Origin of the sequence: uncultured Pseudomonas sp. (genome assembly GCF_913774235.1) — a bacterium.
Taxonomy (GTDB): domain Bacteria; phylum Pseudomonadota; class Gammaproteobacteria; order Pseudomonadales; family Pseudomonadaceae; genus Chryseomonas.
On sequence record NZ_CAJYDW010000016.1, the window covers coordinates 279956 to 392165 of the forward strand.

The window sequence follows — 112210 nt, forward strand, 5'->3', positions numbered from 1 at the left end:
TCCAGGCATAGCCCTCACCAGTGGGCAGCTCCAAGGCTTCCAGGGTCTGCACCAGGGCGGTGGGCTGGAGGTCGCGATAGACCCAGCGGATCTCGGCGTCCGCGGCGGTGGGCAGGTCTATCTCCAGGCCGGCGCGGGCTACCTCGGCGATCACCACCACCCGCACGCCGGCCGCCAACTGTTCGAGGCGGCGGGCGATGGCGGGCAGGGCGGTTTCGTCACCGGCCAGCAGGTACCAGTCGAAATCCTCGGGCGGCACCAGGGCGCCCTTGGGGCCGCCGATGATCAGCTCGGCACCGGGTTGCGCCTGGCGCGCCCAGGAGGTCAGCACCCCCGCCTCGTGCAGATAGAAGTCGATGGCCAGCTCGCCTCGTGCGGCATCGTAGTGGCGCGGGGTGTAGTGCCGGCCGACCAGTTGCTCGGAGCTGGCCGCGCGGATGGGCGTGGCGTCGGCGGGGACGAACAGCTTCACGTGCTCGTCGAAGGCCGCGCTCTGGAAGTCGGCCAGGTCGGGACCACCGAAGGTCAGGCGCAGCAGATCGCCGCCCAGTTCTTCGCGGCGGACCACGGTCGCCCAGCGTCGCTTGAGGTCGAAGCGCACGCGTTGGAAAAGATGACGGGCACTGGCATCGCCTGCTTGGCTGTGAAAAGATGGCGTCATTGCGGAGGTACCATTAATTGAGGTTCCTCACTATATTCGAGGGAAGTATTGCTCATGTCAACCGCCGCTGCCATTGCCGAAGCCTTGATGGACCTGAAACGGCAGATGCGTCAACAACTGGATGAGACGCTCAAGGCGTCCGGGCTCTCCTTCGCCCGCTACAAGGTGCTGAGGGTGCTGGAGCAACGGGGGCCCTGTCGCCCCGGCGAGGTCGCCGAGCAACTGCGCCATGCGCCACGCACCCTGACCGACGCCTTCGACGCCCTGGAGCGCGATGGTCTGGTCCGCCGCGAGCCGCATCCCCAGGATCGTCGTGCCTTGCTGGTGCATCTCACCGAGCAGGGCCGGCAGGCGCTGGACCAGGCCCAGGTGCCCCGGCGCCAGGCGCTGGAAGCCGTCTTCGCCCCGCTGGACGCCGCCGAGCAGGCGCAATTGTTGGCCTATCTCGAACGGGTTCGACGGCCTTCCTGAGCGGTGGGAGAACTCCGTGGCCGTCGCCGGGTTCGAAGCTGAGAACCCAGCGAGGAGATGTTCCATGAGCGATCAGCGTGCCGATGCCCATCTGGGCAAGACGCCACCCAACCAGCCTGCCCGCGACGAAGCCGGCCGGCCCGTTGACGTGGTGAAGAAGGATATCCAACAGCCGGAATCGACGCCGACCGATGGCATCGACAAGGTCATCACCCCGACCGACATCAAGACCAAGGAGCAGGAAGCGGAGGAATTGCGGCGCAAGACCGCCGAGGTGGAACGCAAGCTCCAATCCTGATGCTCCACGTGGAACCTTTGATGTCCTGCATCGCCTGCCATCGGTGCGAGCCGCTTCGGTGGCTGTGCGGTGCGCACCTACCATAGAGCCAGCCAGGGACCGTGATAGAGGCGTTTCACTGGTCGCCAGGCCGTCCCGCCTTTAGGGTTGCGCCGACCTTTCGCCGCCCCTGCAGGACCTGCCATGGACAAAGCCGCCTTTCTCGCCCAACTCGCCCACGACGGCTTCCAGCCACCGGTGCTGGTGGAGCGCGAGCCCCACGGGCGCCTGGAGGTCCACGCCCATCCCTTCGAGGCCAGGGCGCTGATCATCGATGGCGAATTGTGGCTGCGCACCGTGGCAGGAGAGCGCCTCTACCAGGCCGGCGACATCTTCCACTTGGCCGCCCATGAGTATCATGCGGAAGGCTTCGGGCCCGAGGGCGTGCGCTATCTGGTGGGACGCCGCCCCGCCTGATTTAACCGTCGCTATCGTTCTTCTCGATATCGCGGCGCTGGCGATTGAGGATCACGCAGCCGTAGATGCCGCCGCCGAGTAGCAGCAGGGACAGAATGGAGAAAAGTGCCATGAAGATGGAATCGTTCATCGAGGCCTCCTTGAGCGCGAGCCCAGGAGTCTAACGATTCGCGCCGACCCTTGCGGACGGCCTTTATGACGCGGTATTGCCGATGCCCGAGTGGCATCGGCAAACGCGTTGGGCGGTCAGCCTTCGAGGGTGGCGTGCAGGTTGATCTTGGCGCCCTTGAGCACCTTGGACACCGGGCAGCCTTCTTTAGCCTGGTTGGCGATGGTGGTGAACTGCTCCTGGGTGGCACCGGGGATCTTGGCCTTCATGGTCAGATCGATGGTGGTGATCTCGAAACCTTCGCCGACCTTGTCCAGGGTGACGTCGGCCTTGGTCTCGATGCGCTCGGGGGTGAGGCCTTGCTGGCCCAGCAGCATGGAGAAGGCCATGGAGAAGCAACCTGCATGGGCCGCGCCGATCAGCTCTTCGGGGTTGGTGCCCGGCGTGCCTTCGAAGCGGGTGTTGAAGCCGTAGGCATTGTCCTTGAGCGCACCGCTCTCGGTGGTGATATGGCCCTTGCCGTCCTTCAGACCGCCTTGCCAGACCGCGGAAGCATATTTCTTCATGGAGCGTCTCCGGTTGTGGGTACGAACCTATCTAGAACCTGGCGGCAGTCGGTAAGTTCGTTGCAGTCGATCCGCGGGTGGCGTGGTCAACCCTTTCCACCACGTCTGGAGGCCTTCCATGAACTATCGCAATCTCGGCCGTACCGGTCTGAAGATCTCGCCCCTCTGCCTCGGCTGCATGACCTATGGCGTGCCCGAGCGCGGCAATCATCCCTGGACGCTGCCGGAAGACCAGAGCCAGCCGCTGCTGAAGAAGGCGCTGGACCTCGGCATCAACTTCTTCGACACCGCCAACAGCTACTCCGACGGCACCAGCGAAGAGATCGTCGGCCGCTTCCTCAAGGCCAACGCCGTGCGTGAGGAGATCGTGCTGGCGACCAAGGTGTATTTCCCGCTACGGGACCGGCCCAATGTCGGCGGCCTGTCGCGCAAGGCCATCTTCGCGGCCATCGACGCCAGCCTGCAGCGGCTGGGCACCGACTATGTCGACCTCTACCAGATCCATCGCTGGGACTACCAGACACCCATCGAGGAGACCCTGGAAGCCCTGCACGACGTGGTCAAGGCCGGCAAGGCGCTGCACCTCGGCGCCAGCAGCATGTACGCCTGGCAATTCGCCAAGGCGCTGCACACGGCGGAACGCCATGGCTGGACGAGATTCGCCACCATGCAGAACCACGTGAACCTGCTCGCGCGCGAAGAGGAGCGGGAAATGCTACCGCTATGTCGCGATGCCGGCATCGGCGTGATTCCCTGGAGTCCCCTGGCCCGTGGACGCCTGACCCGCGACTGGGATGCCAGCACGGCGCGCACCGAAAGCGATGCCTTCGGCAAGACGCTCTACCGGGCGAGCGAGGAGTCGGATCGCCAGATCGTCGAGGCGGTGGCCCGCATCGCCGCGGCCCGTGGCGTACCCCGCGCCCAGGTGGCCCTGGCCTGGCTACTGCAGAAACCGGGAATCGATGCGCCCATCATCGGAGCGTCCAAGCCGCAGCACCTGGACGATGCGGTGGCGGCGCTGGAACTGCGCCTGAGCGAAGAAGAGATCAGTGCCCTGGAAGCGCCCTATGTGCCGCATCCGGTGGTGGGGTTCAGCTAAGCACGGGAGCAATCCTCACCCCGACCCTCTCCCGGAGGGAGAGGGGGAAGAGCGGGTCGGTGCGGTTGGATGAGTCCTGGCGCCCAAGATCCGGTAGAGCTTGCTGCACTCTTTGGAAGTGAGGGGTCTTCAGGCGTACCCGAATCTCACTTCACAAAGACAAGGGCCGCTTTGCTCCCCTCTCCCCAAGGGAGAGGGGCTGGGGGTGAGGGCCGCTTCACTCCGACCTGGACTCAGCGGACTACCCCTGCCCGAGTGCGAGGAGCAGCTAGCTCCCCTCTCCCTAAGGGAGAGGGGCCGGGGGTGAGGGTCACCCAGACTCAGGCGTACTGCTCGGCGATCTGCCGCTCGGCGCTGGCCAGGGCGGCGCCCTTGGCTTCGTCGCCGTAGGCCAGGCCCTCGGCGCGGACGATCTGGACGTCGGTGATACCGAGGAAGCCCAGCAGCAGCTTCAGGTACTCCTCATGGGCGATCCCGGTGGGCTTGCCGGCATGGATGCCACCCGCGGTGGAAACGATGATCGCCTTCTTGCCGGCGCAGAGACCTTCCGGACCGGCTTCGGTGTAGCGGAAGGTGGTGCCCGCCACGGTGATGCGATCGATCCAGGCCTTGAGTTGGGTCGGGATGGTGAAGTTGTACATGGGCGCGCCCAGCACCAGCACGTCGGCGGCGAGGAATTCCTGCAGGGCGCGGGCGTTGCGCTCGGCTTCGTCGCGCTGCTCGGCGGTGCGCTGTTCGGCGGGCGTGGCGCCAGCGGCCAGGCTGGCACCGGAAAAGTGACCCAGGGCATCGTGGGCCAGATCGTGATAGGTCACGTCCAGCGCCGGATTGGCCGCTTTCAGGGCCGCAACCACCTTGGCGCCCAGGGCGCGGGAAGCGGAATGATCGCCGAGGATGCTGGAGTCGATGTGCAGTAGTTTCATGGCGGTGGTCCTGTGGAGTTCGAGAAGATGAGTCCAGGCTACCGATAAGTCGAATGATCGATTAGTCCCGTAGAATGCGATGCATCGTCCCATGGGTAGGACAATCCGCCATGCAAGATCTCAACGACCTCGCCTACTTCGCCAAGGTGGTGGAAGCCGGCGGCTTCGCTGCCGCCGGACGGCTGCTGGGCATTCCCAAGTCGCGGCTGTCCCGGCGCATCGCCGAACTGGAGACGCGCCTGGGTGCGCGCCTGCTGCAGCGCACCACCCGCACCCTGACCCTGACCACCCTGGGTGAGCGCTACCTGGTGCACTGCCAGGCGCTGCTGCGCGAGGCGGAGAGTGCCGCCGAAACGGCGGCCAGCCTGTCCAGCGAACCGCGCGGGCCGCTGCGGGTGTCCTGTCCGGTGGCCCTGGCGCAAGATTATCTGCCCGACGTCGTCACCCGCTTCCTGCAGCGCTATCCCCAGGTGCAACTGGAGATGGTGCTGGTCAATCGGCGGGTGGACGTGGTCAACGAGGGCCTCGACGTGGCCTTGCGCGTAAGGGACGTCGACGACGTCGAGCCGGGGCTGATCGTGCGCCGCTTGCGCCAGGCCTCCGGGGTGCTGGTGGCCGCACCCGACTTTCTCGTCGGTCGCCAGCTGGATGCACCGGAAGCCCTGTTGGGGGTTCCCCTGCTCGGTGCCTTGGAGCTGGATCGCCGGGTGCACCTGCGCATGGTCGGCCCCAACGGCCAGCGCCGTGAGCTGGTGCTGGAAGCTCGGCTGGGCATCGACGACTTCAGCGTCCGCAAGACCGCCGCCCTGGCGGGCCTCGGCTACACGATGCTGCCGCTGCTCTATTGCGAGGCCGAACTGGCCGAGGGTCGCCTGCAACGCTTGCTGCCGGACTGGTCGTTGCCCGGTGGTCACCTGCAGGCCGCCTATGCCCACAGACGCGGCCAGCTGCCGGCGGTGCGTGCCTGGCTGGAGCACCTGGAGGACAGCTTCCGCGATCAGGGCGGGATGCCCGTCTAGACCACCGTCGCCCAGGCCGAGGCGAGTAGCAGCGCCGCCATCCCCAGGTTGAAACCGCGCCAGGCGCGGGTCGATTTCAGGCCATGCGCCGCCACCCGGCCGAGCAGGGCCCAGAGCCCCAGGCAGGGTACGGACACCAACAGGAACACCAGTCCCAGCATCAGCACCTGCCGCCAGAGATCGGCGCCGGGCTCGGCATAGACGGTCACCACCGCCAGCGCCATGCTCCAGCTCTTGGGGTTGAGCACCTGCAGCCCGGCGGTGCCGCCGAAACCCAGGCGGGCACCGTCGTCCGCCACTGTGGGCGCTCCGGCCCGCGCCAACTGCCAGGCCAGCCAGCTCAGCCAGAGCACTCCGGCCCAGGCCAGGCCGCGCTGCCAGTCGGGATGCTGGGCGAGGGTCTGGCCAAGGCCGAAGCCCACCACCAGCACCAGGGCCACCGCGCCCAGGCTGCCACCCAGCACCAGCGGCAGGCTGGCCCGGGCGCCATGGCGGGCGCTATGGCCGAGGATGAGCACATTGGTCGGTCCCGGGGTGATGGAGGCGACCAGGGCGAACAGCAGAAAGGGCAGCAGGGACATGGGAGACTCCTGAGAGGACTGAGCCGCCAGGGTCGCAAGCCTTGCCGCTAGCGGTCTGGAAGATTCGAGCAGCGCGCGCGGTAAGCAGCGGGGGTCAGACCATAGGCGCGGCGGAACCAGCGACCCAGGTGACTCTGGTCGGCGAAGCCCAGGGCGGCGGCGGTCTCCGCCGGCGACAGGCCTTCGGCCAGCAGGCGGCGTGCCCGCGACAGCCGCAGTTGCACCAGATAGGCATGGGGCGCCAGGCCAAAGGCGGCCTTGAAGGCACGGGTCAGGCGGAATCTGTCCACCCGGCAGGCCTGGGCCAAGTCTTCCAGGCCGATGTCTTCGTGGTGATGGGCATGCAGGAAGTCGCGGGCGCGCAAGGCCACCTGGGGCAGCCGCGGATCGCCGGCCTGGGGCGCCCGCCATTGCAGTTGCGGCAGGAGGCGCAGCAGCAGGGCGTCGAGGGCGCTCTGGCGGACGATGCGCAATTCCGGGCGGCTCAGGACCTCATGGGCCCAGGCCACGGCGCGGTGCAGCTCGGCCTGCTCCACCAGAGTCCGGGCGAAGCCGGGTTCGCCCAGGGGCCGGGCGTCGCCATGCAGCCCTTGCAGCTCACGCGCCAGCCACTGGGGATCGAGATAGAGCATGGAATAGGTGAAGCCCTCGGCCTCCGGCGCCTGGCCGTCGTGCAGTTCGCCGGGCTCCAGGAGAAAGACCTGCCCCGGGGTGCTCAGGTGGCGCTGGCCACGGCAGTGGAATTGCTGCAGGCCCTGCTCGGTGTAGCCCACCAGATAGGCGTCGTGCCAGTGCGGGTCATAGGCATGGCCCTCGAAATGGGCGCGCAGGGTCTCGATGCCGGTCTCGGCGTCCTGCTGCAGCTGGATCCAGTGATCGTCGGCCATGGCGAGAAGAAGGGGATCTGCGGGCTTTCCAGTCTAGGGTGAGATCCCGCGGCGGTCTGGAAGATTCGTGCAGTCCTGGCGACCCAGACGCGCGGGCAGCTCCCGCGCCAGATGACGGATCAACTCGGACAGTCGGCGCGGCACGTGGCGCTGCTGGCGGTGCACCGCATAGATGGCCGCCGCCGGGGCCTCATGATCGGTTAGCACCGGCACCAGGGCGCCACTGGCGATCAGCTCGGCGACGTCCCATTCCGATCTCAGGATCAGGCCATGGCCGTCCAGCGCCAGGCGTACCATCACCTCGCCGTCATTGCTGCTCAGGCTGCCACGGACCTTCTGGGCGAAGTGCTGGCCGTTCTTGGTGAAGCGCCAGACGGCGTAATCGCCGGCATCCTGGCGCAGCACCAGGCAATTGTGCCGCGCCAGGTCAGCCACGCTTTGCGGAATACCGGCCTGGGCCAGGTAGGCCGGGGCGGCGCAGAGCAGGCGGCGGTTGTCCAGCAGGCGGTGGGCGATGACCCGGGCGTCCGGCGGCTCGCCGACGCGGATGTCCAGGTCGAAGGGACCGTCCAGCAGATTCACCGGATGGCTGGAGAGGTGCAGGTTGAGTTCCAGCTCGGGATGATGGCGGGCGAAGTCCGATAGCAGTGGCGCCAGGTGGCGGCGGCCGAAGCCAAAGGTGGCGTTGAGATTGAGCGCACCGGCGAGGGGCGCATCGGGCCGACCGACCGCTGCTTCCAGGTCTTCCAGCTGAGTCAGCAGCGGACGGGCCCCTTCCAGATAGCGCAGGCCTTCCGGCGTTAGGTCCAGCCGCCGGGTGGTGCGGCGGATCAGCTGCACGCCCAGGCGCCGCTCCAGGGCGGTAAGTCTCTTGCTGACGGCCGCCAGCGATAGCCCCAGCTCCCGGGCGGCGGCGGTCAAGCTGGGGTGGCCAGCCAGGCGAACGAAGAAGGCGAGGTCATCGGTAGACAAGATTCTTGATTCCAGGTTAAGAATGGCTTTCCCTTTGGCGGGATTGTACGCCTCCGGCGCAGGACTACACTGGGTCCATTCCATCCAGCCTGCCGGAGAAAGCCCATGCAAGCGTCCAAGCCCCACAAGATCGCGGTCATCGCCGGCGACGGCATCGGCAAGGAAGTCATGCCCGAGGGCATCCGGGTGCTGGACGCCGCCGCCCGCCGTTTTGGTATCGACCTGCAATGGGACCACTTCGACTTCGCCAGCGCCGAGTACTACCAGGCCCACGGCAAGATGCTGCCGGACGACTGGTTCGAGACGCTCAAGGACTACGACGCCCTCTATTTCGGTGCCGTCGGCTGGCCGGACGTGGTGCCCGACCACATCTCGCTCTGGGGTTCGCTGCTGCAATTCCGCCGCCGCTTCGACCAGTACGTCAACCTGCGGCCTTGCCGGCTGATGCCCGGGGTCAAGGCACCCCTGGCCAATCGCCAGCCCGGCGACATCGACTTCTATGTGGTGCGCGAGAACACCGAGGGCGAGTATTCCAGCGTCGGCGGCATCATGTTCGAAGGCACCGAGCGCGAGGTGGTGATCCAGGAAACGGTCATGACCCGTCACGGTACCGATCGTATCCTCAAGTTCGCCTTCGACCTGGCCCAGCAGCGGCCGCGCCAGAAGCTGACCTCGGCCACCAAGTCCAACGGCATCGCCATCACCATGCCCTGGTGGGACAAGCGCGTGGAGGAGATGGGCAAGGCCTATCCGGACGTGGCGGTGGACAAGTTCCACATCGACATCCTCACCGCCAACTTCGTCCTGCATCCGGATTGGTTCGACGTGGTGGTGGCCAGCAACCTTTTCGGCGACATCCTCTCCGACCTGGGCCCGGCCTGCACCGGCACCATCGGCATCGCCCCCTCGGCCAACATCAATCCGGAGCGCAATTTCCCCAGTCTGTTCGAGCCGGTGCATGGCTCGGCGCCGGACATCGCCGGCAAGGGCATCGCCAATCCCATCGGCCAGATCTGGTGCGGCGCCATGATGCTGGAGCACCTCGGCCATGCCGAGGCCGGCGCTGCCGTGGTGGCGGCCATCGAGGCGGTGCTGCGCCAGGGTCCCGAACAGGCGCCCCTGACCCGCGACCTCGGCGGCCAGGGCACCACTGAAAGCCTGGGTCAGGCTATCGCCGCGGCCCTGGCCTGAGATGGACGGCCTCTTTGCGGGATTCGAACAGCGGCGGCTGAACGTCGACGGCGTCGAGATCAACTGCCGCATCGGCGGTCAGGGTCCGGCGCTGCTGCTGCTCCATGGCCATCCGCAGACACTTGTCATGTGGCATCGGGTGGCGCCACGCCTGGCCGAGCGCTTCACCCTGGTGGCCGCCGATCTGCGCGGCTATGGCGACAGCGCCAAGCCGGCAGCGGGTGCCGAGGCGTACAGCAAGCGCACCCTGGCGCGGGACAACGTCGAGCTGATGCGCCTGCTCGGCCATGAGCGCTTCGCCGTGCTGGCCCATGACCGCGGCGCCCGGGTGGCCCATCGCCTGGCGCTGGATCATCCCGCGGCGGTGGAGCGACTGCTGCTGCTGGACATCGCCCCGACTCTGGCCATGTATCGGCAGACCGACGAGGCCTTCGCCCGCGCCTATTGGCACTGGTTCTTCCTGATCCGCCCGGCGCCGCTGCCGGAGCGGCTGATCGAGGCCGATCCGGAAGGCTATCTCAAGGGCGTGATGGGGACCCGCAGTGCCGGCCTGGCACCCTTTCCGCCGGAGGTACTGGCCGAATACCTGCGCTGCCTGAGCCTGCCCGGCACCGCCCGCGGTATCTGCGAGGATTATCGCGCCAGCGCCGGGATCGACCTGGCGCATGACCAGGCCGATCTGGATGCGGGTCGCCGGCTGGAATTGCCGCTGCGAATACTCTGGGGCGCGGAAGGCACCGTGGGGCGCTGCTTCGATCCCCTCGCCGAGTGGCGTCAGGTGGCCACCCAGGTCAGCGGTCGCGCCTTGCCGGGCGGTCATTACCTGGCGGAGGAATTACCGGATCTGGTCGCCGACGAGGCCCTGGCCTTCTTCGGTTGAGTCGCCTGCCGTAAAGGAGTGTTTCGTCATCTTTTTGTAATAAAACGTGACGTAGTTGGAAATGAGCGGGTCCTATTCGTGAAATTTTCGTGAAACGAGGACCCGATGAAAGATCCACTCTTCACTGCCACCTGGCAATGGCGCCGCCTGGCGCTGGGCCAGGGCCTGGCGCTTGGCCTGCTGCTGCTCTGGCTGATCCCTGGCGTTCGCAGCCAACTGCTCACCTTCGACGCCGGGTTGTTCCACGCCCTCAATGCGCCGCTGGCACATTCCACCGCCTGGCTCTATCTCTGGACCTTCTTCAGCCTCCGGCCGGTGGATGCCCTGGTCGGCCTGATCCTGCTGGCGCTCCTGGTGCGCGGCGATTGGGCCTATCCGGCCCGGCAGGTACGGCCAGCGCTGGCGGCCTTCGTCGGCTTGCTGGTGATCCTGCTGATCGTGCGGACCCTGTTGACCAAGGGCATCGAAGCCGCGGGCCTGCAGCACGCCAGTCCGTCCGATGTGCTCTCCGGTGCCTATCTGCTCAGCGAGCGCTTTCCCGGGCTGGAGCACGGCTGGGAATTGAAGGACAGATCCGGCGCCAGCTTTCCCGGTGACCATGCCTCGGTGCTGCTGCTCTGGGCGCTGTTCATGGCCCATTTCACCCGCGGTGGACGCCGGCTGGTGGTGGCCGCGCTGGCCGTGCTGTTCATGCTGCCGCGCCTGGTGGCGGGCGCCCACTGGGGATCGGATGACTACATCGGCGGTCTGGCGCTGGCGCTCAGTGTCATCAGCCTGGGTCTGCATACTCCGCTGGCGGCATGGTTCGCCCGCCAGGGGGAGCGCCTGCTGACGCCACCACTGTGCTGGTTGGGCCGACTGCCGGTGGTCGGCCGTTTGAGTCTGTTGCGGAGTTAACGCGCGGCGGCCAGGGCCGGCAGCAATTGCTGGTCGATGGCCTGGCGCACCGCCGGCAGCAGCGCCGCGCTGCCGGACAGCAGCTCCTGGATCAACTGGCGCAAGGCGACGGCGCGCTCCTGGGTGAGGGCGGTCAGCGCCTGGCGACAGGCGTCGTCCGCCGAGGCTTCCGGGGTGACGTTGAAGCCCAGCGCGCGCAGGCGGTCGCGGAAGTCATCCTGGTCGATCAGGTCGGCGATCATCATGGCACTGCCCTCTGGTGTCTTTGGTCGGATTCTCGCATTGGCGACGTCGACGGCAAGCCAGGCTGGCGCCAGCACGCAGCCCGATGTCGTTTTTGGATAGGGCGGTAGCCGCCGACCAGGCAATGTAGGTTTATTACGACATTCGCTCGGACAATCTGCCGCAGGGGCAATCGACGAGATCGGCGGTAGAATGGCACCATTCCTTGGATTTTTTAGGTCGTTCGCCTCCAGAGGCGGGCAATCTCCGGTTACACACTGAGGCCCATCAGGGCGTTTGAACCTCTTCCGTCTCCAGCGGTTGAGGTTTTTTTTGCCTCAGCGACGGCAGGACGTTGCGCCATCACCCCGAACGGACCAGGGCCTGAGCGAGGCTGGACTCCAGTGCCCGGCGCAGGGCCTCGGGGCGCGCACCCGCTGCGCGCAGGGCGCCGTGCAGCAGGCCGGCGCCTTCCCATAGCCGACAGGGGGTACCCGCCGCGCGCAGGGCCAGGGCATAGGCGTGGCCGTGATCGCGCAGGGGATCGCGGCTGGCTAAGGCGATGAAGGCCGGTGCCAGCCCCGCGTGGTCGCTGGCCTGCAGCGGCAGGGCCAGCGGCTCGGCGCGATCCCGTCGTTCCGGCAGGTAGACCTCCAGGCAGGCCCGCCAGTCGGCCGCGCTCAGCAGCGGCGCCTGGGCCTGGTGGCGTTCGCTAGGCAGCAGCCGATCCGTCAGCGCCGGATAGATCAGCGCCTGCAGGCGCGGTTGCCGGCGATCCTGGGTGCGCAGCGCCAAGCACAGGGCGGCGGCCAGATTGCCGCCAGCGCTGTCACCGGCTACCGCCAGCCGGGTTTGGTCCAGCCCCAGGCGCGAGGCTTCGTCGCCCAGCCAGTTCCAGGCCCGGAGGGCGTCGTCCAAGGCGGCGGGATAGGGATGCTCCGGCGCCAGGCGATAGTCCACCAGCAGCACCGCCAGCCCCAGCCGCCGCGCTAGGCGGGCAGCGAGAAAACCATGGGAATCCAGATCGCCAAGCATCCAGCCACCACCGTGCAGATAGAGCAGGGCGGGGCGCTTGGCGGCGGGCGCCTGCGGCGCCACCAGGCGCAACGGCACCTCGCCGGCACGGTGATCGCTGACCGCCAGGCCCTGATAGTCAGCCGGTGCCAGGGCGGCGCAGAGCCGCGCATAGGCCTGACGTTGGGCGCCGATAGCCGGATCGGCCGTGGCGCAGGCCTGGCTGGCCGCGACGAAGGCGGCCATGTCCACCGACAGCGGCGGCTGGCTCATCGCCGTGCGGGCGGCAGACCGATGACCCGCCCCACGTGCTCCGGCCAGGGCTCGTCCTGCTGCGCCGCCAGCTGGGTCGCCAGCCAGTCGTACACCACGGGGGCGAAGGGCGCGGACCTGGGGCCGGCCAGGTCGACGTGCAGCAGCAACTGCTCGGAGGCCGCCAGCAACTCGGTCGCGCCGGCGTGGTACAGCCCGAAGTGGAGGTGCAGGCGCTTGGCGTCCAGGGCCAGGAACCTCACCCGCACTTCCAGTTGGGCGTCCGCCTTCACCTCGTGGAGGAAGTTGAGATGGCACTCCAGGGTGAACAGCGAGTGCCCGCTGGCGGCGCGGCCGGCGGCGTCCAGGCCCATGGCGTCCATCAGGGCGTCGCTGGCGTGGCTGAAGATCAGCAAGTAATAGGCATCACGCAGATGGCCGTTGTAGTCGACCCAGTCAGGGGCGACCGCTGTGCTGTGGATGAGCATGCTGTCCTCCTAGTCCCGAATGCCGTGGCGCGCCTTGCACTCGGCGATGGCCGCCTGCACCGCCAGCAGGCAGTCGTCGCGATAGCGTTCCAGCGCCGCCAGCTCCAGGTCGCCCTGTTGCGCCTGGGTGCCCTCGACCACGGCGTCGATCAGGCGGTCGGTCAGTTCCGGGGCTTCCAGGTAGGTCCAGGGCAGCTTCAGCGCCGGGCCGAATTGCTGCATGAAGTGGCGCATGCCCGCCGGGCCGCCGGCCAGGGTGTAGGTGAGAAAGGTGCCCATGAACGACCAGCGCAGGCCGGCGCCATAGCGGATGGCATCGTCGATCTCGCCGGTGGTGGCGACGCCGTCGTTGACCAGGTGCAGCGCCTCGCGCCACAGGGCTTCCAGCAGGCGATCGGCGATGAAACCGGGCACCTCCTTGCGCACCCGCAGCGGCCGCATGCCCAACTCGCGATAGAAGGCTTCGGCGCGCGCCAGATTGGCCTCCGAGGTCTGGGCTCCGCCGACCACTTCCACCAGCGGCAGCAGATAGACCGGATTGAACGGATGGCCCACCAGGCAGCGCTCGGGGTGCTGGGCATCGGCATAGAAGTCGCTGGGCAGCAGGCCCGAGGTGCTGGAGCAGATCAAGGCGTCGGGCCGTGCTGCCCGGCTGACTCGGGCGTGCAGGTCGCGCTTGAGGTCCAGGCGCTCGGGCGCGCTTTCCTGGATGACGTCGGCAGCGGCCACCGCAGCTTCCAGATCGGTATGGAAGCTCAGGCGTTCCAGGCTGGCGCCGGGCGCCAGGCCCTGGGCTTCCAGCGCCGGCCAGGCATTGGCCAGGCGGGTACGCAGGGCGGCCTCGGCCCCGGGCGCCGGGTCCCAGGCACGGACGTCCAGACCGCGGGCCAGCGCCCGGGCGATCCAGCCGGCACCGATCACGCCGGTACCGAGGGCGGCGAAGACGGCGCTCATTGGGCACCTCCCAGGTTCATCTGCTTACGCCCTTCGGCCGGGCTCAGGGCCCGTCCACCCAGCCGCTCGATGATCTGGATCACCCGCTCCACCAGGCTGCCGTTGGTGGCGTGGACGCCGCGGTCCAGCCAGAGATTGTCTTCCAGGCCAACGCGCACGTTGCCGCCCAGCAGCATGGCCTGGGCGGCCATGGGCATCTGCATGCGACCGATACCGAAGCCGGCCCAGCAGGCGCCCGCTGGCAGGTTGTCGACCATGGCCTTCATGGTGGTGGTGTCGGCCGGGGCGCCCCAGGGAATGCCCAGGCAGATCTGGAACAGTGGGTCTTCCAGCAGGCCTTCCTTGAGCAGCTGCTTGGCGAACCAGAGGTGGCCGGTGTCGAAGATCTCCAGCTCCGCCTTCACGCCCAGCTCGGTGATGCGCTTGGCCCCGGCGCGCAGTTGCGCGGGGGTGGAGACATAGATGAAGTCGCCATCGCCGAAGTTGAGGGTGCCGCAGTCCAGGGTACAGATGTCCGGGCGCAGTTCCTCGATGTGCAGCAGACGGGTGAGGGGACCGACCAGGTCCGTACCGGGTCCGAATTCGGTGGGGCTTTCGCCCGGCCCGATCTCCAGGTCGCCGCCCATGCCGGCGGTGAGGTTGATGACGATGTCGGTGTCCGCCTCGCGGATGCGCTCGACCACCTCGCGATAGAGCGCCACGTCGCGACTCGGCTTGCCGGTGGCGGGATCGCGCACGTGGGCATGCACTACCGTGGCGCCGGCGCGGGCGGCCTCCAGGGCGGCCTCGGCGATCTGCGCCGGGGTAACGGGAACATGGGGATTGCGGCCTACGGTATCACCGGCGCCGGTGAGGGCGCAGGTGATGATGACATCGGTATTCATGAGTCTGTCCTTGGCGATCAGAGCTTAACGGCGGCGGGCTGGCCGGAGTACGAGGTGACGCCTTGCAGGAAGGCGTCGAGGCGTTGCGGGTGTTCCTTGAGCCAGGCGCGGGCAGCATCCTTGGGCGCGGTGCGCTCCAGGATGGGCGCCATCACGGCGCTGACTTCGGCGCTGTCGAGGTGCAGGTTGGTGAGCAAACGCTGAACATTGGGGCAGCGCTGCGGGTAATCCGCGGTGGTCACCACCGACACCGTGGCCTGGCCTTCGTTGGGGCCGAAGATGTCTTCGCTGCCGGTGAGGTAGCGCATCTTGATCTGCAGGTTCATCGGGTGCGGCTTCCAGCCGAAGAAGACGATCCACTCCTGGCGCTTCTCGGCCCGGCGCACGGCGCTGAGCATGCCCGCCTCGCTGGACTCCACCAGTTGGAAGTCCTTGAGGCCGAACCTGTTGGTCTTGATCATCTCGGCGGTGGCACGGTTGGCGCCGCTGCCCGGCTCGATGCCGTAGATCTTGCCGCCGAGCTTGTCCTTGAAGCGGGCGATGTCGGCGAAGGTCTTCAGGCCGCCTTCGTAGACGTACTCGGGCACCGCATAGGTGGACTGGGCATCGGCCAGCAGCGGCGGGGTCAGCACCTTGACCTGGCCCTTGTCGACGAAGGGCTGCACCACCGGCTGCATGGTCGGCTGCCAGTAGCCGAGGAAGACGTCCAGATCCTTGTTGCCCATGCCCGCCATGATGATCTGCTGGGAAGCGGTGGTCGGCTTGACGCCGTAGCCGAGGCTTTCGAGCATGACCTCGGCGAGGGCGCTGGTGGCGACCACGTCGGTCCAGCCGACGAGGCCCAGACGCACGGTCTGGCAGCTGTCGGGATCGGCGGCGCGAGCGCTGCCCAGGGTGGCGGCCAGCAGGCCGCAGGCGAGGAGGGTGGAACCGAGGGTCTTGGAAGGCATGGCGAACTCCTGGTGGCGGCTTGCCGAGGATGACTGCCGGTGCCTGCTACCCTAGGCGTGTTGCTGAGTGGCCATGCGCAGCCCGACGACCGGAATTTGCACCCTGGCGACCTTCTTGCTTGCCAGAGCGAACCGTTACCGAGGACGCCCCCCCCATGCCGCAGTCCTTTGCCTTTCTCCTGCTGCCCGGCTTTTCCGCCCTGGGCTTCATCGCCACCCTGGAACCCCTGCGGGTGGCCAATCGCTTTCGGCCGGGCAGCTATGCCTGGCGCATCCTCGGGCGTGACGGCGTGGCGGTGACCGCCAGCAACGGCATGTCGGTCAACGTCGACGGCGGTCTGGAGGCGCTAACGCCAGGGACCACCCTGTTCGTGGTGGCCGGCTTCGAACCCCTGGCCCACTACGACGACGGCCTCGCCAGCTGGCTGCGCCAGGTCGCTCGCCAGGCGCATCCCCTGGGCGGCATCGACACCGGCGCCCTGATCCTGGCCAGGGCCGGTCTGTTGGACGGGCATCGTGTCACCCTGCACTGGGAAGCGGTGGCGGCCTTTCGCGAAGCCTGGCCGCAGCTGTCGGTGACCGGCGAATTGTTCGAGATCGATCGCGGGCGCATTACCTGCGCCGGGGGCACGGCGAGTCTCGATCTGCTGCTGGAGCTGATCGGCCGCAGCCACGGTAGCGAACTGGCGGTGCAGGTCTCCGAGCAGTTCGTGCTGGGGCGTATCCGACCGCCACGGGAGCACCAGCGGCTGCAGGTGGCGCAGCGCTACGGCATCGCCAATCGCAAGCTGATCCGCGTGGTGGAGCGCATGGAGCGCCATACCGAGACGCCCCTGGGCACCCTGGAGCTGGCTGCCGGCATCCAGGTGACCCGCCGCCAGCTGGAACGGCTGTTTCGCCTGCACCTGGACACGACTCCTTCCATCTTCTATCTGCAACTGCGCCTGGATCGGGCCCGCCAGCTGCTGCAGCAGGGTGACGCCAGCGTGCTGGAGGTCGCCCTGGCCTGCGGTTTCGAGTCCGCCTCCTACTTTTCCCGCTGCTACCGGCAGCGCTTCGGCCTGAGTCCGCGGGAGGATCGACCGCACCGGTCGTCGGCACCGGAGGCCGCCGCGGTGGTCGAGGCCCTGCCGCCAGGGTAGACCGACCCGGTCACTGACGCTTCTGGTGATACCTCTGTCGTTTTTGCATCCGGTCGGCCGGAACCCCAGGGCTATGCTGGCCTCGAATCGCCGGCAGTCGTTCCGGCGCAAGACTTTCGCCGGAGCCCGTCATGAATGCCACCGAACTCCACGCCGACAGCATCGTCATCGACGGGCTGATCATCGCCAAGTGGAACCGCGAACTCTTCGAAGACATGCGCAAGGGTGGCCTGACCGCCGCCAACTGCACCGTCTCGGTGTGGGAGGGCTTCCAGGCCACGGTCAACAACATCGCCGCCAGCCAGAAGCTGATCCGCGAATGCAGCGACCTGGTGGTCCAGGTGCGCACCACCGCCGAGATCCGCCAGGCCAAGGCCCAGGGCAAGACCGGCATCCTGTTCGGCTTCCAGAACGCCCACGCCTTCGAAGACCAGATCGGCTACGTCGAGATCTTCAAGCAGCTCGGCGTGGGCATCGTACAGATGTGCTACAACACCCAGAACCTGGTGGGCACCGGCTGCTACGAGCGTGACGGCGGCCTGTCCGGCTTCGGTCGCGAGATCGTCGCCGAGATGAACCGCGTCGGCATCATGTGCGACCTCTCCCATGTCGGCTCCAAGACCAGCGAGGAAGTCATCCTCGAGTCCAAGAAGCCGGTCTGCTACTCCCATTGCCTGCCCTCGGGCCTGAAAGAGCATCCGCGCAACAAGTCGGACGAAGAGCTGAAGTTCATCGCCGACCACGGCGGCTTCGTCGGCGTGACCATGTTCGCGCCCTTCCTGGCCAAGGGCATCGACTCGACCATCGACGACTACGCCGAAGCCATCGAGTACGTCATGAACCTGGTCGGCGAAGATGCCATCGGCATCGGCACCGACTTCACCCAGGGCCATGGCCACGACTTCTTCGAGTGGCTGACCCACGACAAGGGCTACGCCCGCCGCCTGACCAGCTTCGGCAAGATCGTCAACCCGCTGGGTATCCGTACCGTCGGCGAATTCCCCAACCTGACCGAGACCCTGCTCAAGCGCGGCATGCCCGAGCGCACCGTGCGCAAGGTCATGGGCGAGAACTGGATGCGCATCCTCGGCGAAGTCTGGGGCGAGTAGTGAATACCCCGGGAGCCTACTGCGCACCCCGCTAGCGGCGTCGCGTCCTCGCGCCAGGTTCGCCGTACCTCGGTACCGCTCTCACCTGGCGCGCTACGGCTCCACAGGCATTCACCCACACCTTTCATAAATACGTAACGCAAATTCGGAGCCCACACATGGCCAGCCACGCCCCCGAAATGCCCATCCAGGTCGACGACGAAACCGGCGTCTGGACCACCGACGCCCTGCCGATGCTGTACGTACCCCGGCACTTCTTCGTCAACAACCACATGGGCATCGAAGAAGTCCTGGGCGCCGACAAGTACGCCGAGATCCTCTACAAGGCCGGCTACAAGTCCGCCTGGCACTGGTGCGAGAAGGAAGCCGAGTGCCATGGCATCCAGGGCGCCGCGGTGTTCGAGCACTACATGAAGCGCCTGTCGCAGCGCGGCTGGGGCCTGTTCGAGACCCAGAAGCTCGACCTGGAGACCGGCCATGCCGAGGTCAAGCTCAAGCATTCGGCCTTCGTCTACGTCTACGGCAAGGTCAACCGCAAGGTGGACTACATGTTCACCGGCTGGTTCTCCGGCGCCATCGACCAGATCCTGGCGGCCAAGGGCAGTGCCATCCGCACCGTCACCGTGCAGGAATACAGCGGTTCCGAAGAAGGCCACGACGATGGCCTGTTCGTGACCCGCCCGCTGTAACGCGATTTCGTAGGGTGGCGCCGCCACCCTAGCGACACCCAGAGCAAGAGCGCGGCTGCAGACCGCGCACCAGCCGATCGAGGAGAAGGTCATGGCCTTCGAAGCAATGTTCCAGCCGATCCAGATCGGCAAGCTCACCATCCGCAACCGCGTGCTCTCCACGGCCCATGCCGAGGTCTACGCCACTGACGGCGGCATGACCACCGAGAGATACGTCAAGTATTACGAAGAGAAGGCCAAGGGCGGCATCGGCCTGGCCATCTGCGGTGGTTCCTCGGTGGTCGCCATCGACAGCCCCCAGCACTGGTGGAGTTCGGTCAACCTCTCCACCGACCGCATCATTCCGCACTTCCAGAATCTGGCCGACGCCATGCACAAGCACGGCGCCAAGATCATGATCCAGATCACCCACATGGGCCGGCGCTCGCGTTGGGACGGCGGCCACTGGCCGACCCTGATGTCGCCGTCGGGCATCCGCGAGCCCGTGCACCGCGCCACCTGCAAGACCATCGAGCCGGAAGAGATCTGGCGGGTGATCGGCAACTTCGCCCAGGCTGCCCGCCGGGCCAAGGCCGGCGGCCTGGACGGCGTCGAACTGTCCGCCGTGCACCAGCACATGATCGACCAGTTCTGGTCGCCGCGGGTCAACAAGCGTACCGACGAGTGGGGCGGCAGCTTCGAGAACCGCATGAGATTCGGCATGGAAGTGCTCAAGGCCGTGCGCGCCGAAGTAGGCGACGACTTCTGCGTCGGCATGCGCATCACCGGAGACGAATTCCACCCCGATGGCCTGTCCCATGACGACATGAAGCAGATCGCCAAGTACTACGCCGATACCGGCATGCTCGACTTCATCGGCGTGGTCGGCTCGGGTTGCGATACCCACAACACCCTGGCCAACGTCATCCCCAACATGACCTATCCGCCGGAGCCCTTCCTGCACTTGGCCGCCGGCATCAAGGAGGTGGTCAACGTCCCGGTGCTGCACGCCCAGAACATCAAGGACCCCAACCAGGCCACCCGTATCCTGGAAGGCGGCTACGTCGACATGGTCGGCATGACCCGCGCCCATATCGCCGACCCGCACCTGATCACCAAGATCAAGATGGGCCAGGTCGACCAGATACGGCAGTGCGTCGGTGCCAACTACTGCATCGACCGCCAGTACCAGGGCCTGGACGTGCTGTGCATCCAGAACGCCGCCACCAGCCGCGAATACATGGGCCTGCCGCACATCATCGAGAAGTCCACCGGGCCCAAGCGCAAGGTGGTCATCGTCGGCGGTGGTCCCGCCGGCATGGAAGCCGCGCGCGTCTCCGCCGAGCGCGGCCATGACGTCACCCTGTTCGAGAAGCAGGAGCAGCTCGGTGGCCAGATCACCCTGGCCGCCCGCGCCCCGCAACGCGACCAGATCGCCGGTATCACCCGTTGGTACCAGCTGGAACTGGCACGGCTGGGTATCGACCTGCGCCTGGGCACCGCCGCCGATCCGGCGACCATCCTCGACCTGCGTCCGGACATCGTCATCCTGGCCAACGGCGGTCATCCCTTCCTGGAGCAGGTCGAGCACTGGCACGCTGCCGACGGCCTGGTCGTCAGCAGCTGGGACATCCTCTCGGGCAAGGTCGAGCCGGGCAAGAACGTGCTGGTCTATGACACCATCTGCGAATTCACCGGCATGTCCGTGGCCGACTACCTGGCCGACAAGGGTTCCCAGGTGGAAATCGTCACCGACGACATCAAGCCGGGTGTCGCCATCGGCGGCACCACCTTCCCGACCTACTACCGCAGCATGTATCCCAAGGAAGTGATCATGACCGGCGACCTGATGCTGGAAAAGGTCTACGCCGAGGGCGACAAGAAGGTCGCGGTGCTGGAAAACGAATACACCGGCGCCCGTGAAGAGCGCGTGGTGGATCAGGTGGTCATCGAGAACGGCGTGCGCCCGGACGAGGGGCTTTACTACGCCCTCAAGGAAGGCTCGCGCAACAAAGGCCAGATGGACATCGAGGCGCTGTTCGCCATCGAGCCCCAGCCGGCGCTGAGCGAGACCGGCAATGGCTACCTGCTGTACCGCATCGGCGATTGCGTGGCCCAGCGCAACACCCACGCCGCCATCTACGACGCCCTGCGCCTGTGCAAGGACTTCTGAAGACTATCGCGGCCTTGGGCCGCTCCTACAGTAATGCCTGAACCCGTAGGAGCGGCCCATGGCCGCGATCAGCCCACCTCTTGCGGCCGCGCCTGCGGGGCCCGCCCTGTGAGGATAGATCGATGTTGAACACCATCCTCCCCATCCTGCTCTTCGCCGCCCTGGCGCTCACCGTGATCGGTGCCCTGCGGCGTTTCAGTCTCTGGCGGCAGGGCCGTCCCGCCCAGGTCGACTGGGTCGGCGGGCTGCTGAAGATGCCGCGCCGCTACCTGGTGGATCTCCACCACGTGGTCGACCGCGACAAGTACATTTCCAAGACCCACGTGGCCACCGCTGGCGGCTTCGTCCTGGCCGCGCTCCTGGCCATCCTGGTGCACGGCTTCGGCCTGCACAGCCGTATCCTCGGCTGGGCGCTGCTGGCGGCCACTGTCTGCATGTTCACCGGTGCCCTGTTCGTCGCCAAACGGCGCCGCAACCCGCCGGCACGGCTGTCCAAGGGGCCTTGGATGCGCCTGCCGAAGAGCCTGCTGGCCTTCGCGGCGAGCTTCTTCATCGCCACCCTGCCGGTTGCCGGCATCCTGCCGCCGGACTTCGGTGGTTGGATTCTTGCCGCGATCCTGGCGGTCGGCGTGGCCTGGGGCGTATCCGAACTCTTCCTCGGCATGACCTGGGGCGGCCCCATCAAGCACGCCTTCGCCGGTGCCCTGCACCTGGCCTGGCACCGCCGCGCCGAGCGCTTCAGCACCCCGAGCGACGCTCATCCCCCGCGCTCCAGCGGCCTCAAGGCCCTGGACCTGAACGATCCGAAGGCTCCGTTGGGGGTGGAAAAGCCCGCCGACTTCACCTGGAACCAACTGCTCGGCTTCGACGCCTGCGTCCAGTGCGGCCGTTGCGAAGCCATGTGCCCGGCCTTCGCTGCCGGCCAGCCGCTCAACCCCAAGAAGCTGATCCAGGACATGGTGGTCGGTCTCAAGGGCGGCAGCGATGCCCATTATTTCGGCTCGCCCTATCCCGGCAAGCCGGTGGGCGAGCACGCCGGTGGTCCGCACCTGCCCATCGTCGCCCGTCAGGGCAAGGCCTTGGTGGATGCCGAGACCCTCTGGTCCTGCACCACCTGCCGTGCCTGCGTCGAGGAATGCCCGATGATGATCGAGCACGTCGATGCCATCGTCGACATGCGCCGGCACCTGACCCTGGAACGCGGCGAGACGCCGAACAAGGGTGCCGAAGTACTGGAAAACCTCATCGCCACCGACAACCCCGGCGGTTTCGCCCCGGGTGGGCGCCTGAACTGGGCCGCCGACCTGGACCTGCCGTTGATGAAGGACAAGGCCCAGGCCGAGGTGCTGTTCTGGGTCGGCGACGGTGCCTTCGACATGCGCAACCAACGCACCCTGCGTGCCTTCGTCAAGGTGCTCAAGGCAGCCAAGGTGGACTTCGCCGTGCTCGGCCTGGAAGAGCGCGACAGCGGTGACGTAGCGCGTCGCCTGGGCGACGAGGCGACCTTCCAGCAGCTGGCCAAGCGCAACATCGAGACCCTGAGCAAATATCGCTTCCAGACCATCGTCTCCTGCGATCCGCACAGCTTCCATGTGCTCAAGAACGAATACGGCGCCCTGGGCGGCCACTATCAGGTCCAGCACCACAGCACCTTCATCGAGACCCTGCTCAGCCGCGGCACCCTGCACCTGTGCCAGCACGCCCTGGCCGACCAGGGCGCCACCATCACCTATCACGATCCCTGCTACCTGGGTCGCTACAATGGCGAGTACGAGGCCCCGCGCGCCGTGCTCAAGGCGCTGGGCATCGCGGTCAAGGAGATGGAACGTTCCGGCTTCCGCTCGCGTTGCTGCGGCGGTGGCGGCGGTGCCCCCATCACCGACATCCCCGGCAAGCAGCGGATTCCCGATATGCGCATGGTCGACATCAAGGAAACCGGCGCTGAGCTGGTGGCCGTGGGTTGCCCTCAGTGCACCCTGATGCTGGAAGGTGTGGTCGCGCCGCGCCCGGAGATCAAGGACATCGCCGAGCTGGTCGCCGAGGCCATCGTCGAGGCACCAGTGGACAGCAAGCCAGCAGCCGCGCGGCGGCCGTTGGCAGAGGCGCTGTCGTGATTCTGCGCGGTGGCCCCCTCACCCTAACCCTCTCCCCGCGGGGAGAGGGGATGGCTACCGGTGTCCGGCCAGCTCAGTCGTTTTTCGCCCCCTCTCCCCTCGGGGGAGAGGGCTGGGGTGAGGGGCCCACCGCGTCCCTCATCCGCAATCCCAACACGGAGCGCTCCGCATGAGCATCATTCGTCGCGACCCGCGCCGCGAGTGGATCGCGCGCAACCGTCTGCATCCCCTGCATGCGAGTATCGCCAGCAGCGCCGATGCTGAAAGCCGCTGGATGGGCCCCAACGGCCTGGTCCGCAAGAATCCCCATGCCGCCGCGGCCGGTTTCGTCGGGCCCCAGGGCCTCAAGCGGATCGACCGCAGCGGCGCCCAGCAGGGCGGTGGCCGGCGCGGTGCGTTCCAGGCGGTGGAAGAACAACTGCCGCTGCACCGGATCACCGAGCCGGCCTTCTATATCGCCGTGGTCCCCGACCTGGTCAGCGGTCGCCTGACCGCCCACGACCGCGACCTGCTGGGCCTGGCCCGGCAACTGGCCGGTGCCGAGGGCGCCGTGTTGGCGGTGGTCTTCGGCGAGGTCAAGGAAACCGCCTTCGATACCGCCGGCGTGGATCGCCTGCTACATCTGGAGGGCGAACAATTCCAGGGCTATGCACCCGAGCAACGGGTCCTGGCCCTGCGCGCGGTGAATGGCGAACTCCAGCCGCGGCACTGGCTGCTGCCCGATAGCCGCAGCGGTGGCGGTGAATTGGGTCGGCGCCTGGGTGCGGCCCTGCACGAGCGCCCCGCCACCCGCGTCTGGCAGGTCAAGGACGGCGTGGCCACCGGTCGTGCCGGTGCCGGTCGCCAGGATCTGCAACAACCGCTGCCACGCCTGGTGCTGGCTCTGCCGGAATGCGCGGAGCCGGTCGGCGAGACCCGCCACGAAGTCCTGCCGCTGCAGTTGAGCGGCAGCATCGCCCGCCATCTGCCGCGTATCGAGGACCTCGGCCCGGTCGCCGTCGACCCCATGCAGATTCCACTCGGCGAAGCCGAATTCATCCTTTCCGGTGGCAACGGTATCAGCGACTGGAACCTGTTCCACAGCACCGCCGCCATCCTGGGCGCCACCGAAGGCGCTTCGCGGGTGGCGGTGGACGACGGCCATATGCCGCGCAACCGTCAGGTCGGCGCCACCGGTACCTGGGTCACCGCCCGGGTCTATCTGGCCGTGGGCATCTCCGGCGCCGTGCAGCATCTGCAGGGCATCGCCAGTTGCGACAAGGTCATCGCCATCAATACCAATCCGGGCTGCGACATGGTCAAGCGTGCCGATCTGTCGGTGATCGGTGATGGTGACGCCATCCTGGCTGCCCTGGCGCGTCTGGTCGAACAACAGCGGGCGGAGGGCTTGCAGGATGTCGCTTGAGCAGCAGCTGCCGTCACTGGACGGCGTGAATGTCGTGGCCCTGGTCTCCGTCGGTGCCCATCCCACGTCCGGGCGGGCGCGGCGAGCGGAGCAGGATGCCCGCGCTGTGGAACTCGGCCTACGTCTGGTCGGCGAGCGCCTGCGCGTACTGCATGCCGGTGATCCCGCCGAGGAAGCCCTGCGTGGCTACCTCGGCATGGGCGTGCCGGCCTTGCACGTGCTGGAGCAGCCAGCGGGCGCCGATGCCCTGCCAGCGCTCGGTGAGACCCTGCGCGAGGTCGGTGCCGGCCTGGTGCTGACGGGTAGCCAGGCGGAGACGGGCGAGGGCTCCGGGCTGTTGCCCTATCTGCTGGCGGAAACCCTGGGCTGGCCCCTGGTGGTTGGCCTCGCCGCGGTGGAAGCCGTGGAAGGCGGCCAGGCGACCGTACTGCAAGCCCTGCCGCGGGGTCAGCGCCGGCGGCTACGGGTACGGCTGCCCTTCGTCGCCAGCGTCGACAGTGCCGCCCCGTCCCCCCGGCAAAGCGCCTTCGGCCCGGCCCGCCGTGGCGAGCTGCAGGTGGAGACCACCGAGGTGGTGCAGGACAGCCTGTTCGAGGATGGCGAATTGCAGCCGGCCAAGGCACGCCCCAAGCGCCTCAAGGTGATCAAGGCCAAGACCGCCGCCGACCGCTTCAAGGCCGCCACGGCCAAGGCTTCCGGCGATGGCGGTCAGGTCCTGAAGGACCTGGCTCCCGAAGCCGCGGCCGCCGCCATCCTCAAGGTATTGCGCGAGGAAGGCGTGGTGCGCTGACGCGCTTGCGCCCTCTCCCTCCGGGAGAGGGCTGGGGTGAGGGCAGGCGTGGCACCCGAGCACCAGGTGGAAAAGGCTGCGCCGTTTTCTACGCTACGGTGCTGATTGTTCTTTTATCGTGGCCATGGCGGTCCGCCGATGCGGCCGCTCCTACAGTAATGGTTGAACCCGTAGGAGCGGCCCATGGCCGCGATATAGGCTCAGGCGCTCGTCAGTGCGCCTCATCCCAATTCCCACCCACGCCCGATTCCACCACCAGCGGCACGTCCAACTGGCCGGCGCCGCTCATCAGCGGTAGCAGGCCTTCGCGTAGGCGCTCCACCTGGTCTTCGCGCACCTCTAGGACCAATTCATCGTGCACCTGCAGGATGACCCGGGCGTCGAGGTCCGGGGTCGACTGCAACCAGCCGTCCACGGCGATCATGGCGCGCTTGATGATATCCGCCGCGGTGCCCTGCATGGGCGCGTTGATCGCGGCGCGCTCGGCGGCGCGTCTCAGGCCCTGATTCTTGGAGTGGATGTCCGGCAGGTACAGCCGGCGCCCGTAGAGGGTCTCCACGTAGCCCTGGTCCACCACCTGGGCGCGGGTGCGCTCCATGTAGGCCAGCACGCCCGGATAGCGCTGGAAGTAGCGGTCGATGTAGGCCTGGGCCTCGGCGCGGCCGACGCCGATCTGCTTGGCCAGGCCGAAGGCGCTCATGCCGTAGATCAGGCCGAAGTTAATGGCCTTGGCGCGCCGACGGTCCTCGTTGCTGACCTCCTCCAGGGGCACGCCCATCACCTCGGCGGCGGTGGCGCGGTGCACGTCCAGATCGTTCTGGAAGGCGTGCAGCAGGCCTTCGTCCTGGGCCAGGTGGGCCATGATGCGCAATTCGATCTGCGAGTAGTCCGCCGCCAGCAGGCGATAACCCTGGGGCGCGACGAAGGCCTGGCGGATACGCCGGCCCTCGGCGGTGCGGATCGGGATGTTCTGCAGGTTCGGGTCACTGGAGGACAGCCGGCCGGTGGCCGTCACCGCCTGGTGGTAGCTGGTGTGGATGCGCTTGGTGCGCGGATTGATCTGCTGCGGCAACTTGTCGGTGTAGGTGCTCTTGAGCTTGCTCATCTGCCGGTACTGCATCAGCACCTTGGGCAGCGGGAAGTCCTGGTCGGCCAGTTCCTGCAGCACCGCCTCGGCGGTGGAGGGCTGGCCGGAGGCGGTCTTGCTGACGATGGGCAGGCCCAGCTTGACGAAGAGAATCTCGCCCAGCTGCTTGGGGGAGCCCAGGTTGAATTCCTGGCCGGCCAGTTCATAGGCCTCCTTCTCCAGTTCGAGCATCTTCTCGCCCAGCTCGCGGCTCTGCACCCCGAGCAGCGCCGAATCCACCAGGGCGCCGTTGCGCTCGATGCGCGCCAGCGCCGGTACCAGGGGCATCTCGATGTCGCGCAGCACCGACGCCAGGCCAGGTACGGCTTCCAGCTTGGGCCAGAGCGTCTCGTGCAGGCGCAGGGTGACGTCGGCATCCTCGGCGGCATAGGGCCCGGCCTGCTCGATGGCGATCTGGTCGAAAGTCAGCTGCTTGGCGCCCTTGCCGGCGATGTCTTCGAAGCGGATGGTGCTGTGGCCCAGATACTTGAGCGCCAGGCTGTCCATGTCGTGGCGGGTGGCGGTGGCGTCCAGCACATAGGATTCGAGCATGGTGTCGAAGGCGATGCCCTGGATCTTGATGTCGTAGCGATCCAGCACATTGAGGTCGTACTTGCCGTGCTGCATCACCTTGAGCTTGGCTGGGTCTTCCAAGAGTGGCTTCAGCGCAGCCAGCACCCCTTGCAGATCGAGCTGGGTCGGCGCGCCCATGTAGCTGTGCGCCAGGGGCACGTAGGCGGCCTGGCCCGGCGCCACGGCGAAGGACAGGCCCACCAGGTCAGCGCGCTGGGCATCGATGCTGGTGGTCTCGGTATCGAAGGCGAAGCAGTCGGCGGCTCGCAGCCGTGCCAGCCAGGCGTCGAAGTCGGCCTGTTCCAGCACGGTGTCGTAGTGGGTTTCGACCTGGGTGGCGGCGCTATCCTCGGCCAGCGGCAGGGGCGCACCCTTGGCCTTGGTGTCGCGGATCAGGTCATCCAGCCAGGACTTGAATTCCAGCTCCTGGTAGAGCGCCATCAGGGCTTCCACATGGGGTTCGCCGACGGTGAGCTCTTCGAAGCTCAGCTCCAGCGGCACGTCCAGCTTGATGGTGGCGAGCTGGTAGGACAGGTAGGCCTGTTCGCGATGCTGGTCCAGCTTGGCGGCCAGGGACTTGGCGCCGCGCAGGGGCAGGGCGGCCACGGCCTCGAGGTTGGCATAGAGGGTATCCAGGCCACCGCCGATGCCGTTGAGCAGGCCGGCGGCGGTCTTCTCGCCCACCCCCGGCACCCCGGGGATGTTATCGATCTTGTCACCCATCAGCGCCAGGTAGTCGATGATCAACTCAGGACCGACGCCGAACTTGGTCTTCACCCCTTCGACGTCCAGCACACTGCCGCTCATGGTGTTGACCAGGGTGACGTAGGGGCAGACCAGCTGGGCCATGTCCTTGTCGCCGGTGGAGATCACCACCGGGCGCTCGGCGCTGGCGCAGTGGCGGGCGAGGGTGCCGATGACGTCGTCGGCTTCCACTCCTTCGACGGCCAGCAGGGGCAGACCCAGGGCGCGGATGCAGGCGTGCAGCGGCTCGACCTGGCTGCGCAGGTCGTCGGGCATGGCCGGGCGCTGGGCCTTGTAGTCGGCGAAGAGTTCGTCGCGGAAGGTCGGGCCCTTGGCGTCGAAGACCACCGCGAAGAGGCTGTCCGGATACTGTCGGCGCAGCGAGAGCAGCATGTTGAGCACGCCCTTCACCGCGCCGGTCGGCTTGCCGGTGGAGGTCATCAGCGGCGGCAGGGCATGGAAGGCGCGATAGAGATAGGAGGAACCGTCCACCAGGACGAGAGGGGCGTGGCTCATGGTCTAGACCTTTGTCGTGGCGTGTGCGGCGTCTGTCCGGCCAGTCTCGACGACGGCAAGGCCGGGTTCTAGAATCGACCACTCGCTCCGTTCAAAAGGTCAAAGGTTACCATGGGTGCTCGTCGCTTCCTCTTCGCCGCGTTGCTGCTGGCCCCGTTGGTGCAGGCCGCCGAGCCGCTGCCGCCGGGGGAAAAGCCCCTGCCTGACGAGATCAAGGTGATCCGCTACCAGGCCGGCGACCAGACCATCGAGGAGACGCGCATCCGCGGCGTGCTGCAGTCCACCCGGGTGATCCCCAAGCATGGCGCGCCCTATGAACTGGTGCCCGCCGATGGCAGCAGCACCGCGTCCAACGACAAACCCACCCTGCACGTGCCCAGCTGGCGCCTGTTCAGCTGGTAGGCGCGGGGCGTCTGGACCGGTAAACTGCGCGCCGCTCGCACACTCTCCCGCCAGGCCCCGTCATGTCCGTCTTCACGCCCCTCGACCGTCCCACCCTCGAAGCCTTTCTCGCGCCCTATGGCCTGGGCCGGCTGCGGGATTTCCGGGGTATCGCCGAGGGCTCGGAAAACACCAACTACTTCATCAGCCTGGAAGGCGGCGAGTTCGTCCTGACCCTGGTGGAGCGTGGGCCGGTGGCGGAGATGCCCTTCTTCATCGAGCTGCTCGACGTGCTGCACGACGCCGACCTGCCGGTGCCCTATGCGGTGCGCACCCAGGATGGCGAGGCCCTGCGCCAGCTGGCCGGCAAGCCGGCGCTGCTGCAACCGCGGCTGGCCGGTCGCCACGAGCGCGCGCCCAATCCCCATCATTGCAGCGAAGTCGGCCACCTGCTGGGCCATCTGCACCGGGCTACCGCGGGTGAAAAACGCATCGAGCGCGCCAGTGATCGCGGCCTGGCCTGGATGCTGGCCGAAGGCGAGCGCCTGGCGCCGACCCTGGACGCGACCGCCCGGCCGTTGCTGGAACGCACCCTGGCGGAGATCCGCGAGCTGCTGAGCGAGCAGCCGCCGCTGCCCGAAGCCAACCTGCATGGCGACCTGTTCCGCGACAACGTGATGTTCGATGGACCCCGGTTGTCGGGCGTCATCGACTTCTACAACGCCAGTTCCGGCTGGATGCTCTATGACCTCGCCATCACGGTGAACGACTGGTGCTCCACCGACAGCGGCGCCGTGGACCTGCCGCGGGCCCGGGCGCTGCTGGCGGCCTATGCCGCCGACCGCCACTTCACGCCGCGCGAGGCCGAGCTGTGGCCGGTGCTGCTGCGCGTGGCCTGCGTACGCTTCTGGCTGTCGCGCCTGATCGCCGCCCAGGCCTTTGCCGGCCAGGACGTGCTGATCCACGATCCGGTCGAATTCCAGCAGCGCCTGGCGGCGCGGCAGCAGCCCGTGCTGGAACTGCCGCTGACCTTGTAAGGCTCGGGTTCCACGTGGAACCTGTCAGTTGAACCCTCGCTATAGCGACAATAGCCGCTCGATGACGGGCTGCGCCTGCCCCTGGCGCTGCCAGATCAAGGTTGCCCTGAGCAGGCTGCCCGGCGCGGTGCCGAATCGACTGAGCACCGGGCACCCATCGCCCTTGGCTTCACCGGCCTGGCGGGTACGGGCGACGCCCGCCGGCCCCTGCATTTCCAGCAGCAGCTCATAGCTGACCGGTGTGGCCTCGCCGGCGAAGCACAACCGCACCTGGGCACCCCCGGACTGGGGTTGCAGCTCCAGCTCGACGCTGCCGAAGGCGCCGCCTGCGAGGGGCAGGAGGGCCGTTAGCAGCCAGGCGGCGCGGCTCACCGCTGGTTGATGGTGGCGCTGTTGCCGAAGCCGTTCTGCGAGATCCGTGCGCTGTCGTTGAAGCCGTTGAAGTTGGCCGAGGTCTGCAGGATGCTCGCGCGGTTGCTGTCGCCGACCTGGCTGATGCTGGCGGTGCTGATGGCGCTGGTGGTGTCGAGGCGCGCCTCGTTGCCGTTGCCGGTCTGGACGATGCTGGTCTGGTTGCTGTCGCCGCGCACGGTGGCGCTGGCCAGGTTGTCGTCGCCGGTGGAGCTACCGCTGAAGCGGTTGCCGCGGCCAGCCTGGTCGACGTTCAGCTCGTTGCGGTTGCCGTCCTGGGTGAAGGTCAGTTCGTTGAACTTGCCGGAGGAGGAGACGATAGCGACATTGGCCTGGCCGCGCTGGGTGAGTTCCACGGTGTCGACCGAATAGCCCTGCTGGGTCAAGGATAGGCGGTTGTCGCTGCCGAGCTGATTGAGAGTGGCCAGGGCGCTGTCGCCGCTCTGGTCGACCCGCACCTGGTTGTTGTCGCCGTTCTGCTCCAGGGTCAGTTGGGCATTGGACGCCACCTGGGTCAGGGTACCGCTGTTGCTGCCCACGGAGCTGACGGTGGCCTGGTTGCCGAAGCCATCCTGGGTCAGGTTGTGGACGCTGCTGCCGGCTTCCTGGCGCAGGGTCGCGACGTTGCCTACGGCGTAGCCGTAAACGTCCCCGCCCTGGGTGATGGTGGCACTGCTGGCGCCGGTCTGGACCACGCTGATCGCGTTGTTCTCGCCCTGCAGCTGATAGAGGGTCGCGTTGTTGCCGGCGCCGCTCTGGTCCAGGGTGATGGTGCCGCTGTTGCCGTCCTGCTGGAGGCTGGCGGTGTTGTTCTGGGCGAGGACACTGCCGGCGGCGAGGGCCAGGGTCAGGGCGGCCAGTGGCCTGAGTAGAAACATCTGTCTGATCTCCATGAATGCCATCAGCGGTACTGCCGTACCACCGTGTGCTGGTTGTTTCCGTACTGGACGATGCGGCTGGAGAGCCCCGAGCCGTACTGTTCGATGCGGGCGTCACCCTGGACGCCCAACTGGCGGATGTCCGCGCGGTTGTCGCTGCCGACCTGCTCGATGCTGGCGACGTTGCCGTAGCCGCCTTGCAGGATGACGGCATTCAAGTCGCTGCCGTCTTGCAGCAGGCGGGCCTCCTGGGCGGCGCCGCTCTGGGCGATGTAACCCCGCAGCGCGGTGCCGCGCTGCTCGATGAGCGCCTGGTTGCCGGCGCCGACCTGCAGGATGGCCGCGTCGCGCTGGGCCGCTGGCACGGCGCCCAGGTCATCGGTCTCCATGAGGTCGGCGGCGAAGGCGGGAGCGGCCAGGCCCAGCATCAGGGCGAGGCGGGCGGCGAGGCCGCTGGCGGAACTGCGCATGGCTATCACCATCATGGCGTGGAGGCTGTCGCGAAGCATTGTCCGGAGCCGCCTGGCCCATCGCTATCGCTCCAGGGAGCGAAACCGGTCGGGTGGGAGGCTTAATGCCTAACGGCGGGTCGGCTCCAGGTACTTGGTCAGCGCTGGATCGCGGGCATCGCGTCCATCGGCCACCAGCCACAGACGCCGCTCCACGCCCTGGGCGACCAGATGGGCGACCGCCGCCTCGATGGCCGAGAGCACACACAGCTGCGCCGGCTCGTTGGTGGTGTAGCCGGACTCGGCTTCGAGCAGCTTCTTGAATTCGATGAACTTGAAGACCCCGGCCTGGCGCCCGATGGAGTAGATGGTCTTGGAGGTCATGACGTTGGCCAGCACCCGGCCGCTGCGGGTATCGATGGCGCGCAGGTTCACCGTCACCTGGTCGACCCGGTATTCCTCGGACAGACCGATGCCCAGGTAGCGTGCCCCTTCGCCGCCGCTGCGCACGTTGGTGTCGTAGGCCACCACGCCACCTTCGAGCAACAGGTTGGCCGCCTGCAGCGAGGGCAGGGCCTGCTGCAGATTCTCCGGCTGATCGGGTTTGCTCTGGGTGGCGCGGATGATCTTGCGCTCGGTCAGCAGGTTCTGCAGGCCCTCGCGCTCGAGCACCACGAACCAGCCGCTGGCCTGCAGGGCGTCCACCAGCATGCTGCCGGCGCCCTGGGTGACGGCGGTGGAGAAGGAGCTGGCCGGATTGGGCTTGTACTGGCCGGTCTGGTCGCGAAAGCCATAGACGGCGGCCACCAGCGGACCCTTGGGCGGCGGCAGGGCCAGCAGGTCGTAATAGGTGGAGGCGCGTGGCGTCAGGGTCGGAGCGGCGTTCTGTTCGGCGGGCATGGGGTCGCGGACGCAGCCGGTCAGGACGAGGGCGGCAGTCAGGGCGGCCGCCAGGGAAAAGACGTTCATGGCAGGCATCCGTGCTCAGGGTTGATTGAAGCCGTTGACGGAGATTTCCGAAATCTCCCCGGTACCGCGATCGGTGATCTGCACGGTCAGGTTGCCGGAGTCGTCGACGATGTTGACGATGAACTGATCGGTGGAGAGCGTGCCGGAGTTGCCGTCCTGGATGTTGGTCAGCACCTGGGACAGCAACCGCGATTCCAGCTGGCTGGTGAAGCGCTCCAGGGGCGACTGGCTGCTGGCGCTGCTGCGCAGGTCGGGATCCTTGTGACGATCCTGGGCGGTGGCGTTGTTCAGCAGGTAGGTGCCATTGAGCGGGTTGCCGCCGAAGGACGGATTCACCGGCGCATAGACCAGCTCGGTGGCCATGGTCGGGGCGACGCCCAGGGTGCAGAGCAGGGGCAGGGCCTTCCAGGCGTGCGCGTTCATAACTCGTCCTTATCCATGTCGAAAGTGTCCTGCAGGAGGTTCTCCAGACGCCGTCGGGTGATGCCCTCGTGGACCTGGTCCGCCGCGGCATAGGCGGCATCCTTGAGTTCGCTGTTGTTCGGCGGAATGAACTGGCGATAGAGCAGGCGCTGCTCGTACTCCACCCAGACCAGGCTGCCCCAGCGCGCCGAGGGTCGCTCGCGTACCACCAGGTTGAAGTCCAGCTCGGTGGTGTCGGTCAGGCGGTCGGCGAAGTGGCGATAGAAGTCGTGGCCGAAGCGGGAGATGGTGTTGTCCACCAGCAGGCCCTGGATCACCTCGCCCTCGGCACGCACCATGCCGCTCATCAGCAGGCCGAGCAGCAGCCAGGCCACCTTCACCCCGGCAGATCCTGGCCGGAATGGAAACGCAGCGCCGCCTCGGCGCGATTGGCGGCGCCGGTCTTGCGCAGCAGGTTGTGCATGTGACTCTTCACCGTGTGGGTGCTCAGGCAGAGCGCCTCGCCGATGGCGGCATTGGAAAGGCCACGGCCGACCAGCCGCAGGATCTCCCGCTCGCGGCGGGTCAGGCCATCGGCGGCGATACTCGGCCGCTCGCGCGAACGGCGCAGCAGGTGGGCGAGGATGGCGCGCGGCAGCCAGTCCTCGCCGGCCAGCAGGGCGCCCAGGCCCTGCAGCAGTTGTTCGGGGCTGGCCTGCGGAGCGAACACGCCCTGGATCGCGGGAAACCGCTCGACCCAGGGCAGGGCCTGTTCGGACGTGGCGTTGAGAAAGGCCACGGTGGCGACCGGCGGCTGGCCTTCCAGCCAACGCTCGAGTTGCGCCACTGGCACGCTGCCGAGATCGACCAGCACCAGGCTGGCGTCGCCGACGTCATCCAGTTCGCGGGCCAGGATCAGCTCGATGCCGTGGCGTTCGTGCAGGAAAGGCTTGAGCAATTCCGCCAGGAGGACGTTCGCCGTCGTCAGGCGGACCTTTCTCGCAGGGTCCGTGCGCATGTCCATATGTGCTGCCTCATCATCCGTTGCGCGAACGCTGAGACAAATCGACCCGCACGACAAGCGAAAACTGACCGATTTCCAGCGACTTAACGGCTCTGTGGACCGTTTGGCAGATTGCTGCCGTGCTGGCTTCTAGCCGCTAAATCCAAAGGATTAGTTCGGAGGATCGAACGGCTAAGGAGGCACCGACAGGCGGCCAGGTGCCTCTTGGCCTCAACGGGTGAGGGTGACCTTGCGCAGGTGTCGCGGCTGATCCGGGTCCTGGCCGCGGGCCTCGGCCAGCAGCGCGGCCAGGCGGTAGAAACTCTGGATCGCCAGCAGGCCGTCCAGGTCGGGATGGCCGGCGGTGACCAGGGGCAGGTCGCGTTCGGCGACGTCGTCCGGGGCGGCCAGCAGCACCCGGGCGCCGCGCCCGCGGAGGTCGCGGGCCAGATGCAATAGGCCGGCCTGTTCCGGGCCGCGCAGAGCGAAGATCAGCAGCGGATAGCCACGCTCCACCAGGGCCAGGGGGCCATGCTGCAACTCGGCGCCACTGAAGGCTTCGCCTTGCAGCGCCGAGGTTTCCTTGAGCTTGAGCGCGGCTTCCTGGGCGATGGCGAAGCCCGGGCCGCGACCCACCACCATGCAGCGCTCGGCGTCGCGCAGCACCGTCAGCGCCGGCGCCCAACTCAACTCGGCGGCACGATCCAGGGCCGTGGGCAGCGCCGTCCCGGCGGCGAGCAGGGTCTCGTCCTGCTGCCAGTGGGCGATCAGCCGCGCCGCGGCGGCCAGGGTGGCGATGAAGCTCTTGGTCGCGGCGATGCTGTGCTCAGGACCTGCCTGCACCCCCAGGGCGTGGCGGCAGGCCAGCGCCAGGGGCGAGTCGATCTCGTTGACCAGCGCCGCGGTACGGGCGCCGTAGCGATCTAGGGCGGTGAGGGTCTCGATCAGATCGGGGCTGCGGCCGGACTGGGAAAAGCCCAGGGCGAGCTGGCCTTCGACGCGCAGCGGCGCCTGGCGCAGGGTCACCAGGGAGGGTGGCAAGGACAGCACCGGAAGACCCAGGTGGGCCATGGCCAGATAGGCGAAGTAGCTCGCCGCATGATCCGAACTGCCACGGGCCACGGTGAGCGCCAGCTGGGGCGGATTGGCCCTGAGATCGGCCGCCAGGTCCGCCAGGGCCTGGTCGATGGTCTCCAGTTGGCGGGCGACGGCCGCCCCGCTGGCGGCGGCTTCTGCGAGCATGAGCGAGGTCAAGAGGGTCTCCTTGGGCGAACGCCTAGGGTCGCACTCTGCCACTCCTGGCCGGGCGCGACCAGCCGACCTTGGTCAGTCCCCGTCGTCCGCCGCGCCACCCGTGAATTGTAGGTCGTGCTTGCGCAGCTTGTCGGATAGTGTCTTGCGCGGCAGGCCCAGGGCCTCGGCGAGACTGCGCAGGGAGGCATGGGGCTGGGCCAGTTCGCGCTGGATGAGCTCGCGCTCGAAGGCCTCCACCTGTTCGCCCAGGCCCGCGGCCAGGCCTGACGGTTGTATCGCGACGACGGGGGGCGGCGCCGCCGCCGGCGCTGTGCCCATGGGCGCCAGGGGGGCATAGGCGCTGTTATCCAGGGCCAGGTCCAGCCCCAGGGCGAAGCGCTCGGCGGCATTCTGCAATTCGCGTACGTTGCCCGGCCAGCTGTGGGCGATGAGCGCGGCGCGCTGCTCGGCATCGGGCTCGCGCCCCGGCGTGCCATGGCGCTCGGCGGCGGCCAGGGCGAAGTGGCGGAACAGCGGCAGGATGTCTTCGCTGCGCTCGCGCAGGGCGGGAATACGCAGGGTGGCGACGTTCAACCGGTAGTAGAGGTCGGCGCGGAAACGACCCTGGTCGGCGGCCTGGCGCAGGTCTTCCTTGGTCGCGGCGATCACCCGGATGTCCAGCGGGATCTGCTGGTTGGAGCCCAGCCGCTCGACCTTGCGCTCCTGCAGCAGGCGCAGCAGCTTGACCTGGACGTCCAGGCTCATGCTCTCGATCTCGTCGAGGAAGAGGGTGCCGCCGCTGGCATATTCGAACTTGCCAATGCGACGTTTCTGGGCGCCGGTGAAGGCACCCTGCTCGTGGCCGAAGAGTTCGCTTTCCACCACAGACTCGGCGAGGGCGCCAGCGTTGATGGCGACGAAGGGACCGTCGCGGCGGTTCGACAGATCGTGCAGCGCGCGGGCCACCACCTCCTTGCCGGCACCGGTTTCGCCGTGAATCAGCACATCGGCCTGGGTCGCCGCCAGGGCGCCGATCTGGTCGCGCAGGCGGGCGATGCCCGGGGTCTGGCCGATCAAGCGCATCTGCAATTCCTGGCGCTCGGCCAGGGCCAGGCGCAGGCTGCGGTTCTCCAGCACCAGATGGCGGGCGCCCAGGGCGCGGCGCACGCTGTCGATCAGGGCGTCGTTGGCGAAGGGCTTTTCCAGGAAGTCATAGGCCCCGGCGCGCATGGCCTGCACCGCCAGGGGCACGTCGCCGTGGCCGGTGATGAGCACCACCGGTAGTTCGGCGTCGCGCTGGTGCAGCTGGGCGAGCAACTCCAGGCCATCGATGCCGGGCATGCGGATGTCGCTGACCACCACGCCGGGCCAGTCGCGCACGGCGACCATGTCCAGCTCACGGGCATCGGCCAGGGTGGTCACCTTGAAGCCGGCCAGATCCAGGGTCTGGCTCAGCGCCAGGCGCAGATGGGCATCGTCGTCGATCAGCAGGATCTGGCTGGCGGGATCGAAGGGGGGCAAGGTGTTCATGACAAAGACCTGAATGTGGGAGGCGACGCGGTCAACCGCGGACTTCTTCCTGGGGCACCGCGGCGACGCCGGGCTTGCCGTGCAGCAGATAGAGGCGCACCTCGGCACCGCCCTCGGCATGGTTGGACAGGTGCAGGTGGCCACCCAGGGTCCGTAACAGGTTATCGCAGATCGCCAGGCCCAGGCCGAGCCCCTGGGCGGTGGCCTTGGTGGTGAAGAAGGGTTCGTGGGCGCGGGCCAGGGCCTCGCTGGAGAAGCCGGAGCCGTTGTCTCTCAGCACCAGTGTCACGCCACGTTCGTCGATACGCGTCGTCAGCCACAGCCGGCGGGTGCTGGTCTTTTCCGCCAGGGCGTCGAGGGCGTTGCTCAGCAGGTTGCTGATGATCTGCCGCAGGCGGGTCTCCCCGGCCTGCACCCATAGCGGCGCATCGGGCAGGTCACGGATCAGTTCCACCTGCATGGCCCGGCGGCGGGCGGCGACCAGCGCCAGGGCGTCTTCCAGGGCGCCCTGCAGCACCACGCTCTCCGGCGCCCGGCGGGCGCCGCGGGCATAGGCCTTGAGGTGGGCGATGATGTTGGCCATGCGCGTGGTCAGCTCACCGATCAGCTTGAGATTGCCGCGGGCGTCGTCCAGCCGGCCATGGTCGAGCAGCACGGCGGCATTTTCCGTGTAACTGCGGATGGCCGCCAGGGGCTGGTTGAGTTCGTGGCTGATGCTGGCCGACATGGTCCCCAGCGCCGACAGCTTGCCGGCCTGGACGGCTTCGTCCTGGGCGCGCATCAACTCGCGCTGGGCCTGTTCGCGATCATGCACTTCCTGCTGCAGGCGCGCGTTGAGCGTCTGCAGGTCGCGCGTACGCTCCTCCACGTTCAGTTCCAGGTCGCGCTTGGCCCGGGCATCGAGCGCCAGGCGCTCGATGAAGTGGCGCCGTCGCAGGGTCATCACCACCAGCAGCAGAAGCAACGCCAGCAGGGTCGCCGCACCCACGTAGAGCGCACTGCGTACCTGGCGCTCGACCATTTCTCGCGGCGCCAGGATCTGCGCGGTCCAGCCCACTTCGTCCAGATCGCGGGTCTGGGTCAGCCAGTCGCTCGGTACCAGCGTCAGGGGTGGCGGATTGGTGGTGGGATAGGGACGGTTGGCATTTACCTGCTCGCGCTGGCGCTCGTCCAGCGGATGGGTGGCGCGGAAGCGCCAGGCGTCATGGGAGGTGAGGATGACCACGCCCAGATCGTCGGTAACCAGCAGTTGCTCGGGTGATTTGCCCCAGAGCTGTTCCGCGCTGTCCAGGTCGACCTTGACCACCACCACGCCGATGGCCCCCGCACCGTCGCGTACCGCTGCGGCAAAATAGTAGCCGCGTTTGCTGGAGGTAGTCCCGAGGCCGAAGAACCGCCCGGGCTGGCCCTGCATGGCCGCCTTGAAATAGGGGCGGAAGGAGAAATCGCGGCCGATGAAGCTGTCCGGTTGGCGATAGTTGGAACTGGCCAGGCAGGTGCCGTCGTCCTGCATCAGGTAGATGACGTCCGCACCGGTACGCTGGCGGATGTCTTCCAGCATGCGACTGGCGGCGTCCTGGGACGCCTCGTCACCCTGGTGCGCCAGGGCGTTGCGCAGCACCGGGAGATCGCCCAGCAGGTCCGGCAGCACCTCGTAGCGTCTGAGGGTACCGAGCAGGTTGGCCACATAGAGGTCCAGGGTCTGGCCGTTCTGCTCGGCCAGCTGCGCCTCGTAGTAGTGCTGGGCCGCATAGCGCAGCGGAATCAGCAACAGCGTCAGGCCCAGGGCCAGCAGCAGCAGACTGCTCCAGCGCGGGCGCTTGGGAAGATCGGAGCTCTTGGACATGGGCGGGCACGGTGGGGGACTCCCGGCATTATGCCCAAGGCCAGGCCGCTGCGAACGCGTCGCCGGACTGTTAACGCGTTGGCAGTCGATTGAAATATCTTGTTACCTATCGGCCCGACTGTGGACGCGAACACGCTTTTGCCGGGCGAAAGCCGGCTAACTGACCCGGCAATCAGCCAACGAAGGAGTGACTTCGATGAAAAGCACCACCCTCTGCCTGACCCTTGCCGGCCTCATGGCCACTTCCGCCGCCTTCGCCCAGACGGTGCCCGCCGATCCCGCCGCGACGCCGGATGCGACCACCAGCACTCCCGCCAAGAGCGGCAAAAAGGCCACCACCCACCACAAGAAGGTGGCCCACAAGAAGGTTCACAAGGCCAGCAGCACCAGCGGCAGCTGATCCGCGGTGCGGCACCTCCCCGGGCGGGAGGTGCCTAAACCGGAGTGAATCCTTCTCGAGGAGTGCTCCCATGCGCAAGTCCCTGGTGTTGCCCACCCTGATTCTCGGCCTTGGCCTTTCCGCTGCCTCTCTGGCCCAGACCAGCCCGACCAATCCGCCCGCCACCCCGGCACGGCCGGATTCCACCAGTACCCACAGTACGGAAAAGGCGCCCAGCACCGGTGTCGGCGCCGCCGACAATGGCACCAGCGCCGGCTCGGGCAGCGATACCGGCACCGACCATGTGAAGAAGCCGAAGACCAAGCATCAGCAGCCTTAGTCGGGGGCCCACATTCCCGCCGGGAATGATCCGATGAGTAAAGATCGCTTGAGCAGCCTGCGCGGGCGTGTCGAAATCGGCTTCTAGCTTGAGCCAGGAGCCGCTCCCATGACCGCCCCGTCGCTGCTTTCCCCGGACGTCATCCGTACCCGTTTTTCCCAGGCCATGTCCGCGATGTATCGCCAGGAAGTGCCGCAGTACGGCACCCTGCTGGAACTGGTCGCCGAGGTGAACGCCGGACAGCCGGGTTTCGCCCAGGACTCCGCGGAGCGCCTGGATCTGGAGCGTCATGGCGCCATCCGCGTCGGTACGGCCAAGGAGCTGGCCATCTTGCGGCGGCTGTTCGCAGTGATGGGCATGCAGCCGGTCGGCTACTACGACCTGAGCGTGGCGGGCGTGCCGGTCCACTCTACGGCCTTCCGCCCGGTGGACCGGGCCGCCCTGCAGCGTAATCCCTTCCGCGTCTTCACTTCGCTGCTGCGCCTGGAATTGATCGAAGACGCCGAATTGCGCCAGCTGGCCGAGCAGGTGCTGGCTAAGCGCCGTATCTTCACACCCGGTGCGCTGGAATTGATCGAGCGCGCCGAAGTCCAGGGCGGCCTGACCGACGCCGAGGCCGATGCCTTCGTTCAGGAAGCCCTCGAGACCTTCCGCTGGCACCGCGAGGCCAATGTCGATGCGGGCCTCTACCAGCGCCTGCACGATGCCCATCGGCTGATCGCCGACGTGGTCTGCTTCAAGGGGCCGCACATCAACCACCTGACCCCGCGTACCCTCGACATCGACGCCGTCCAGGCCAGGATGCCCGCCCGCGGCATCGCCCCCAAGGAAACCATCGAAGGCCCGCCGCGTCGCCAGTGCCCCATCCTGCTGCGCCAGACCAGCTTCAAGGCCCTGGAAGAGCCCATCCTGTTCCAAGGTGAAGTTCAGGGTTCCCATACCGCGCGCTTCGGCGAGATCGAACAGCGCGGCGTGGCCCTTACCCCGGCCGGCCGGCAGCGCTACGACGAACTGCTGCAGGAGGTTCGCCAGCGCAGCAAGGTCGCCGGTAGCGACTACGCCAGCGTGCTGACGCAGGTGTTCGAGGCTCTGCCGGACGACTGGGACGAACTGCGCCGCCAGGGCCTGGCCTGGTTCCGCTACCGCGTCGGCACGGGCAGTCGCCCAAATGTGGATACCACCGATCCCGAAGCCCTGATCGCCGCCGGCCAACTGATCGCCGATCCCATCACTTACGAAGACTTCCTGCCGGTCAGCGCCGCCGGCATCTTCCAGTCCAACCTGGGTGCTGGCAGCCAGCGCGAATACGAGAGCGGCGGCAATCGCGTGGCCTTCGAAGCCGCCCTGGGCGCGCCGGTGCTCGACGAGATGGCGCTGTACCAAGGCCAGCAGCGTGAATCCCTGGACGCCGCCCTGGCTGCCCTCGGTTGCTCTGCCTAGAATGAGGCTCCCGCATCGGCGGCCCGTGCCGCCTATGCCTGCCCCTGGCCGGGAGCCAAGATGTTCACCAAGCTAGATCCAACCGACTGGCAGCTCATCCACCTGCTGCAACAGAACGCCCGCGCCTCCAACGCCACCCTGGCCCGCCAACTGGGCCTCGCCCGTACTACCGTGGTCACCCGCCTGGCGCGGCTGGAGCGCGAGGGCATCATCCAGGGCTATGGCCTGCGCCTGGGCTCCGCACTGGAACAGGCCGCCGTCCGCGCCTACTGCGCCATCAGCGTCCTGCCGCGCAGCACCGCCAGCGTCATCCGCGCCCTGGAAAAGATGATCGAGGTGGAGGAAGTCTCCTCCGTCAGTGGCCAGTTCGACTACCTGGCCTTCCTGCGCTGCACCACCCACGAAAAGCTCGACGACCTGCTGGACCGCATCGGTAATCTCGAGGGAGTGAAGCAGACGCAGACGTCGATCATCCTCAATCGGAAGATTGATCGGCGCGGTGGGGCAAGTGGTCCCTGAGCGTCAGGCCTGTCGTGACCGGTACTCGGCGCTGCTTTTGATTGCGGTCAAAACGTCGTCCAGCGTCATGGCGCCGGAAGCCACCTTGGACGTCCAGTTCTGCAAGCCACCTCCGTCCACTTCACGTCCGAGATAGGTCCGGTAGTACTGTTTGATCATACTCTGAGCACGAGCGACCGCTTCGGCACTGCCCGCGATCGCCGCCTTCACCGTCGCGGTAATGGCATTGCCACTGGAAACCTGTTGCGTCCAATAGCTGAGTCCGGCCGAATCCGCGTTCCGCCCCAGGAAGGACACATACAGTTGATTGATCGAAGCCTGCAAGTTGCCCTGATATTCCGTACTGCCGATGAGTGCTGCCGCTATGGCGTTAGTCGTTATGGCACCGCTGCTCAACTGGGCTGACCAGTAGCTAAGACCTACGCTATCGGCACTTCGTCCCAGATAGCTCTGATAGAGCCTGTCGACCGCGCTACGATTCTGATACTCCGCACTGCTCATGACGGCATTGATGACAGTGGCGAGCGTCATGCTGCCGTTGGCCAACTGAGTGGACCAGTAGTTCAGTTCAGCCTGGCCCCCTTCCCGACCGAGATAATCGCGGTACACCCCAGCAACGGCGCTGGTGTAACTCGAGCTGCTCGGCATAGCCGTCATCTCTTCAGCAGAGAAAGGGCCGATGCGCGAACAACTGGTGTTATCGAGATAAGCCTTCAATGTAGGCCACTGTGGTCGTTCAACACCGTTGATGGGCTCTACCGAGAGGTTGTAATTAGCCCAACCTGGCCCCGCTGCCCAGTAGGTAGAGGGTATGCAGTTTTGTTTGAGATAGGCCAGCATCCGGCCCATGATAACGTTCCAGCGGGGGTCGCTATCGGGTACCCCGAATTCGCCTATGAAGCCTTTTTTTCCATTCTTCTTCAGCCATTCGATGAAGGGCTTGACCCGCTCGACACCATAGTCATCGCCGTACGCGCTGGCGCTGGTGTCCGCATAGGTGCCCCCGCCGCCGCCGTCGAAGTAAACATGCGCTTGAAAGATCAGGGCATTCGCCGGATCTGTTAATTTGAGCAGTGAGTCGTTCCAGAGAGGCCAGCGTGTCGCTTCGGCCCAGCCGTTGCCTTCGATCATAATTGGCTTGACGGAGTCCACCGTGCGGATTCCATTGATGGCGTACTGCGCAGCTATTGGCCATTGCTCCACAGCGTCGTGGGGCTCGTTCATGACGTCGTAAGCGTAGAGTGATTTTTGCGAACTCCAACGCTGGGCTATGCGTGTCATCACGTCTTTATATTGATTGTAGGAAACGCCGCCCGTACCTATTACTGTGCCTCGATAACGCATGTAATTATGGAGGTCTAGAATGACCTTGACACCATACTTTTCGGCATATCCGAAAGTTCGATCGATCAAGGCTGAATAAGTGGGGTCGAGAGCCGCGCCCAGGGTAGGCTGCACGCGTTCCCAAAGAATAGGGAATCTGATAAGTCTTACGCCGCGCTCGCTCCATTGTTTAAAATAGGCTTCGGTCGGGAATATATAATTCGTACCATTGACGCCCGGAAGTACTTGGCCGGCAAAGCCAGCTCCTGACAAATTGAGACCAACAAGATCAACGGTCTCGGCGTGCGACTTCCCTGCGGCTAACATCAATAGCACTGTTATTACAGAGGAGCTGAGAAGATTTTTTGAGAAACGACTCATCGCTGGCGACCCACAAAAGAATGCCTGGGCTAGCATAAAACTAGCTACTCAGGGGCTGACTGAATAACCCTATATCTGCAGGGTGCCAGGAATTCTTTAGCGGCAGCCGATGAACGGCATTAGTGGTGGGTCCGTTCTAACACCATATGAGCGCGACGACGATTGGACGTATTATCAGATTTCCGAGAGCTGGCTGGATATTTGAAGAAGTACGTTGCGAAAGCCGCAAGTTTACCAAGCAGCTTCCTGCGTTGCTCTTATACGGGATGCGATTCTGGCTCAAACAGCATCCATTTCAATGTGTCTTCCAGAGGATATATCTGCCATTCACCTATCAGCTCTTTCAGCTTTGTCGGATCGCCACGAAGCTGCTTGACTTCATTGGATCTGACGAACGCAGGATTGACCCTCACGTTGATCTCACGTCCGGAGATGAGCTCCATCATCCCTATGATCTCTTTCAATGAGTAGGATGTACCCGAGCAAATATTCACGATATTCCCAGGGCGCTCGATCTCTATGAGGCGCCTGTAGGCCGCTACAACAGAGCGCACGTCCGAAAAATCTCGCCATACCTCTAGGTTGCCAAGCTCAATTTCCTTAGCGCCTCGACGGAAGTGATCGACAATCTTAGGGAGGAGAAACGAACTGCTGTGGCCAACACCCGTATAATTAAAGGGGCGAGCAATCTGAATTGGAAGCCTGTCCATCCAGAGCCGGGCCATGTGTTCCATGGCGAGCTTGCTTACTGCATAGTCATTTGCAGGCGCAGGAGGTGTCTCTTCGGTTATCACGCCCGCCGTGGAGTTTCCATACACGTTAGCGCTGCTAGCCAGTAAGACGGAGCGTGGCGGCTTTTTGGCCTTTCCCAATGCCTGAAGAAGATTGTAAGTGCCCATCAGGTTGATGGCGTAGAAATCCTTAGCATTGCCATGAGCCACATAGGCTATCGCAGCCAGATGGATGACGACATCCGGCTCGATAGCGTTGATTACAACTTCCAAAGCCTCCGGGTTTGCCAAGTCAGCCACATGATAATTGGGTATCGGTAAAGGTTTGCTACCTATGCCGTAAACCGCGTAACCAGCGCTTTCCAACTCAAGGGCCAGATATCGACCCGTGAAGCCGGACATTCCCGTTATTAGGGCTTTGGAAGTCTTCATTTTAGAAAGAGAACCCTATTTCATTGCGCCGTAGATCGGCTTCGACCATCATCTGACATAGCTGCTCAAGGGTGGTTTCGGGCGCCCAGCCCAGCTTGGTCTTGGCTTTTTCGGGATCCCCGATCAAGAGATCCACCTCAGCGGGACGGTGGTAAATGGGATTGACCTTGACGAGCGTCTTGCCCGAGACCGTATCGATACCGATTTCATCCAGTCCGTGCCCCTTGAAGACGAGTTCGATTCCAATGGCTTTGAACGCCATGGAAACAAAATCTCTGACGGTTTCCGTCCGGTTGGTAGCCAAGACATAGGTGTCGGCCTCGTCAACCTGGAGCATACGCCACATTCCCTCTACGTACTCTTTGGCAAAGCCCCAATCACGCTTGGCGTCGAGATTTCCGAGCTCCAGGACCTGTGCCTTGCCAAGTTTGATCTTGGCGACGGTATCGGTAATCTTTCGAGTGACGAATTCACGGCCGCGAAGTGGTGATTCATGATTGAAGAGAATGCCGGAGCAGGCGAAAATATCGTAAGACTCACGATAGTTTATCGTCATCCAGTGCGCATAGAGCTTCGCCACCCCATAAGGACTGCGCGGATAGAAAGGCGTTGACTCTTTTTGGGGGATTTCCTGAACTTTGCCAAACATCTCCGAGGTAGAGGCCTGGTAAAAACGAATAGCAGGATTGACTATCCTGATCGCTTCTAGAAGATTCGCCGCTCCGATGCCGGTGATCTCTGCCGTTGTAATTGGCTGTTCGAACGAAACGCCTACGAAGCTCAGCGCTGCAAGGTTGTAGACCTCTGTGGCGCCAGAGGTTTGCAGCAGGCGGATACTGGAGGAAAGATCAGTTAGATCATGTTCGACCAACTTGAGTTTGGGATGGTCGCTGATGCCCAGCTCTTCGATTCTCCAGAAGTTGGTAGAGCTGGTCCGGCGAAATGCACCGTAGACCGTATAGCCTTTGTTCAAAAGCAGCTCGGCTAGATAGGCACCATCTTGGCCCGTAATTCCAGTGATGATCGCGATCAAATCTTGTCTCCAATGAGCTTTTGGGTGTGGCCCAGTATGTGTTCAGCAGTCGATTTCCAAGTCGTAGGACGATACTCTCGACCGATGAGGGCTGAGCAGGATGCCAGTTTATCCCGGTTTAACAGCAGCGATTCTATCTGGTCTGCCCAGGCGTTTGCATCATAAGGAGAGGCGAAAAGCGTCAGGCTCGGGGCAATTTCGAGCATGCTCGAGGTGTCCGAGCAGATGCAGGGTTTGCCATAACGCAGGCTCTCGGCGACAGGCAGTCCCCAGCCCTCATAGATAGCTGGAAACAATGTAAACAGCGAATGCTGGTACAGCTCGGTGAGCTCGGCATCGGATGCATCCGTGATTACCTGTACCAAATCCTTCAGCAACCTATCGTTTGCGACCTGAAAGCTCACATTCCCGTCGATCCAACCAGGGCGACCGACCAAAACCAGCTTGGGCAGGGAAATGCCAGATCCATGACGCTCAGCTAGGATACGATACGCCTGAAGCAAGCAAGTTTGATTCTTCCTGATTTCCAGCGTGCCGACCGAAAGTAAAAACTCTTCCGAATAGGAAAACCGGCGCGGATGATTCCCTTTCGTCTCTTGAACGAAGTCTTCGCCTAAACGAACGACCTCTATCCGATCCATTTCTGTGTCGCTGAGCTGCGCAAACTTTGCTAGATCGCGTTTCGTGCAGTTGGAAATGGCATAAACGCCATCACAGAGTGCCAGTGTCTGTTTAGTCCAGTTGCCTATATAGTTGCCGAATCCTGTCCCATCCTTATAGTAGTATGGGTATAAGTAAGGTATAATATCGTAGAAAAGCTGGAAATACCTGACGCCGATGGTTTTTAGCGACTGAATCTGCTGGGCATAACAGGCGAAGGCCCAGTTAGCGCCGGCGGAAATTAATATGTCATCTTTAGAAAATTTCACAGCATCGCCTACCGAAAAATGCTGTGCCTGTCGGTTCAGATGGTGAAAGGCTTGCAGATCGTCATTGATGAAGACCAGCTCAACCTTGCTATCTATCTTTAAAATTTCCTGAGCGAGGCAATACTCTGTTCTGGGGATACCGGTGGGTGCCCCCTCCCAGCGGATCATGGTCGAATAATCAAAGTACGTAGTCATACAGTACGCATCCGTTAAGAAAAACGATCGCCAATAGCGTTCAAAAGCTGATCGGCAGTCTCTTTCCACGTACGTCGCTTGTACGTTGATATGATTTTTTGACTTTCAGTCTTTAGCACTTCAGGGTTTTTCGCTAAAAACATGATCTGATCGGCCCATTCGGTCAGCAACAACGGATGGGCATATCGCACCAAGTCTGGAGCGATTTCAGTCATGCTCGATTTTGGTGAAGTAATACAGACCTTTCCATAATTCAGGCTCTCCGCAATGGGTAGGCCCCAGCCTTCATAATGTGAAGGGTAAACAGTAAAAAGTGCCTTTTCGTAGAGTAGCTGCAGATCTTCGTCAGGCAGCCCTTGAAGTACCTCAACGCGATCGCGCAGCACGTTATCGTTAGCAACCTGAAAGTCTACATCATGCCCTAGCCAGCCAGGCTTCCCTACCAGGTAGAGTTTGGGTGGAATGAAATTCAGGTCCTGGATCATGTAGCGATAAGCATTTAAAAGCAGGACGTGGTTCTTCCTGTATTCAAGGGTGCCTACCGAAAGGATAAACGGTTCTTGAGCTTTTTTTGCTATTTCAATGCTGGGCGGTGTCGTGGAAGTCGATATTTCGTCCCCAAGGCGGATAGCGTAGATAGGTGGCGCCGCAATGCCGCTGTCATTGCAATATTTTATTATGTCGTTTTTCGTGTTGATCGAGATGGAAAAAGCGATATCACAATTTTCTAGACTTTCATTCAGCCATTTTTCGTAAATAGGCGGAAAACCAGGACCGAACGAATGGGGTAACAAAACAGGAATAAGGTCATAGAACAATATTCCAAGTTTTATATCTTCATCCCGTAGTTTCAGGAGCCGGGCATGATGATCAGGGTAGTCCCAGTTTGAGCCGGCAGATACAACCATATCGCCGGCGCGAATTTGTAGAGCGCGCCCAAGCTCCTTCGTTTCTAATGAAAACTCACGACACTGTCCTTCGTCGTCAAAAACAGCGAGAGCAGCAGAGGGTTCTTGTCGTATCAGTTCCTTTCCTAACTGTTCAATGACGCGATTTATCCCAGTAGGGTGTCCGGACCAGAACGATGCAGTAGTGCAATCAAACACAATCATTAGATTTATCCTTACCAGTTCTAGGCAGAGAGATGGCCTTTTGTAAGAAGTCTGGTAGTGTAGCCAGTATGAATTCCCACTGTAGCTCGTCTACAGCCGCACTGCGCGTATAGAGTGATTCTGGTGTTAAGCTTAATAGTTTCGCTACGACCTCATTTGGCGTTTCGCCTAGGAAGACTCCGTTCTCACGGGTGCAGTTCTCAAACCCACGAAACGAAAAATTTGAGCCTAGAATGCATTTCCGAGACAGTAGTGCCTGAGCCGTCTTGAGATTGCTACCGCCACCTTCCCAGATGGGTAAAAGAACACCACTGGAATTCAATATTCCAGCATTTATGTCATCTTGGCTGACCATTCCCAAGATCCGAAGATAGGGATAATCCGCCTCTTTGAATCCTGGGATACTACGAAGTCCGTCGCCAGCTCCACCAAGCACCCAAATCAGAAAGTTTGGCTTTTCTGGGGTGGCAGAGATGGCATCAAGCAGATGCTTGATGCCATTTATGTTTGGCGGATGCCAACTGCCGATGAAAATCCAATTCAGCTCCCTCTTCGAGAACAGATCCTTCCATTTTTCATAGCTATCGTTCGTACAGGGGCGGGAATGTCCGTTCGAATAGATAGCCAGCGGTGTGGTCGGAGCATGAAGCTTTATATAGGCCGCATCGCGCTCTGAAACGGCAAGCGCGACATCACAGCTTTTGATGACGTCGAGTTCTATATCGCGAACGATCTCGAGATAGCGTTTGGCGTCATCGGCGGAATAGTTGTCCTCATATATTTTTTGTTTCATCGGTGCTTCTATGTTGTGCGAGCTATATACGATCTTTATCTCGTCAGCCACAACGCCGTCACCTCGAAAGCGTTTGACCAGAGGCCACAAAAATGGCTGCTCCATCGATAGAACATCAGGCCTAAACGACCTGACAAGCTCGCAAACACGAAAGTAGATGTCCGGATTGGCCTCAAGATAGATGGAAATACCCCAATCACAGAGCATTCCATCAATGCCAAATTCGGCAAATCTGTCCTGATTCAGCTCAACAGCGAGACCTTCAGCTAGGTCACGACTAGACCACTCGAACGACAGCGTTTCGACTGTGAATCTTTCACGTAATGATTTCCTTATATGATGACCGCGAAGCTTGCCACCATGGTTCGGAAATTCAACATCATAGGTCGTTAATTGCAGTATTCTCATGGCTCCCCCCATGTGATTTTGCTTGTTGCACTGCCTCGTGAAGAAGGACTTGACGAAATTCAGCTAGTGATATCTCTCTACCAAGCCAGTAGTCTATTTCGCTACGACTACAATCGTTTCTACCAAAGAACATCAGGTAGCCAGATCGGATACTCTCTTCATTGAGGGGAAGAGACAGATTGTTTTTTTCCTGCTTCAGAATTTCGCGAAACTCTCCCAGGGTGATATTTTTATCTAGCCAATAGCTGATTTCATCGGGGCTGCAGTCATTTCTGCCCAGTAGCATCAGGTAGCCAGAACGAACATTCTCTTCGTGCAGGGGGACCGTTAAGCGAGTGCTTTCCTGTTGCAAAACTTGGCGAAACTCTCCTAACGTGATTTTCCTATCGAGCCAGTATCTGATTTCATCGGGGCTGCAGTCGTTTCTACCCCACATCATAAAATAACCGGAGCGGATTTGCTCTTCGCTTAAAGGAGAGTCTATATTGTTTTTTTCCTGTCGCAGTCTTTCTATCAGCTCCTTTCCGTTTTTACACGTTTTTTTCCAGTATGATATCTCTTCAGGGGGAAAGTCATTCCTTCCAGAATTTGCGATTAATATCAAACGGACGAAATCTGTTGTCAGAGGTTTTTCGATGTTATGCATCTCAAATTTAAGAGCGTCACGCATTTTGAAAACATCGTTAAAACGTAACCACGATTCTATTTCCGTGAAACTGCAAACTCTACCATGATAGAGCCAGTAAGCCCAGCGGACGGCGTTTGGAGAGTTCCGGTATAGCTCGATTGCGCTGCTTGAGCCGTAGAATAGACCAAGGCGAGTTAGCTCATTGCAGATGGCCTCTACCGTATCACTCCAGCTTCCCAAGAATACTTGCTGATTCGAGGTGGCCAGTGTGTCAGCGCTCTTGACTAGCCTGGCGAGTTCGCCTTTGGTGTTTATATCGAAATAGTAAGGGAAGGCGCCTGCATACTCTCCGAAGACGGGAAGACGGTTGGCAAAAACACGCCCATTGAGCTTTAGACCTTCTGCAACAGACATCCCATATCCTTCGACATGCGAAGCACAGATAACCGCTTTGGCGCTTTTGTATGCCTGAAGCAATTCATCATCGTCGGCGTCGCTCAACCAGAGGACCGGCCTTTGTTGTGTACGAAGGTTTTCAATCTTTTCGATTATTTTCTCGGAAGTGCTGCTGGTCTTTCCAATAAATAGGAGGCAGTCGGTCCCACCAGAATCCCAATAGGTAGAAAACTCTTCAAGTAACTCTGAATAACCCCTGCGAGACTCTAAAGTGCCTACTGCTAAAAAGAAGTCTTGCTGAGGTAATCTTTTCTTTTGGATGGCGGAGGCGAGGCCGCTACCTTGGTGGGACAGGGCAGGGGCTAAAGGAACGATAGCAATCCGCTTGCCTTCTAAATTTATTTGACGGGACTTGCAATAATCGACTAAGGAGTCATGAGTGCTTCTCGAGATACAAAGCAACAGCTCGGAGTGATCGATGATGGTATTTAGAGCGGCTTCGAACAAAGCCGTTTCTTCAGGCTTGCAATGTTCAGGATGAGTGATAGGAATAAGGTCATAAATAAGCGTGGCGATTGATGCTCCGCGATCCTTTATGAATGGATACCAGGAGTGCATGTCCATCGTCCAGAATGCGTCAACACAGAGGTAGATGTCGCGATACCTGATATCAATAGCCTGGCTTTTATCACTCATGCCTTCCGATAGAGTTTCTGCTATGTCTGCCGGATAAAAGTCATCAAACTGATAGCAGATCGGAATGCAGTCTATTAGTAGCTTTTCGGAGAACTGCTCTTTTAGACTAACTATGTTTCGAACAACTTTTTGTATGCCTGTATTGAGCTTGCCACGAATGGTCGATGTGCAGTCTATGTAAAGAATGGGGTCGCGTTCTGCAGTCATGAATTGTTCCCGCTTTCAAGCTTCTTGGTACGCGCGTATCAATTCAGAAACACTCGAGTCCCAGGAGAATTGTTGTTGGATTCTTTGACCAAGCGTAGAGGACTGCTGTGGCTCAGACAGGGCGGCTATTCCTTTCTCCATGGAGTCTAGATCATCCGGCACAATGTAGATTGCCTCGTCCTGAAAGTATTCGGTCGTGGAGCCGATACTGGTAATCAAAATTTTGCAACCCGAGGCGGCTGCTTCCAATGCGGCGATGCTGGGCGTCTCCAAGGTGCTCGGCATGACAAAACCTTCTGCGCCGGCCAAGGCAGAGCGGAGCATTGCTGAACCGTATTCGACAGAACCCACATATATGAATTGTGCCCCTCCCTCTTCTTTACACTGTGCAAGATAAGCATCATCTCGTGCATTTCCAAGGACGACAAGTTTTAAGTCTGGGAACTTTTTCAACGCTTTTAGGAATGTCAGTTGATTTTTTCGTTCTTCGACGTTTGCAACGTTTAAAAGGTATTTGGTATCGCCTAGGCCGACATGTTGACGAAAGAGACGCGGGTCGCCTTTGGTAAAGAATGAAGACTCGACGCCGTTATAGACGACATGAAAATTCTTATGGGGAATATCATAGACCGCCCCAAGCGCTTCCCCTTCGAGTCTAGAGTTGACGATTATCTTGTCAGCGAGCTGCAGCAGGCGCTTGATTTCGTCATGGGGATAGTTCCATTTCGTTTCTTCAGTTACCCATAGGTTAGGGCTTATATAAAGTTTCAAGCCCTTTCTCTTCATGTAGTCGCAAAGCTGAGAGGACCCCGGCATGGCGGAGAAAAAGTGAAAGATGTCGTGACCACTTGGAATTTCTTTCCAAGGATCGTACAGAGTCACTTCAACAGAGCGAGACTCCAAGTGACGTTTCCAGGCCATGAGCTGACGTTCTCCGCCTCCTGGACAATCGAATGCCCAGGGGTAGACGCCATAAAGTATTTTTTTCATAGGTAAATCCCGAAGTTGATCTAGAAGGCTTTAATATAGTCGATTAATCCCCTGACAGCGTCTACTTCAGAGGTTTGATATTTTGGAACGCGACTATCAGGTGTAATCCTTGAAGAGGCGAGCTTATTGACAGACTCAATAATTGATTCGATATTCGTTGGCTCCACCTGGCTTGCGCTGGGGATCAATTCATCGACCCAAGTAGATTTGCTCAGTAACATTTTGCAGTCAAGCGCTGCAGCTTCCAGCGCTGATGTCCCTGGAAAATCCAATGGCAATTCAAGAAATAGCTCGCTGTCGGCAAGTGCTGAAAGATGGAGTTCAGAAGCGAAAGGCATTTCCGGAATGAAAACGACGTTTTCGGTCGCCTCTCGCTTGCAGGCTTCATAGTAGTCGTTATCTCGCACCTGTCCCGATATCACAAGCGGGATTTCTATTTCCCGGAAAGCACGGATCGCACTCAGTTGATTTTTCTGCGGCTCAATGATTCCCGGCCAGATCACATATCTGTCAAGGCCGTAGGACTCTTTGAAAACCGGAGTGACATTTTTTCGGGAAAAACTTTTCGTGACCAGTGGCAGGACATTGATGCTGTATTTCTCATCAATACGAAAAAGTGACTTGAAATGGGCCTCCTCGGTCTTTGACTTGAAAACAAAGGCGTCGAATATCTCTATTAAGGCTTGTAAATATTTGAGATGGCCTTCGGTCGGAGGGCTTACCAACCAGAGATTTGGCCATAGGATCATCTTTTTACCGGCTGCAGCAGACTCTTGTAAAACCAGCTCGGATCCACTCACCATCGAAAAGTGTATAACGATGTCGTATTGATCTATTGGTAAGCTATTGGGCCCATAGATGTCGACTAATATATCAGCGGCATCGAAAGCCTTCTTCAGTAGGTGGATTTCACGCTCGCCCCCACCTTGCTTGAGATAGGCGGTTGGGTGAGTGGTGAGAAGGACACGTTTCATTTCGATGCCCCTGTTGTCCCGGAGGATGAGTGGAATCTATAACGTAGCTGCTCATCTTGATTGATACTGATATGGACATACTCGCAGTTGCCGATGACGAATGTTGGATAGTTTCTGATGTCGAGATCCAGCAGGAAATGCAATACACCGCATACTGTGCCCTCGTGGCCAGAAATCAGAACACACTCATCGGCATTCCAGCACTCTGACTCTTTTGAATACCATTGAGCGACACGTCTGAGCATGTCGCCCAAGCATTCGCCCTGAGGATAGCGAAGTTCGGCATTGAGGCCTTGGTACTTATATCTGCTATCCCATTCCCAGAGTTCGTCGACGGTAATGTGGCTTACGCTGCCAGTGTCGACCTCTACCAGCTCAGGAACTAGTTCTATGTCCAGGGCTGTATCCAAAGGCGCTACAGTTTGAGTTGCCCGACTTAGCGGTGACGAGTATATCCTAGTAAAGGGAATGTCTTTTAGCCGTTGACATATCTCCGCAGCCTGTAACAAGCCTTGTTCGGACAAGGGGTAATCGGAAGCGCCGCAAACCAGCCGTGCTTCGTTAGCGGTACTCCTGCCATGACGCAGTAGATAGATGTCCATTTAGAATCCGTAAGTATCAAAAATATCGACTTCTCGATCTATTTGACGGCCGTCAAGATCGTTCGAATAAGAAAAATCGCTACCTATCAAGTCGAGCCGTTCCGCCATCAATCCACCTACTTCGTTGATGGAGAAGTGCCTTCTGATTCTGGATCTTGCTTTGATCGCCTTTTCCAGCATTGCCGGATAATGCAAGGTCATATCCCGGAATGCCGCTATGGCCTGTTTCATGTTGGGCTCTGCCCATACGTCGTCATTCCGATAGCGTAGACGGTTGTGACCAACCTCTCGAAGCTCATATCCGACCAGCGTCGTATCTGAAGCGTCACAGAATTCCATGTTCCCGGAATACCCCGTAGCAATCACGGGTATGCCCCTGCTCATAGCATCAGATATCGTCAAGCCGAAGCCTTCTGCTCGATGCAGAGAAACGTATGCGTCGGCCTCATCATAGAGACGATGAATAGCAGTGCTAGGTACGTATCCAGCGATGATGTCGATGTTAGAGTAAGTCTTCGAGATGTCGGACAACTTCTGTGACAGCAGTATGTCATGTTCTAGATTGCTGACCTTGATCGTCAACCTTACGGATGGATTGTTTCCGTGAGCTTCGACAAATGCGCGCAGTGAAAACAATGCATTTTTTCGTTCCGCATCACTGTAGGTGTTGAAAATGGTGAGAAAACGAAAGGGACCGCAGTCCACGCCGCTCGACCGGGCTACTATTCGTGCGCTGACTTCCTGCGGTTCAATATAGAGAGGTACGCGGACGACAGGTATGTTCGCTGAGCGTGCAAAGGCGCTCTGGCAAAAAGACGAGGCTGTCCAGATCTCGTCGAAGAATTGAAACTGTCTAGCCCACTGTTCCGGAATCTTGGGAACCTCGCAGAACCAGTAGCCGATATTGTAGAAACCATCCATGGCGCCAGCGGCAAGTCTGGAAAAGTAATGAGGTACCCAGCGCGCGCTAAATTGGAAGATATTTATTCGGTGATCAAGAGAGCGCAGCAGATTGTCATCGATGATAGTATCGTTACCCGTCTGCAAGGCGACGGGGCGGGAAAGCACGAAATCTCTCACCGGCATCCCTGTCGACTTCAAGCATTCAACGTTGAGTGCCGCCGCTCTGCCAATACCGTCTTCGGTCTCGAATGATCCAAAGAAATTAACGCCACGTTTCATCTATGGCGCTCCTGAGTATTATTATTCAAGGCCCTAACCATTTTTTGGGTCCTACCCATCCAGGTATTATCTCCCACCACATCAGCGATCTGGGCACGAGAAAGTGCCCCCTGTTGGAGTTGGCGATGTATTGCCATACAAAAATCGTCGGCGGTCTCGCCGAATTCGATATGGTGTACCTGGTCGCGCAGGGCGTTGAGCGGCGTTGCTACCACAGGCAGCCCGGCTGCTAAATATTCGTAGTACTTCATGGGGAACATTGAGTCTGTATACTTGTTTATCAGTGATGGCAATATTCCGACTTGCATGCCCCTCAGATACGACGGCAGCTCCTGGTAATTTCTATAACCCAGAAAATGAACATTAGGCAGTCTGGCTATTTCCGCGAGCAATTGACTGCGTTGACCCTCTCGTTCTTCACCAATGAACACCCAACTCCAGTCGGGTCGACGCCTTGCTGCATCCAATATCAGAGAAAAGTCCATCTTGAAGTCTGATAACACGCCATGGTAAACAATGCGGGGCTCAGAGATCGCCGCGACTTCCTCTGGGATTGGGGCTGGCTCCAGGGCTTTTCCAAAGTGTTCGATATCGACGACGTTCGACAGATAGTGGCTGTTGGGATTCAGAGTCAGACAGCGTCTTGCCAAGGCCGGAGCCGTGGCGAATACGGTATCCGCCATTTTTAGCAACTTCTCTTCTTCTTCTGCAAATTTGACACTATCAACGCCGGGGACAGCGCCTAGATCGTCAACGCAGTGGTACAGGATCTTTGGTTTTTTGAAGTACCCCAATATATCCAGCATAAAGGGGTGGTAAGTCCATATGGCAGGATTTCCTAGGGAATAGAGCTTCATGGACCTGGACAGCGACCACCTCAAGAGAAGTTTGTTGAGGTATCTGAGCGCGGGATGCCGATATCCGGCGGGGATGAGTAGCGGCGACAACACGTAGATATTCGGCTGCCGCTCGCTCGCGCCCAGCAATAGGGACTTCAAACCCTTCACCAAACGATCTTTCAGGCGACCCCAGTCGCGAGCACTTTGTCTCCTAGGTGCTCTTAGTCCTACACTTTCTACATAAAGAACCTTGAAATTGAGTGCGGCGAGAGCTTGAGCACTGTGCTGCTTGTTGGTCCAATAGGGTTCATCCCAATCTGCAGTCGCGAACAAGACGAAACTCTGTTGGCTGGCGTGCTGACTGTCAGCCATGAAAGTGGTCCATGGGCAGCTTTCTGAGGGCGGCCACTATGCGTTTGGCAGCCTGTCCGTCGCCGTAGGGATTGTGACGGGTAAGCAGATGTTCGCGAGCCTGCGGTTTATCGAGCCAGTGGCGAACGGCGTCTTCTATGCGGGCCGGGTCTTGTCCCGCAAGCGTGGCGAATCCCGCCGCGACGCCTTCGAGACGCTCGGTATGTTCTCGCATCACGACCACCGGCGTACCAAACGTGGGTGCTTCTTCTTGGATTCCGCCGGAATCGCTTACCACCAGGCAGGCGCGACTAATGAGATACAAATTGCTTGCATAGTCCAACGGTTCGAGCAGTTTAAAATTGGGAATATTTCCGAGAATGCGCTCTACGGGCTCTCTTACTCCGGGATTCATATGTACAGGCATTACCCATGTATGCGCCGTATAGTGGCCAGCTAATCGAGCGAGCAGATGGCAGATGTTTTCCATGACATCGCCGAAATTTTCTCTCCGATGGCATGTTACTAAAACTATCGAACCCGCTTCTTGCTCAAGATTTGGCAGATGATTCAGAAGCGCAGGCGGCGCAGCATGGCAGTGGCTTGTGAAAACGGTATTGACTGAATCCACGACCGTATTGCCCGTCACATGGATACGATCAGCGGGAATACCCTCAGCCATCAAGGCCTTCGCCGCGGAGCTGGTGGGAGCGAAGTGCAACGTAGCGATCTTGCTGATTAGCCGTCTATTCGCTTCTTCCGGGAAAGGACTATGTAGATCTCCTGTCCGTAGGCCTGCTTCAACGTGGCCCACCTTGATACCACGATGGAAAGCCGCCAAGCCGGCACAGAAGGCTGTGGTTGTATCTCCCTGGACCAAGACCCAGTCCGGCTGATATTCCTGCAGGACGTCATCCAGCGCCTCAAGCTGACGTGATGCCAGAATATTCAATGAGCGCCCTGGGCTCATTGTGTCCAGAGATATATCCGGTTTTATTGAAAAGATACCCAGGGCTTGGGCCAACATCTCCCTATGCTGCCCCGTCGAGCAGACATAGGTATCACAAGCCTTGCGAAGCTCCGCTATCACGGGAGCCATTTTGATCGCTTCAGGACGGGTGCCAACAATAACGAGAGTTTTCAATTCACTATTGCCCCTGGTGCGAACGCTATGGTTTTTCCCTTGTATTCGAGGGCTATCGTCTCGCGCATATCGGCTGGTTCAACGCTGCTGAAAAGTTCGAAACCTGTCCGGGTAGCACGAATTTGTATCTTCGATTTGGCCTGGACGAAATCAAGCGCGGTGATTTCGTCCCAGAACAGGGGAGCCTCAGCACTCCGCTGGATGTACTCGATCAGCTCTCGATGGCGCTGTACGCGAGTTTCCTCGTCCGACCAGCCGTACTGGTATCGGGGCGAAAAAGGATGGTCCAGAAAGCCGAAGAGGGTCTTGGTTTCGCGGGCCTGGTCGAACGCTGCCTTGTAAGTAGCCAGTGGATCATCGTCGTTGAGCATACAGTCGCCATGCAGCATGCATTGCTGACTGTGGCCTACGAAGCCGGCCGGTAGATCAGCGAGCTCTCCTGCTCTTGCTAGCAGAAAATCGGGGTCGTTGCAGATGATTCCGCCGATGCAGCCCTCATAACCGACATCGCTCAGAGCGGCCAGGGCGTAAGGAGGCGAATGATGGAAGGGGGAGACGGCATAGCGAACTCTGACGCCTGTCGTTTCAAGGATTCGCTGTCTGGACGTCAGTGCCTCTTCTCTTGCGGCTGCATAGCTTCCGCCCCAGTTTGGCGCGTGGGTAGCGGTGTGGCACAGCACTGCCTCGCCCGCATCAGCAAATTCCTTGAGAAAGTCCTGTTGTTCGGTGGACTCGAGAACCTTGGAATGGATTGCCAGGGAAAGAGGGACACCCATCCCCTGGTAGGCCTCCCACAGCGGGCGGGCGGAGGAGATGTCTTCGTCACAATCAAGCCGCATGGTGACGACAGCGTCATAGCCGTAAGGAATCTCGGATATGACCGGAAGGCAAGGTAGTTCTTCGCCGCGCCACCTGCTGATGAAGTTTTCGATCAGCCGCCATTCGAATGAGTCGATAAGTCCCGCCGCTCGGTTGACCCAGAGCACTGAGGCTGCAGGATACTCATGAAGTGTCACATAGCTCGAGATGATGCCTGCCTCGTTGCTCACCGAGGCCAGGCGATTCGAATCCTGCCCGAGGAGTGGCGTTGCCAGGGACCAGATCGAGCCATCAGCTCGCACTGCTCCGTACCCCATGTTGTTCCACTCGTCCATGAAGTCGAAGCGCTCCAGTGGACGCTCCCAGGCCCCCGCACCAAGCAAGCCCGCGTGCGCGTGATAGCGGATCACCGCGCTACTTTGGGCGACGGCGCCGGAGGCGGCTGCAGGGCTACTAGACCAGGACGTCGGTTGAGGCCATTCAACCTTCTCGAGGTTGAGGTAGCAGCGTAGATTCTCCGGCAGGAGACCGAAGATGATCAGCTTTTTCTCAGCAGAGCGCAGCCATTCGATCAGCTGACTTCCATGGTCATCGTCAGGATTTATGGCAACGACGAAATCAGCATTCTCGAGCCCTGCCAGATTGATGACCTTTACCATCGATTGGCTGAGCGAGCGCTTGAACGCTGCGGTAACCAGCGTCGCCGCGTGCCGATCATGATGGGTTGCGAGAATACTGATCATGCGTTCACCACGTGACGAAATTTAGCCCGACGCCCGACTCTCACGAAACCATCGTGCGTCACGAATTCTATGTGGAATGCATCGCCCCAATATCGCCTGACGCCAGACTCGATGTCTTCAACGCGTGAATGAGGCATTGGCACTATGCGGAGGATAGCTTTCGGTCCTCTTACATCAATCTGGAACTCTTCGATTCCGCCTACGCGGTGATCGAGCATATCCATGATGTGATGGGTTGGATGAGGGACGCCGTTGATCGGTACGATGTCATGGATACGGCCAATGAGCTGATCCAAATGGAAACCCTGCTCACCACGCTGGAGACGTCCACAATCGCCCGTTGCATAGCGGATCAAGGGCATCAGTCTGTTTCTAAGACCGGTCAATACCAGTTCGGTTGACCCTTCATCGCCAGGTCTGCTTTCCGGCCACACTTCTGAATCAAATAGTTGAAGCTCTTCTCTTTCAGCATCGAGCTGATATGCCGTTACGCCAAACTCCGCTAGTCCATAGCGGTCGATAACTCGACAATTCAGCACTTTTTCGATCTTTTCTCTCATGTAGGGTTGCAGCAATTCGCCGCTGGATTCGAAAACGTCAAATGCCTTGGCGTCCCCCAAGCTCGATTCTATGTAGCATGCCAGAGCGTAAATAGTGGAAGGATGCTCGTGAATAAGATAAGGGCGCCGTCGCTGCAGCGTCTTCCAGATCTCCGCGAGCCCTTTTTCATCAACGCGATCGAAGAAGATATTGCTGCGATTCATGGCAAAGCACTTGAAGTCCTCTCGGTTTGGCCAAGTACTTTCTGCCGCGTCTGGAAAGCGGCAGGCAAAATGCAGTGCCGGTTGGCTTTTGCCTTTTCCTATCCGCTCGCGTGCGTAGAGGGTTACGGCTGCCGAATAATCGGCGCTTTCTTGGTCATAGAAGATAGTCACCGAGCGACCAGTGGAGCCGCCAGTCTTGCAGGCGTGGTGTTTGATTTCCTGCAGGGGTTTGGATAGCAAGCGTTCGCCTTGCTCTAGGATTATCGACTTATCCAGATAGGGTAGCTTCTCCAGATAGTTTACGTCCCTATCGACCGAGTCAGGGTCGAAGCTGGTTTTCTTGAATAGGTCTTTGTAATAAGGGACGTGCGTACCTGCAAAGTTGAGCATGTCCACCAGGCGCCGCTGGGAAACCTTCAAGCGCTCTTCACTACTTAGCGCGTAGTGCCGTCGCAGCTCATCAAGCTTTGGGGTGATGTGGCGCCCTTCATGCTTTTCGGCGATGGGATAGGCAATATGAGCACTCACCATCCCTTTCAATAGTCGCAGAGGCTGTCTGGCAAATACAAACTCACTAAGCTTCAAAATGGGATGGCTGGCTCTTATCATGCGAATGCCTTATTACGCTCCGGCTGTTGACTTGGCTTATGAATGTATGTGGTCTCTTTGGAGAGGCGTCTCTGTTGCGACTTTCTTGTCGCTGACGATTCGGCCATGCTCGAGATGAATCGTCCGTGTGCAAATACGCTCCAAGAGCTCGGGGCTGTGCGAAGCTATTACCAGGATGCCGGCATTGCTGATCAACTTCTCCAAGCGGTGCTCTGCTTTTGAACTGAAAGCGGCATCACCCACGGAAAGCCACTCATCCATGATCAGGATGTCAGCCTCGATACTCGTTGAAATGGCAAAGGCCAAGCGAAGCGTCATACCGCTAGAATAGGTTCTGACGGGGAGGTTCAAGTACTCTCCCAAGTCAGTAAACTCTGCTATCTCGTCGATTTTGGATCTTATTATCGCAGGGCGGAGTCCATCCATTATTCCTCGAAGATAGATATTCTCGAATCCGGTAGCATCGGGATCTAGTCCCATCGATACGTCCAGAAGGGAGGCGACTCGTCCCTCGACCGCAAGATTTCCCTTTACCGGCGAGTAAACGCCAGACAAGGCTCTGAGTAGCGTCGTTTTGCCAGATCCGTTGTGGCCAACCAGGCCTATTCTTTCCCCATGATTGAATTCAAAACTCAATCCATCCAGGGCGCAGACAATAGGATGCTTCCCTGCATCTTTTCCAATTCGTCCGCCGGTACTGAAATTGAGCATCTTTTTCTTTAGCGACCTGTGCGAATTTTCATATATGGGAAATTCGATGGTCAGGTCTTGAGCTACGATCTTGGCGTCCATTTTTCTATAACCAGTAAGGAATTCTGTTACGCGTACGAGTCATCAGGTACTGAGCGATACCAAAGCCAATCACTGCCATGGAGACTGCCCATATCCACGAATTCAATTCGATGGTGCTTCCTATTGTGGGCGCTCGGATGACCTGTATCAGATGGTAGAATGGATTGAGTTCTGCGATCCAGCGACGCTCTTTTAGTAGGTCCACGACCCACATTACAGGTGTGAAGAAAAATGCAACCTGAATAATGTTTCCAATGATCGGCAATATGTCCCTGTAGCGGGCGCATACGATAGCAAGCACCAATCCAATCCAGGTGGCATTGGCCAAGACGATCAAAAGCCCTGGTATGATCAGAAGAATTTCAAGTCCAGGTCGATGCCCGAATGCTATTAAAAATGCAAACACTACCGGCAAGCTATGCATCATGATTATGAAATTGCGCCATGTCATCCTTGCCACGTGTACGCTAATCGGCATCCTGATCTGTTTGATTATGTAGCCGGCGCCTATCAAGGTGTTAGCTCCTTCGATTGCGCAGGTACTGATGAATTGCCAAACAACCAGCCCCGTACCCAGATAGGGTAAATATTCGTGAATATCTTGACCCAAGATGCTGGAGTACAATATTCCCAGCACACCCACCATGATCAAGGTACTTATCGTGAACCAGAATGGGCCCAAGACAGAGCGACGATATCGCTGTCTGATGTCATGCCAGCCCAGTGCCAGCCATACATGGGTTGCACCTAGGCCGGTCGCTATATCACTAGCTCCAGTATGAGAGCTCCAGCTTCTATCAGGTAGTTCGTTAGTCGAGTTCATGTGATGAGTGTTGTCTTCTGTGTTGACGATTTATATCGAGATTGAGTTATGTCTGTCGAAGCTTGGTCGGTAGAAGGCGCTAAAAGCACTCACTATCAATGATTATTGATCCGATCCGAAAATGTCTCGCGAATAGACCCTGTGCAAAACGTCATCCAGGTCGCTCGCCAATCGATTTGCCAGGATCACGTCGGAGGATGCTTTGAAATGCTCCAGGGACTGGATAAGGGGATGGCCCATGAAGGTGTCTCCTTCTATACCGGGTTCATAAATCACTATGTTGCATCCCTGCTCAGCGATAAGCTGCACGACGTCGGTAATGCTTGTTTCTCTGAAGTTGTCGGAATCGACTTTCATGATCAAACGATAGATTCCTACCGTTTTGGGATTCGCCTTCATGACATCCGCGGCTATGAAGCTTTTGCGTGTCGCATTGGATTCGACTACCGCATGTATCAGTCGCTGGGGTATCTCGTGATAATTGGCAAGTAGTTGTCGAGTATCCTTGGGTAGACAATATCCGCCATAGCCAAAGGACGGATTGTTATAGTGTGCACCTATCCGAGGGTCCAGGCACACACCCGTTATGATTTGTCGCGTATCGAGGCCATGCGTCTTGGCATAGGTATCAAGTTCGTTGAAGTATGAGATGCGCAGGGCAAGATAGGTGTTCGCAAATAGCTTTATCGCTTCCGCTTCATCGCAGGACGTGTAGAGAACAGGAATCTCTTTTTTTTCTGCCCCTTGGGCAAGTAAGCTGGAAAATAGTTTGGCGTTATCCGTGACATCCCCGATAATGATTCTGGAAGGATTCAGATTGTCGTGCAGCGCTTGGCCTTCTCTCAGGAATTCCGGTGAAAAAATTATGTTCTGTGTCTTGTAGCGTGCTCTTATCGCGTTGGTGTAGCCCACAGGTACCGTTGATTTTATAACGATGGTAGTCGCTGGATTGATCGACAGTACATCTTCAATCACGGACTCAACGGACTGAGTATTGAAATTATTGGTCGCAGGGTCGTAATCGGTCGGTGTGGCTATGATCACGAAGTCAGCGCCGTTGTACGCTTCGTAACTACCTAGAGTGGCGCGAAGATCAAGGTCATGACTCGCAAGATAATCCGCTATTACCGCGTCTTCGAATGGAGATTTGCGGCTATTGATCAGCTCCACTCTTCGTGGATCAATGTCGAAGGCGATTACCTTATTGTGCTGGGCCAAGAGTATGGCGTTTGAAAGCCCTACGTAGCCTAACCCCGACACTGCAATCTTCATCCGCATTACCTTCCAAAAAGTAGATCATAGCGTGCTAGGCCTGCTGCCGAGCGGGGCACCAATCTTAGCAGGTCTGTCTAGAAGCCTCCTCAGACACGGTAGCGCCAGCCGTCTGGCCATCTTGGCCATGGGGCGGCGCAGGCCCCTACGGTTTCGTCCAGGTGGCCAGCCGTCACGGATACGCCCAGTACTCGCCGCCGCAGTGATGGCCACAGCTCACTCCGGCTCGCCGGCTTCAGCAGCAAGACTGTCCCGAAGGGTTTTCTAGGAAAAATCCTAACGCTATAAAAAATAAAGGAAATTCCTCTAGAGACCTGAGAGGAAGAGTGCAGGCCTTGCAAGAGTCTCGCAACCCGAAGGAGCTAAACCGTTACCGTCTTCAATGTCTGGCCTGGCAGCCAGGCGCTTTAGCCGCAGGCATCGACATGCAGCACTTCCTCTCACAGCGCTGGCAGTGCTCCAATTGCTCGCTTCCACTCTCATGTCTGGCGTAGCCGGCTGCTTCCGAATGATGGCATTCGGCCTGGCCTGGTTTGGCGCTGTGGTATTGGCCCTCATGCCTTACGTGCTGGGCTGGGCTGGGCTGAAATTCGGCTTGCCAACGGCTGGGCATAATCGGTTTCGTTGCGTGCTGCTTGTTATCCGACCAGTCGCCTTCTACAGGATTTGCTCTGTTTTACTTTACGGTATTAGCTGCGTAATAATGGCCATTGAGGAAATATGGGTGTAATCGATTGCCTTTTCCTGGGCCGTCATTTAGGGCTAATCAATGATCAAGGTTTTGCATTTTTTCAAGACTTATCTCCCAGATAGTATGGGCGGTATCGAGCAGGTCATCTTTCAGCTTTGTGAAGGTGGGCCGGCTCATGGTGTTGATGCTGAGGTTCTCTATGTCAGCAAGCATGAAAGTTGTCGTGCTGTCCCGATAGGTAATCATGTGTCGCATCGCTCGGCTCAGAACTTTGATGTGGCTTCCACGCCCGTTTCTTTCGCCGCCCTTAGGGATTTCCGAGAGCTATCGGAGTGTGCTGATCTGGTTCATTATCATTTTCCCTGGCCTTTTATGGATATTGGTCATTTTCTCAAGAAGTCTCGTAAGCCGACGGTCTTGACTTACCACTCGGACATCGTCAAGCAAAAAAGTTTGCTAAAGTTATATTCGCCCTTGATGCATAGGTTTTTGGGCGATGTGGATCGTATCGTGGCGTCTTCTGAGAGCTATTACAGGAGTAGTCCCACGTTGAAACACTTTTCCAATAAGGTACAAGTCATCCCCTTTGGTCTCGACGAGGGGTCATATCCGGCGGTAGATTGTCAGCGATTGCAGTATTGGAAGAACCACGTCGGGCAGAAGTTTTTTCTGTTTGTCGGAGCCCTTCGCTACTATAAAGGGCTGACATATCTGCTTCGTGCATTACAGTCAACCGATATGAGGGTCGTGGTCGTTGGGGATGGTCCTATGGCCGACGATCTGAAGCGGGAAGCCCTGGAGTTGAAGCTGCCAAATGTCCATTTCCTTGGGAAACAGTCGGACGAAGATAAGGTCGCTCTACTTCAATTGAGCTATGGCTTTGTTTTCCCATCGCATCTGCGCTCAGAGGCGTTTGGAATGTCATTGCTTGAAGCTGCGATGTTTGGTAAGCCGATGATAACGTGTGAGATCGGCTCTGGAATGAGCGATATAAATATCGATGGCGTCACTGGTTTAAGTGTGCCTCCTGCTGATCCCCAAGCGCTTCGCGCTGCCATGCAAAATCTATGGGAAAATCCGGATATGGCGGCTCGGCTCGGAAGGCAGGCACGAGATCGATATGAGGCTAAATTCCATAGCGATACCATGTTGCAGGCCTACGCCGATTTGTACAGATCTCTCATGTAATCTCTTATGGCGGAGAACTCCACCAGGCCTTATCTGCCTGACTGCATTATGGAGATCACCAAGGCGTGTTCGGTACTGATGGCGTCAGTGGCAGAGTTCTAGGGCTGATCGGTAGCATCTGCTTGTTCTAGGGGTAGGGGAAACGTTCTAAAATCATCGACTTGGGAGGGTGGTCTGAAACCAAAGTTTTCGTAGAATTCCCGCACCCTCTGGTATTCTGCTTGTTGATAATATGGTTGGCATCTTATGTCTTCTAATGAAAGGTCGGAGCTGAATACCGCTCTCAGACTTTGCAAGAATAGTTTTCTGATCATCGCGTTTTTTAGTTTCTTTGCGAACCTTCTACTGCTCGTTCCTTCATTTTACATGCTGGAGGTATATGATCGAGTGATCAGCAGTAGAAGCGGTATGACGCTCGTCATGCTGACGCTGATTATGTTCATATTGATGGTCACCTACGGCTGCCTTGAGTGGGTGAGGTCGCGCATCATGATTCGGGTATCGACGCGCTTGGACCTGATACTGGGTGAGCGCGTTTTCGCGGCTACCTTCAAGCGCTCCCTGTATTCGGCAGGCGCAGCTTCTTCCCCTCAGCCTCTCAGTGACTTGACCGGTTTGCGGCAGTTTCTTACTGGCAGTGGGCTGCTTGCATTCTTCGATCTTCCGTGGATTCCGGTTTACATAGGAATAATGTTTTATTTTCATCCATGGTTTGGAATGCTCACCATCGCGGGCGCTTTGATCTCTCTCTTTCTAGCGTTCATAAACGAAAGGCTTACGGCGGCCCGTCTGGCAGGCGCGAATCGTGAGCAGAGTGCGTTGATTACCATCACCGAGAAGAGTTTGCGAAACGCAGAGGTCGTGGCGTCCATGGGGATGCTGCCTAACCTGACGAGGCGCTGGAAGTCTTTCAGCTACAAGGTTCTGGCGCTACAAAGCAGGGCCAGTGAGCTCGGTACAGCTATCAGCAATCTCTCTCGGACCTGGCGCCTCTTGCTTCAATCCTTCGTCTTGGGATTAGGGGCCTGGCTTGTCATCAACAATCAGATCACCCCCGGTGTGATGACCGCGGCCTCGCTCCTTACCGGGCGTGCCCTGGCTCCCATCGACCAATTGATCGCGAACTGGAAGGGTTTCATAACCGCCCGCGACCAGTACAGGCGATTGGAAGAGGTACTTCGGCAAATTCCCGCCGATCCCGAGCGGATGGCATTGCCAAGCCCCAAGGGCGATCTTCTAGTAGAGCAGCTCTTTGTAACGCCGCCTGGTAGCGGTACGCCCGTTTTAAGAGGAATCAGCTTTCGGGCACCTCCGGGCGCATCGGTGGGGGTGTTAGGGGCAAGCGCGGCAGGTAAGTCAACGCTTGCACGAGCTCTATTGGGCGTCTGGCCCGCTCAAGGCGGCAAGGTTCGGCTGGACGGTGCTGACATGCTCCAATTGGATCGCGCCGCTATCGGCCCCTATCTTGGCTACTTACCTCAGGACATCGAGCTTTTCGAAGGAACGGTGAGTGAGAACATCGCGAGATTCGGGCAGGCCGACGCGGAGAAGGTTGTTCGTGCTGCTCAGACAGCCGGTGTCCACGACATGATCCTACGGCTGCCGCAAGGCTATGACACCTTCATCAGTGCCAGCGGCGGCTCGTTGTCGGGCGGACAACGTCAACGCATCGGCCTTGCCCGGGCGGTCTATGGGGATCCACGCATCGTCATACTGGATGAGCCCAATTCCAATCTCGACGACGTGGGTGAGCGTGCTCTAGGCGAGACCTTGCTTCGCTTGAAGCAGCAGGGGACCACCTTGTTCGTCATTACTCATCGAGCGAACGTGTTGAGTTTCGTCGACAACCTCATCGTGCTCAGTGAAGGGCAGATCGTCCTTTCCGGGCCGCGCGATCAAGTTCTTGCGCAAATGAAGGCGCAGCAAGCAGGTGGCCCCGCAGCAGCGAGTGCCCCCATTCCTCACGCACCCGCTGCGACTGGTCAGTTGCAGGGCAGGCCGACATGAAGAATCTGCAAGACGTTTATCGCGAAGCTCAGCATGCCGGCTTGAAAATTGATGATGCGCCTATTCGTCGGCTCGGTCTGATGATCCTGTTCGTGGTATTCGGCCTCGGCGGTGGCTGGGCCGCGCTTGCTCCGCTCAATAGCGCTGCAGTGGCAACGGGTGTCGTCTCAGTAGATAGCTATCGCAAGACGGTGCAGCATCTGGAGGGTGGCATCGTGCGCGAGATAAGGGTGCATGATGGCGATGTTGTTCGAGCAGGGGATGTCCTGATCGTGCTGGACAGTACGCAGGCCGGAGCCGAAATGGAGGCTGTCAGAAATCAGCTGATTGCAGTACAGGCGCAGGAGGCGCGCCTGATTGCTGAGCGGGATGATGCGGATGACGTCAGCTTTACTTCCAGTGACCAGATGCCTGTGGACCGGCGAGTGCAGGAAGCACGGGCAAGCGAGCGTCAGATCTATATAGCCGGTCGCAATGCCCGACGGGGCGAGATAGATGTGCTGCAGAACCGTGCAGCGGAATTGGCGCAACAGATAAGTGGATTGGAAGCCATCATCCGCAATAAGGAAGAATTGGCTCTGTCCTACAAGCGTGAAATCAAGGATCTTGCGGGTCTTCTCAAAGAGGGTTTCATCAGCAGCGAAAGACTCCGCGATCAGGAGCGCAACCTTTCACGACTCGAGGCGGAGATAGCCGAGCACCGTTCCGCCATCGCGCGCGCCAAGGTACAAGTGGGAGAAACACGCCTGCAGATGCTACAGGCAACCCAGAAATTCAAATCCGACGTGGCGGGCAAATTGGCTGACGCCCAGGCGCGGATCTATGAAGCACGTGAGCGCCTGGCGGCGCTGCAGGACAGATACCGTCGCACTGAAATAAGGGCGCCGGTGGATGGCCAGGTCATGGGCCTTACCTTGCATACGCCTGGTGGAGTGGTTCAGCCAGGTACCAGCCTGCTTGAAATAGTACCTGAAGCCGCGAGGCTGGTAGTCGAAGTACACATCGAGCCCAAGGATATCGATAGGGTTGCGCTGGGTACCTCGGCGGAAGTACGTTTCAGCGCTTTCAGTAACGCCACGACTCCTATCCTGGAAGGTACCCTCGTCTATGTATCTGCTGATCGTATGGTCAGCGAACGTGACGGTACGCCTTATTACCTGGGACGAGTCAAGCTTACGGAGCAGGGACTTCGCGATCTCGGTTCACGAGTGCTGGTCCCGGGCATGCCGGCGGAGGTCCTCATCAACACAGGATCTCGTACGTTGCTGCAATACCTGATGAAGCCCGCACGCAATGCGATGGCTCGCTCCATGCTCGAGGAGTAGCCAGTCATGAGATGGAGCGCTATCGCTTTGATCTTGGCGACGAGCTGGGCAAATGCAGAGGTACCCAGCTCAGCTGCTAGCCAGGACTATATCGACCTGTGGCAGCTTTATCGCCAAAGCTCGACCTCCGATCCTCGAATCCTGGGTGCCGAGGCCCAGGTACGTAATCTGGAGGGGCAGGAACGCGCCGCCTTCGGACAACTGCTTCCCCAGCTCAGCGGTGGGGCCTCTTCAAGCCGGGTGCGGCGAGAGGAAGCGTCGCAAAGGCTGAGATATAGCGGTGAGAGCTATAGCATCAATCTCAGTCAGGCCCTTTACAACCCTGCTGCTTGGCGCGGATTCAAGCGCTACGAGCAATTGACTGAGCAGTACAAGGCGCAGTCCGATGACGCCAGGATCCAGTCCGCCGCTGACCTGGTGGAGCGCTACTTCAATGTGTTGGCAGCAGAAGATGAAGTGGAACTCGTCGTTGCGCAAAGAGCTACAACTCAGCGGAACCTGGATCGTGTTAGGGCTTTGCTGGAGCGACAAATGGGGACCGTGACCGATGTACTGCAGATCGCGGCCAAGGTCGATAGCCTGAACTCTCAGGAAATACAGGCACGCAACGCAGCACAGGTTGCTCGGGAGGAGCTAGGGGAGCTCACTGGAAAGACGGTCTACCAGCCGTTGAAGCGACTCAATCCAGGCGCCCAACTCGAGATGCCCCAGGGCGATGAATCGCTGTGGGTAAACATGGCCATAGCGAATAATCCAGCGCTGAAAGCCAAACAGAAGGCAGTCGAGGCAGCGGGTTACGGCATCTCAGAGGCCCAGGCCGGTCACTTGCCAACGTTGAGTTTCAACCTGGGTGCACAGCGTAGCGACTTCGCCTACGAAAATGTCTTGGCTTCTTCGGACATCAATACCTACTCGGCCACCATAAGTTTGCAGATACCTCTCTACAGCGGCGGTTCTACGAGTGCCAGGGTCGAAAGCTTCTATGGGGCCAAGGACGCTGCGGAGCAGGATTATGAAGCGATCCGTAGGCAGGTAGCCAAGGAAACCAAGACTGCCTACATGCAAAGTGCCAGTGATCTTTCCCTGATCGCGTCATCAAGAAAGGCATTGGAATCGGCTGTCAAAGCCCGCGAGGTCAGCGAAAGGTCCCTTAGCCTGAGTGTGGTCACGGCAGTGGATGTATTGAGCGCGGTTCAGCAAGAATTCAGTGCCAGACGTGACTATCTTAAGGCGCAATATAACTTCGTGACCAATCAGTTAGTTTTGTTGCGCTGGAGTGGTGGCTTTCAAGAGTCCGATATCAGAAGGATCAATGAGTGGCTGGTCGTACCCAAGCCGTCAGCAACGGTCCCGGATTCAGGCACGAAGAGCAAGGGTTAACCACCGCTCAAAAAAAGCCCGCATTTGCGGGCTTTGTTCGGTCAGACCCAATCGGTACTTCCTACCAGTTGGATGAATCCATTCTGGCCTTCCGTAAGCTGATGGTTTTCCGCAGAGTTGGTGAATTGGATCATCGCCGTTCCTCGGCTCATGCCTTGATCCAGCTGACCCTTCCAGTAGTCAATACCGCCTTGATCGCCATTGCGGTGCAGAATGGTGCTGTAAAGCTGCTGGGCAAAACCCGTGTTGTCCACCGCATTGTACCGCTGAGCAAACTCAGTGGACTGCGAGAACGTATTGGCGATGGTTTGAAAGGTCGTGCCCGCAGCCAGTTTGTCAATCCAGTATTGCAGACCGCCCGTTTCGGGCATGCGATCAAAAACGGTATAAAGCCGTGCAACCTCTGCCTGAGCATTGTCCAGGATAAAAACGTTTCGATCTTGAAAGCTCAAGACATTCATGTCGTGCAAGGCAATACTCTTACTGCCATTCGTGGCATCCAAGTGAACGATGTTCGCTTGGTCGGTATAGCGGTTGTAACTCTGCGAACTCCCGGAAAGATAGATGGTATCTATACCTGCTCCGCCCAGTACTGTGCTGGATTTACTGGAGTCCAAAACCAGCTGGCTTTCAAAGATAGTGTCGGAATAGCTGGTACCAAAGGCGGCGCCCTTTTGGTAAACCATATCCGCGTCGGTCCAGGCGGTGTGATCAACAATCTTAATGAACCCAGAATTTCCTTCGGTCCGCCGATGATTTTCATCCGCGTTGGTGAAGGATATCATCGCATCGCCTCGGCTCAAGCCATTGTCTAATAGGCTCTTCCAGTACGCGATGCCACCGCTGTCGCCCGTACGACCGAGAATAGTCTGATACAGTTGGCCAGCAAATCCTGCATTATCGACGGCATTATAGCGTTGGGCAAATTCCTGAGACTGGGAGAAGCTGTCAGCTATTGTTTTAAAGCTGGTGCCATGCGCATAGGCATTCACCCAGTAGGCAAGGCCCTGGAAATCAGGTGTTCTGTTGAAAACGGTGAAGAGGCGAGCAATCTGCGCCTGATCTTCAGTCATTACATAGAGCGTTTTGTCATTGAAGACCAGTGCATTGACGTCGTGCAAGTAGCTCGTGTTGCCGGTTGAAAAATTATAGACCCGAAGCGACCCGTCAGAAGAGTCTTTGCTGATGAAATAGTCGTTGTATCGGCCGCTCATCATCAGGGCGTCCGCGCCTTGATAGGCGTAAACCTGGGTTGTCTTGGACGAGTCAAAGCCTAGTTGATATTCGTAGAATATGTCGTACAGCTTTGTGCCGCTCGAGACGCCAGGGCCGGTTGGCTTATACTGACTATCGGCCAACAGATCATCGTTGGCGGAGATTTGCTGATTGAGCCACGTATAGTTATTGCCCGTGAGAGCGGCGTACCAGGAGAAGGTATCGTTCTGATCGCCAGCGGATAGCACACCGCGGATGTTCCCATTGGCATCTAGTAGCGGGCCGCCCGATGCTCCAGCGCCAAGGCCGTCGTTTACGTAGAAGATCGGATAGCTGGGGTAGTAGGTCGCGGTTCCAGTCTCTTGCATAAGACCGGTTCCGCTCGCGGGATAGCCGAGCATCGTGCCATTGAATCCAGACTGACTGGAAGAGTAGCCAAGCGAGCCGGTAATGTTGCCGAGATTTACATCCAGGCCTATCAGTGCAAGATCGTGTCCTGACTCGTCCGGGCTAGGTACTCCGTCGCCGTTGGTGTCCCAGTTGCCTGAGTAGCCGATAACCCGACGAGCGCCGTAGGTTCCCAGCTCCGCCGAAAAGGCGCCAGTGTGCTCGTCCACATCGGCAGCGGGAGTCACTACGATCTTGGTTGCCCAGCCGCCGTGGTCTGCACTGTAGACAACGTGGAGCGCCGTCAATACATCGTTCGCACCCACGACGGTTCCAGAACCCCGGAAGACGGTGCCATCGGAAAAATAGGTCTGGATGTAGCAGACCTGCTTGTAGGGGGAGACGTTGCGGAACGTGACTTCATTCATCCTGAAAGCACCAATAGCCCTTTGTGTTGAGAATGATACATAACGTTTTGTGACGCGGTACTCATTGGGTGGGTTGTCTATCGCTCCATTTGAGCCGTTCGGCACTCTGAGTCGTCATGCTTGACCTTCTGCGAAGCCTTCTACAATGGTGTTCTCCGGGCCGGCGCTGAGGGATCACGCGTGTATGGCCGCGATTCACCGGATAGCCATCGCGTCCAGATTCAGCCGATCTCAGCAGACGAGGCGACAGGCTCGTGACTCCGGAGAACGAAACCGCCGCGGTGCTCAAGGCCTAGGACACGGGTACGTGGCTCATCCTCCCTGTCGAGTCAGGCCGCACAAGAGACGCCACGCTATCGTGGCGTAATCTGATTGCCGCCACTCTCGTTTGCGGGTCTCTACCTCAACTGCCTCTGCGAATAGAAATGGACGTTAAACGGCTCTGTCGAGGCATTGAAGAAACTTCTATCACCAGGGATAGGCTATCAACATCGCAAAACACCTATGTCATTCGCTGGTAAATTCGAAAGACAGCATTCATATCGCTTGATGACGGCGATATATCGATAGAATTGATAATTCCAGACAGCCACTGAAAGTTTATTCTCCGGCTGCAAAGTAAGCGTGGCCATCTTGGTTGGTCGGGAGTTAGAGAATTCAAAGCAAGTCTTATCATGGCGCTTTCGTTATTGTTTTTTGCTGATTCGCCAGGGCGGCGAAAAATGCGTCTGTTCTCTCTATATCTTGGCTCCAGCGAATGCATCATAAATTTGGATGCAGTTCTTTCCTTGAGCTGTGACGGCAAATGCAGAGCGCAGTACCGTCGTTGAGGCCTGCTGATAGTGGATCCGGGCAAGATCTGTCTCAATGGCTGATCAGGTGTGACATGCCTGACACGCGGGCAGGTAGGAACAGTCACGTATTTCTGACTGGTATTCAGTACGAAAGGCGTGGCCTGAAGAGACTGTTCTTCATTCTGCTAGATCTGGGCCTGCCTACAGCAGGCAGCTCACCTGTGCCCGGAAATGACGCTGTTTTATTCGCGTGCCTGATCATGTGACCGAGCTAGATTCTGTACGAAAAATCGCCGAGCGAAGGTCAGGCGAGGCCTAGGCGGCCCCGCGAAAAAAGCTGAGGAAGCGGATCGGACTCGCGCTCAAGTCTACGAACGGTAAATGAGCATTGCGACGGGGCCACCTTGGCCGGGCTGGCGCCCCAGGCCTTTTTCAACGAGGCATCACCAAGCGCAGGCATTTTTCGTACAGAACTTAGATACAAGCTATGTTGCAAAGGTCTATCGCTACGCAAGCGACGGCCGGGAATAGCCATCTGGCGGATACAAAAAAGCCCCGAACTGATTCGGGGCTTCTAGGGATGCTGGTGCCGGCACCAGGAGTCGAACCCGGGACCTACTGATTACAAGTCAGTTGCTCTACCAGCTGAGCTATACCGGCAAGGGGACGCCATTATAGCCATGGAAAAGCCCTTGTAAACCAAGGATGTGCGCTGGTTAAGCCAGGCGTAAGCACGGCGCGGTAAAATGAAAGCTGAAGCTGCAAGGAGCCTCTGATGAGAGCCAAGACCCTGGCCGTACTGGCCGCTGCACTGGCGGGTTGCACCAGCCAGGCGAATCTGGAGCGCAATCCGCCGATGGAGCTGCGCACGGGCAAGAGTGCCGAGGATTACCGGAGCTGTCTGGTGGCCGGGCTGGAGAAGGATGGGCGCCACGTGGAGGTCCAGCCGCAGGGGAACAGCCAGCGAGTGCTGGTGGATAGCAAGGTACCTGGGGCGACCGCGGCGATCATCGATATTGGCTCGGCGTCGCGCGGGACGCGAGTCCAGTTGCGTGAGCAGATGGCGAACAATCCGTTGCGGCCGCGGGCTATTCTGACGGTGGTGAAGGATTGCCTGTGAGTTGAGTGGCTGGGCGGCCCTCACCCCAGCCCTCTCCCCAAGGGAGAGGGGGAAGAGCGGGTTGCCCGTGGTTGCTTAGGCTTGGCGAGGCAACCGCCGTCATCACCTGGAAAGGCAGATACAAGAAGGGCGCCCTCGGGCGCCCTTCTTGCGTTCGGCTGCCTGGGATCAGGCGGCCGGTTGGTTGCGGCGCTGCGGGACCGGCTCGGCAGCGCGCTGGCCGTTGACGTCACGCAGCGGGGTACCCCGTACCGGGGCGCCGTTGGCGACGTAGTAGGCGGCGTTGCTGCGCGGCAGTGGGGCGCGGCCGCGGATTTTGTCGGCGATCTTCTCGGCGATCATGATGGTCGGGGCGTTGAGGTTGCCCGTGGCGATGATCGGCATGATGGAGGCATCCACCACGCGCAGGCCTTCCAGGCCGTGGACACGACCGGCGCCGTCGACCACCGCCATGTCATCGGTACCCATCTTGTTGGAGCAGGAGGGGTGGTAGGCGGTCTCGGCGTGGGAGCGCACGAAGGCGTCCAGCTGGGCGTCGGTCACGCAATCGCGGCCCGGGTTGATCTCTTCGCCACGGTAGGGATCCAGCGCCGGCTGCTGCATGATCTCGCGGGTCAGGCGGATGCCGTCGCGGAATTCGCGCCAGTCCTGCTCGGTGCTCATGTAGTTGAACAGGATGCTGGGATGCTGGCGCGGATCGCGCGAGGTCAGTTCGATGCGGCCGCGGCTGGGCGAACGCATGGAGCCGACGTGGGCCTGGAAGCCATGGGCCTCGATGGCGTTGGTGCCGTTGTAATTGATGGCGATCGGCAGGAAGTGGTACTGGATGTTGGGCCAGTCGAATTCCTCGCTGGAACGGATGAAGCCGCCCGCCTCGAAGTGGTTGGTGGCGCCCAGGCCGGTACCCTTGAGCATCCACTCCAGACCAATCTGCGGCTGGTTGTACCACTTCAGCGCCGGGTACAGGGAGACTGGCTGCTTGCACTCGTACTGCAGGTACATCTCCAGGTGGTCCTGCAGATTCTGGCCGACGCCGGGCAGGTCGTGGATCACCGGGATGTCGAAGCGCCGCAGCAGCGGCGCGGGGCCGACGCCGGAGCGCTGCAGGATCTGCGGCGAGGCGATGGCGCCGGCGCAGAGCAGGACTTCACGGCGAGCGCGCGCGGTGATGGCGTCCAGGGAATCGCCCTTCATGTAGGCGACACCGCTGGCGCGCTTGCCGTCGAAGAGGATGCGATCGGTGGTGGCGTGGGTGACGATGGTCAGGTTCGGGCGACCCTTGGCCTGGTCCAGGTAGCCACGCGCGGTGCTGGAGCGACGACCGTCGGGGGTGACGAAGCGGTCCATCGGGCCGAAGCCTTCCTGCTGGTAGCCGTTGAGGTCTTCGGTGCGCGGATAGCCGGCCTGGACACCCGCCTCGACCATGGCTTCGAACAGCGGATTGGTGTTCGGCTTGGCGGTGGTCACCGAGACCGGGCCGTCGCCACCGTGCCAGTCGTTGGCGCCGGCGTCACGGCGCTCAGCCTTGCGGAAATAGGGCAGGCAGTCGAGATAGGTCCAGTCTTCCAGGCCGTCGAGCTGCGCCCAGTTGTCGTAGTCCAGGGCGTTGCCGCGGATGTAGCACATGCCGTTGATCAACGAAGAGCCACCCAGGCCCTTGCCGCGGCCGCATTCCATCCGGCGGTTGTCCATGTGCGGCTCGGGCTCGGTCTGGTAGGCCCAGTTGTATCTCTTGCCCTGCAGCGGATAGGCCAGGGCGGCCGGCATCTGGGTGCGAAAGTCCAGGCGATAGTCGGGGCCGCCGGCTTCCAGCAGCAGGACGGTGACGTCCTGGTCTTCGGTCAGCCGGGTGGCCAGGACGTTGCCGGCCGAGCCGGCGCCGATGACGATGTAGTCGAATTCGTGTGCCATGAAGTTTCTCCTCCTGACGGTGGGTGGGACGGTGGCCCCATCCCCGGACCCTCTCCTGGCGGAGAGGGGAGAAAAGCGCTGCCTGGGGCGGCTTAGAAAATCGAGGCGTAGTCGCCCAGCTCGACCTGCACCGACTTGATGCGGGTGTAGTGGCCGAGGGTGGAGATACCGTTTTCGCGACCGACGCCGGACTGCTTGTAGCCACCGACGGGCATCTCGGCGGGGGATTCGCCCCAGGTGTTGATCCAGCAGATGCCGGCTTCCAGGCGATGGATCAGGCGATGGGCGCGGGCCAGGTCGCGGGTCACGACGCCAGCGGCCAGACCGAACTCGGTGGCGTTGGCGCGACGGATGACTTCGTCCTCGTCGCTATAGGCCAGGATGCTCATGACCGGGCCGAAGATCTCTTCGCGGACGATGGTCATGTCGTCGCGGCAGTCGGTGAAGACGGTGGGGGTGATGAAGGCACCCTTGGCCAGGGCGCCGTCGGTAGCCCGCTCGCCGCCGGTCAGCAGGCGGGCACCCTCGGCGCGACCCTTGGCGATGTAGCCGAGCACGCTCTCCATGTGGGCGAAGCTAACCATGGGGCCGAAGTTGGTCTCGGCCGCCAAGGGGTCGCCCAGGCGGATGCGCTTGACGCGTTCGAGGATCTTGGCTTCGAACTCGGCCTTGAGCGCCTGGGGCACGAAGACGCGGGTACCGTTGGTGCAGACCTGGCCGGAGCTGAAGAAGTTGGCCATGACGGCGATGTCGGCGGCGCGCTCCAGGTCGGCGTCGGCGCAGACGATCAGCGGCGACTTGCCACCCAATTCCATGGTGACCTCCTTGAGCGTCGAGCCGGCGGCGCTGGCCATGACCTTCTTGCCGGTGTCCACGCCGCCGGTGAAGGAGACCTTCTCGATGCCGGGATGCTCGGTGATGGCGGCGCCGATCTCGCGGCCCTGGCCATTGATGACGTTGAACACGCCATCGGGCAGGCCGGCCTCGGTGTAAATCTCGGCCAGCTTCAGGGCGCTTAGCGGGGTGACTTCGCTGGGTTTGAAGATCATGGCGTTGCCGGCGGCCAGGGCCGGAGCGGATTTCCACAGAGCGATCTGGATCGGGTAATTCCAGGCGCCGATGCCGGCGACCACGCCCAGCGGCTCGCGACGGGTATAGATGAAGGAGGTCTCGCGCAGGGGAATCTGCTCGCCTTCCAGGGCGGGGATCAGGCCGGCGTAGTACTCGAGCACGTCGGCACCGGTGACGATGTCGACCGCCTGGGTCTCGGACAGGGCCTTGCCGGTGTCGAGGGTTTCCAGCAGGGCCAGCTCGTCGTTGCGCTCGCGGAGGATGTCCACCGCCTTGCGCAGGATGCGCGAGCGCTGCATGGCGGTCATCGCGGCCCAGACCTTCTGGCCGGCGGCGGCGGCTTCGACGGCCTTGTCGACGTCGGCACGGCTGGCGCGCTGGACGTTGGCCAACACTTCACCGGTAGCCGGGTTGATGGTTTCGAAGGTGACGCCGCTGGTGGCGGCAACGTAGCGACCACCGATGTAGAGCTGCTGTTCGGCGAAACGGGCCATGACGATCTCCCAAGCTGGGCGGGCGCCGTGGCACCCGCGAGGAACACAGGGGGAGCGAAAGACGAAGGCTTTCTGCTCCAGCGATGAAGCCAGTCTACTTAATTTTTATTGAACGTTCAATCAATGAAAAATTCGCAGACGATGCCGAGTCGGGCGATGAGCGGCCTAGAGCGGTTCTGTCGAAGTGGGGATGAAGCCGAAAGGCGGGAGGGGCACCCTGGCCGCAACGGACCGGCCAGGGTGGCAGACTTGGCGGGGCTCAGGCCTTGGCCAGTTGCAGGTCCAGGTAGTCGTAGGCGATCTGCAGCGCTTGCTGGGTATTGAAGGTGTCGCCGGAGAGAGCGCCACGCAGCCAGAGGCCATCGATGATGGCAGCCAGGCCGCGGGCGGCGGCGCGGGCCTGGTCGCGAGGCAGCAGGCGACGGAATTGCCAGCAGAGGTTGGAGTAGAGGCGCAGGTCGTTAATGCGTTGCAGGCGACGCAGGTTGGGCTGGTGCATGCTGGTGGCCCAGAAGGCCAGCCAGGTCTTCATGGCCGGCCCACTGACCTGGGTATCGTCGAAGTTGCCCTGGATGATGGCGCGCAGGTTGGCAGCGGGATCGTCATCAGGGAGAGCGGCGCGGCGTTCGCGCACGGCCTGACGCAGGGCATTCATCAGATGCCGCATGGTGGCTTCGAGCAGACCGTTCTTGTCTTGGAAATAGTGGCTGATGATGCCGTTGGAGACGCCGGCCTTGCGGGCGATGAAGGCGATACTGGCGTCGCCCATGCCGACTTCGTCGACGGCTTCGAGGGTCGCGGCGATGAGCTGCGAGCGGCGGATGGGTTGCATCCCGACCTTGGGCACGGAGCGTCTCCTAATAGAGCGGAAGGAGCCTCCGAGGGTAACTATTTTTTATTGAACGTTCAATCAATAAAAAATGCCACGGCCTCCTGGATTGTGCCTTGGCTAAGGCAGCAGCACCAGTCCTGACGGGTGGTTACTTTTAATAACTGCCCGGAGGGCGTAGGCTGGAGTCAGTTCTGCTTCGAGGATCGCCATGGACGCCGTGGTCAGTCGTATCTCCAGTCGCCGTCGTTTGCATGCCCACGCCTGTCCGATCCGGGATGTGCTGGATCGGATCGGCGATGCCTGGTCCTTGCTGACGTTGTTCACCCTGGAGACCGGTCCGCTGCGCTTCAACGAATTGCGCCGGCGCGTCGACGGTATATCCCAGCGCATGCTCAGCGTGACCCTGCGCCAGCTGGAGCGTGATGGCCTGATCTCGCGCACGGTGACGCCGAGCAAGCCGCCCCAGGTGGAGTACGCCCTTACCGAGCTGGGCCAGAGCCTGATGGTGCCGGTAGGTGCCCTGGCCGCCTGGGCGTCCGCGAAGCAGCCTCTCATTCAGCGCCACAGGGCGGCCTACGATCAGGCCGCCGAGGAGATCCCTGATGACTCGTCTCTCTAAGACCGCCCTGTCGGTCCTCGACCTTGTCCCCATTCGCGACGATGGCGATGCGACCCAGGCGCTGCACAATGCCCTGACCTTGGCACGGCACGTCGAACAGCTCGATTTCTCCCGTTACTGGGTGGCGGAGCACCACAACATGGACGGTATCGCCAGCTCCGCGACCAGCGTGCTGCTGGGTTATCTGGCCGCCGGCACCAGTACCCTGCGCCTGGGCTCGGGCGGCATCATGCTGCCCAACCACGCGCCCCTGGTGGTAGCCGAGCAGTTCGGCACCCTGGCGTCGCTGTATCCGGGGCGCATCGAGCTGGGCCTCGGCCGCGCACCGGGTTCGGACCAGCGCACCGCCTATGCCCTGCGCCGCGATCGCCTGGGCAGTTCCGACGACTTCCCGCGCGATGTCGAAGAGCTGCAGCATTATTTCGGCCCGCAGCAGCCCGGCCAGGGCGTGATCGCCATGCCCGGCGTGGGCACCGAGGTGCCGATCTGGTTGCTGGGTTCGAGTCTGTTCAGTGCCCAGCTGGCGGCGGCCAAGGGGCTGCCCTATGCCTTCGCTTCGCACTTCGCGCCGCGCTACGTGCATGAGGCGATCCGCCTGTATCGGGAGAACTTCCAGCCGTCCAAGACGCTCGACCGCCCCTATGTGATGCTCGGCGTGCCTCTAGTGGCGGCCGACAGCGACGACGAGGCCAATTACCTGGCGACCACCCTCTACCAGCGCATCCTGGCGCTGTTCCGCGGCGACAGCCTGCGCCTGCAGCCGCCGGTACGCAGCATGGAGGGCGTCTGGTTGCCCCACGAGAAGGAGTCGGTGTCGAGCTTCCTCGGCATGGCGGTGATCGGCGGACCGGACCGGGTGCGCGAGCGCCTGGAACTGTTGCTGGAGAAGACCGATGCCGACGAGCTGATCTTCACCTGCGACGTCTATGAGCAGGCTGATCGTCTGCGGGCGTTTTCGATTCTGGCGGATCTGAAGGGCGGTTGATGGGGTTGGGGAGTGTTGGGCTTCGCTGCGCTCAACCTAACCTTCGGCTCATTGCGGCCATGGCGATCCGCCTCTAGGCCCCATAGAAATCCTTCGTTGCACTGATCGCGGCCATGGGCCGCTCCTACAGTAATGCCTGAACCTGTAGGAGCGGCCCATGGCCGCGATGGCTTTACAAGAAGCCGAGGTCCGTAGCCGTGTCGTATGGAAAACCGCGGCAGCGTTTTCCACAGGCGAGCGGTTGGGCGGAAGGTGGATAAGGCTCAGAGAAAGGTGAACACCTGCTCGCGGCTCAGGCGGGACTTGGGCAGGGCGGCGTTGAAGTCGCTTTCGCCGCGATAGCCGAGGCCGACCACCACCAGGGCGGTGTAGCCCTGTTCGCGCAGACCCAGTTCCTTATCCAGGCTGTTGGCGTCGAAGCCTTCCATGGGGGTGGCGTCGATGCCCAGCGCGGCGGCGCCCAGCAGCAGGGTGCCCAGAGCCAGGTAGGTCTGCTTCTCCATCCAGTGCTGGACGTCCTTGCGCTCATGGCGATGCAGGTCGACGAAGTGACGACGGGTGCCGTCCTGGGCGGCGCGCGCCTCGGGCTTGGCGAAGCGGCCGTCCTGGGCTTCCTGTTCCAGTACCTGGGCCAGATGGTCCTCGGTCATTTCCAGGCGGGTGCAGAGCACGACGACGTGGGAGGCCGGCAAGACCTTGGGTTCGTTGTAGGGGCTCTGCATGCCACGGGCGACACGGGCCTTGGCCTCGGCGCCGGCCGCGACCACGAAGTGCCAGGGTTGGGAGTTGACCGAGGACGGCGCTTGACGCAAGAGCTCCAGCAATTCCTCGACCTGCTCGGCGGGAATGCTGCGGGAGCCGTCGAAGGCCTTGGTGGTGTAGCGGGTACGGGCGATCTGGGACAGCTGCATGGGTCGATTCCTGATCGGGGGTGGGCGTCGCGCCCCAAGGGGCGCGGCGATAAGGTGAAGCCTGGCAGAGTACTCAGAAGCCTTCCAGCACCAGCTTGCCGCGTGCCTGATGGCTTTCCAGCAGGGCGTGGGCGCGCCGGAGGTTGGCGGCGTCGATGCGACCGAGGTGTTCGCCCAGGGTGGTCTTGAGGGTGCCCTGGTCGACCAGCTGGGCGACCCGTTCGAGGATCTCGTGCTGGCGCACCTTGTCCGGGGTCTGGAACAGTGAGCGGGTGAACATCAGCTCCCAATGCAGCGACAGGGACTTGAGCTTCATCGGCACGGCATCGAGTTGTTCGGGATCGTCGATCACCGCCAGGCGACCCTGGGGCCGCAGCGCCTCGACGAGTTGAGCGTAGTGCTGGTCGGTGTGGGTGAGGCTGGCGACCAGCGTCACGCCGTCCAGGCCGAGGGCTTCCAGTTGCGGGCGCAGCGGCTGGTGGTGGTCGATGACGTGGTGGGCACCGAGTTCGCGTACCCAGTCCTGGGTTTCGGCGCGGGAAGCGGTGCCGATCACGGTCAGCTCGGTGAGCTGGCGGGCCAGCTGGACCAGCACGGAGCCGACGCCCCCCGCAGCACCCATCACCAGCAGTTGCTGACCGGCGCCTCCGCCTTCGGCGACGCCGAGGCGATCGAACAGCAGCTCCCAGGCGGTGACGGCGGTCAGCGGCAGGGCGGCGGCCTGGGCATGGTCGAGGCTCTTGGGCTTGTGCCCGGCCAGGTGCTCGTCCACCAGGTGCAGCTCGCTGTTGCAGCCAGGGCGGAACAGCTCGCCGGCATAGTAGACCTCGTCACCCACGGCGAAGCGGCTGACGGCGCTGCCCACTTCGCGGACCACGCCGGAAACGTCCCAGCCCAGCACCTTGGATTCGCGCTCCACCAGGCCCTGGCGCACCTTGGTGTCGACCGGGTTGACCGCGACGGCGCGGACTTCCACCAGCAGGTCATGGGCACCGGGGGTGGGCGCGGGCAGCTCGACGTCCTGCAGGGCACGGGGATCGCTGGCGGGCAGGGTGATGTCACCGTGGACGATGGCTTTCATGGTGGAGCTCCTTGAGCGCTGAGAAGAGATGAAGGCCATGGTCTTCTTCATCCTCGGCGGGAAAAAGCGGCAGAATTGGATAGCACCTTCACTGCTGGAGTGAAAATGATCCGCTTCGACGATCTTGGCCTCTTCGTGCGCTCCGCAGCGCTGGGCAGCTTTTCTCGTGCGGCCCGCGAGGCAGACCTGTTGCCGGGTCAGGTGAGCGCGGCCATTGGCCGCTTGGAGCGCGAACTGGGCATCCGCCTGTTCGCCCGCTCGACCCGCAGCCTGCGACTCACCGCCGAGGGTGAGGCCTATCTGCCCTATGCCCGGGAGGTGTTGGAAACCCTGCGCGAGGGACGCGAGCGGCTGCAGAGCGAGAGTCCCGAGTTGCGTGGCGTGCTGCAGGTGGCCGCGCCGTCCGATCTGGGGCGCAATCTGCTGTTGCCCTGGCTGACCGAATTTCGCCAGCGACATCCGGGGCTGACGTTGCGGCTGTATGTGTCGGACCAGCAGGCGGACGTCTATCGCGAGCCGGTAGACATCGCCATCCGTTACGGGCGCAGCCAGGACGACAGCCTGGTGGCCCTGCCGCTGGTACCGGACAATCGCCGCTTGCTGGCCGCGGCGCCGGCCTATCTGGCGCGCCACGGCACACCGCGCAGCCTGGACGAGTTGGCCGGGCATGCCTGCCTGCTCTATCAACTGCACGGCCGGATCCATGACAAGTGGAGCTTCGTGCTGCCCGAGGGCGGCCTGCGCCAGGTGGGGGTGAGCGGACCGCTGCAGAGCGACGATGCGGAGGTAGTGCATCGCTGGGCGCTGGCCGGCGAAGGCATCCTCTACAAGTCCTGGCTGGAACTGCGCGAGGACTTCCAGGCCGGGCGGCTGGTGCGACTGCTGCCGGAGCTGTCCGGCGAGCCCCTGCCGCTGCAACTCTTCTGTCCCCATCGCCGGCAATTCTCGCCGGCGGTGCGGCAACTGCACGACTGGCTGGCCGTGCGTTTCGCCGCCTGCGGCGAGCCGGGCTGAAACGCAAAAGGGGCGCCATCGCTGGCGCCCCCCTGGGACTGGCGTCGAACCCTACTGTAGGTGCTGCTTGAGCAACTGGCCGGCCTGGGTCAGGGCGGCCTGGACCTCGGGTACCTTGGCCAGGGCGTTGAGCAGCCCGTAGTCATGGATCATGCCGTTGTAGCGTACCTGGACCACGTCGACGCCCGCGGCGTTGAGCTTGCGCGCATAAGCCTCGCCTTCGTCACGCAGCACGTCGTTCTCGGCGGTTTGCACCAGCGCCGGCGGCAGGCCCTTGAGCTGCGCTTCGCTGGCGCGCAGCGGCGAGGCGTAGACGTTGGCGCGGTCGGCTTCGCTGGTGGTGTAGTTGTCCCAGAACCACTTCATCATGTTGCGGGTGAGGAAGCGGCCTTCGGCATAGGTCTGGTAGGAGCCATTGTCGAAGCTGGCATCGGTCACCGGCCAGAACAGCACCTGGTAGCTCAGCTTGGGCGTGCCCTTGTCCTTGGCCATCAGGCTGACCACCGCGGCCATGTTGCCGCCGACGCTGTTGCCGGCCACCGCCAGGCGACTGCCGTCGACCTCGATCTCCTTGCCATGCTCGGCGACCCATTGGGTCGCGGCATAGGCCTGGTTGATGGCCACCGGGAAGTGGGCTTCCGGACTCGGGGTGTAGTTGACGAACACCGCCGTGGCGCCGGAGGCCACCACCAGGTCCCGCACCAGGCGCTGGTGGGTGGGGAAGTCGCCCAGCACCCAGCCGCCGCCGTGGAAGAACATGAAGGCCGGAGTCGTGCCCTTGGCGTTCGCCGGGCGGACGATGGTCAGGTCCAGCGGCTTGCCATCCACCTGGATGGTCTTCTGGCTGGTCTTGACCCCGGACAGGTCGACCTTGACGCTGGCCTGGGCGCCGGTCAGGACGGCGCGAGCGTCTTTCGGCGCCAGGGTTTCCAGGGGTTTGCCACCGCTGGCGTTCAGGCCGTCGACGAAGGCCTGGGTAGTGCGCTCCAGGTGCGGATCGGGCTGGGGCGCGGCGAAGGCGCTGCCCATGGCCAGGGTGAGGGTGGAAAGACCGAGCAGACGAGCGAAGGTGCGCATGACGGATGACTCCTCGAAGCTGAAGAGCGGGCGCCTCGCATGGAGGCGCTCGGTAGGGGCGCTTAGGCCAGGGTCAGACGCACGTCCACGTTGCCGCGGGTGGCGTTGGAGTAGGGGCAGACCTGGTGGGCTTTCTCGATCAGGTCTTCGGCCACGGCGCGGTCGACACCCGGCAGGCTGATGGTCAGCTCGACGTCCAGGGCGAAGCCGGTGGGGATCGGGCCGATGCCGACCTGGGCGGTCACGCTGACATCCGCCGGCACGGCGATCTTTTCCTTGGCACCAACGAACTTCAGGGCGCCGATGAAGCAGGCCGAGTAGCCGGCGGCGAAGAGTTGCTCGGGGTTGGTCCCCGCACCACCGGCGCCCCCCAGTTCCTTGGGCGTGGACAGCTGGACATCCAGGGCCTTGTCGCTGGCGATGGAACGGCCGTCACGGCCACCGGTGCTGGTTGCGGAAGCGGTATAGAGGATGTTCATGGCGTGCTCCTGGTTAAGTATCGCGATAACTGTCTGGTCGGGACTCGCCGAGAGAGAAGGCCCGGGTACGGATTTAAGTTATCGCGATATTCGTTATCGCACAAATATATTCCGAAGGAGGTGACCAACGGTCGTTCACGCTCTCAACGCTCCAGCTTGGCGCGCAGGGCGGTGAGATGTTCCCGCAGCTCGGTCATCTCCTGGTCGCCCAGGGCGCAGTAGCTGCCGATGGTGCCGTTGATGTCGCGGGCCCGTTCGCGCAGGGCGCGGCCCGCCGGGGTGAGTTCGATGGACAGGTTGCGCTCGTCGTCGACGTTGCGTTGGCGGGTCACGTAGCCCTCGGCTTCCAGGCGCTTGAGCACCGGGGTGAGGGCGCCGGAGTCCTGGTGCAGTCGGCGAGCCAGTTCCTTGAGCGGCAAGCGGTCGTTTTCCCACAGCACCAACATCATCAGGTACTGCGGATAGGTCAGGCCCACTTCTTCGAGCAGCGGCTTGTACACCTTGGTCATCGCCAGCGAGGTGGAGTAGAGGGCGAAGCACAGCTGCTGATCGAGTAGGAGGGGATCTTTGGTACTCATGGTGGCCTCGCCCTGGCAAATGAGAAGTGATTCTACCCCGAGCCTTTGGGTAGCATGGCCCTTTCGCTATCAGACCCCAGGGTTTTAATGCGTATCCATGTATCGTTCATCGATCGCGTCGGCATCACCCAGGAAGTCCTGGCCCTGCTCGGTGCGCGCAATCTCAACCTCGACGCGGTGGAGATGGTGCCGCCCAACGTCTACATCGATGCGCCGACCCTGAGCCCCGCGGTGCTGGAGGAGTTGCGCGACGCCCTGCTGACCGTGGTGGGGGTCGAGGCGGTGCGGGTGGTGGACATCCTGCCCGGCCAGCGGCGCACCCTGCAACTCGACGCCCTGCTCGCCGCCATGGCCGATCCGGTATTGGCGGTGGACGGCGAGGGCCGCATCCTGCTGGCCAACCCGGCCTTCGCTGCCCTGGCCGGTGAGGATGCCGGCACGACCCTGGCCGAACTCTTCAACGACGCCGAATTGCCCGCCGAACTACTGGACCAGGGCTTTCGCCTGCCCCTGCGCGAGGTGGTGTTGCGCGGCCAGGCGCTGCTGCTCGACGCCACTCCCATCGGCGAGCCGGTGGGCGGCCTGGCCGGCGGGCTGCTGACCCTCTATGCCCCCAGCCGCATCGGCGGTCGCCTGTCGGCCTTGCGCCACGACACTCCCGAGGGCTTCGATTCCTTGCTCGGCGATTGCGCCGCCATCCGCACCCTCAAGGCCCGCGCCCAGCGCCTGGCCGCCCTGGACGCGCCATTGCTGATCCTCGGCGAGACCGGCACCGGCAAGGAGCTGGTGGCTCGCGCCTGCCATGCCGCCAGCGCCCGGCGCGACGCCCCCTTCCTGGCGCTCAACTGCGCCGCCCTGCCGGAGAGCCTGGCCGAGAGCGAGCTGTTCGGCTATGCGCCCGGCGCCTTCACCGGCGCCCAGCGCGGCGGCAAACCGGGCCTTTTGGAACTGGCCGACCAGGGCACGGTGTTCCTCGACGAGGTGGGGGAGATGTCGCCCTACCTGCAAGCCAAGCTGCTGCGTTTCCTTTCCGACGGTACCTTTCGCCGGGTCGGCGGCGCCCACGAGACGCGGGTCAACGTGCGTATCCTCGCCGCCACCCATCGCGACCTCCAGGCCATGGTGGCCGCCGGTACCTTTCGCGAGGATCTCTTCTACCGCCTCAATGTACTCAGCCTGCAGGTACCGGCGCTGCGCGAGCGCGGCCAGGACATCCTGCTGCTGGCGCGGCACTTCCTGCAGCAGGCCTGCGCCCAGATCGGCCGGCCACCGTGCCGCCTGGCCCCGGCGACCTATGGCGTGCTGCTGGGCAATGCCTGGCCGGGTAACGTCCGCCAGTTGCAGAACATCCTCTTCCGCGCCGCCGCCATCAGCGAGAGTGGCCAGATCGACGTCGACGACCTCGACCTGGCCGGCACCGCGGTGGCCGGCCAGGTCGAGACCGAAGTCGCCACCCTGGAGGCTGCCGTGCAGGGCTTCGAGGCGGCGCTGCTGGAGCGGCTCTATCCGCAGTACCCCTCCAGCCGCCAGCTGGCCGCACGCCTGCAGACTTCCCACTCGGCCATCGCCATGCGCCTGCGGCGCTATGGCATTCCACGGCGGGACTAGCGCCCCTTCAAGTTTCGTCAGGGCAGCCCGATAACGTCCAGACCAAGTCATGCTCGGACGGGGAGGGCTTCGTGACAAGCAAACTCCTGAGATATCTGCTTTTCGGTCTGGTGCTGGTCTGCACGGGCGGCCGTGCGGCCGCCTTGCAGGTGGTGACCGAGGACTATCCGCCCTTCAGCCAAGTCCAGCCGGATGGCCGGGTGACCGGATTTTCGATCGAGCTGGTGCGGTCGCTGCTGGCCCGTGCCGGGCTGGTCACCGAGCCCCAGGTCATGCCCTGGGCCCGAGCCTTCGCCCAGGCCCAGAGCGGGCCCGACGTCCTGATCTTTTCCATGGCGCGTCTGCCCGAGCGAGAGGCGCTGTTCAATTGGGTGGCACCTCTTACCGAAACCAATCTCTGTCTGTTCAGCTGGCGAGGTCGCATTCGGCCCTTGGCCAGCCTGGAGGCGGCCCGTGGCCTGCAGATCGCCACGGTCAATGGTGATGCCGGTGAACGCATCCTGGTGGAGCAGGGCTTCGTCATCGGCCGCGACTTGCAATCCAGCGCGCACTACAGCCTCAACCTGGAGAAGCTGCGAGCCGGGCGGGTCGATCTATGGATCGCCAATCGGGCCATGGTCAATCACATGGCCCGGCAGGCGGGCTACGATCCTCGGCGCGATCTGGTGCAGGTCTATTGTGCACCGCCCTATACTCTCTACCTGGCGGCCAGCCTGGGTACCTCTCCCGAGGTGCTGGCGCGGCTCCGGGCAGCCTTCGCGACCCTGCAGCAGGACGGCACGCTGGCCGAACTCCAGCGCCGCTGGCTATGAGTGGCGTCCTGAGGCGCCGCTCGCTCGGTAACCGCCTGGCGCTGCTGATGGTGCTGTTCTGCCTGCTGTTCTCCGTGCTCACGGCGGGACTGCGCACCTGGAATATCTGGGAGCAGAATCGCCTCAGCATGGATGCCGAGCTGCAATTGCTGGAGCAGGTGTATCAGTCGACCCTGGCCAAGGCCATCTGGGAGCTGGACAAGCCCGCGGTGCAGGCGCATCTGGATGGCGCGCTGCGCATCCCCTCGGTCGGCCGCATCGAGCTGCGTCTCGCCGGTCATGGCGAGGAGCCGGAGGTCCAATCCCGTCAGCGGGCCGACTGGGCGCCCTCTAGCCTGGCACCGAGCCGGTACTGCGAGCTGGTCTACAGCCCCTATCCCGGTGGTCGCGAGGTACTCGGCGAACTCCTCATCCAGGGCAGCGAACCCCTGCTCTGGCGCGAGTTGCGCGACAGCGTGGCCGGCACCCTGCTAACCCAGCTCGTGCTCGCCCTGCTGCTCGCCGGCCTGGTCAGCCTGGCGTTCAATCGGCTGGTGACCCTGCATGTCCGCCGGATCGCCCGCCACCTCTCGCGGCTGTCGGCCGCCACCCTCGCCGAACCCCTCCGCCTGCAGCGACCCGCCCGGCAGGACGAACTGGATCTACTGGTGAGCGGTATCAATGCGCTGCAGGGCAACCTGGCGGACCACCTCGCCCGGCAGCATCGGCAGGAAGAGGAACTGGCCGCGCACCGTGATCGCCTGGCGGACCGGGTTCGCGAGCGTACGGCAGAGCTCGAGGCGCTGGCGACGGCGCAGCAAATCATCCTCGGGCTGTCCAACCAACTGATCCATGCCCCTTACGAACGCTTCGATCAGCATTGCCAGCTCTGCCTGCGGGAGGTGGCGCAACGCCTGCGCGCGCGTCAGGCCTGCTGGTTCAAGCGCCATGCTCAGGATGCGCCCTATCGGCTGTACCAGAGCTGGTCCGCCGAGGCCGAGCCGGCCCAGGGCCTGATGACCCTGCCGACCGCTTGCGCTCAGGTGCTGGAGGCCCGGCTGGAACCCGAGGTGCCTTACACCTTCGCCACGCGCGAGGCGCTCGTGACCGCCTTCGGCGACGCCGCCGAGCCCCTGTTGGCCCTGGGTAACCAGGCCCTGGCGCTGGTCCACCTGCGGATCGCCGACGACGAATACGGCTTGCTGCTCTTCGGCTGTGCCCTGGGAGGCGAATGGCGCACCGACGAGCGTGCCCTGATCAACATGACCACCCAGCTGCTGCTGCATGCGTCCCACCACCAGGCGCAATTGCGCGATGTGCTGGCCTCCCAGGCGGCGCTGCGCAGTGCCAATGCGCGGCTGGAAGAGCTGTCGCTCAGCGATCCCCTCACGGGCCTGGCCAACCGCCGCTGCTTCGATGAAGCCGAGCACCAGGAGTTTCGCCGCGCGCGCCGCTCCGGGCTGGCGCTCTCGCTGCTGCTCTGCGATATCGACTTCTTCAAGCGCTACAACGATACCTACGGACATGCCCAGGGCGACCTCTGCCTGCAGCGGGTGGCGGCCGCCATGCGGCAGGTCGTTACCCGCTCCGGTGATCTGGTGGCGCGAATCGGCGGCGAGGAATTCGCGGTCTTGCTGCCCGCGACCGATCTGGCGGGCGCCGGTGAGATGGCCGAGCGCCTGCGTCGAGCCGTGAGCGCGCTGGAGATCGTCCATGCCGGCTCGGAGATCGCCGACTATGTCACCCTGAGCATCGGCTACGCCTCGCTGAGCGCCGAGATGCCGGATTTCGCCGCCCTCATGGAGCAGGCCGACCGTGCGCTCTACCGCGCCAAGAGCCTGGGCCGCCAGCGCAGTTGTCAGTTGCAGGAGGAGCCACCGTTATGAAGCATCGTCTGCTGCTGTTGGCCATGCTGTCAGCCCTGCTGGGTCAGGGCGTGGAGGCCGCCACGGTCCGCGCCGTGACCGAAGAGACTTCCTTTACCTGGAGCGTCGACGGTCGGGTAGAGGGGCCGGCCGCCGCGGTGGTGGAGCGCACCCTGGCGCTGGCGGGCATCGCCGACTACCGCATGGAACTCTACCCCTGGGCCCGCGCCTATGACCTGGCATTGCACGAACCGGGAGTATTGATCTATCTCATCGCCCGTACCCCGGCCCGTGAGGCACAGTTCCAGTGGGTCGGGGAGGTCATGCGCCTGCGCTACTATTTCTATCGGCTGGCCAGTCGTGACGACGTGCGTATCGAGCGGCTCGAGGATGCGCGTGCCTATCGTATCGGGGTGCTGCGCGATGACGTGCGCCACCAGTACCTGCAGACGCTCGGCTTCCAGCGCCTGGTGGTGTCGGGCCAGCAGAAGGACAACTTCAGCCGCCTGCTCAACGGCCAGGTGGACGCCTTGCTGCTGCCGGAGAAGGATGCCAGCCACTTCTGCCAGGACGCGGCCAGCACCTGCCCGGGATTGCGCCGTCTCGCCGTCCTGGAGGATCTCGATACCCCGCTGTACATGGCGTTCAGCCCGACCACGCCGGCGCCCTTGGTGGCGCGATTGCGCGAGGCGTTCGCGCAGCTCAAGGCCAGCGGCGAGCTCGCCCGGCTGCTGGAGCAGTCGGGCGAGCGCTAGCCCTCAGCGCAGCACGTTGGTCTTGGCCAGGTCCAGCACCTCGCTGCCGCGCCCGCTCATCACCGCGCGCAGCATGTAGAGGCTGAAGCCCTTGGCCTGGGCCGCCTCGATCTTCGGCGGCAGCGACAGCTCCTGTTTGGCGATGCGCACGTCCACCAGTGCCGGCCCGGGGTGGGCGAAGGCTTCCGCCAGGGTGGCGTCCAGCCGGCTGGCTGACTCTACCTTCCAGCCGCGCACGCCGCAGGCCTCGGCCACCTGGGCGAAGTCGACGGCGGCAAGATCCGTGGTCTCGTCGAGCATGCCGGCGGCCTTCATCTCCATGGCGACGAAGCCCAGGGTGGCGTTGTCGTAGACGATCACCTTGACCGGGAGCTTCTCGCTGGCCAGGGTCGCCAATTCGCCGAGCAGCATGGACAGCCCGCCGTCACCGGCGAGGGCCACCACCTGGCGACCGGGGAAGGCCGCCTGCAGACCCATGGCCTGGGGCAGGGCATTGGCCATGGAGCCATGGCTGAAGGAGCCGGCCAGCTTGCGCTCGAAATTCATCGCCAGGTAGCGCGCCGCCCAGACGGTGGGGGTGCCGACGTCGCAGGTGAAGAGGGCGTCCGGCGCGGCCAGTTCGCTGACGCGGGTGGTGAGGTATTGCGGATGCAGCGGCTCACCGTCGGCGGTGGCGGTGGCCAGTTCGTCCAGCTCGGCGCGGGTCTTGCGGTAGTGCTGCTGGGCCTTTTCCAGGAAGCGGCTGTGGCCATTGGGTTGGAGTCGCGGCAACAGGGCGTCGAGGGTGGCGCGGACATCGCCGACCAAGCCCTTGAGCAATGGGGTACGCACGCCCAGGTGCGCGCCGCGCAGATCGATCTGCACCACCCGGCCATGATCCGGGAAGAAGTTACGATAGGGGAAGTTGCTGCCCAGCATCAGCAGCAGGTCGCATTCCTTGAGCGCGTGATAGCCGGAGGAAAAGCCGATCAGTCCGGTCATACCCACGCCATAGGGGTTGGAGTATTCGATATGGGCCTTGCCGCGCAGGGCATGGACCACCGGGGCCTGCAGGCGCTCGGCCAGGGCCACCACCTGGGCATGGGCACCGGCGCAACCGGCGCCGCAGAGCAGGGTGATGCGCTTTTCCCCAGCCAGCAATTCGGCCAGGGCGTCCAGCTCGGCCTCCGGCGGCACCACCACCGGGCGTACCGGCTCGCTCCATTGCACGGTCTTGGTCGGCGCCTCGGCCAGGGCCACGTCGCCGGAGATCACCACCACCGACACCGAGCGATTGAGGATGGCCGAGCGCATGGCGGTCTCGAGGATGCGCGGCAGCTGCTCGGGGTGGGAGACCACTTCGCAGTAGTCGCTGCAGTCGCGGAACAGCCGCTCCGGGTGGGTCTCCTGGAAGTAGCCCAGGCCGATCTCGCTGGACGGGATCTGGGCGGCGATGGCCAGGACGGGCGCGCCGCTGCGCTGGGCGTCGAACAGGCCGTTGATCAGGTGCAGGTTGCCCGGGCCGCAGGAGCCGGCGCAGACGCTGAGGCGACCGCTGATGTCGGCGGCGGCGCTGGCGGCGAAGGCCGCGGCTTCTTCATGCCGCACGCCGCGCCAGCGGATGCGCTCGCGCTTGCGCAGGCTTTCGGTGAGGCCGTTGAGCGAATCGCCCGGCAGGCCCCAGATGGTCTCCACGCCGGCAGCTTCGAGGGTGGCGACGAGCAGATCGGCAACGGTTTTCACAGCCATGACAGGATCTCCAGACAAGGGGGATGGGAGAGGGCAAAGCCGCTTGGCAGAGGTCTTGTTGTGTTCCCTTGGGCCGGGAAGCGGTACGGAAGTTCGCGACCGTCTCGCCGTTTCGCCCGGTGAACGGTCGGCGCGAAGCCTGGGCGGGCGGCGATAATCGCGCTCGGTTCTTCAGCGACAAGGAACGTCTCTCGTGCTCGCCGCCTACCTCAGCGGGTTTTCCGCCTTCCTGCTCTATCTGCTGCTGTCCCTGGCCCTGCTCGGGCTGTTCTGCGTGCTCTACGCCTGGCTCACGCCCCATCGCGAATGGCAACTGATCCGCGCCAACGTGCCGGCGGCGGCCCTGGCCTTCGGTGGCAGCCTGCTCGGCTTCGTGCTGCCGCTGGCCGGCGCCATGCGCGTGGCGGTGAGCCTGACCGACTTCCTCATCTGGGCGCTCATCGCCCTGGTCACCCAGTTGCTGGCCTTCCAACTGCTGCGCCTGGGCCTGCCCGGGCTACCGCAGCGGCTGGCGGCCAACGAGATGGCCAGTGGCATCCTCGCCGCCTGCTTCGCCATTGCCGTGGGCGTGCTCAACGCGGCCGCCATCACCGGTTGAGGGCGAGCCATGAAACGCAGCCAAGCCCTCAAGCTGGTGCTCATCGGCGCCCCGGTGCTGACCCTGGCCTGGTGCACCAGCCGGCCCACCACCGGCTACACCTATGCGACGGCCGAGCAATGCACCCGGGACGGGGTGTTCAGCAATACCGTCTGCGCCCGCGAATACGCCAATGCTCGTAGCGCCCACGCCCTGCAGGCACCTCGCTACGTCCAGCCAGGCGATTGCGAGGCGGATTTCGGCGTGGGTGGGTGCGAAGGGCCGCAACCCTACTACACGCCACGGATGTCCGGCTTTCTGATCAATCGTGAACCGGCTGCCGGTTCCAACGTACCGGACGGGACCTGGCTCACGACCGTCGCTACGACAGTCGACCGCTCTACCGTTCCCTGGATAATCCGGGCACCTGGCGTACTGGCAGCAACGTCGCCGTGGCCGATCGCAGCGGGCGGGTCGCGGTGGATCGCGCTGCTCAGACGGTGGACACTGGGCGTTTCGTCAGCCGTGGCGGCTTCGGCCAGGCCGCCGCGGCCCGCGCCAGCAGCGGAGGCTAGCCATGCAGCGCCTCTCCTTCGCCGAACGCCCCGACTGGCGCCAGCAGGCCGAAGCCCTGGGCTTCGCCTTCCATACCTTCGACGGCGAGCCCTACTGGGGCGAGACCGCGGCCTATCGCTTCAGCCTGCGCCAGATCGAGGACGACATTGAGGCGCCCACCGCCGAGCTGCACCAGCTGTGCCTGGCGCTGGTGGACCTGATCGTCGAGCGCGAGGAGCTGCTGGAGCGGCTGCACATCCCGCGCTTCTTCTGGGAGCACCTGCGTATCAGCTGGCGCCGGCGCGAGCCCTCGCTCTATGGCCGGATGGATTTCTGCTACAGCGGCCAGGGCCCGGCCAAGCTGTTCGAACTCAACTACGACACCCCCACCGCGCTCTACGAAGCGGCCTATTTCCAGTGGTTGTGGCTGGAGCAGCAGCGTGAGCGTGGCGTCCTGCCGCCCGCCGCCGACCAGTACAACCTGATTCAGGAGCGGCTGATCGAGACCCTGGCGGAACTGGGCGTCCCGCAGCCGCTGTACCTGGCGGCGGTGCGCGATTCCCTGGAGGATCGCGGCACCGTCGACTACCTGCGCGACTGCGCTGTCCAGGCTGGCCTGGATACCCGTTCCCTCGCCATCGAGGACATCGGCCTGGAGCGCTCGGGCACCTTCGTCGATCTGAATGGCCATTCCATCTTCAGCCTGTTCAAGCTCTATCCCTGGGAGCAACTGCTGGAAGACCCCTTCGGCGCGGCCATTCCGGCCAGCGGTACCCGCTTCGTCGAACCGCCCTGGAAGGCGCTGCTGAGCAACAAGGGCACCCTGGCGCTGCTCTGGGAGCAGCATCCGGGGCATCCCAACCTGCTGCCGACCTATTTCGATGCCCGCCCGAGCGCCCATCTGGCAGCGGGCTGGGTGCGCAAGCCGTTGTTCTCCCGCGAAGGTGCCAACGTCAGCCTGCACACCGCCGATGGTCGTCGGGCCGCGGTGGCCGGCCCCTATGGCGGGGCGACCATTCGCCAGGCCTGCCACCCGCTACCCTGTTTCGACGGTCACTACCCGGTACTGGGCAGTTGGGTGGTGGGTGACCGCGCCTGCGGTCTGGGCATTCGCGAGGATAGGTCGCTGATCACCCAGGACAGCTCGCGCTTTCTGCCGCATTTCATCCTTGACTGAGAACTGGATCGCCGCGGCGTGCAGCTGGGCTGTCTGACCCAGGAGTTCAGCTAATTCCGTATTGAAATCGATACGTTGTATTTAAATCGATACGTTTAAAGGGGGCTGGGCACCCCGGTGTAATGATTTCGCTACAGCCCCTGACTGGGGTATAGGATAAACCCTTGATATAGCTAGGTTTTGCTCCTGGCATTGGCTTTGCAAAGTAAGACCCATCTATCCACCGGGACGAACGTCCGCAGGAGTCTGCAATGGGTCTGCGCTATACCGAAGAACACGAATGGCTGCGTCAGGAAGCCGATGGCAGCATCACCGTCGGCATCACCGACTATGCTCAGGACTCCCTGGGCGACCTGGTCTTCGTGCAACTGCCGGAACTGCGCAGCTATGCCCAGGGCGATGAGGTGGCGGTGCTGGAATCGGTCAAGGCCGCCAGCAACATCACCATGCCGCTGGACGGCGAGGTGCTGGCGGTCAACGAGGCGCTGAACGAGGCGCCCGAGACCATCAACAGCGATCCGCTGAACGCCGGCTGGTTCTTCCGCTTCCAGCCCGCCAATGCCGAAGCCTTCGCCGCGCTGCTCGACGAAACCGCCTATCAGCAACTGATCAAGGGGTAAGACCGCCATGTCGCTGCACGACACCCTCAGCACCGCCGACGAATTCGTCCCGCGCCACATAGGTCCGCGCGAGCTCGACGAGATCGCCATGCTGAACCTGCTCGGCTACGAGTCCCTGGACGCCATGACCGCCCAGGTGATTCCCGAGAGCATCAAGGGCACCAGCGTGCTGGACCTGCCCGCTGGCCTCTCCGAAGCCGACGCCCTGGCCGAGCTGCGCGCCATCGCCGGCAAGAATCGTCTGCTCAAGAGCCTGATCGGCCAGGGCTACTACAACACCCATACCCCGGCGCCGATCCTGCGCAACCTGCTGGAAAATCCGGCCTGGTACACTGCCTATACCCCCTATCAGCCGGAGATTTCCCAGGGTCGCCTGGAAGCCCTGCTCAACTTCCAGACACTGATCGGCGACCTCACCGGCATGCCGGTGGCCAACGCCTCGCTGCTGGACGAGGGCACCGCCGCCGCCGAGGCCATGACCTTCTGCAAGCGCCTGGCGAAGAACAAGGCCACTGCTTTCTTCGCCTCCGTGCACTGCCATCCGCAGACCCTGGACGTCTTGCGCACCCGCGCCGAGCCCCTGGGCATCGAGGTGGTGGTGGGCGTGGAAACCGAGATCGAGGACCACGGCCGCTTCTTCGGCGCGCTGTTCCAGTACCCGATGACCACCGGCGAGATCCGCGACTATCGTGACAGCATCCAGGCCTTCCAGGCCGCCGGTGCCCTGGTGGCCATGGCCGCCGATCTGCTGGCCCTGACCCTGCTCACCCCGCCCGGCGAACTGGGCGCGGACGTGGCCATCGGCACCGCCCAGCGTTTTGGCGTACCGCTCGGCTTCGGCGGTCCCCACGCGGCCTACTTCGCCACCCAGGATAAGTACAAGCGCGACATGCCCGGTCGCGTCGTCGGCGTGTCCATCGACCGCCACGGCAACCCGGCCTATCGCCTGGCCCTGCAGACCCGCGAGCAGCACATCCGCCGCGAGAAGGCCACCAGCAACATCTGTACCGCCCAGGTGCTGCTGGCCAACATCGCCAGCATGTACGCGGTCTACCATGGCCCCGAAGGCCTGACCCGCATCGCCACCCGGGTGCAGCGCCTGACCGGCCTGCTGGCCGCCGGCCTGCAGAAGCTGGGTCACCAGACCCAGCACACCGCCTTCGACACCCTGACCCTGGTGTTCGGCGCGCGCACCGCCGCCCTGCACGAGGCCGCCCGTGCCCGTGGCTACAACCTGCGCGAAGTCAGCGCCGAAGCCCTGGGCGTATCCCTGGACGAGACCAGTACCCTGGCGGACGTTCAGGCGCTGCTGGAGATCCTGGCCGACGGCCAGGCCGCGCCCCAGGTCGCCGAGCTGGGCGATGCCCAAGGCGTGGAAGTACCTGCGGCGCTGCAGCGCCAGTCGGCCTTCCTGACTCATCCGGTGTTCGCCAGCCATAGATCCGAGACCGAGCTGATGCGCTATCTGCGCAAGCTGGCGGACAAGGACCTGGCACTGGATCGCACCATGATCCCGCTGGGCTCCTGCACCATGAAGCTCAATGCCGCCAGCGAGATGATCCCGGTCACCTGGGCGGAATTCGGCGGTATCCACCCCTTCGCCCCGGCCGATCAGGCCCAGGGCTATGCCCAGCTCACCACCGAGCTGGAGGCCATGCTCTGCGCGGCCACCGGCTATGACGCCGTCTCCCTGCAGCCCAACGCCGGCTCCCAGGGCGAGTACGCCGGTCTGCTGGCCATCCGTGCCTATCACGCGAGCCGCGGCCAGGGCGAGCGCGACGTCTGCCTGATTCCGGCCTCGGCCCACGGCACCAACCCGGCCACCGCCAGCATGGTCGACATGCGCGTGGTGGTGGTGGCCTGCGACAAGCGCGGCAACGTCGACCTCGACGATCTGCGCGCCAAGGCCGAGCAGCACAGCGACCGCCTGGCCGCGCTGATGATCACCTATCCGTCCACCCACGGGGTGTTCGAGGAAGCCATCCGCGAGATCTGCCAGGTGGTCCACGACCACGGCGGCCAGGTCTATATCGATGGCGCCAACATGAACGCCATGGTCGGTCTCTGCGCTCCGGGTCAGTTCGGCGGCGACGTCTCCCACCTCAACCTGCACAAGACCTTCTGCATTCCGCACGGCGGCGGCGGTCCTGGGGTCGGCCCCATCGGCGTCAAGGCGCACCTGGCGCCCTTCCTGCCCGGCCATGCCCGGCTGGAACGCAAGGAAGGCGCGGTCTGCGCGGCGCCCTACGGCAGCGCCAGCATCCTGCCGATCTCCTGGATGTACCTGAAGATGATGGGCAGCGCCGGTCTGACCCGCGCCTCCCAGGTGGCCATCCTCAGCGCCAACTACATCGCCCGCCGCCTGGAAGAGCACTACCCGGTGCTCTACACCGGCACTAGCGGCCTGGTGGCCCACGAGTGCATCCTCGACCTGCGTCCGCTCAAGGACAGCAGCGGCGTGACCGTGGACGACGTGGCCAAGCGCCTGATCGACTTCGGCTTCCATGCCCCGACCATGTCCTTCCCGGTGGCCGGCACCCTGATGATCGAGCCCACCGAGAGCGAGTCGAAGGCCGAGCTGGATCGCTTCTGCGACGCCATGATCGCCATCCGTGACGAGATCCGCGCCCTGGAAGCCGGCACTCTGGATCCCCAGGACAACCCGCTGAAGAACGCGCCCCATACCGCGCGCGAACTGGCCGGGGAGTGGACCCATCCCTACAGCCGCGAGCAGGCGGTCTTCCCGCTGCCGAGCCTGGTGGACGGCAAGTACTGGCCGCCGGTGGCCCGTATCGACAACGTCTACGGCGATCGCAACCTGGTCTGCTCCTGCCCGCCCATCGAGGCCTACGGCGAGGCCTGAGCCCTCACCCCCGGCCCCTCTCCCTCGGGGAGAGGGGAGCAGAGCCGCAGCACTCTGATAGCTCTGCACCCGTTGTGCAGGATGTCCGAGCGAAGCACCGCTCTTCCCCCTCTCCCTCCGGGAGAGGGCCGGGGTGAAGGTAAACCTGAAGCACCGAGGTCGCGTCTCGCTCACCAGTGGCCGGAGCGACCCACTCAGATCACCGTTTCCCTGCTCTGGAGGACCGGAGCGCGGAAACCGCCACCCGACACGGAGCCCCACCATGTCCCTGCTCAAGACTTCGCTGCACGCCCTGCACCTGGAACTCGGCGCCCGCATGGTGCCTTTCGCCGGCTACGAGATGCCGGTGCAATACCCGCTCGGCGTGCTCAAGGAGCACCAGCACACCCGCGCCCAGGCCGGGTTGTTCGACGTCTCCCACATGGGCCAGGTACTGCTCGAAGGCGACGCCGCCGCCGAGGCCCTGGAGACCCTGGTGCCGGTCGACATTATCGACCTGCCCAGCGGCATGCAGCGCTATGCCCTGCTGACCGACGACAACGGCGGCATCCTCGACGACCTCATGGTCGCCAACCTCGGCGATTGCCTCTACCTGGTGGTCAACGCCGCCTGCAAGGAAGCCGACCTCGCCCACCTGGAAAAGCACCTGGGCGATCGCTGCCAGGTGCTGCCGCAGTTCGATCGCGCCCTGCTGGCGCTACAAGGGCCTGCCGCCGCCGCGGTGCTGGCACGCCTGGCGCCGGAAGTGGCCGAGATGACCTTCATGCAGGTCCGCCGGGTCAAGCTGCTGGACCAGCCCTGCATCGTCAGCCGCAGCGGCTACACCGGCGAAGATGGGTACGAGATCTCGGTACCCAGTGCCGCCGCCGAAGCCCTGGCCCGCCGTCTGTTGGCCGAGCCGGAAGTCGAGGCCATCGGCCTGGGCGCCCGTGACTCCCTGCGTCTGGAAGCCGGTCTCTGCCTCTACGGCCACGACATGGACGCGGGCACCACGCCGGTGATGGCCAACCTGGGCTGGGCGCTGTCCAAAGTGAGGCGGGAAGGCAACGGCCGCGCCGGCGGCTTCCCCGGTGCCGAGCGCATCTTCGCCGAGCAGCGCGACGGTGTGAGCCGTAAGCGCGTCGGCCTGCTGGTGCAGGAGCGGGTACCGGTGCGCGAGGGCGCTGAGCTGGTGGATGCCAACGGTGCCAGCATCGGTCGCGTCACCAGCGGCGGCTTCGGCCCGACCCTGGGCGCGCCGGTGGCCATGGGGTATGTCGACAGCGCCTTCGCCGCCCTGGATACCGAGCTCTTCGCCGTGGTCCGTGGCAAGCAGGTCCCGGTCAAGGTCGCCAAGACGCCCTTCGTGCCGCAGCGGTATTACCGCGGATAATCAGTCGCCAATAGCATCGCTGCCATGATGGTTCGCCGCTGCAGGCGCTTTGGCCTCCTGAGTTCAGCGTCCAATCGCGGCCATGGGCCGCTCCTACAAAGGCATCCCCGCTGTAGGAGCGGTCGCTACGGCGCACCGGCATGGCCGCGATGAATTCAAAGGCAAGTGCAGCGGCCGATCATCATGGCTGTGATTTTTCAGGCCACCGGATAATCCCGAAACACCGACAGCGCCTCCGCCTCGGCGGCCAGGGCTTCCAGCGTCGGATAATTACGCCGGTCGATCAGCCCCGGCAGGGCATAGTGGAGGAAGGTCCAGGCTACCGCCGTGTCGATGGCGTCCTGGCCGATGCTGTCTTCACCCAGCGGTGGGCGCGGACCCAGCCAGGCCTTGTCCAGGGCGCCGCAAGCGGCGCGCAGCTGACCTTCCACCCGCTGCCGCCAGGGCTCGTGGCGCTTCTCTTCCGGGCGCAGGTCGCGTTCGTACACCAGTTGCACCGCCTTCTCGCACAGCGCCAGGGCCAGACCGCTACGGCCCAGGGCGGTCGCCCGGGCGGCGTGGCCGCTGGGCAGCAACCGCCGACTACCGCAGGCGAGATGCTGGGCATAGTCCAGGATCAGCGACGAATCCATCAGCCGCTGGCCATCCAGGCAGATGAGAGTTGGCGCCTTGATCACCGGATTGAAGCTGCGAAAACGTTCGACATCGCGGAAGACCGATAGCTGGCGCAGCTCGAAAGGCAGCACCAGCAGGCGAAGGGAGATCGCGACCCGCCGCACATAGGGCGAGTCGAGCATGCCGATGAGTTGCATGATGGCGTCCTGTCAGAAAGGGTGAATCCTGTTTCACGTGGAACGTCATCCGGCTGACTCGTTTTGCAGTGGATGTCGCTCTGGACAAGACATTAAGGATTCAGGGAAGCTGCTTCCAGCGAGAAAATCTGACTGAATCGTTAAGGAAGGCTTACATGTCGCGAGTGCCGCCGCTGAATGCCCTGCGCTGTTTCGAGGCCGTGGCCCGGTTGGGGAGCGTGACCCGTGCCGCCAGCGAATTGCACCTGACCCACGCGGCGGTCAGCCAGCAGGTGAAGGGCCTGGAGCACCAGCTGGGCATGGTGCTGTTCGAGCGCCAGGGGCGCGGGATCGAGGTCACCGGCGACGGTCGCGTCTATGCCGAGCAGGTCCGCCAGCTGCTCGAGGATCTGGGCGAGGCGACCCGGCGACTGCAGGCCCGCCCGCGGCGCAACGAGCTGGTATTTGCCACCTTTCCCTCCTTCGCCACCCACTGGCTGCTGCCCCGGCTGCCGCGATTTCGCGCCCTGTACCCGGACTATCGCATCCGTATCCAGACCAGCCTGGATTTCCAGGATCTGCGCCAGGGCATGGTGGATATCGGAGTGCGCATGGGCGAGGGCCAGTGGGATGGCCTGACGGCGCTTCGGCTGTTTCAGGACGATGTGCTGCTGGTGGCGGCACCTGGTTACAACGGTGGGCAACTACCGTGCAGCCTGGACGAGGCTCTCGCGCAGCCGCTATTGCACACGGAGGAAACCTGGCTGCACTGGGGCGAAACGGCTGGTCTAGGCGAAGCAGCACCCAATCGCGGCATCAGCGTGAATGATTCCAACGTGGTACTGGAGGCGCTACGCCTTGGTCAGGCGCTAGCGCTGGAGCGGCGCAGCCTGGTGCAGGCCGCGCTGGACGAGGGGCGTCTGGTCCAGCTCAGTCCGGTAACGGCGCCCTATCCCTATGCCTACTGGCTGGTCTGGCCGGAACGCGCCGAATCGGCGGAAAAGCAGGAGCGCTTCAGTGCCTGGATCCAGGCCGAGGTCGCGACCTATCTGGCCGCGCTGGAGACGCCGACGCCCGCCTAGGGCGTCGGGCGGGAGGTCTTAGCGCAGCAGCAGCTTGCGACGGCCGTCCGGCCAGACTTCCCAGAGTTGATCGTTGATGCGCTGCACCTGGCTGGTGGTCCGGCGCATGGCCGAAATGCTGGCCCGCAGGGCCTGGCCGCTGGCGGTGTCGACGAGATTTCCGGCGCCGGTGCTCTCGGCCGTGGCGCGATCCATAGCTACAGTGTTCATTGACGCCTCCCAGAGCTCGGCTAAAGACGGCGAAAGTGCCGTAGCCCAAGGACTGCCCAGCCACGGCAAGATTCCGCGTCCTGAGCCGTCGCCATTCAAGCTGTGATCCACGTCCTAAGCGCGCTGTGGCCTGCTGAACGAATTTGCGCCAGGGTGGCTTTCTGTACGGATATACAGATTAGTCCTTGCGCCGGCCGCGACGGCTTTGCATCCTGTCGCCATCCCCCGTTGCGCGACGCTCGCCATGCAGCTGTATCTCTGCGAAAAACCTTCCCAGGCCAAGGACATCGCCCGCGTCCTCGGCGCCACCCGTCGCGGCGAGGGCTGCCTGCAGGGGCAGGGCGTGACTGTGACCTGGTGCATCGGCCATCTGCTGGAAACGGCGCCGCCGGACGCCTACGACGCCCGCTACAAGCGCTGGTCGCTGGACGACCTGCCCATCGTCCCCGCGCAGTGGAAGCTGCAGGTCAAGAAGACCACCGGCAGCCAGTTCAAGGCGGTCAAGCGCCTGCTCGGCGAGGCCAGCGAACTGGTGATCGCCACCGACGCCGACCGCGAGGGCGAGATGATCGCCCGCGAGCTGGTGGAGCATTGCCGCTATCGCGGGCCGATCCGCCGGCTCTGGCTGTCGGCGCTGGATGACGTCTCCATTCGCCGCGCCCTGGCCGCGCTCAAGCCCGGTGCCGAAACCTATGGGCTCTATCAGTCCGCCCTGGGGCGTTCGCGCGCCGACTGGCTGATCGGCATGAACATGAGCCGACTGTTCACCCTGCTGGGGCGCCGCTCGGGTTACCAGGGCGTGCTCTCGGTCGGGCGGGTGCAGACCCCGACCCTGCGTCTGGTGGTAGATCGCGATCGCGCCATCGCTGCCTTCGTCCCGGTACCCTTCTGGACCGTGGAGGCGACCCTGGACGCCTCGGGTAGCCGTTTCCAGGCCCAGTGGCAGCCACCGGAGGCCGTCTGCGACGACCAGGGGCGCTGCCTCAAGCCCGAGGTGGCCCAGGCGGCGGCCCAGACCATCGAGGCGGCCGGGCGGGCGCGACTGGTCAAGCTCAAGACCGAGCGCATCCGTGAAGTGGCGCCCTTGCCCTTCGACCTGGGTACGCTGCAGGAGGTCTGCTCCAAGCGGCTGAACCTGGGCGCCCAGCAAACCCTGGACGTCGCCCAGGCGCTCTACGAGACCCACAAGCTGATCACTTATCCGCGCAGTGATTGCGGCTACCTGCCGTTGTCCCAGCATGCCGAGGCACCGGCGCTGCTGGCGGCCTTGCTGGGCGCTGATAGCAGTCTGGCGCCGCTCCGCGAGCACCTGGACGCCAGTCGCCGCTCGCGGGCCTGGAACGATGCCAAGGTCAGCGCCCACCACGGCATCATCCCGACCCTGGTGACCCGCGATCTGGGCCGGTTGAGTCCCCAGGAGCGCAACGTCTACGGCCTGATCCGTGCACGCTACCTGGCGCAATTTCTGCCGCAACACGAATTCGACCGTACCAAGGCCGACTTCGAGGCCGGCGGCGAGCGTTTGCGGGCCACGGGCAAGCGCCTGGTGGAGCAGGGCTGGCGCCGCGCGCTACCAGAAGCCCTGACCCCGCCCAAGGGCCGCGAGGCGCCGCCACCCCAGGCGCTGCCCGCCTTGCATGAGGGCGAGCACTATCCGGTGGTCGAGGTGCGTTGCAAGGATCAGCTGACCCAGCCGCCCAAGCCCTTCACCGAGGGCGATCTGATCAAGGCGATGAAGAACGTCGCCAAACTGGTGGAAGACCCGGCGCTCAAGCAGAAGCTCAAGGACACCACCGGCATCGGCACCGAGGCGACCCGCGCCAGCATCATCCAGGGCCTGCTGGACCGCGGCTACCTGGTCAAGCAGGGCAAGGCCCTGGCAGCGACGCCCGCGGCCTTCGGTCTGATCGATGCCGTGCCGCGGGCCATCGCCGACCCGGGCACCACGGCGCTCTGGGAGCAGGCGCTGGATCGGGTGCAGGAGGGCGAACTGAGCCTGGCCGAGTTCGTCGCCAAGCAATCGACCTGGATGGGCAAGCAGGTGGAACGCTGTCTGGGCCTGACCCTGACCATCAGCGGTCCACCACCCGCGGGCAAGGGGGCGCCTTGGAAGAAAAAGCGGCGTGTGGGTGGGGGCAAGACCAAGACGACGGCGAAGACGGGTGGCGCTCCAACACGGGCGCGCAAGCCGAGGGTCAAGCCGGGCTGAGGGCGGCGCAGAGACGTTCGAGTACGGCCTCTGGTTGGGTCAGGACCTCGTGGTTCCAGAAGCGCAGGATCTGGAAGCCTTGGGCCTCCAACCAGGCGTCGCGCTCGCGGTCGGCTGGGCTGTCCTGGTGCTGGCCGCCGTCCAGCTCAATCACCAGGCGTGCTTCCAGGCAGACGAAATCCAGGATGTAGCGGCCGTAGGGATGCTGGCGGCGGAACTTGAGGCCCAGCAGGCGCTTGTCGCGTAGTTGATACCAGAGGGCGCGCTCGGCCTCGGTCTGATTGCGGCGCAGGCTGCGGGCGTGGGTGATGAGGGGCATGGGAATCCGTTCCCTTGAGGTGCTTGGTGTTGGGCTCGCCCTCACCCCGGCCCTCTCCCGGAGGGAGAGGGGGCAGTGTGGAGCGAGAGGTGATTCTTGGAGTATCGCCTGAGGGTTTGGAGTTGGCGAGGCTCTGGCGCGCGGCTTCGACGGTTTCGGTCTGGATTTCGCTGAATGGCAAAGATAAAGACTGAGGAGGCTGTGGCGTTGGGCTCTCCCTCACCCCAGCCCTCTCCCGGAGGGAGAGGGGGTAATAAGGTGCGATGGGCTACTGCTGAGTATCGCCTGGTACCTGGACTCGTCCAGATCGCAGAAATCGCTATCGCGGTAACTCTGAGAACATCTGTGGACCGTGATCTGGAGGGGAAGCCCGCCTCCCGCTCCAGACAACCCCCTCTCCCTTAGGGAGAGGGTTGGGGTGAGGGTGCTCGTAACGCTTACTTCTTCTCGAACGCCGCTGCCGCGGTGGCGTAGGCCGCTTCGTGGTAGTCGAATTCGGCCGACTGGACCAGCAGGGTTTCCTCGTCCTCGGTGAAGGCGATCACCGGGCGATAGGAGACACCGTCGGCCTGGATCTCGGATTCGTCGATGAGCTTGGAGAGGTCGAAGGCGAAGTCGCCGCAAATGGCCTTGGCCTGGGCGTCGGTGATGCCGTGCTTCTGCAGGGCATCGCGCAGCAGGGTGCTCCACTGGTATTGGAACTGGAGACCCAGTTTGGCGTAGCTGGGACCGTAGTCGATTTCCATGAGTGTGTAACCGGGGCTTGGGAGGAGGGGGCGAACTCGCCACATTGGCCGGGAAGAACGGCCGATGCGACGGCTGCCGGTGACACTACGATGGCGTGCCCCCAAGCCCAGGCAAAGGGGGGCGTGCCGGACGGCCAAATCTTGCGACCGAGAGGCCCGCACCCCGGGACGAGCGGTTATTCGTGGACGATGCGCGAGTGATCGCGGGTGTCCTTCATGAAGACGTAGACCAGCAGCGAGCAGGCAACGCAGCCGGTCACGTACCAGTAGTAGCCGCTCTCCATACCGACGCTCTTGAACCACAGGGCCACGTACTCGGCGGTGCCGCCGAAGATGGACACGGTCAGGGCGTAGGGCAGGCCGACGCCCAGGGCGCGGATCTCGGTGGGGAACAGCTCGGCCTTCACCACGGCATTGATCGAGGTGTAGAAGCTGACGATCACCAGTGCCGCCATGATCAGCCAGAAGGCGCCCCACCAGGTGGTGACGCTGCCCAGGGCGGTGAGGATCGGATAGGTGAACAGGGTGCCCAGTACGCCGAAGGCGATCAGTACCGGGCGCCGGCCGATCTTGTCGGAGATCGCCCCGACCAGGGGTTGCAGCAGCATGAAGAGGAACAGGGTGGCGGCCGAGATGGAGGTGGCGTCGGTCTTGCTCATGCCCACCGAGTTGACCAGGTATTTCTGCATGTAGGTGGTGTAGGTGTAGAAGGCCAGGGTGCCGCCCATGGTCAGGCCGACCACGGTGAAGAATTCCTTGGGATGCCGCGCCAGGGTGCGCATCAGGGATTCCTTGGGCTTTTCGGACTTCTTGAAGGAGCTGGTCTCTTCCATGCCGCGGCGCAGGTAGAGGGCGGTCACGGCACAGGCGGCGCCGATGACGAAGGGAATGCGCCAGCCCCAGCTTTCCAGCTGCTGCACGGTGAGCAGTTGCTGCAGCACGATCAGAGTGGCCAGGGCCAGGAGCTGGCCGGAGATCAGGGTGACGTACTGGAAGCTGGAATAGAAGCCACGGCTTTCCTTGGTGGCCATCTCGCTCAGGTAGGTGGCGGAGGTGCCGTATTCACCGCCCACCGAGAGGCCCTGCAGCAGCCGCGCCAGTACGAGCATGATCGGTGCGGCGACGCCGATAGTGGCGTAGCTGGGGGTGAGGGCGATGATCAGGGAGCCGGCGCACATCATGATCACCGAGACCATCAGCGCGGCCTTGCGCCCGGCCTTGTCGGCGTAGAGGCCCATCAGCCAGCCGCCGATGGGGCGCATGAGGAAGCCCACGGCGAAGATGGCGGCGACATTGAGCAACTGGGCGGTCTGGTCGCCCTGGGGGAAGAAGGCCTTGGCGAAGTACAGGGAGAAGGCAGCGTAGACGTACCAGTCGAACCATTCGACCAGGTTGCCGACGGAACCGCTGAAGATGGACTTGATGCGTTGCGAGGTGGTCTTGGGCGCGATGTTGCCGGCCGCGAGGGTAGCGGTGCTATCCACAGGGTAGTCCTCTTGTCGTTGTTATTAGTGCGCTCGAAGCGTCGACAAGGGCTATTGCAGCGGGCGTGCCAAACCGCGAAGGGGCGGCTTTGCTGGGTTTTCACCGGTCAGATAGGCGGAAGTCCGCCAAGCCACGAGGGGTGATGAGCGGATTTCCGCCTATCGCCCCTCAACCCCTTCGGGGCCATCGAGGAAGTCGGCGCGGACCAGACCATGGCGCTGCATCTTTTCGTTGAGGGTGCGGCGTGGCAACTGCAGCTCATCCATCACCGCCTTGATCTCGCCGCCATGGCGAGCCAGGGCGGCGCGCAGGCACTGGGCTTCGAAGGCTTCCAGCTGATCGGCGAGGGAATGGCTGGCGGCCGCGGTGGTGGGGGAACCCAGGCCGAGGACTTCCCGCTCGGCGGCATTGGCCAGTTCGCGGACGTTGCCCGGCCAGCCGTGGCCGAGCAACTGGGCCAGGCGCGCCGCGCTGGGTGGGGCGGCCGGACGGCCCAGGCGGGCGCCGGCTTCGACCAGGAAGTGGTCGAACAACAGCGGGATGTCTTCGCGCCTAGCGCGCAGTGGTGGCAGGTGCAGTTCGGCGACGTTGAGGCGGTAGGCCAGGTCTTCGCGGAAGCGCCCGGCGCGGGCCTCTTCGAGCAGGTCCGGCTTGGTGGCGGCGACGATGCGCAGGTCCAGCGCGATGCTCTGGTTGGAGCCCAGGCGCTCCAGACGCTGTTCCTGCAGCACCCGTAACAGCTTGACCTGCTGCGCCAGGGGCATGCTCTCGATCTCGTCGAGGAACAGGGTGCCGCCATTGGCGTATTCCAGCTTGCCGATGCGCTTGCCCTGGGCACCGGTGAAGGCACCGCTCTCATGGCCGAACAGCTCGCTCTCGAACAACTGCTCGGGAATGGCGGCGCAGTTGAGGGCGACGAAGGCCTTGCCGGCACGCGGACCGAAGTCGTGCAGGCAGCGGGCGACCAGTTCCTTGCCACTGCCGGTCTCGCCGCGCAGCAGGACGTTTACCGGGGTCGGTGCCAGGTCGAGGATCTGCTGGCGTAGGCGGACGATACCGGGGGAGACGCCCAGCAGGCGCCGGGCGAGGGCGCTCTGGTCGTCGGCGCGGCGATGCAGCTGGCGGTTCTCCAGCACCAGGCGGCGCTTTTCCAGGGCGCGGCCGAGACCGCCCAGCAGGGCTTCGGGGCTGAAGGGTTTTTCCAGGAAGTCGTAGGCGCCCTGGCGCATGGCGGTCACCGCCAGGGCGACGTCGCCATGGGCGGTGAGCAGGATCACCGGCAGGTCGCGATCCAGCGCCAGCAGGCGTTCCAGCAGGACCAGGCCGTCCATGCCGGGCATGCGCACGTCGCTGACCACCACCCCGGCAAAGTCCAGAGTCATCGCCGCCAGGCAGTCCTCGGCGCGGGCAAACAGCCGCACCTGCATTCCGGACAGTTCCAGCCACTGGCGCACCGCTTCGCGGATGCTGGCTTCGTCGTCGACCAGATAGACCTGATGTTCCATGAATGCTCTCTATAGCCCGTGGCCATCACCTTGCCGGAACGACGGGTGCAGGTCGAGTGCTCAGGCGCCAGTGACAGACAGCAGCGGCAGGCCAAGGCGGGCACAGGCGCCGCCGTCCGGTCGGTTGCCCAGTTCGATGCGGCCGTTCAGGTGCTGGGCCACGGTCTGGACGATGGACAGGCCCAGGCCGGCGCCGTTGGCCGCGCCACTGCTGTAGAAGCGCTCGAACAGTCGCGGCAGCACCTCGGCGGGGATGCCGGGCCCCTGGTCGAGGATGAGGATATCCGCCCAGTCGTCACCGACGTCCAGGCGCACCTGGATCTCGCCGCCGGGAGGCGAGACATTGACCGCGTTGGTCAGCAGGTTCTGCAGGGCGATGCCGAGCATGGCGCTGTCGCCCCGGACCTGGGCCTGGGTAGGCGGCGCCTCGAAGCTGAGGTCGAAGCCCTTGTCGAGAATCCAGGGTCCCAGCTCTTCCAGGGTGGCGCCGACGGCGGTACGCAAGTCGAAGCGCTGCTCGTCGCTCCAGCTCGGCCGGGGTTCCAGGCGGGCGAGGATCAGCAACTGGTTGACCACCCGGGTCAGGCGATCGGTACCGCTGACGACGAACTTCAGGGCTTCGTCGCGAGCGGCGCCGGTCTGCGCGGACAGGGCGTTCTGGGCGTGCAGGCGCAAGACCGCCAACGGGGTGCGCAGCTCATGGGCGGCATCGGCGATGAAGCGCCGTTCGCGCTGCAGCAGCTGTTCGATCTGCAAGAGCAGGCGGTTGAGTGCGGCCTGCATGGGTTCCAGTTCGCGTGGCAGCGGATCGAGGCGCAGCGGTTGCAGGGATTCCGGATCGCGGTGGCGGATCAACGCCGCCATGCGCCGCAGCGGTCGCAGCCCCCAGCCGATGGCCAGCCAGGCCAGCAGCGATAGCAGCACCAGGCCGATCAGGTGCGGGGTGAGGGTGTGGCGCAGGATGCGGCGGACCAGGTCGGCACGCACCTCGTCGCGCTCGCCGACCCAGAGCATCAGGTCGTGGTCGGGGTCGGGCAGCAGGAAGCCGTACCAGCCCTCGCCGTCCAGGGTCAGCTCGGTGAAGCCGGGGGTGGTCGGCAGGGCGAAGGCCGGGGCGTTGGGCGAACGCATCAGCGAGTTGCCACCGGCGTTCCAGGCCTGGAAGGCCATCTTGGCTTCGTAGCGATGGCCGAAAGGACTGCCGGTGGCTTCGGCGAGCGCCGCGGTGACGCTTTCGTGCAGCGCCTGGCGGCCCTCGGCGCGGGGCGCGGCGCGCAGCATGCCCTGGAGGATGCGGGCGCTCTGCGCCAGCTGGGCGTCGTAGATCTCGCCGATCTCGCGCTGGCTATCGCGGATATTGGTGAGGGCGATCAGCAGGGTGCCGATCAGGAGTAGCGTCAATACCAGGCCGACGGTGCGGCGGCGGATGGAAGTCATGGGCACTCGAGTCGATAGCCGATGCCCCGGACGGTGCGGATCAGGTCGGCGCGCAGTTTCTTGCGCAGGTTGTAGATGTGGACTTCCAGGGTGTTGCTCTCCACGCCTTCGTCCCAGCCGTAGAGCAGCCCCATGAGGCGATCGCGACTGAAGATCTTGCCGGGGTTGGCCAGCAGTTCGTGCAGCAGCTGGTATTCGCGCGGGGTGAGGTTGACCGGCTGGCCTTCGAAGGTGACCCGGCGGGTGGCCGGATCGAGGAGGATGCCGCCGCCTTCGAGCTGGAGCTGCGAGGGGCCGTTGCGGCGGCGCAGCAGGGCGCGCAGGCGGGCCTTGAGTTCCTTGATGTCGAAGGGCTTGACCAGATAGTCGTCGGCACCGGCATCCAGGCCGGCGACCCGGTCTTCGGTGTCGTCGCGGGCGGTGAGGATCAGCACCGGGGTGGTGAGACCATTCGCCCGGCTCTGGCGCAGCACCTGGATGCCGTCCAGGCGCGGCAGGCCGAGGTCGAGCACCACCAGGTCGAAGCCTTCCTCGCGCAGGGCATGGACGGCGCTTTCGCCGTCCTTGAGCCAGTCCAGGGTGTAGCCTTCTTCACGCAGGCTGGAGCGAATGCCCGCGCCGAGGTCGGGATCGTCTTCGATGAGCAGGACGCGCATGGGCTCCTCGTCAGTTCAGCTGCTGGTCGACTTCCTTGAGCAGGGCCGCGATCTCGCCCCGGCGACCCTGGTCGGCCAGTTCGCGACCGGGACGCGGCGCCGCCTGCTGGGCCTTGAGTAGCGCGGCCTTGGCTTCAGCGTAGCGCTTCTGGCGATACAGGTGGTCGCCCCAGAAGTATAGGGTATCGATGCCGTTGGGGTTGCGGGCGAGGGCCTGCTGCAACAGCCGGTCCGCCTCGCTGGCGTCGCCGAAGGCGATGGGCCAGCCGGGGACCCGGTCGTAGAGCGCGGCGAGACTGGTGTAGGCCGACCCCTGCAGGGCGTTGGGATCGAGCTTGAGCGCCTGCTCCAGATCGGTCCGGGCTTCCTTGACCTTGCCGAGGGCGCCGAGGCCACCCTGGGCGCCGGCCCAGCTGCTGAGCACGATGCCCTGCCAGATCCAGGCGGGCGCCGACTGGGGTTCGGCCTGGGTGAAGGCGCGGGCCTGGCCGGCCAGTTGTTCGAAGGCGGCGGTCTTCTCGCCGGCCGGCAGGCGGTACTGGATCTCGGCCCAGCGCTGCTGGATCTGCGCCAGTCGCTGGGCATCCTCGGCCAGGGCGAAGGGGCTGGCGAGCAGCGCGGCGAGCAGCAGGCCGAGGGCCTGGCGGGGGGATTTCATGGACGTTTCTCCGGGACGAGGGGGGTATCGGTGAAGCGCTGGATGACCGGCAACTGGCGGCGCAGGGCGCGATCCACCAGGCCGGGCAGCAGGCCGTTGAGGCGCACGAAGAGCTTTTCCGGCCAGCCCAGGTAGAGCTCCTGGCGGTCCTCGACCAGGGCGCGGATCACCGCGCCGGCGACCACGGCGGGTTCGTCCACTGGACTCTTGAGCGCCTGGTTCAGGGCCATGGCGGCTGGGCTGTTCATCGCCGTGCGAGTGGCGCGCGGGGCGACATAGAGCACCCGGATGCGGGTATCGGCCAATTCGCGGCGCAGGGCCTGGGTGAAGCCGCGCAAGGCGAACTTGCTGGCGCAGTAGGGCGCATAGCCCGGATAGCCGATGGAGCCCAGCGTGGAGCCGATGTGGGCGACCACCGCGCGTGGCTGGCGCCGCAGCAGCGGCAACAGCAGGCGGGTCAACTGGATGGCCGCGCCGATGTTGACCGCCAGCATGGCATCGATGGCGTCTTCGTCGAGGGCTTCGAGCAGGGCGAACCTGTTGCTGCCGGCCGCGTTGAGCAACACGTTGACGCCCTGGCCGCGGCTGGCTTCGGCCAGGACCGCCTGGCGGTCGGGACGCTGGGTGAGGTCGGCATCGAACAGGCGCAACCGGGCGCCGAAGCGCTCGACTAGCGGCTGCAGGGCCCTCGTGTCACGCGCCACTGCCAGGACCTGGGCACCGCCGGCGCAGAGTTGTTCCACCAGCGGCAGGCCGATGCCGCCACTGGCGCCGGTGAGCAGGATGCGGCAATCAGGCAGCTGCATGGCGCTGCTCCGGTTGCTGACCGGCCCCCGGCAGGTTGCGGAACATGTCGGCATAGAGGCGATAGACCACCTTGGCGACGTGGATCACCGCGGCCTGGTCGGCCGGGTCGTCCAGGCGATCCATCAACTGACGGTAGGTCGCCATGTGTTCCTGGTCGAGGCTGCCGTGGGAGTCCAGGTAGCTGAAGGCGGTGGCCGGCAGGCCCAGGCCACTGCGGATGGCGCCGGCGGCCTGGGTGGCCAGGGCGATGCTGGTGCCTTCGAGTACGTTGACCATGCCGAACAGCCCGACCGGGTTGTCGCGGGCGATGAAGTCGTAGAGGTAGGCGACCATCAACTCGATGGGCAGGTCGGGGCGGCCGGTACGCACCGCCTCGGCGTCGCCGCCGCAGGCCGTGATGTCGTTGAGGATCCAGCGGTCGTGGCCGTATTCCTCTTCGATGTATTCGCAGACCGCGCCGCGCAGCCATTCCAGGCGTGCCGGCAGCCGGGCGCCGCAGGCCATCATCAGCGGTGCGGTGTGGCGCACGTGGTGAAAGGCCTGACCGAGGAAGGCGATGTAGCTCTCCAGTACGACGTCACCGCTCAGGGCGGCGCGGATGATGGGCACCTGGAACAGCGCCTGGCGTTCCGCGGCGGTTTCGGCTTGCAGGGTGGCGAAGAAACTCATGGGTGTACCTCCAGAAGGTCCGAGAGCAGGGCCGCGTACTGTGCCTGGATGGCGTCGCGGCGTAGGCGTCCGGTCGCGGTGAGCAGGCCGTTGGCGGGGGTGAAGGGTTCGGTGAGGCGCTGCCAGGCGCCGATGCGGGCGTAGTCCGGCAGGTGCTGGTTCAACTGCGCGACGAAGGCGGCCAGTTCGGCGTCGCTGGTGCCCGCTTGGCGCGGCCAGAGCAGCGCGGCCAGGTGGCGGGCGCCCTCGCCCTGGACATAGGCCTGGGCGATGGGGCCACTCTGGGTAAGTTCGGCCTCGATCCAGCCCGGGTCGACGTTGCGGCCGGAGGCCAGGCTGAATTGATGCTTCTTGCGCCCGCGCAGATACAGATAGCCGTCGGCGTCGAAGTAGCCGAGGTCGCCGGTGGCGATCTCGTCGGTGGCGCTGTCGGGCTGGCCCAGATAGCCGGCGAAGTCGGCTCCCCCGACCAGTACTTCGCCATCGGCGGCCAGGCGTAGACGGACATGGGGCAGGGGTTGGCCGACGCTGCCCAGACGGGTCGCGCCAGGACGGTTCAGGGCCACCACCGAGGCGCATTCGGACAGGCCGTAGCCCTGGAATATCGGCAGATCGAGGGCGGCAGCGCGCATCTGCAGCGCTTCGCTCAGCGGCGCCCCGCCGACGGCGGCGAAGCTCAGCTCGTCCAGCCGCAGCAGACCGCGCTCAGCCAGTTCCACCAGCCCCTGCAGCAGTTGCGGCATGAGGATCAGACTGTGCGGCTGGCGCTGTTGCAGGCAACCGGCCAGACGCGCCCAGTCGATACCGACCGAGCCGCTGATACCCTGGTCGGCGCCGTCCAGGACCAGTACCTCGGCACCGGCCAGCAGGGCGGCGTAGACGCCGAGATTCTCCAGCAGAATGCCCAGGGATAGCAGCACCTGGTGACGCTGCGGCGCCAGGGCGCGGCTGGCGCCCTCCAGGCTGGCAGCCACCCGCAGCAGGGCGGCGGCCCTGAGGCAGACGCCCTTGGGCGTGCCGGTGGTACCGGAGGTATAGGTGAGCTTGGCGGTATGGGCCGGCAGCGCGGTGCGCTCGACGCTGGGCCGGCGCCAGGCGCCGTCGGCCTCGGTGAAACCGGCGGCGAGCCACTCCGCGCTGCGTTCGGCGCGGCCTAGCAGGAAGTCGGCGCCGCTGTCCCTCAGCACGTGGGCGCGCTGCTCGGCGCTGAAGAAATCCGGCAGCAGCACGCAGGGAATGCCGGCGCGCAGGGCGGCCAGATCCCAGCCCAGCAGCTCCGGGCCATTGGGCAGATCCAGCACCAGCCGCTGCACCTCGCGCTCGCGCAGCCAGGCGGCGCGGGCCAGGCTTTCCTGTAGCAACCGGGCGTAGCTCCAGGTCTCGCGACTGCCGCGCAGTGCCGGCCGGGCAGGCTGCCAGGCGTAGCGTTCCAGAACGGCGAAGAAGTGGGCGATGGGATTGGCTTCAGGCGACATGGCTGTCCTCCGCGGCGAGGGTGGCAAGACCCAGGCGAGCGAAGATGCCGCCCTGCAGCAACTGGCGGTAACCCTGCTGGATGTCACCGGCGCAGACCTGGGGATCGTTGGCGTAATAGGAGCCCCAGCGCTCGCGCTCGGCGCCCAGCCGGGCGGGATCGGCCGCGGCGAGGATCTGCGGCGCCAGGCCCAGGCGGTGGAAGCTGTTGATCAGCCGCGTCGCCCCGGTGAAGGTCACCCAGCGCAGCCCGCTGCGGGCCAGCAGCCAGGTGGTGACGACGATCAGCAGGCGCGCCTGGCCGGCGCTGAGGGCGGCGAGATTGCCCACTTCCACCACTTCGCCGCGGGCGATGGGCTGGCCGAGCACGACCGCCAGGCAGGCCTCCACCGGCTGGTCCAGGTAGGTCTCCAGGAATAGGGTCTGGTCCTGGGCCAGGCGCAGGCCCACCGCCGCCTGCAGGCGCTGGTCGCCAGCGCGCAGGGTCAGCAGATAGGGCAGGAAGTGGGCGATACGGGCGCCGTGCTCCAGGGCGAAGCGACCGGC

At 63.0% G+C, this 112210-nt stretch carries 106 protein-coding genes, 1 tRNA gene and 1 pseudogene (2 of these 108 cut by a window edge); 42 read left to right on the plus strand and 66 right to left on the minus strand.

What is annotated here, in order from left to right; genetic code table 11:
- Positions 1-661, minus strand: the 5' portion of a protein-coding gene (locus QZ471_RS16480) for a siderophore-interacting protein (RefSeq protein ID WP_295465723.1). The gene continues 134 nt to the left of window position 1, outside the view; the window shows 661 of its 795 coding nt (coding positions 1-661); its start codon is at positions 659-661; its stop codon lies off the left edge, out of view.
- A 54-nt stretch (positions 662-715) separates the two neighbouring features.
- On the opposite strand from QZ471_RS16480, the gene QZ471_RS16485 reads away from it, so the two are divergent.
- The 3 genes from QZ471_RS16485 (at position 716) to QZ471_RS16495 (ending at position 1886) form a co-directional block, all read left to right on the plus strand.
- Positions 716-1132 carry a MarR family transcriptional regulator gene (locus QZ471_RS16485; protein WP_295465725.1) on the plus strand — a complete coding sequence of 139 codons (417 nt, stop codon included), beginning with the start codon at positions 716-718 and terminating at the stop codon, positions 1130-1132.
- A gap of 64 nt (positions 1133-1196) precedes the next feature.
- Positions 1197-1430, plus strand: coding sequence for a hypothetical protein (locus QZ471_RS16490; RefSeq protein WP_295465727.1), 234 nt, complete (start codon positions 1197-1199; stop codon positions 1428-1430).
- 183 nt (positions 1431-1613) lie between these two features.
- Positions 1614-1886: a cupin gene (locus QZ471_RS16495; RefSeq protein ID WP_295465729.1), complete on the plus strand. Its 273-nt coding sequence runs from the start codon at positions 1614-1616 to the stop codon at positions 1884-1886.
- Between the two features lies 1 nt (position 1887).
- Here the strand turns inward: QZ471_RS16495 and QZ471_RS16500 are convergent, their stop codons facing one another.
- Together QZ471_RS16500 and QZ471_RS16505 are read right to left on the minus strand one after the other, a co-directional pair.
- The gene (locus QZ471_RS16500) at positions 1888-2016 is read right to left on the minus strand and encodes a hypothetical protein (protein ID WP_295465731.1); all 129 of its coding nucleotides are present in this window, start codon (positions 2014-2016) and stop codon (positions 1888-1890) included.
- A gap of 116 nt (positions 2017-2132) precedes the next feature.
- Positions 2133-2561, minus strand: coding sequence for an OsmC family protein (locus tag QZ471_RS16505; RefSeq protein WP_059228458.1), 429 nt, complete (start codon positions 2559-2561; stop codon positions 2133-2135).
- Between the two features lie 118 nt (positions 2562-2679).
- Here QZ471_RS16505 and QZ471_RS16510 point away from each other — a divergent pair, with 118 nt between their 5' ends.
- Positions 2680-3660, plus strand: coding sequence for an aldo/keto reductase (locus tag QZ471_RS16510; RefSeq protein ID WP_295465733.1), 981 nt, complete (start codon positions 2680-2682; stop codon positions 3658-3660).
- 320 nt (positions 3661-3980) lie between these two features.
- Here the strand turns inward: QZ471_RS16510 and QZ471_RS16515 are convergent, their stop codons facing one another.
- The gene (locus QZ471_RS16515; protein WP_295465735.1) at positions 3981-4583 is read right to left on the minus strand and encodes an FMN-dependent NADH-azoreductase; all 603 of its coding nucleotides are present in this window, start codon (positions 4581-4583) and stop codon (positions 3981-3983) included.
- 110 nt (positions 4584-4693) lie between these two features.
- Between QZ471_RS16515 and QZ471_RS16520 the strand changes: the two genes are divergently transcribed.
- The gene (locus QZ471_RS16520) at positions 4694-5602 is read left to right on the plus strand and encodes a LysR family transcriptional regulator (protein ID WP_027600566.1); all 909 of its coding nucleotides are present in this window, start codon (positions 4694-4696) and stop codon (positions 5600-5602) included.
- Here the strand turns inward: QZ471_RS16520 and QZ471_RS16525 are convergent.
- The 3 genes from QZ471_RS16525 to QZ471_RS16535 are packed head-to-tail and all read right to left on the minus strand — an operon-like array spanning position 5599 to position 8042.
- The gene (locus tag QZ471_RS16525) at positions 5599-6183 is read right to left on the minus strand and encodes a LysE family translocator (protein ID WP_295465739.1); all 585 of its coding nucleotides are present in this window, start codon (positions 6181-6183) and stop codon (positions 5599-5601) included. The two genes, QZ471_RS16520 and QZ471_RS16525, sit on opposite strands and share 4 nt — an antisense overlap.
- 47 nt (positions 6184-6230) lie before the next feature.
- Positions 6231-7070, minus strand: a complete 840-nt coding sequence (locus QZ471_RS16530; protein ID WP_295465741.1) for an AraC family transcriptional regulator — start codon at positions 7068-7070, stop codon at positions 6231-6233.
- Between the two features lie 33 nt (positions 7071-7103).
- Positions 7104-8042, minus strand: coding sequence for a LysR family transcriptional regulator (locus QZ471_RS16535; RefSeq protein ID WP_295465743.1), 939 nt, complete (start codon positions 8040-8042; stop codon positions 7104-7106).
- A gap of 105 nt (positions 8043-8147) precedes the next feature.
- Here QZ471_RS16535 and QZ471_RS16540 point away from each other — a divergent pair, with 105 nt between their 5' ends.
- The 3 genes from QZ471_RS16540 (at position 8148) to QZ471_RS16550 (ending at position 11010) form a co-directional block, all read left to right on the plus strand.
- A complete protein-coding gene (locus tag QZ471_RS16540) occupies positions 8148-9233 on the plus strand; it encodes a tartrate dehydrogenase (RefSeq protein ID WP_295465745.1) in 1086 nt (361 codons plus the stop codon).
- A gap of 1 nt (position 9234) precedes the next feature.
- Positions 9235-10113, plus strand: a complete 879-nt coding sequence (locus QZ471_RS16545) for an alpha/beta hydrolase (RefSeq protein ID WP_295465747.1) — start codon at positions 9235-9237, stop codon at positions 10111-10113.
- A gap of 105 nt (positions 10114-10218) precedes the next feature.
- The gene (locus tag QZ471_RS16550) at positions 10219-11010 is read left to right on the plus strand and encodes a phosphatase PAP2 family protein (RefSeq protein WP_295465749.1); all 792 of its coding nucleotides are present in this window, start codon (positions 10219-10221) and stop codon (positions 11008-11010) included.
- Here QZ471_RS16550 and QZ471_RS16555 read toward each other — a convergent pair.
- The 6 genes from QZ471_RS16555 to choX form a co-directional block, all read right to left on the minus strand.
- Positions 11007-11255, minus strand: a complete 249-nt coding sequence (locus tag QZ471_RS16555) for a hypothetical protein (protein WP_295465751.1) — start codon at positions 11253-11255, stop codon at positions 11007-11009. The two genes, QZ471_RS16550 and QZ471_RS16555, sit on opposite strands and share 4 nt — an antisense overlap.
- Positions 11256-11595: 340 nt before the next feature.
- Complete coding sequence (locus tag QZ471_RS16560) at positions 11596-12519, minus strand: alpha/beta hydrolase (RefSeq protein WP_295465753.1); 924 nt, start codon at positions 12517-12519, stop codon at positions 11596-11598.
- On the minus strand, positions 12516-12986 hold the full coding sequence (locus tag QZ471_RS16565) for a thioesterase family protein (RefSeq protein ID WP_295465755.1): 471 nt from the start codon (positions 12984-12986) through the stop codon (positions 12516-12518). Before QZ471_RS16565 ends, QZ471_RS16560 begins: the two co-directional genes overlap by 4 nt.
- Positions 12987-12995: 9 nt before the next feature.
- Complete coding sequence (locus QZ471_RS16570; RefSeq protein ID WP_295465757.1) at positions 12996-13940, minus strand: L-carnitine dehydrogenase; 945 nt, start codon at positions 13938-13940, stop codon at positions 12996-12998.
- Entirely contained in the window at positions 13937-14824 is an 888-nt protein-coding gene (locus QZ471_RS16575; RefSeq protein ID WP_295465759.1) for a 3-keto-5-aminohexanoate cleavage protein, read from the minus strand. The genes QZ471_RS16570 and QZ471_RS16575 overlap by 4 nt, the downstream gene beginning before the upstream one ends.
- 17 nt (positions 14825-14841) lie before the next feature.
- Positions 14842-15774, minus strand: a complete 933-nt coding sequence (choX, locus tag QZ471_RS16580; protein ID WP_295465761.1) for a choline ABC transporter substrate-binding protein — start codon at positions 15772-15774, stop codon at positions 14842-14844.
- Positions 15775-15929: 155 nt separating this feature from the next.
- Between choX and QZ471_RS16585 the strand changes: the two genes are divergently transcribed.
- From QZ471_RS16585 to QZ471_RS16615, 7 genes are all read left to right on the plus strand, one after another.
- Positions 15930-16916: a GlxA family transcriptional regulator gene (locus QZ471_RS16585; RefSeq protein ID WP_295465763.1), complete on the plus strand. Its 987-nt coding sequence runs from the start codon at positions 15930-15932 to the stop codon at positions 16914-16916.
- A 131-nt stretch (positions 16917-17047) separates the two neighbouring features.
- A complete protein-coding gene (locus QZ471_RS16590) occupies positions 17048-18025 on the plus strand; it encodes a dipeptidase (protein ID WP_295465765.1) in 978 nt (325 codons plus the stop codon).
- 158 nt (positions 18026-18183) lie between these two features.
- A complete protein-coding gene (locus tag QZ471_RS16595) occupies positions 18184-18714 on the plus strand; it encodes a DUF5943 domain-containing protein (RefSeq protein ID WP_295465767.1) in 531 nt (176 codons plus the stop codon).
- Between the two features lie 91 nt (positions 18715-18805).
- The gene (dgcA, locus tag QZ471_RS16600) at positions 18806-20866 is read left to right on the plus strand and encodes a dimethylglycine demethylation protein DgcA (protein ID WP_295465769.1); all 2061 of its coding nucleotides are present in this window, start codon (positions 18806-18808) and stop codon (positions 20864-20866) included.
- Between the two features lie 122 nt (positions 20867-20988).
- Positions 20989-22980, plus strand: coding sequence for a dimethylglycine demethylation protein DgcB (dgcB, locus tag QZ471_RS16605; protein WP_295465771.1), 1992 nt, complete (start codon positions 20989-20991; stop codon positions 22978-22980).
- Between the two features lie 169 nt (positions 22981-23149).
- Entirely contained in the window at positions 23150-24385 is a 1236-nt protein-coding gene (locus QZ471_RS16610) for an electron transfer flavoprotein subunit alpha/FixB family protein (protein ID WP_295465773.1), read from the plus strand.
- A 16-nt stretch (positions 24386-24401) separates the two neighbouring features.
- The gene (locus QZ471_RS16615) at positions 24402-25175 is read left to right on the plus strand and encodes an electron transfer flavoprotein subunit beta (RefSeq protein WP_295465964.1); all 774 of its coding nucleotides are present in this window, start codon (positions 24402-24404) and stop codon (positions 25173-25175) included.
- Between the two features lie 211 nt (positions 25176-25386).
- On the opposite strand, the gene polA is transcribed toward QZ471_RS16615, so the two are convergent.
- Positions 25387-28134: a DNA polymerase I gene (gene polA, locus QZ471_RS16620; RefSeq protein WP_295465775.1), complete on the minus strand. Its 2748-nt coding sequence runs from the start codon at positions 28132-28134 to the stop codon at positions 25387-25389.
- Positions 28135-28245: 111 nt separating this feature from the next.
- Between polA and QZ471_RS16625 the strand changes: the two genes are divergently transcribed.
- Together QZ471_RS16625 and QZ471_RS16630 are read left to right on the plus strand one after the other, a co-directional pair.
- On the plus strand, positions 28246-28536 hold the full coding sequence (locus QZ471_RS16625) for a DUF2782 domain-containing protein (RefSeq protein WP_017641593.1): 291 nt from the start codon (positions 28246-28248) through the stop codon (positions 28534-28536).
- A gap of 62 nt (positions 28537-28598) precedes the next feature.
- Positions 28599-29552 (plus strand): homoserine kinase, encoded by a 954-nt coding sequence (locus tag QZ471_RS16630; protein WP_295465778.1) that lies wholly within the window; start codon positions 28599-28601, stop codon positions 29550-29552.
- 39 nt (positions 29553-29591) lie between these two features.
- On the opposite strand, the gene QZ471_RS16635 is transcribed toward QZ471_RS16630, so the two are convergent.
- The 10 genes from QZ471_RS16635 to QZ471_RS16680 all read right to left on the minus strand — a co-directional run bounded on the left by QZ471_RS16635 (position 29592) and on the right by QZ471_RS16680 (position 38273).
- A complete protein-coding gene (locus QZ471_RS16635; protein WP_295465780.1) occupies positions 29592-29924 on the minus strand; it encodes a hypothetical protein in 333 nt (110 codons plus the stop codon).
- Positions 29921-30841, minus strand: coding sequence for a hypothetical protein (locus QZ471_RS16640; RefSeq protein ID WP_295465782.1), 921 nt, complete (start codon positions 30839-30841; stop codon positions 29921-29923). Before QZ471_RS16640 ends, QZ471_RS16635 begins: the two co-directional genes overlap by 4 nt.
- Positions 30842-30864: 23 nt before the next feature.
- Positions 30865-31311 (minus strand): curli fiber surface-exposed nucleator CsgB, encoded by a 447-nt coding sequence (locus tag QZ471_RS16645; RefSeq protein ID WP_295465784.1) that lies wholly within the window; start codon positions 31309-31311, stop codon positions 30865-30867.
- A 108-nt stretch (positions 31312-31419) separates the two neighbouring features.
- Positions 31420-32259, minus strand: a complete 840-nt coding sequence (locus QZ471_RS16650; protein WP_295465786.1) for a CsgG/HfaB family protein — start codon at positions 32257-32259, stop codon at positions 31420-31422.
- Between the two features lie 15 nt (positions 32260-32274).
- Positions 32275-32682: a curli assembly protein CsgF gene (locus tag QZ471_RS16655; RefSeq protein WP_295465788.1), complete on the minus strand. Its 408-nt coding sequence runs from the start codon at positions 32680-32682 to the stop codon at positions 32275-32277.
- On the minus strand, positions 32679-33029 hold the full coding sequence (csgE, locus tag QZ471_RS16660) for a curli production assembly/transport protein CsgE (protein ID WP_295465966.1): 351 nt from the start codon (positions 33027-33029) through the stop codon (positions 32679-32681). Before csgE ends, QZ471_RS16655 begins: the two co-directional genes overlap by 4 nt.
- A 29-nt stretch (positions 33030-33058) precedes the next feature.
- Positions 33059-33679: a LuxR C-terminal-related transcriptional regulator gene (locus tag QZ471_RS16665; protein WP_295465790.1), complete on the minus strand. Its 621-nt coding sequence runs from the start codon at positions 33677-33679 to the stop codon at positions 33059-33061.
- Between the two features lie 216 nt (positions 33680-33895).
- Positions 33896-34906 carry an SIS domain-containing protein gene (locus tag QZ471_RS16670; protein ID WP_295465968.1) on the minus strand — a complete coding sequence of 337 codons (1011 nt, stop codon included), beginning with the start codon at positions 34904-34906 and terminating at the stop codon, positions 33896-33898.
- 84 nt (positions 34907-34990) lie between these two features.
- On the minus strand, positions 34991-36427 hold the full coding sequence (locus QZ471_RS16675) for a sigma-54 dependent transcriptional regulator (protein ID WP_295465792.1): 1437 nt from the start codon (positions 36425-36427) through the stop codon (positions 34991-34993).
- 31 nt (positions 36428-36458) lie between these two features.
- On the minus strand, positions 36459-38273 hold the full coding sequence (locus tag QZ471_RS16680; RefSeq protein ID WP_295465794.1) for an ATP-binding protein: 1815 nt from the start codon (positions 38271-38273) through the stop codon (positions 36459-36461).
- Between the two features lie 196 nt (positions 38274-38469).
- Between QZ471_RS16680 and QZ471_RS16685 the strand changes: the two genes are divergently transcribed.
- The 4 genes from QZ471_RS16685 to QZ471_RS16700 all read left to right on the plus strand — a co-directional run bounded on the left by QZ471_RS16685 (position 38470) and on the right by QZ471_RS16700 (position 40951).
- Complete coding sequence (locus QZ471_RS16685) at positions 38470-38673, plus strand: hypothetical protein (protein ID WP_295465796.1); 204 nt, start codon at positions 38470-38472, stop codon at positions 38671-38673.
- Between the two features lie 70 nt (positions 38674-38743).
- On the plus strand, positions 38744-38992 hold the full coding sequence (locus QZ471_RS16690) for a hypothetical protein (RefSeq protein WP_295465798.1): 249 nt from the start codon (positions 38744-38746) through the stop codon (positions 38990-38992).
- Between the two features lie 108 nt (positions 38993-39100).
- Positions 39101-40432 (plus strand): VOC family protein, encoded by a 1332-nt coding sequence (locus tag QZ471_RS16695; RefSeq protein ID WP_295465800.1) that lies wholly within the window; start codon positions 39101-39103, stop codon positions 40430-40432.
- A gap of 60 nt (positions 40433-40492) precedes the next feature.
- Positions 40493-40951, plus strand: coding sequence for an Lrp/AsnC family transcriptional regulator (locus QZ471_RS16700; RefSeq protein ID WP_295465802.1), 459 nt, complete (start codon positions 40493-40495; stop codon positions 40949-40951).
- 3 nt (positions 40952-40954) lie between these two features.
- Here QZ471_RS16700 and QZ471_RS16705 read toward each other — a convergent pair whose 3' ends face one another.
- The 18 genes from QZ471_RS16705 to QZ471_RS16790 form a co-directional block, all read right to left on the minus strand.
- Positions 40955-42655 (minus strand): cellulase family glycosylhydrolase, encoded by a 1701-nt coding sequence (locus tag QZ471_RS16705; protein WP_295465804.1) that lies wholly within the window; start codon positions 42653-42655, stop codon positions 40955-40957.
- 257 nt (positions 42656-42912) lie between these two features.
- Positions 42913-43818 (minus strand): GDP-mannose 4,6-dehydratase, encoded by a 906-nt coding sequence (locus tag QZ471_RS16710; protein ID WP_295465806.1) that lies wholly within the window; start codon positions 43816-43818, stop codon positions 42913-42915.
- A 1-nt stretch (position 43819) separates the two neighbouring features.
- Positions 43820-44851, minus strand: a complete 1032-nt coding sequence (gmd, locus tag QZ471_RS16715) for a GDP-mannose 4,6-dehydratase (RefSeq protein WP_295465808.1) — start codon at positions 44849-44851, stop codon at positions 43820-43822.
- Positions 44848-45975, minus strand: a complete 1128-nt coding sequence (locus QZ471_RS16720; protein WP_295465810.1) for a glycosyltransferase family 1 protein — start codon at positions 45973-45975, stop codon at positions 44848-44850. The genes gmd and QZ471_RS16720 overlap by 4 nt, the downstream gene beginning before the upstream one ends.
- 14 nt (positions 45976-45989) lie before the next feature.
- Positions 45990-47087 (minus strand): glycosyltransferase family 1 protein, encoded by a 1098-nt coding sequence (locus QZ471_RS16725; RefSeq protein WP_295465812.1) that lies wholly within the window; start codon positions 47085-47087, stop codon positions 45990-45992.
- Entirely contained in the window at positions 47074-48288 is a 1215-nt protein-coding gene (locus QZ471_RS16730; RefSeq protein ID WP_295465814.1) for a hypothetical protein, read from the minus strand. The genes QZ471_RS16725 and QZ471_RS16730 overlap by 14 nt, the downstream gene beginning before the upstream one ends.
- Entirely contained in the window at positions 48260-50215 is a 1956-nt protein-coding gene (locus tag QZ471_RS16735) for a glycosyltransferase (RefSeq protein ID WP_295465817.1), read from the minus strand. Before QZ471_RS16735 ends, QZ471_RS16730 begins: the two co-directional genes overlap by 29 nt.
- Before the next feature lie 15 nt (positions 50216-50230).
- Complete coding sequence (locus tag QZ471_RS16740; protein ID WP_295465818.1) at positions 50231-51205, minus strand: glycosyltransferase family 4 protein; 975 nt, start codon at positions 51203-51205, stop codon at positions 50231-50233.
- Between the two features lie 20 nt (positions 51206-51225).
- The gene (locus tag QZ471_RS16745) at positions 51226-52179 is read right to left on the minus strand and encodes a hypothetical protein (RefSeq protein ID WP_295465820.1); all 954 of its coding nucleotides are present in this window, start codon (positions 52177-52179) and stop codon (positions 51226-51228) included.
- Positions 52176-52781 (minus strand): histidine phosphatase family protein, encoded by a 606-nt coding sequence (locus tag QZ471_RS16750; RefSeq protein WP_295465822.1) that lies wholly within the window; start codon positions 52779-52781, stop codon positions 52176-52178. The genes QZ471_RS16745 and QZ471_RS16750 overlap by 4 nt, the downstream gene beginning before the upstream one ends.
- Positions 52782-53963 (minus strand): glycosyltransferase, encoded by a 1182-nt coding sequence (locus QZ471_RS16755; protein ID WP_295465824.1) that lies wholly within the window; start codon positions 53961-53963, stop codon positions 52782-52784.
- Entirely contained in the window at positions 53960-55174 is a 1215-nt protein-coding gene (locus tag QZ471_RS16760; RefSeq protein ID WP_295465826.1) for a glycosyltransferase, read from the minus strand. Before QZ471_RS16760 ends, QZ471_RS16755 begins: the two co-directional genes overlap by 4 nt.
- A complete protein-coding gene (gene wecB, locus QZ471_RS16765) occupies positions 55167-56297 on the minus strand; it encodes a UDP-N-acetylglucosamine 2-epimerase (non-hydrolyzing) (protein ID WP_295465828.1) in 1131 nt (376 codons plus the stop codon). Before wecB ends, QZ471_RS16760 begins: the two co-directional genes overlap by 8 nt.
- A complete protein-coding gene (locus QZ471_RS16770; protein ID WP_295465830.1) occupies positions 56294-57859 on the minus strand; it encodes a polysaccharide deacetylase family protein in 1566 nt (521 codons plus the stop codon). Before QZ471_RS16770 ends, wecB begins: the two co-directional genes overlap by 4 nt.
- On the minus strand, positions 57856-59232 hold the full coding sequence (locus QZ471_RS16775) for a hypothetical protein (protein WP_295465832.1): 1377 nt from the start codon (positions 59230-59232) through the stop codon (positions 57856-57858). Before QZ471_RS16775 ends, QZ471_RS16770 begins: the two co-directional genes overlap by 4 nt.
- Positions 59233-59268: 36 nt before the next feature.
- Positions 59269-60024: an ABC transporter ATP-binding protein gene (locus QZ471_RS16780; protein WP_295465834.1), complete on the minus strand. Its 756-nt coding sequence runs from the start codon at positions 60022-60024 to the stop codon at positions 59269-59271.
- Between the two features lie 4 nt (positions 60025-60028).
- A complete protein-coding gene (locus tag QZ471_RS16785) occupies positions 60029-60847 on the minus strand; it encodes an ABC transporter permease (protein ID WP_115946296.1) in 819 nt (272 codons plus the stop codon).
- Between the two features lie 102 nt (positions 60848-60949).
- Positions 60950-62119, minus strand: a complete 1170-nt coding sequence (locus QZ471_RS16790; protein ID WP_295465838.1) for a nucleotide sugar dehydrogenase — start codon at positions 62117-62119, stop codon at positions 60950-60952.
- A gap of 772 nt (positions 62120-62891) precedes the next feature.
- Here QZ471_RS16790 and QZ471_RS16795 point away from each other — a divergent pair.
- From QZ471_RS16795 to QZ471_RS16810, 4 genes are all read left to right on the plus strand, one after another.
- The gene (locus QZ471_RS16795; RefSeq protein ID WP_295465970.1) at positions 62892-63998 is read left to right on the plus strand and encodes a glycosyltransferase family 4 protein; all 1107 of its coding nucleotides are present in this window, start codon (positions 62892-62894) and stop codon (positions 63996-63998) included.
- Positions 63999-64244: 246 nt separating this feature from the next.
- Positions 64245-66005 carry a type I secretion system permease/ATPase gene (locus QZ471_RS16800; RefSeq protein WP_295465840.1) on the plus strand — a complete coding sequence of 587 codons (1761 nt, stop codon included), beginning with the start codon at positions 64245-64247 and terminating at the stop codon, positions 66003-66005.
- Entirely contained in the window at positions 66002-67330 is a 1329-nt protein-coding gene (locus QZ471_RS16805; RefSeq protein WP_295465842.1) for an HlyD family type I secretion periplasmic adaptor subunit, read from the plus strand. The genes QZ471_RS16800 and QZ471_RS16805 overlap by 4 nt, the downstream gene beginning before the upstream one ends.
- 6 nt (positions 67331-67336) lie before the next feature.
- Complete coding sequence (locus QZ471_RS16810) at positions 67337-68710, plus strand: TolC family outer membrane protein (protein WP_295465843.1); 1374 nt, start codon at positions 67337-67339, stop codon at positions 68708-68710.
- A 41-nt stretch (positions 68711-68751) separates the two neighbouring features.
- Here the strand turns inward: QZ471_RS16810 and QZ471_RS16815 are convergent, their stop codons facing one another.
- A complete protein-coding gene (locus tag QZ471_RS16815; protein WP_295465855.1) occupies positions 68752-70740 on the minus strand; it encodes a DUF4214 domain-containing protein in 1989 nt (662 codons plus the stop codon).
- Between the two features lie 1378 nt (positions 70741-72118).
- Positions 72119-72194: transfer RNA gene (locus QZ471_RS16820), tRNA-Thr, on the minus strand.
- Between the two features lie 115 nt (positions 72195-72309).
- Between QZ471_RS16820 and QZ471_RS16825 the strand changes: the two genes are divergently transcribed.
- Positions 72310-72654 (plus strand): hypothetical protein, encoded by a 345-nt coding sequence (locus tag QZ471_RS16825; protein WP_295465857.1) that lies wholly within the window; start codon positions 72310-72312, stop codon positions 72652-72654.
- Positions 72655-72822: 168 nt separating this feature from the next.
- Here QZ471_RS16825 and betA read toward each other — a convergent pair whose 3' ends face one another.
- The 3 genes from betA to betI all read right to left on the minus strand — a co-directional run bounded on the left by betA (position 72823) and on the right by betI (position 76977).
- Positions 72823-74565: a choline dehydrogenase gene (gene betA / locus QZ471_RS16830; protein WP_295465859.1), complete on the minus strand. Its 1743-nt coding sequence runs from the start codon at positions 74563-74565 to the stop codon at positions 72823-72825.
- 92 nt (positions 74566-74657) lie between these two features.
- Positions 74658-76130, minus strand: a complete 1473-nt coding sequence (gene betB / locus QZ471_RS16835) for a betaine-aldehyde dehydrogenase (RefSeq protein WP_295465861.1) — start codon at positions 76128-76130, stop codon at positions 74658-74660.
- A 259-nt stretch (positions 76131-76389) separates the two neighbouring features.
- Positions 76390-76977: a transcriptional regulator BetI gene (betI, locus tag QZ471_RS16840; RefSeq protein ID WP_295465863.1), complete on the minus strand. Its 588-nt coding sequence runs from the start codon at positions 76975-76977 to the stop codon at positions 76390-76392.
- 193 nt (positions 76978-77170) lie between these two features.
- Between betI and QZ471_RS16845 the strand changes: the two genes are divergently transcribed.
- Together QZ471_RS16845 and QZ471_RS16850 are read left to right on the plus strand one after the other, a co-directional pair.
- Positions 77171-77581: a helix-turn-helix domain-containing protein gene (locus QZ471_RS16845; RefSeq protein WP_295465865.1), complete on the plus strand. Its 411-nt coding sequence runs from the start codon at positions 77171-77173 to the stop codon at positions 77579-77581.
- Complete coding sequence (locus tag QZ471_RS16850) at positions 77565-78566, plus strand: LLM class flavin-dependent oxidoreductase (protein WP_295465867.1); 1002 nt, start codon at positions 77565-77567, stop codon at positions 78564-78566. The genes QZ471_RS16845 and QZ471_RS16850 overlap by 17 nt, the downstream gene beginning before the upstream one ends.
- A 263-nt stretch (positions 78567-78829) precedes the next feature.
- Here the strand turns inward: QZ471_RS16850 and nfsB are convergent, their stop codons facing one another.
- Positions 78830-79477 (minus strand): oxygen-insensitive NAD(P)H nitroreductase, encoded by a 648-nt coding sequence (gene nfsB / locus QZ471_RS16855; protein ID WP_295465869.1) that lies wholly within the window; start codon positions 79475-79477, stop codon positions 78830-78832.
- Between the two features lie 73 nt (positions 79478-79550).
- Positions 79551-80558 carry a zinc-binding alcohol dehydrogenase family protein gene (locus QZ471_RS16860; RefSeq protein WP_295465871.1) on the minus strand — a complete coding sequence of 336 codons (1008 nt, stop codon included), beginning with the start codon at positions 80556-80558 and terminating at the stop codon, positions 79551-79553.
- Between the two features lie 105 nt (positions 80559-80663).
- Here QZ471_RS16860 and QZ471_RS16865 point away from each other — a divergent pair, with 105 nt between their 5' ends.
- On the plus strand, positions 80664-81572 hold the full coding sequence (locus QZ471_RS16865; protein ID WP_295465873.1) for a LysR family transcriptional regulator: 909 nt from the start codon (positions 80664-80666) through the stop codon (positions 81570-81572).
- A gap of 51 nt (positions 81573-81623) precedes the next feature.
- Here QZ471_RS16865 and QZ471_RS16870 read toward each other — a convergent pair whose 3' ends face one another.
- From QZ471_RS16870 to QZ471_RS16880, 3 genes are all read right to left on the minus strand, one after another.
- Positions 81624-82649, minus strand: coding sequence for an alpha/beta hydrolase (locus tag QZ471_RS16870; protein WP_295465875.1), 1026 nt, complete (start codon positions 82647-82649; stop codon positions 81624-81626).
- Positions 82650-82711: 62 nt separating this feature from the next.
- Positions 82712-83128: an organic hydroperoxide resistance protein gene (locus QZ471_RS16875; protein ID WP_295465877.1), complete on the minus strand. Its 417-nt coding sequence runs from the start codon at positions 83126-83128 to the stop codon at positions 82712-82714.
- Positions 83129-83271: 143 nt separating this feature from the next.
- Positions 83272-83706, minus strand: coding sequence for a MarR family transcriptional regulator (locus tag QZ471_RS16880; protein WP_295465878.1), 435 nt, complete (start codon positions 83704-83706; stop codon positions 83272-83274).
- 87 nt (positions 83707-83793) lie between these two features.
- Between QZ471_RS16880 and QZ471_RS16885 the strand changes: the two genes are divergently transcribed.
- The 4 genes from QZ471_RS16885 (at position 83794) to QZ471_RS16900 (ending at position 88725) form a co-directional block, all read left to right on the plus strand.
- Positions 83794-85314: a sigma-54-dependent transcriptional regulator gene (locus tag QZ471_RS16885; RefSeq protein WP_295465880.1), complete on the plus strand. Its 1521-nt coding sequence runs from the start codon at positions 83794-83796 to the stop codon at positions 85312-85314.
- Positions 85315-85385: 71 nt separating this feature from the next.
- Positions 85386-86126 (plus strand): transporter substrate-binding domain-containing protein, encoded by a 741-nt coding sequence (locus QZ471_RS16890; protein ID WP_295465882.1) that lies wholly within the window; start codon positions 85386-85388, stop codon positions 86124-86126.
- Positions 86123-87991, plus strand: a complete 1869-nt coding sequence (locus QZ471_RS16895) for a diguanylate cyclase (protein ID WP_295465884.1) — start codon at positions 86123-86125, stop codon at positions 87989-87991. The genes QZ471_RS16890 and QZ471_RS16895 overlap by 4 nt, the downstream gene beginning before the upstream one ends.
- Entirely contained in the window at positions 87988-88725 is a 738-nt protein-coding gene (locus tag QZ471_RS16900) for a transporter substrate-binding domain-containing protein (protein ID WP_295465886.1), read from the plus strand. The genes QZ471_RS16895 and QZ471_RS16900 overlap by 4 nt, the downstream gene beginning before the upstream one ends.
- 3 nt (positions 88726-88728) lie before the next feature.
- Here the strand turns inward: QZ471_RS16900 and poxB are convergent, their stop codons facing one another.
- Positions 88729-90453 carry a ubiquinone-dependent pyruvate dehydrogenase gene (gene poxB, locus QZ471_RS16905; RefSeq protein ID WP_295465888.1) on the minus strand — a complete coding sequence of 575 codons (1725 nt, stop codon included), beginning with the start codon at positions 90451-90453 and terminating at the stop codon, positions 88729-88731.
- Between the two features lie 193 nt (positions 90454-90646).
- Here poxB and QZ471_RS16910 point away from each other — a divergent pair, with 193 nt between their 5' ends.
- The 7 genes and pseudogenes from QZ471_RS16910 (at position 90647) to gcvT (ending at position 97617) form a co-directional block, all read left to right on the plus strand.
- A complete protein-coding gene (locus QZ471_RS16910; RefSeq protein ID WP_295465890.1) occupies positions 90647-91051 on the plus strand; it encodes a DUF350 domain-containing protein in 405 nt (134 codons plus the stop codon).
- A 9-nt stretch (positions 91052-91060) separates the two neighbouring features.
- Positions 91061-91351, plus strand: a pseudogene (locus tag QZ471_RS23840) (DUF1190 domain-containing protein); the annotation flags it as partial.
- Positions 91352-91395: 44 nt separating this feature from the next.
- Positions 91396-91605, plus strand: a complete 210-nt coding sequence (locus QZ471_RS16915; protein WP_295465971.1) for a DUF1190 domain-containing protein — start codon at positions 91396-91398, stop codon at positions 91603-91605.
- A gap of 2 nt (positions 91606-91607) precedes the next feature.
- Positions 91608-92762: a glutathionylspermidine synthase family protein gene (locus QZ471_RS16920; RefSeq protein WP_295465892.1), complete on the plus strand. Its 1155-nt coding sequence runs from the start codon at positions 91608-91610 to the stop codon at positions 92760-92762.
- Positions 92763-93013: 251 nt separating this feature from the next.
- Positions 93014-93382, plus strand: coding sequence for a glycine cleavage system protein GcvH (gene gcvH / locus QZ471_RS16925; protein ID WP_295465894.1), 369 nt, complete (start codon positions 93014-93016; stop codon positions 93380-93382).
- Positions 93383-93389: 7 nt separating this feature from the next.
- A complete protein-coding gene (gene gcvP, locus QZ471_RS16930) occupies positions 93390-96245 on the plus strand; it encodes an aminomethyl-transferring glycine dehydrogenase (protein ID WP_295465895.1) in 2856 nt (951 codons plus the stop codon).
- 262 nt (positions 96246-96507) lie between these two features.
- Positions 96508-97617: a glycine cleavage system aminomethyltransferase GcvT gene (gene gcvT, locus QZ471_RS16935; RefSeq protein ID WP_295465897.1), complete on the plus strand. Its 1110-nt coding sequence runs from the start codon at positions 96508-96510 to the stop codon at positions 97615-97617.
- A gap of 197 nt (positions 97618-97814) precedes the next feature.
- Here the strand turns inward: gcvT and QZ471_RS16940 are convergent, their stop codons facing one another.
- Positions 97815-98429: a glutathione S-transferase gene (locus QZ471_RS16940; RefSeq protein WP_295465899.1), complete on the minus strand. Its 615-nt coding sequence runs from the start codon at positions 98427-98429 to the stop codon at positions 97815-97817.
- A gap of 155 nt (positions 98430-98584) precedes the next feature.
- Here QZ471_RS16940 and QZ471_RS16945 point away from each other — a divergent pair, with 155 nt between their 5' ends.
- Entirely contained in the window at positions 98585-99490 is a 906-nt protein-coding gene (locus QZ471_RS16945) for a LysR substrate-binding domain-containing protein (protein WP_295465901.1), read from the plus strand.
- Positions 99491-99508: 18 nt separating this feature from the next.
- Here the strand turns inward: QZ471_RS16945 and QZ471_RS16950 are convergent, their stop codons facing one another.
- Positions 99509-99700 carry a hypothetical protein gene (locus QZ471_RS16950; protein ID WP_132832609.1) on the minus strand — a complete coding sequence of 64 codons (192 nt, stop codon included), beginning with the start codon at positions 99698-99700 and terminating at the stop codon, positions 99509-99511.
- Between the two features lie 244 nt (positions 99701-99944).
- On the opposite strand from QZ471_RS16950, the gene QZ471_RS16955 reads away from it, so the two are divergent.
- Positions 99945-101909 (plus strand): DNA topoisomerase III, encoded by a 1965-nt coding sequence (locus QZ471_RS16955; protein WP_295465904.1) that lies wholly within the window; start codon positions 99945-99947, stop codon positions 101907-101909.
- Here the strand turns inward: QZ471_RS16955 and QZ471_RS16960 are convergent.
- The 11 genes from QZ471_RS16960 to QZ471_RS17010 form a co-directional block, all read right to left on the minus strand.
- Positions 101896-102228 (minus strand): endonuclease domain-containing protein, encoded by a 333-nt coding sequence (locus QZ471_RS16960; RefSeq protein ID WP_295465906.1) that lies wholly within the window; start codon positions 102226-102228, stop codon positions 101896-101898. The two genes, QZ471_RS16955 and QZ471_RS16960, sit on opposite strands and share 14 nt — an antisense overlap.
- Positions 102229-102665: 437 nt before the next feature.
- Positions 102666-102974 carry a hypothetical protein gene (locus tag QZ471_RS16965; RefSeq protein WP_295465908.1) on the minus strand — a complete coding sequence of 103 codons (309 nt, stop codon included), beginning with the start codon at positions 102972-102974 and terminating at the stop codon, positions 102666-102668.
- A 176-nt stretch (positions 102975-103150) separates the two neighbouring features.
- On the minus strand, positions 103151-104458 hold the full coding sequence (locus QZ471_RS16970; RefSeq protein ID WP_295465910.1) for an MFS transporter: 1308 nt from the start codon (positions 104456-104458) through the stop codon (positions 103151-103153).
- 159 nt (positions 104459-104617) lie between these two features.
- Complete coding sequence (locus QZ471_RS16975) at positions 104618-105964, minus strand: sigma-54 dependent transcriptional regulator (protein WP_295465912.1); 1347 nt, start codon at positions 105962-105964, stop codon at positions 104618-104620.
- A gap of 60 nt (positions 105965-106024) precedes the next feature.
- Positions 106025-107401: an ATP-binding protein gene (locus QZ471_RS16980; protein ID WP_295465914.1), complete on the minus strand. Its 1377-nt coding sequence runs from the start codon at positions 107399-107401 to the stop codon at positions 106025-106027.
- The gene (locus QZ471_RS16985) at positions 107398-108057 is read right to left on the minus strand and encodes a response regulator transcription factor (protein WP_295465916.1); all 660 of its coding nucleotides are present in this window, start codon (positions 108055-108057) and stop codon (positions 107398-107400) included. The genes QZ471_RS16980 and QZ471_RS16985 overlap by 4 nt, the downstream gene beginning before the upstream one ends.
- A gap of 10 nt (positions 108058-108067) precedes the next feature.
- Positions 108068-108715, minus strand: coding sequence for a hypothetical protein (locus tag QZ471_RS16990; RefSeq protein WP_295465918.1), 648 nt, complete (start codon positions 108713-108715; stop codon positions 108068-108070).
- The gene (locus QZ471_RS16995) at positions 108712-109521 is read right to left on the minus strand and encodes an SDR family oxidoreductase (RefSeq protein ID WP_295465920.1); all 810 of its coding nucleotides are present in this window, start codon (positions 109519-109521) and stop codon (positions 108712-108714) included. Before QZ471_RS16995 ends, QZ471_RS16990 begins: the two co-directional genes overlap by 4 nt.
- Positions 109508-110191, minus strand: a complete 684-nt coding sequence (locus tag QZ471_RS17000; protein ID WP_295465922.1) for an iron-containing redox enzyme family protein — start codon at positions 110189-110191, stop codon at positions 109508-109510. The genes QZ471_RS16995 and QZ471_RS17000 overlap by 14 nt, the downstream gene beginning before the upstream one ends.
- Positions 110188-111666 carry an AMP-binding protein gene (locus QZ471_RS17005; RefSeq protein WP_295465923.1) on the minus strand — a complete coding sequence of 493 codons (1479 nt, stop codon included), beginning with the start codon at positions 111664-111666 and terminating at the stop codon, positions 110188-110190. Before QZ471_RS17005 ends, QZ471_RS17000 begins: the two co-directional genes overlap by 4 nt.
- A protein-coding gene (locus QZ471_RS17010; RefSeq protein WP_295465925.1) for a thermostable hemolysin crosses the window boundary here: on the minus strand, positions 111656-112210 show its 3' portion. The gene runs 120 nt beyond the window's last position; only the last 555 of its 675 coding nucleotides appear in the window; its start codon lies off the right edge, out of view — the gene reads right to left on this strand; its stop codon occupies positions 111656-111658. Before QZ471_RS17010 ends, QZ471_RS17005 begins: the two co-directional genes overlap by 11 nt.

Excerpts from the sequence above, each read along its gene's own strand:
- QZ471_RS16860 (WP_295465871.1), bottom strand. The coding sequence starts at position 80,558 with ATGAAAGCCATCGTCCACGGTGACATCACCCTGCCCGCCAGCGATCCC.
- QZ471_RS16650 (WP_295465786.1), bottom strand. The coding sequence starts at position 32,259 with ATGAACGTCTTTTCCCTGGCGGCCGCCCTGACTGCCGCCCTCGTCCTG.
- QZ471_RS16785 (WP_115946296.1), bottom strand. The coding sequence starts at position 60,847 with ATGAACTCGACTAACGAACTACCTGATAGAAGCTGGAGCTCTCATACT.
- QZ471_RS16815 (WP_295465855.1), bottom strand. The coding sequence starts at position 70,740 with ATGAATGAAGTCACGTTCCGCAACGTCTCCCCCTACAAGCAGGTCTGC.
- QZ471_RS16505 (WP_059228458.1), bottom strand. The coding sequence starts at position 2,561 with ATGAAGAAATATGCTTCCGCGGTCTGGCAAGGCGGTCTGAAGGACGGC.
- QZ471_RS16530 (WP_295465741.1), bottom strand. The coding sequence starts at position 7,070 with ATGGCCGACGATCACTGGATCCAGCTGCAGCAGGACGCCGAGACCGGC.
- dgcA (WP_295465769.1), top strand. The coding sequence starts at position 18,806 with ATGGCCTTCGAAGCAATGTTCCAGCCGATCCAGATCGGCAAGCTCACC.
- gcvH (WP_295465894.1), top strand. The coding sequence starts at position 93,014 with ATGGGTCTGCGCTATACCGAAGAACACGAATGGCTGCGTCAGGAAGCC.
- QZ471_RS16540 (WP_295465745.1), top strand. The coding sequence starts at position 8,148 with ATGCAAGCGTCCAAGCCCCACAAGATCGCGGTCATCGCCGGCGACGGC.
- QZ471_RS16865 (WP_295465873.1), top strand. The coding sequence starts at position 80,664 with ATGATCCGCTTCGACGATCTTGGCCTCTTCGTGCGCTCCGCAGCGCTG.
- QZ471_RS16880 (WP_295465878.1), bottom strand. The coding sequence starts at position 83,706 with ATGAGTACCAAAGATCCCCTCCTACTCGATCAGCAGCTGTGCTTCGCC.
- QZ471_RS16490 (WP_295465727.1), top strand. The coding sequence starts at position 1,197 with ATGAGCGATCAGCGTGCCGATGCCCATCTGGGCAAGACGCCACCCAAC.
- choX (WP_295465761.1), bottom strand. The coding sequence starts at position 15,774 with ATGCCTTCCAAGACCCTCGGTTCCACCCTCCTCGCCTGCGGCCTGCTG.
- QZ471_RS16520 (WP_027600566.1), top strand. The coding sequence starts at position 4,694 with ATGCAAGATCTCAACGACCTCGCCTACTTCGCCAAGGTGGTGGAAGCC.
- QZ471_RS16870 (WP_295465875.1), bottom strand. The coding sequence starts at position 82,649 with ATGCGCACCTTCGCTCGTCTGCTCGGTCTTTCCACCCTCACCCTGGCC.
- nfsB (WP_295465869.1), bottom strand. The coding sequence starts at position 79,477 with ATGCAGCTGTCCCAGATCGCCCGTACCCGCTACACCACCAAGGCCTTC.
- QZ471_RS16555 (WP_295465751.1), bottom strand. The coding sequence starts at position 11,255 with ATGATGATCGCCGACCTGATCGACCAGGATGACTTCCGCGACCGCCTG.
- QZ471_RS16690 (WP_295465798.1), top strand. The coding sequence starts at position 38,744 with ATGCGCAAGTCCCTGGTGTTGCCCACCCTGATTCTCGGCCTTGGCCTT.
- QZ471_RS16625 (WP_017641593.1), top strand. The coding sequence starts at position 28,246 with ATGGGTGCTCGTCGCTTCCTCTTCGCCGCGTTGCTGCTGGCCCCGTTG.
- QZ471_RS16515 (WP_295465735.1), bottom strand. The coding sequence starts at position 4,583 with ATGAAACTACTGCACATCGACTCCAGCATCCTCGGCGATCATTCCGCT.
- QZ471_RS16585 (WP_295465763.1), top strand. The coding sequence starts at position 15,930 with ATGCCGCAGTCCTTTGCCTTTCTCCTGCTGCCCGGCTTTTCCGCCCTG.
- QZ471_RS16680 (WP_295465794.1), bottom strand. The coding sequence starts at position 38,273 with ATGTCCAAGAGCTCCGATCTTCCCAAGCGCCCGCGCTGGAGCAGTCTG.
- QZ471_RS16610 (WP_295465773.1), top strand. The coding sequence starts at position 23,150 with ATGAGCATCATTCGTCGCGACCCGCGCCGCGAGTGGATCGCGCGCAAC.
- QZ471_RS16630 (WP_295465778.1), top strand. The coding sequence starts at position 28,599 with ATGTCCGTCTTCACGCCCCTCGACCGTCCCACCCTCGAAGCCTTTCTC.
- QZ471_RS16750 (WP_295465822.1), bottom strand. The coding sequence starts at position 52,781 with ATGGACATCTATCTACTGCGTCATGGCAGGAGTACCGCTAACGAAGCA.
- QZ471_RS16955 (WP_295465904.1), top strand. The coding sequence starts at position 99,945 with ATGCAGCTGTATCTCTGCGAAAAACCTTCCCAGGCCAAGGACATCGCC.
- QZ471_RS16495 (WP_295465729.1), top strand. The coding sequence starts at position 1,614 with ATGGACAAAGCCGCCTTTCTCGCCCAACTCGCCCACGACGGCTTCCAG.
- QZ471_RS16825 (WP_295465857.1), top strand. The coding sequence starts at position 72,310 with ATGAGAGCCAAGACCCTGGCCGTACTGGCCGCTGCACTGGCGGGTTGC.
- QZ471_RS16945 (WP_295465901.1), top strand. The coding sequence starts at position 98,585 with ATGTCGCGAGTGCCGCCGCTGAATGCCCTGCGCTGTTTCGAGGCCGTG.
- gcvT (WP_295465897.1), top strand. The coding sequence starts at position 96,508 with ATGTCCCTGCTCAAGACTTCGCTGCACGCCCTGCACCTGGAACTCGGC.
- QZ471_RS16595 (WP_295465767.1), top strand. The coding sequence starts at position 18,184 with ATGGCCAGCCACGCCCCCGAAATGCCCATCCAGGTCGACGACGAAACC.
- QZ471_RS16975 (WP_295465912.1), bottom strand. The coding sequence starts at position 105,964 with ATGGAACATCAGGTCTATCTGGTCGACGACGAAGCCAGCATCCGCGAA.
- QZ471_RS16770 (WP_295465830.1), bottom strand. The coding sequence starts at position 57,859 with ATGATCAGTATTCTCGCAACCCATCATGATCGGCACGCGGCGACGCTG.
- QZ471_RS16710 (WP_295465806.1), bottom strand. The coding sequence starts at position 43,818 with ATGAAGACTTCCAAAGCCCTAATAACGGGAATGTCCGGCTTCACGGGT.
- QZ471_RS16990 (WP_295465918.1), bottom strand. The coding sequence starts at position 108,715 with ATGAAATCCCCCCGCCAGGCCCTCGGCCTGCTGCTCGCCGCGCTGCTC.
- QZ471_RS16995 (WP_295465920.1), bottom strand. The coding sequence starts at position 109,521 with ATGCAGCTGCCTGATTGCCGCATCCTGCTCACCGGCGCCAGTGGCGGC.
- QZ471_RS16655 (WP_295465788.1), bottom strand. The coding sequence starts at position 32,682 with ATGAACGCGCACGCCTGGAAGGCCCTGCCCCTGCTCTGCACCCTGGGC.
- poxB (WP_295465888.1), bottom strand. The coding sequence starts at position 90,453 with ATGGCTGTGAAAACCGTTGCCGATCTGCTCGTCGCCACCCTCGAAGCT.
- QZ471_RS16565 (WP_295465755.1), bottom strand. The coding sequence starts at position 12,986 with ATGCTCATCCACAGCACAGCGGTCGCCCCTGACTGGGTCGACTACAAC.
- QZ471_RS16550 (WP_295465749.1), top strand. The coding sequence starts at position 10,219 with ATGAAAGATCCACTCTTCACTGCCACCTGGCAATGGCGCCGCCTGGCG.
- QZ471_RS16735 (WP_295465817.1), bottom strand. The coding sequence starts at position 50,215 with ATGACTGCAGAACGCGACCCCATTCTTTACATAGACTGCACATCGACC.
- betB (WP_295465861.1), bottom strand. The coding sequence starts at position 76,130 with ATGGCCCGTTTCGCCGAACAGCAGCTCTACATCGGTGGTCGCTACGTT.
- QZ471_RS16570 (WP_295465757.1), bottom strand. The coding sequence starts at position 13,940 with ATGAGCGCCGTCTTCGCCGCCCTCGGTACCGGCGTGATCGGTGCCGGC.
- gcvP (WP_295465895.1), top strand. The coding sequence starts at position 93,390 with ATGTCGCTGCACGACACCCTCAGCACCGCCGACGAATTCGTCCCGCGC.
- QZ471_RS16810 (WP_295465843.1), top strand. The coding sequence starts at position 67,337 with ATGAGATGGAGCGCTATCGCTTTGATCTTGGCGACGAGCTGGGCAAAT.
- QZ471_RS16700 (WP_295465802.1), top strand. The coding sequence starts at position 40,493 with ATGTTCACCAAGCTAGATCCAACCGACTGGCAGCTCATCCACCTGCTG.
- QZ471_RS16720 (WP_295465810.1), bottom strand. The coding sequence starts at position 45,975 with ATGACTACGTACTTTGATTATTCGACCATGATCCGCTGGGAGGGGGCA.
- QZ471_RS16590 (WP_295465765.1), top strand. The coding sequence starts at position 17,048 with ATGAATGCCACCGAACTCCACGCCGACAGCATCGTCATCGACGGGCTG.
- QZ471_RS16705 (WP_295465804.1), bottom strand. The coding sequence starts at position 42,655 with ATGAGTCGTTTCTCAAAAAATCTTCTCAGCTCCTCTGTAATAACAGTG.
- QZ471_RS16670 (WP_295465968.1), bottom strand. The coding sequence starts at position 34,906 with ATGCTCGCAGAAGCCGCCGCCAGCGGGGCGGCCGTCGCCCGCCAACTG.
- QZ471_RS16575 (WP_295465759.1), bottom strand. The coding sequence starts at position 14,824 with ATGAATACCGATGTCATCATCACCTGCGCCCTCACCGGCGCCGGTGAT.
- QZ471_RS16510 (WP_295465733.1), top strand. The coding sequence starts at position 2,680 with ATGAACTATCGCAATCTCGGCCGTACCGGTCTGAAGATCTCGCCCCTC.
- csgE (WP_295465966.1), bottom strand. The coding sequence starts at position 33,029 with ATGAGCGGCATGGTGCGTGCCGAGGGCGAGGTGATCCAGGGCCTGCTG.
- QZ471_RS16685 (WP_295465796.1), top strand. The coding sequence starts at position 38,470 with ATGAAAAGCACCACCCTCTGCCTGACCCTTGCCGGCCTCATGGCCACT.
- QZ471_RS16875 (WP_295465877.1), bottom strand. The coding sequence starts at position 83,128 with ATGAACATCCTCTATACCGCTTCCGCAACCAGCACCGGTGGCCGTGAC.
- QZ471_RS16805 (WP_295465842.1), top strand. The coding sequence starts at position 66,002 with ATGAAGAATCTGCAAGACGTTTATCGCGAAGCTCAGCATGCCGGCTTG.
- QZ471_RS16900 (WP_295465886.1), top strand. The coding sequence starts at position 87,988 with ATGAAGCATCGTCTGCTGCTGTTGGCCATGCTGTCAGCCCTGCTGGGT.
- QZ471_RS16665 (WP_295465790.1), bottom strand. The coding sequence starts at position 33,679 with ATGCGCACGGACCCTGCGAGAAAGGTCCGCCTGACGACGGCGAACGTC.
- QZ471_RS16895 (WP_295465884.1), top strand. The coding sequence starts at position 86,123 with ATGAGTGGCGTCCTGAGGCGCCGCTCGCTCGGTAACCGCCTGGCGCTG.
- QZ471_RS17005 (WP_295465923.1), bottom strand. The coding sequence starts at position 111,666 with ATGTCGCCTGAAGCCAATCCCATCGCCCACTTCTTCGCCGTTCTGGAA.
- QZ471_RS16740 (WP_295465818.1), bottom strand. The coding sequence starts at position 51,205 with ATGAAAAAAATACTTTATGGCGTCTACCCCTGGGCATTCGATTGTCCA.
- QZ471_RS16980 (WP_295465914.1), bottom strand. The coding sequence starts at position 107,401 with ATGACTTCCATCCGCCGCCGCACCGTCGGCCTGGTATTGACGCTACTC.
- QZ471_RS16675 (WP_295465792.1), bottom strand. The coding sequence starts at position 36,427 with ATGAACACCTTGCCCCCCTTCGATCCCGCCAGCCAGATCCTGCTGATC.
- QZ471_RS16760 (WP_295465826.1), bottom strand. The coding sequence starts at position 55,174 with ATGGCTGACAGTCAGCACGCCAGCCAACAGAGTTTCGTCTTGTTCGCG.
- QZ471_RS16985 (WP_295465916.1), bottom strand. The coding sequence starts at position 108,057 with ATGCGCGTCCTGCTCATCGAAGACGATCCCGACCTCGGCGCGGGCATT.
- QZ471_RS16560 (WP_295465753.1), bottom strand. The coding sequence starts at position 12,519 with ATGAGCCAGCCGCCGCTGTCGGTGGACATGGCCGCCTTCGTCGCGGCC.
- QZ471_RS16695 (WP_295465800.1), top strand. The coding sequence starts at position 39,101 with ATGACCGCCCCGTCGCTGCTTTCCCCGGACGTCATCCGTACCCGTTTT.
- QZ471_RS16500 (WP_295465731.1), bottom strand. The coding sequence starts at position 2,016 with ATGAACGATTCCATCTTCATGGCACTTTTCTCCATTCTGTCCCTGCTG.
- QZ471_RS16780 (WP_295465834.1), bottom strand. The coding sequence starts at position 60,024 with ATGGACGCCAAGATCGTAGCTCAAGACCTGACCATCGAATTTCCCATA.
- QZ471_RS16850 (WP_295465867.1), top strand. The coding sequence starts at position 77,565 with ATGACTCGTCTCTCTAAGACCGCCCTGTCGGTCCTCGACCTTGTCCCC.
- QZ471_RS16790 (WP_295465838.1), bottom strand. The coding sequence starts at position 62,119 with ATGAAGATTGCAGTGTCGGGGTTAGGCTACGTAGGGCTTTCAAACGCC.
- QZ471_RS16640 (WP_295465782.1), bottom strand. The coding sequence starts at position 30,841 with ATGTTTCTACTCAGGCCACTGGCCGCCCTGACCCTGGCCCTCGCCGCC.
- QZ471_RS16800 (WP_295465840.1), top strand. The coding sequence starts at position 64,245 with ATGTCTTCTAATGAAAGGTCGGAGCTGAATACCGCTCTCAGACTTTGC.
- QZ471_RS16545 (WP_295465747.1), top strand. The coding sequence starts at position 9,235 with ATGGACGGCCTCTTTGCGGGATTCGAACAGCGGCGGCTGAACGTCGAC.
- polA (WP_295465775.1), bottom strand. The coding sequence starts at position 28,134 with ATGAGCCACGCCCCTCTCGTCCTGGTGGACGGTTCCTCCTATCTCTAT.
- betA (WP_295465859.1), bottom strand. The coding sequence starts at position 74,565 with ATGGCACACGAATTCGACTACATCGTCATCGGCGCCGGCTCGGCCGGC.
- QZ471_RS16525 (WP_295465739.1), bottom strand. The coding sequence starts at position 6,183 with ATGTCCCTGCTGCCCTTTCTGCTGTTCGCCCTGGTCGCCTCCATCACC.
- QZ471_RS16940 (WP_295465899.1), bottom strand. The coding sequence starts at position 98,429 with ATGCAACTCATCGGCATGCTCGACTCGCCCTATGTGCGGCGGGTCGCG.
- QZ471_RS16845 (WP_295465865.1), top strand. The coding sequence starts at position 77,171 with ATGGACGCCGTGGTCAGTCGTATCTCCAGTCGCCGTCGTTTGCATGCC.
- QZ471_RS16950 (WP_132832609.1), bottom strand. The coding sequence starts at position 99,700 with ATGAACACTGTAGCTATGGATCGCGCCACGGCCGAGAGCACCGGCGCC.
- QZ471_RS16645 (WP_295465784.1), bottom strand. The coding sequence starts at position 31,311 with ATGCGCAGTTCCGCCAGCGGCCTCGCCGCCCGCCTCGCCCTGATGCTG.
- QZ471_RS16920 (WP_295465892.1), top strand. The coding sequence starts at position 91,608 with ATGCAGCGCCTCTCCTTCGCCGAACGCCCCGACTGGCGCCAGCAGGCC.
- QZ471_RS17000 (WP_295465922.1), bottom strand. The coding sequence starts at position 110,191 with ATGAGTTTCTTCGCCACCCTGCAAGCCGAAACCGCCGCGGAACGCCAG.
- QZ471_RS16485 (WP_295465725.1), top strand. The coding sequence starts at position 716 with ATGTCAACCGCCGCTGCCATTGCCGAAGCCTTGATGGACCTGAAACGG.
- QZ471_RS16775 (WP_295465832.1), bottom strand. The coding sequence starts at position 59,232 with ATGATAAGAGCCAGCCATCCCATTTTGAAGCTTAGTGAGTTTGTATTT.
- QZ471_RS16745 (WP_295465820.1), bottom strand. The coding sequence starts at position 52,179 with ATGAAACGTGTCCTTCTCACCACTCACCCAACCGCCTATCTCAAGCAA.
- dgcB (WP_295465771.1), top strand. The coding sequence starts at position 20,989 with ATGTTGAACACCATCCTCCCCATCCTGCTCTTCGCCGCCCTGGCGCTC.
- QZ471_RS16965 (WP_295465908.1), bottom strand. The coding sequence starts at position 102,974 with ATGGAAATCGACTACGGTCCCAGCTACGCCAAACTGGGTCTCCAGTTC.
- QZ471_RS16755 (WP_295465824.1), bottom strand. The coding sequence starts at position 53,963 with ATGAAACGTGGCGTTAATTTCTTTGGATCATTCGAGACCGAAGACGGT.
- QZ471_RS16960 (WP_295465906.1), bottom strand. The coding sequence starts at position 102,228 with ATGCCCCTCATCACCCACGCCCGCAGCCTGCGCCGCAATCAGACCGAG.
- QZ471_RS16725 (WP_295465812.1), bottom strand. The coding sequence starts at position 47,087 with ATGATTGTGTTTGATTGCACTACTGCATCGTTCTGGTCCGGACACCCT.
- QZ471_RS16730 (WP_295465814.1), bottom strand. The coding sequence starts at position 48,288 with ATGAGAATACTGCAATTAACGACCTATGATGTTGAATTTCCGAACCAT.
- QZ471_RS16885 (WP_295465880.1), top strand. The coding sequence starts at position 83,794 with ATGCGTATCCATGTATCGTTCATCGATCGCGTCGGCATCACCCAGGAA.